Here is a 113286-nt window from a genome sequence, read left to right on the forward strand (position 1 = left end):
CCTGCACAGCGGCGCCGGTGTTCGACCCGTTGGGTGAGTTGTTGGGCGTGGTCGATGTGTCGGCCTTGCAGTCGCCGGACGATCGGCGCAGCCAGCACCTGATCCGCCAGTTGGTCGAGCAAACGGCCCGCGAGATCGAAAACGCCTTCTTCATGCACAGCGCCCAAGGCCACTGGGTGATGCGCGCCCATGGTACGCCGGGCTATGTGGAGAGCCAGCCCGACTACCTGCTGGCCTGGGATGCCGATGGCCGCTTGCAGGCGATCAACAGCCTGGCGCGGCAACGCTTGGTGGAACGCCTGGGGCGCTTGCCCGAGCATATAGGCGAACTGTTCGACATCGACCAACTGCGCCGGGTGAGCGCGTCGTCCGCCCAGCGCCTGCCCGGTCTGGGTGGTTTGTATGGCCGGGTCAGTGCACCGCAGCAACGCCAGCGTGCGCAGCCTGTGCGCCAGGCCCAGGACACCCGTATCGAGCAGCACCTGCGGCTGGCCACGCGGGTCAAGGACTGCAACCTGGCGGTGCTGGTACTGGGTGAGACCGGGGCCGGCAAGGAGGTATTCGCCCGCCAGCTGCACCAGCAAAGCCAGCGCTGTGATGGCCCGTTCGTTACCCTGAACTGCGCGGCCATTCCGGAAACCCTGATCGAGAGCGAGTTGTTCGGCTATGTGGCCGGGGCCTTCACCGGGGCTTCCAGCAAAGGCATGCAAGGGCTGTTGCAGCAGGCCGATGGCGGCACGCTGTTCCTCGACGAGATCGGGGACATGCCGCTGAACCTGCAAACCCGCCTGCTGCGGGTGCTGGCGGAGGGTGAGGTGGCGCCGCTGGGTGCGGCGCGGCGGGAGCGGGTGGATATTCAGGTGATCTGTGCGACCCATCGCGATCTGGCGGCGATGGTGGAGGACGGGCGATTTCGTGAAGACTTGTACTTCCGCCTGGCCAATGCCCGTTTCGAGCTTCCCCCCTTGCGTGAGCGTGATGACCGGCTGGGGCTGATTCACCAGTTACTGGCCGAAGAGGCGGCGGCCTGCGGGGTGGAGGTGGTGTTGGCGGATGACGCGCTGCAGGCGCTGCTGGTTTATCGCTGGCCGGGCAATTTGCGCCAGCTGCGGCAGGTGTTGCGGTATGCCTGTGCGGTGAGTGAGGGCGGGCAGGTGCGGCTGCAGGATCTGCCGCAGGAGGTGCGCGGTGAAGCGGTTGGCTCGGCTGAAAGCGGGGTGTCGTGCCCGGCCCGGCAGCTGTTGCTGGACGCGCTGATCCGCCATCGCTGGAAGCCGGCTGATGCGGCACGGGCTTTGGGCATTTCGCGGGCGACGCTTTACCGGCGAGTGCATGAGCATCGCATCGACATGCCGCGGATGAAGGGGTAGAGCCCTGGGGGCGCGCTGCGCCCCTTTCGCGACGCAAGGCCGCTCCCACAAAGACGGCGTCGGTCCTGAGGCATGCGCGCAACCTGTGGGAGTAACTGTCTTGCTCAATTTCTAAAAGCTGGCGCGATCCCTGTGGGAGCGGCCTTGTGTCGCGATAGGGCCGCAACGCGGCCCCGGATTCTGGCAGGCAATAAAAAACCCCGGCACAGGGCCGGGGTTCTGGTACATCACACTACACGATCACTCCTGGTTGGCCAGTTTGTGCTCGAGGTAGTGAATGTTGACGCCGCCTTTGCAGAAGCCTTCATCACGCACCAGGTCGCGGTGCAGCGGGATGTTGGTCTTGATGCCGTCGACGACGATCTCGTCCAGGGCATTGCGCATGCGCGCCATGGCTTCGTCGCGGTCCTTGCCGTAGGTGATCAGCTTGCCGATCAGCGAGTCGTAGTTCGGCGGAACCGAATAACCGCTGTACAGGTGCGAATCGACGCGTACGCCGTTGCCGCCCGGGGCGTGGAAGTGCTTCACCTTGCCTGGGCTCGGGATGAACTTCTTCGGGTCTTCGGCGTTGATCCGGCACTCCAGCGAGTGGCCACGGATCACCACGTCTTCCTGGCGGAACGACAGCTTGTTGCCAGCGGCGATGCTCAGCATCTCCTTGACGATGTCGATGCCAGTGACCATCTCCGATACCGGGTGCTCAACCTGCACGCGGGTGTTCATCTCGATGAAGTAGAAGCGGCCGTTTTCGTACAGGAACTCGAAAGTACCGGCACCACGGTAGCCGATCTCGATGCACGCATCGACGCAGCGCTTGAACACTTCCTGACGGGCTTTCTCATCGATGCCCGGGGCTGGTGCTTCTTCCAGTACTTTCTGGTGACGGCGCTGCAGCGAGCAGTCGCGGTCGCCCAGGTGAATGGCGTTGCCCTGGCCGTCGGACAGTACCTGTACTTCCACGTGGCGTGGATTGGTCAGGAACTTCTCCAGGTAAACCATCGGGTTGCCGAAGGCTGCACCGGCTTCGGTACGGGTGAGCTTGGCCGAGGAAATCAGGTCCTCTTCCTTGTGCACCACGCGCATGCCGCGACCACCACCGCCACCGGCGGCCTTGATGATCACCGGGTAGCCGACGTCACGGGCAATCGCCAGGGCAACTTCTTCGTCTTCTGGCAGTGGGCCATCGGAGCCCGGTACGGTCGGTACGCCCGACTTGATCATCGCGTCCTTGGCCGAAACCTTGTCGCCCATCAGGCGAATGGTGTCGGCTTTCGGGCCGATGAAGGCGAAACCGGATTTTTCCACCTGTTCGGCGAAGTCGGCGTTTTCCGCCAGGAAGCCGTAACCCGGGTGAATCGCAGTGGCGCCAGTCACTTCGGCGGCAGCGATGATCGCCGGGATATGCAGGTAGGAATCCTTGGACGATGCAGGGCCGATGCAGACCGACTCGTCTGCCAGGCCCAGGTGCATCAGTTCACGGTCGGCAGTGGAGTGCACGGCGACGGTCTTGATACCCAGCTCTTTGCAGGCACGCAGGATCCGCAGGGCAATTTCCCCGCGGTTGGCGATCAGGACTTTTTCGAGCTTCCCAGACATCGTTGGCTCTCCGCGATTCAAACGATGGTGAACAGCGGCTGGTCGAACTCAACCGGCTGGCCGTCTTCTACCAGGATGGCGTCGATGACACCGCCAATATCGGCTTCGATGTGGTTCATCATCTTCATGGCTTCGACGATGCACAGGGTGTCGCCTTTCTTCACGGACTGGCCAACTTCAGCGAAGTTAGGCGAGGTCGGCGAAGGCTTGCGGTAGAAGGTACCTACCATTGGCGAGCGGACCACGGTGCCTTTCAGGGCCGGGGCGGCAGCAGTGGCTTCGGCGGCTGGTGCAGCAGCGGCAACCGGCGCAGCGGCAGGGGCGGCGGCCATAGGCGCCGGTGCGTAGAACTGCTGGGCAGCTGGGGTCTTGCTGTGACGGCTGATACGGACCGACTCTTCGCCTTCCTTGATCTCCAGTTCGTCGATGCCAGACTCTTCCAGCAGCTCGATCAGTTTCTTGACTTTACGGATATCCATTAATCATCAACTCCCAAAGGTTCGGTCAGGGGGCGAAATACAAAAAACGTATCTGAAACGTTTCTCTCGAACCCCGGCCCACTTAGGCCAGGGTTTTCATCATTTGGGCTGTGCGTTGGCAGCCAGTTGTTCCAGCGCGGACTCCAGGGCCAGGCGATAACCGCTGGCGCCCAGACCGCAGATCACCCCTACGGCAACATCGGAAAAGTAGGAGTGGTGACGGAACGGTTCGCGTTTGTGCACGTTGGACAGGTGCACTTCGATGAATGGGATGCTCACCGCAAGCAATGCGTCACGTAATGCGACGCTTGTGTGGGTGAAAGCAGCCGGATTGATCAGGATGAAGTCCACACCCTCGTTGCGTGCGGCGTGAATGCGGTCGATCAGTTCGTATTCGGCATTGCTCTGCAGGTACAGCAGATGGTGGCCTGCGGCGCGGGCACGTTGCTCCAGGTCCTGGTTGATCTGAGCCAGGGTCACGGCGCCGTAGTGGCCTGGCTCGCGAGTACCGAGCAGGTTGAGGTTTGGGCCGTGGAGCACCAGTAGCGTTGCCATCTGCGGATTCCTTGGATTTGTAGGGCAATTCGACACAGCGCGGCGAGTGTGCCGTAAAGCAACGGCAAGTGTCCAGTTCCCGGCAATAGCCAGCACGATGTCCGAGGTTCGCGCGAAGTATGTGACCGGATAATTAAATCCGGTCACTCATTACAGGATTTTTCCGAGCTCGCGGGAAGTTATAGACCGACTTTGCCGCGCACGCGCGTCAGAATCTGCGCGAATTCACCGGCATTTATCTCGCCAATCACCCGATCAGCGGTAATTTCGCTGCCGTTCGCAGCAAAAAACAGCAGGGCGGGTGGGCCGAACAGCTGATAGCGGTCGAGCAGCTTGCGTTGCTCGGCATTACTTTCGGTGATGTCGAACCGCAGCAGTTTGAAGCCGGCCAGCTGTGTTTGCACCTGCGGTGCATTGAGCACCTCATGCTCGATTACCTTGCAACTGATGCACCAGTCGGCGTACCAGTCCAGCAGCACTGGCTGGCCGGCGGCCTTGGCTTGCGCCAGGGCTGCGTCCATGGCATCAGGTGAGGTGATGGTCTGCCAGGCATCGGCTTTTGCTGCCGGCAGACCGCCGCTGGCGGCCAGTGACGCAACTGGCAGTGGGCGCAGTGGGTCGCCCTGGCCAGTGAGGGCGCCGTACCAGCAAGCCAGCGCGTACACCAGCAAGGCCAGACCGAGCAGTTGCGCCAGGCGCTGGGCCGTCGTCTTGACGACGAATTCCAGCGCACCGAGGAACAGTGCCACACCCGCAGCGAGGAAACCGACCAGCAGCAAGGTCGCAGGGCCCGGCAGTATACGGCTGAGCAAGCCGATGGCCAGCCCCAGCAGCAGTACGCCAATGGCGTTTTTTACCGTATTCATCCACGGGCCGCTTTTGGGCAGCCAGGCCGCGCCACCGGTAGCCACCAGTAGCAGCGGTGCACCCATGCCCAAACCCAGGGCGAACAGCTTTAGTGCGCCACCCAGGGCATCGCCGCTGGCGCTGATATAGAGCAAGGCACCGGCCAGGGGTGCCGATACACACGGAGAAACCAGCAAGCTGGAGAGCACACCGAGCACAGCTGCGCCCAGCAGCGAGCCGCCGCGGGTGTGGTTGGCGACGTTGTTCAGGCGGTTGCTCAGGGCCTGGGGCAGCCTCAGTTCGAAGAGGCCGAACATGGCCAGGGCGAACACTACGAAAAACAGCGCGAAAGGTACCAGCACCCAGGCCGACTGCAGGCGCGCCTGCAGGTTCAGGCTTGCGCCGAACAGGCCCATCAGTGCGCCGAGCACCGCGAAGCTGGCGGCCATTGGCAGCACGTAGGCCAGCGACAGCGCCAGGCCGCGCACGCCGCCAACCTGGCCGCGCAGCACGACACCGGAAAGGATCGGCAACATCGGCAGCACGCAGGGGGTGAAGGTCAGGCCGACCCCAGCGAGGAAGAACAGCAGCAGCGACTTCCAGTTCCAGCCGTGTTCGCGGGTGGCTGGCGTGTTTGCAACGCCTTCGCCATCGATACTCAGGCGTGCGGTTTCCGGCGGGTAGCACAAGCCCTTGTCGGCGCAACCCTGGTAGCCCACCAGCAGGGTGAAGGCGCGCGGGTCTTTACGTGGCAACTCGATATCGAGCACGCCGTGGTACACCTCGACGTCGCCGAAGAATTCATCGTGCTTGGCCTCACCCTTGGGGATGTTCGGTGTGCCCAGGGTGATATCGGCCGGTTCCGTGCGGAACTGGAAGCGGTGGCGGTAAAGGTAGTAGCCATCGGTGGCAACGAAGCGCAGCTTGATGGTTTGCGCATCGGCCTGGACCAGGTTGAGCTTGAAGGCCTCGTGTACCGGCAGGAAGTCGGCGTTGTTGGCCAGCGAAGCGGCGCCAAGGGTGGCGCTGGGGCGGTTGTCGAGCAGGCCTGTGGCGAAGGCCGGGCTGGCCAGCAGCAGGAACAGCATGAAAAACAGGCGGCGCATGGCGGACTCGCGAGGTGGAACGTGCCCGGCATGATAACGGATGCGCAGGAATAATTGGCCCGAAACAAACGTAGGAGCGGGTTTACCCGCGAAGCGCCGCGCGGGCGGCGCTCGATCTCAGACCCTGAACGCTCGCACCGCCCGGTTCAGCTCACCGCCCAGGCTCAGCAGCTGTTCACCCTGTTCACGCCCCTCGCCAATGCGCTGCAGGTTGTCTTCACCCAGTTCGTGGATCCGCTCGCTGTGGTCACGAATCTCGCTCACCGCGCCACTCTGCTGTGCCGTGACATCGGCAATCCTCACCGCTGTATCGGAAATGGTGCGAATGGCACAGACAATCTCATCCAGTGCCCCATCCGCCGCCTGGGCTTGGTTGGCCGTGGCCTCGGCATGCTCCAGTTGCGCGCGCATCCCTGCCACCGAACTTCTGGCGGCCTGCTGCAGGCGGTCGATCAACGCCTGGATCTCGCCGGTAGCCCCCGTGGTGCGCTGAGCCAGTGAGCGCACCTCATCGGCGACCACGGCAAAGCCACGGCCCATCTCGCCGGCACGGGCCGCTTCGATCGCGGCATTCAGTGCCAGCAGGTTGGTCTGCTCGGCAATCGAGCGGATCACCGTCAGTACCCCGCCAATGGTGGCCGACTCTTCCGCCAATTGTTCGATCATGCGGGCGTTGCCTTGCACTTCATCGACCAGTTCACGCAAGCCCGACAGGCTCTGGCCGATTACCGCCTGGCCTTGTTCCACCGCACGCCCGGCATCGCGGCTGGCCTCGGCGGCGGCGCTGGCATCACCAGCCACTTGTTGAATGGTTGCTTCCAGCTCGCCCAAGGCATCGCGGATCTGCCCGGTATCGCCGGCCTGTCGCTCGGCGCCGCCGTGCAGCGCAGCGCTCATGCCGGCCAGGGCATGGCTGCTGCCGGCCACCTGCTCGGCGTTATGACGGATGGTGCCGACCAGCTCCACCAGGTACTGACGCAGGCGGTTGAGCGACTCCTGGATGTCGTGCAGTTCGCGGTTGGTCTTGCCCAGGGCGATGGCTTGGGCGAAGTCGCCCTCGGCCCAGCGTGACAGGGCCGGGGCCAGTCCGGTCAGGGTACGGGCCAGGCGCCGTTGCAGCGTATCGATCAATAGGGCGATCAGCAGGATAAGACCGATCATCAGGCCTTGGATGATGCGCACCTCGGCAGCGATTTTCGCATGCTGGCCGCGTACTTCGGGTTCCAGCGCGGCGATGGCCTGTTGTACGGCTTCCAGGCGCTGGCCGGTGGTGGCGGCCAGTTCGGCGCGGCGCTCGATCTGTTCGCGGGTGCGTTGCAGTTCGGCCGGGTAGCGGTTGAGCAGGCTTTGCAATTCACGCTTGAGGCCCACGGCAATGTCTTCCTGCTGGGCGCTGCTCTGGGATTCCAGGCCCATCATCGCAGCGAAGTCGTCGGCTCCGGATTCGGCCGTGCGGGTTACGCCGAGCAGTGGCAGGCCGTCGACCGTCTGGGCCTGGGCGCGGATCAGTTGCAGCTCGCGCTCCACCTCGTCGGCCAGCTCCGGGCGGCCGCTGCTGACCAGCTTGTCGCGAGCCAATGACAGCCGCCCCAGATGCAGGGTGGCGTCGAGCAAGGGCAGCAAGTAGCGATTGGCTTCGGCGTTGCCACTGTCGCGGGCGTAGCTGGCCATCTGCTCGAAGTTCGCCCCCAGCTCCCGCTCGGCTTGCAGCAGCAGGGCTTGTGGGTCGCCGGCCAGCTTGCCGGCTGCCAGCAGTTCGTTGGCGGTGAAGGCCTGCAGGCTATCCAGGCTGGGGCGCAACTTCTCGGCCAGCTCTACCGGCCAGTCCGTCAGTGCGGCCTGCAACTGCTGGGTCGCCTCCATGGCGGCGGCCTGGCGCAGGGCGTCGCCGCTGCCCAGGTAGGCCTGGATATTGCGCGCCGCCTGGTTCTGGAACTGCTGAGACAGGCCCAGATAGCGCTCCATCAGCTGGTAGGGGCGTTCGAGGGCGCGCTGTGACCACCACAGGGTGGCGCCCAAGGCGATACACACGGTCACCAGCAACAGCGTGTTGAAATTGGTCAGCCACTTCAGGCGCATAGCCGCGAACTTCCTGCGCAGGGGAGAGGTAGGCGCCTGAAGTTATTGCGATTTTGTGACGGGGTGATGACGCCAGGGGCTTGGCGTCATAAAAAAGTGGCACAGTGCCTCTATTGGTGTGGCCGGCGCTGGCCTCTTCGCGGGCTTGCCCGCTCCCACAGGTTTACCTCCAGATTTGAGGTGTGTGAAATGCCTGCGGAAGCGGGCGAGTCTGTGAAGAAGCCGGCACAGTGAGTGCGAATTTCAGGGCTCTACACGAACGACGCAATTGCGCCCCGCATGCTTGGCCCGGTACAGCGCCTCGTCCGCTGCACTGGCCATGGTCAGTGCATCCAGCCCCTCGTCCAGTTGCACCACCCCGGCACTGAAGGTGCACTGCAAATCGCGCGGCTGCGCCGGGTAGAGAATTTCGGCAAAGCGCCGGCGAATTTCGTCCAGCACCTTGTGTGCGGCATCCAGCGCGGTATTGGGCATGACGATGGCGAACTCCTCGCCACCGTAGCGGCCAATGAAGTCGGTCTTGCGCAAGCGCTGCTTGAGGAATAGGGCAAGGCTCTTGATCACTCGGTCGCCCATGGGGTGGCCGTGGCGGTCGTTGATCTTCTTGAAGTGGTCGATGTCGAGCATGGCAAAGCTCAACGGCTGCTGCTCACGGCGGGCGCGGAAGCTGCAGTCTTCCAGCAGCTGCAGGATATGAGTGTGGTTGTACAGCCCGGTCAGGCTGTCGCGGACCATGCGTGCCTTCAAATGGCGGGCGCGGGCGGCGCGGTTGCGCACGGTAGTGATCAGGTGGCGTGAGCGAAACGGTTTGGTCAAAAAGTCATCACCGCCTTCGCTCATGGCATCCAGTTGCTTGTCCAGGTCGTCCTCGGCAGACAGGTAGATGATCGGCACACTCACATAACGGTCACTGTGGCGGATTACCTTGGCCAGCTCCGGGCCGGTGCAGGCCGGCATGTACAGGTCGAGGATGATCAGGTCGGGCTGGAAGTCGGCAAGCTCGGCCATGGTGCGGATCGGGTCGGTCAGGCTGCGGGTGAGCATGCCGGCGCCGGCCAGTACACGCTCGGTGTACATGGCCTGTGTGCGCGAATCGTCGATGATCAGCACGCGCAACGGGTCGTGCGGGGCGGTGTTGGTCAGCAGTTCGACCTTTTCCAGCAAGCTGGAGGCTTCCAGGCTGCCGGTGAGAAAGTCCTGACCGCCGGCGCGTACTGCGGCAAGGCGGGTAGGGGTGTCGGCTTCGTGATGGCTGAAGAACAGCAACGGAATGGAGCGTGCCAGGCCCTGCTGCACCTGAGCGGCCAGCAGCAAGCCCAGGCCGGCGCCGGTGAAGTCGACATCCATGATGATGGCCGACGGCGGGTACTCGCTGATCGAGGCGAGAAACGCTGCGGCGCTGGGCAACGCCTGCACCACCAGACCAAAGAATTCCAGTTGCTGGGCCAGGCGCTGGGCGCGCTCGTGGTCCTGCAGCAGGATGTACACCGGTTTGCGCACGGGCAGCAGCAGTTGGTCGAGCGGGTCGTCCTTGCGCAGGCCGTTACGCGTCAACTGTTGGACGGGGCACTGCGGGCTCGGCTCGACTGCTTGGCTCATGTCCTGGCTACTTATAGGTTGGGATGTGCAGGGGCAATGATGGCTCTATGCTAGCAGCTCTTTTCACGTGCGTGAGTGCCCTGCGTCAACAAAGCGGGCAGAACGAATATTCAGTTGCTGACTGAATGGTCGCTTATGCGTACGGTGGTGTCTGCTTTATAGTGCAGCCATTCGGGCTTCCCGTGGCACGCTAGCGCAGGCCTGTGGTCAAAGCCCCTGAACCGTCGTGACTGATAAGGACAAAGCCATGCTGGACTGGAAAAACCGCGAGGCCAAAGCCGAGCCCCGTGAGCGTGTCGACGGGCGCGGCGCTGCCGCCCGTAGCTACCTTGGCGGCCTTTGGAGCCGTGCCCTGGGGACCCTGATCGGGTTGTACCTGCTGGTGTGTATCGGCCTGGGCTGGTACTGGAGCCAGGAGCCTGCTCTGTTCCCGGTGCAGCAAAACGCCCAGGCCGCAGCCGAACGTACTGGCCAGCAGATGGTGGTGGGCTATACCACCGTCGAAACCCTCAAGACCGTGGCCGGCACCTTGCTGAACAAGCCGGGCGGCTACATTTCCAACGACCGCTTCCCGCCAGGGCTGTGGATGGACAACATGCCAAGCTGGGAATATGGCGTGCTGGTCCAGGTCCGCGACCTGTCCCGTGCCCTGCGTAAAGACTTCGCCCGTTCGCAGTCGCAGTCCACCGAAGACGCCGACCTGGCCAAGGCCGAGCCGCGCTTCAACTTCGACAACAAGAGCTGGATCCTGCCATCGAGCGAGTCGGAGTTCGAAGAGGGCATCAAGTCGCTGACCCGCTACCAGACCCGTCTGGCTGCCGGCGACAAGGGCGCTATCTTCTATACCCGCGCCGACAACCTGAACAACTGGCTGGGTGACGTCGCCACCCGTCTGGGCTCGCTGTCGCAGCGCCTGTCGGCCAGCGTTGGCCGGGTCAAGCTCAACACCACGCTGAAGACCGAGTCGGTCGTTGCCGGCCAGGCGCCGCAGGTGGATGAGGAGCTGGTGGAAACCCCATGGCTGCAGATCGACAACGTGTTCTATGAAGCCCGTGGCCAAGCCTGGGCGCTGTCGCACCTGCTGCGTGCCATCGAGGTGGACTTCGCCGACGTGCTGGCGAAGAAGAATGCCACCGTCAGCGTGCGTCAGATCATCCGTGAGCTGGAGGCCTCGCAAGAGTCGCTGTGGAGCCCGATGGTGCTCAACGGCAGTGGCTTCGGCATGTGGGCCAACCACTCGTTGGTCATGGCCAACTACATTTCCCGGGCCAACGCTGCGGTTATCGATCTGCGTCAGCTGCTGTCGCAGGGTTGATGATGGCTATCAGCCCAACCGAGGCCGCCCATCGGGCGGCTTCCGACCGCGAGCTGGTCACCTGGGTGGACGAAACCGACCAGGTACTGGGCGCCTTGCCCCGTGCCGAGCTGCGCGAGCGTGGCCTGATCGGTCGCTGCACGTTCATTCTGCTGTTCAACAGTGCCGGTGAATTGTGTGTACACCGGCGTACGCTGAGCAAGGCGCTGTACCCCGGGTATTGGGATGTGGCGGCGGGCGGCATGGTCGCGGCTGGCGAAGCGTATGCCGAGTCGGCTGCGCGCGAGCTGGCCGAAGAGCTGGGCATCGAGGGCGCCGAGCTGCGCTTTCACGAGCGGTTCTATTTCGACCAGCCGGATAACCGCTTGTGGTGCGCGGTGTATTCGGCGGTGTCGGATGCGCCGTTGCGGTTGCAGCCGGAAGAGGTTATTGAAGCGCGCTTCATCGGTCTGGAACAGGCTGAGCAGGAAAGCCTGAGCAAGCCTTATTGCCCGGACTCGTTGGCGGCGTTACAGCGCTACAAGGCCACTTTGTAGGCTCGGGTTTGCCCGCGAAATACCGGCCCAGACACCCGTTTCCCAGGGCAAGGGCTTTGCCCTTGTTCGCGGGTAAATCCGCTCCTACACAACCGGCGTATTTATCGTTACACTGCGCGCCCTTTTCGGGCTGCCGCAATTCTTGCAGCAGTAGCGCCGCCCCTGCCAGAGTGGGGCTTCGCGGTCGGCCTCAACCCCAAGGCACGACCAGTTTTTGTCCTCAGCACCGAGGAACAAAAGTGGCCAAGAAAGCTTCTTCCTTTTCCGCCCTTGGCGGTCTCGTGTACTCCACCGACGCCGGTCGGCACTGCCCCGACTGTGGCCAGCCGGTGGACGCCTGCACCTGCAAGCAGCAAATCATCCCCGAAGGCGACGGCATTGCCCGCGTGCGCCGCGAAAGCAAAGGCCGTGGCGGCAAGACCGTGACCACCGTCACCGGCGTGCCGCTGCCGCCCGATCAGCTCAAAGAGCTGGCGACCACGCTCAAGCGCCGCTGCGGTACCGGCGGCGCCTTGAAGGACGGGGTTATCGAGATCCAGGGCGACCATGTCGAGCTGTTGATCGGCGAGCTGACCAAACAGGGTTTCAAGGCGAAAAAGTCCGGCGGCTGAGGCCATCGCGCGATTTTTTGCCCAGCGCTTTCTAAACTCGTTCCCGTGGTCAGAGTCTATGCCTGAGCACGGATGAATCGTCATTTTCAGCTTTTACACTCGCCCCGCTGCCTGCGGGCAGTGTCTTCGACTTATCTATAGGGGACTTGAATGTCCGTACGACGCACACGCAAAGACGATGGTAGCCAATGGACCGTGGCCGACAGCCGCAGTGTTTATGGTATCCGCCATTGGGGCGCTGGCTATTTCGCCATCAATGAAGCCGGGCGCGTCGAAGTACGCCCCAACGGCCCTCAAAGCGCTCCGATCGACCTGTTCGAACAGGTCGACGAACTGCGCCAGAGCGGCTTGTCGCTGCCCTTGCTGGTGCGCTTCCCTGACATTTTGCAGGACCGTGTGCGCCAGCTGACCGGTGCCTTCGACGCCAACATCGCGCGCCTGGAATACCAGAGCCAGTACACCGCACTGTACCCGATCAAGGTCAACCAGCAGGAAGCGGTGGTGGAAAACATCATCGCCACGCAAAACGTTTCCATCGGCCTGGAAGCCGGCTCCAAACCCGAGTTGCTGGCAGTGCTGGCGCTGGCGCCGAAGGGCGGCACCATCGTCTGCAACGGCTACAAGGACCGTGAGTTCATTCGCCTGGCGCTGATGGGTCAGAAGCTTGGCCACAATGTGTTCATCGTCATCGAGAAAGAGTCGGAAGTGGCCCTGGTGATCGAAGAGGCCGCCGAGCTCAAGGTGAAACCACAGGTTGGCCTGCGCGTTCGCCTTTCGTCGTTGGCCTCGAGCAAGTGGGCCGACACCGGTGGCGAGAAGTCCAAGTTCGGTTTGTCCGCCGCCCAGTTGCTTTCGGTGGTGCAGCGCTTCCGCGATGCGGGCCTGGATCAGGGCATCCGCCTGCTGCACTTCCACATGGGTTCGCAGATCGCCAACCTGGCTGACTACCAGCACGGTTTCAAGGAAGCCATCCGTTATTACGGCGAACTGCGTGCGCTGGGCCTGCCGGTCGACCATATCGACGTGGGTGGCGGCCTGGGTGTGGACTACGACGGCACCCACTCGCGCAATGCCAGCTCGATCAACTACGACATGGACGACTACGCCGGCGTGGTGGTGGGCATGCTCAAGGAGTTCTGCGACGCGCAGGGCTTGCCGCACCCGCACATCTTCTCCGAGAGTGGCCGTTCGCTGACCGCGCACCACGCCATGCTGGTGATCCAGGTGACCGACGTCGAGAAACACAACGACGACGTACCGACCATCGAGAACAAGGAAGCCCTGCCCGAGACCGTGCAGTGGCTGGTCGACCTGCTTGGCCCGACCGACATCGAGATGGTCACCGAGACCTACTGGCGCGCCACCCACTACATGGGTGATGTGGCCGCGCAGTACGCCGATGGCAAGCTGAGCCTGGGCGAGAAGGCCCTGGCCGAGCAGTGCTATTTCGCCGTGTGCCGCCGCCTGCACAACTCGCTGAAAGCCCGCCAGCGCTCGCACCGCCAGGTGCTGGACGAGCTGAACGACAAGCTGGCCGACAAGTACATCTGCAACTTCTCGGTGTTCCAGAGCCTGCCAGACACCTGGGCCATCGGCCAGGTCCTGCCGATCATCCCGCTGCACCGCCTGGACGAAGAGCCGATGCGGCGTGCGGTATTGCAGGACCTGACTTGCGATTCCGACGGCAAGATCAACCAGTACGTTGACGAGCAGAGCATCGAAACCAGCATGCCGGTGCATGCGGTGAAGGAGGGTGAGGATTACCTGCTGGGCGTGTTCCTGGTGGGTGCCTACCAGGAAATCCTGGGTGACATGCACAACCTGTTCGGTGACACCGATTCGGTGAACATCTACCAGAATGCCGACGGCAGCGTGTACCACGCCGGTATCGAAACCCACGACACCATCGAAGACATGCTGCGCTACGTGCACCTGTCGCCGGAAGAGTTGATGACGCATTACCGCGACAAGGTTGCCAGCGCCAAGATCACTGCGCGTGAGCGGACCCAGTATCTGGATGCCTTGCGCCTGGGCTTGACCCGGTCTTCGTACCTGTCGTCGTAATTGACGGGGCCGCCCCGCAAAAACTGCACGGATTGCTTGTTTTTGTGGGCGCGGCCACGCGTCGCGATATGAGGGCGAAGCCCTCACCGTGTCATACCCGGTAATGGTCCTGTCCTCGCCCGTCGCATTCGCGGCGCTAACTTTGAATGCACAATTCAAAGGAGAACGACATGGAACGTCCAGGCTCCCATCGTTTACGTAATGGCCGGGTGTCCGAATCCGGGCGCCTCTACCTGTTGACCACAACTACCCGCAGCCGAACGCCGTTGTTCAAAGACTTCCGATTCGCCAGGACCGTGATCCAGCAGTTGCGGTTCAGCGATGAGCGCAAGACTTGTCGATCGCTGGCATGGGTGTTGATGCCGGATCACCTTCACTGGCTCATCGAGCTGGGTCCAGTGAGCCTGGGTAGGCTGATGTGCGAATTCAAATCCAGAAGCAGCTGTGCCTTGTACAAGGCCGGTGCTGAAAGACGGCATATCTGGCAAACCAGCTTTCATGACCGGGCTTTGCGTCGCGAGGAGGATGTGCGAGCGGTGGCCCGCTACATCATCGCCAACCCCATTCGGGCGGGCCTCGTGCGGCGGGCTGGCGAGTATCCCCATTGGGACTGTGTATGGCTGTGAGCATGTGAGGGCTTCGCCCTCATTTCGCGACACAAGGCCGCTCCCACAGGGATCGCAAAAGCAGGCCGACCCGCTATCCCCTGTGGGAGCGGCCTTGCGTCGCGATGGGCCGCAAAGCGGCCCCAATCAGCCCAACCACAGGTCTCTTTGCTGCAACCGCCACCCGACCCACCCCAACGTCACCGCCCGCAACCCCATGAACCCAAGAAACGCCATCCACAACCCATGGTTGCCCAACCCGCTCATGGCCACTGCCACCGGCAGCGCAATCAACACCGAAACCAGCATTGCATTACGCATTTCCCGCGCCCGGGTCGCGCCGATGAACAAGCCATCCAGCAAGTAACTCCACACCGCGATCAGCGGCAGCAACGCCAGGTAGGGCAAATACGGATAAGCCGCCGCCCGCACACTGTCGATGTCGGTCTGCAAGTCGATGAACAGGTGCCCACCCAGCAGGAACAGCCCGGCAAAGCCCAGGCTGGTGATCAGTGACCAAGCACAAGCGACCACCAGCGAGCGGCGCAAGGTGTCGCGGTCACGGGCACCAATGGCATGGCCGCACAAGGCCTCCACCGCATGGGCCAGCCCATCCAGCGCATAGGCCGTCAGCAGCAGGCCATTGAGCAACAGGGCGTTGGCCGCCACGGTCGCTTCGCCCAGACGCGCGCCCTGCACGGTAATCAGCAGGAACACCAGTTGCAGTGCCAGGCTACGCAGGAAGATGTCGCGGTTCACCGCCAGCAGTGGCCTCCAGGCCTGCCAGCGCTTGAGCGCTGCCCACACGATCTGCCCCGGGTAGGCCCGCAGGGCCGGGCGGGTCAGGGCCAGGCCGAGCAGGGCGGCAGTCCATTCGGCAATCACCGATGCCCGCGCCGAGCCCAGTACACCCCAGTCCAGGCCCAGCACGAACCACAGGTTCAAGGCGATGTTCAGCAGGTTGGTGGTCAGCAGGATGGCCAGTGGAGCCCTGGCGTTCTGCGTGCCGAGGAACCAGCCGACCAGCGCGTAACTGGCCAGCGCCGCAGGCAGGCCAAGCAGGCGGGTATGGAAGAAGTCTTCGGTGGATTGCTGCAGGGCTGCGCTGGGTTGCATCGCATGGAGTGCCAGCTGGCTGAAGGGCAGGGCCAGCAGGCCGATCAACAGGGCGAAGCCGACCGCCAGCAGCAGCCCTTGCACCAGGACCTGGCGTAGCGCTGCACCGTCGCCACGGCCGGCGGCCTGAGCAGCGAAGCCGGTGGAACCCATGCGCAGGAAGCCCATCAGGCCGACCATGAAGGTGAACAAGGTGGCGCCCACAGCTACCGCGCCCAGTTGGTGGGCGTGCGGGAGATGACCGATGACCGTGCTGTCGACTAGCGCCACCAGCGGTACCGAGATGTTGGACAGGATCATCGGCGCGGCCAACGCCCAGACCTTGCGGTGGGTGGGGCGGTGGCGCCAGTCGGCAGCGAGTTGGGGCATGTGCATTCCATGAGATTTTGGGGCCGCTGTGTGCCCCTTCGCGGGCTTCCGCCCCCACAGGAAAGTGTTGCTCTGGTGGCCGGCGCCAAACCCGTGGGAGCGGGCGAGCCCGCGAAGGGGTGCAACGCGGCCCCCTTTTAACGAATGGCCATAGTGTACCGACCAGGCAACCATTTAGCGCGACCATGGTCTGACCTGGCGCGCAACGCCGGGTGTTGCACCTGACGTTGCGCTATAGTTGCTGCCCTCACGTACACGCTGCCCAAGAGTTCCTATCTCATGTTCAACAAAGGATTGTTGCTGGCCTGCGCGCTGGCGTTGCTCAGTGCCTGTGACTCTTCCACGCCGGGTAAACCAGCACCGGTCGAGAAGTCTGTGGCACCCGCGCCCGCCGAAGCCTCCGCCCCCAAGCGTGAGGACCCGACCGTGCTCGCCAAGCGCTACGAGGGCCGCGAACTCACGGTGCTGGACGTATCGGAAGTGCAGCTCGATGGCGCGGCAACGCTGTCGATCAGCTTCTCCGTACCGCTGGATGCCAAGCAGGACTTCACCACCAAGGTGCACCTGGTAGACACCGTCAAAGGCAAGCTCGACGGTGCCTGGGAACTCTCCGACAACCAGATGGAGCTGCGTTTGCGCCACCTGGAGCCGCAGCGCAAGCTGGTGCTGACCGTCGACAAGGGCCTGCTGGCAGTCAACGGCAAGCAGCTGGACAGCGAGTCGATCACCCGCCTGGAAACCCGCGACATGCAGCCGACCATCGGCTTTGCCAGCCGCGGCTCATTGCTGCCTACGCGCCTGGCCGAAGGCCTGCCGGTGATTGCCCTGAACGTCGACAAAGTGGATGTCGAGTTCTTCCGCGTCAAGCCAGACATGCTCTCGACCTTCCTGGCCAACTGGGGACGCAACAGCAGCCTGTACTACTACCAGTCCAAGGAAACCCTGGACATGGCTGAGCTGGTCTACAGCGGCCGCTTCGATCTAAACCCGGCGCGCAACACGCGCGAAACCGTGTTGCTGCCGATTGCCGGCATCAAGCCGTTGCAGGCGCCAGGCGTGTACCTGGCAGTGATGCGCGCCTCGGGTACCTACGATTATTCTCAGCCGGCAACCCTGTTCACCCTCAGCGACATCGGCGTGTCGGCCCACCGCTACCGCGATCGCATCGACGTGTTTGCTCAAGCCCTGGAAGGCGGCAAGGCGCTGAGCGGCGTCAACCTGGAAATCCATGACGAAAAGGGCAAGCTGCTGGCCCAGGCCACCAGCGATGGCAAGGGGCATGCCCAGCTGCCGATCACGCCCAAGGCCGATACTCTGATCGCCACTCAGGGCGTGCATACCACGCTGCTGCGCCTGAACACCGCAGCCCTGGACCTGGCCGAATTCGACATCACCGGGCCTCAGGCCAACCCGCTGCAGTTCTTCATTTTCGGCCCGCGTGACCTGTACCGCCCGGGAGAGACGGTGCTGCTCAACGGCCTGCTGCGCGACCAGGACGGCAAGCCGGTCAAAGCCCAGCCAGTGAACGTGGAAGTGCGTCGCCCGGATGAACAGGTGAGCCGCAAGTTCGTCTGGGAAGCCGACAGCTATGGCTTGTACCAATACCAGTTGCAACTGGCCACCGAGGCGCCGACTGGCCGTTGGCAACTGCTGCTCGACCTGGGTGGCGGGCGCAAGCAGGTTTATGAATTCCTCGTTGAAGACTTCCTGCCCGAGCGCCTGGCGCTGGAGCTCAAGGGCAGCAGCCAACCGCTTTCGCCGGATGAAGATGCGCGCATCCAGGTCAATGGCCGTTACCTCTATGGTGCGCCGGCCGCCGGCAACCGCCTGAGCGGTCAGGCCTATGTACGCCCGCTGCGCGAGGCCGTACCGGCGTTGCCTGGCTACCAGTTCGGCTCGGTCACCGAAACCGATCTGAACCAGGACCTGGAACTGGACGAAGTCACCCTTGACCAGGCCGGCAAGGCGGTGGTCGATATCGAAAGCCGTTGGGCCGAAGCCCGCTCTCCGCTGCAACTGACCGTGCAGGCCAGCCTGCAGGAGTCGGGTGGCCGGCCGATCACCCGGCGCCTGGAGCAGCCTATCTGGCCGGCTGAGCGCCTGCCGGGCCTGCGAGGCCTGTTCGAAGGTGAGGAAACTGATAGCAACGGGCCGGTGGAATTCGAGTTCCTGGTGGCCGACCGCGACGGTAACAAACTGGCGGCCGATGCGCTCAAGGTGCGCCTTGTTCGCGAACGCCGCGATTACTACTGGAATTACTCGCAAAGCGACGGCTGGAGCTACGCCTACAACGAGAAATTCCTGACCCAGAACGAAGAGACGATCAGCGTCAAGGCAGGTTCCACTGCCAAGCTCAGCTTCCAGGTTGAATGGGGCCCGTACCGCGTCGAGGTCGAAGACCCGCAGACCGGTCTGGTATCCAGTGAGCGCTTCTGGGCCGGCTATCGTGCCCAGGACAACGCTGAGGGCGGCGCGGTACGGCCGGACCAGGTCAAGCTGGCGCTGGACAAACCCTCCTACGCCGATGGCTCTACCGCCAAGGTCACCGTCACTCCGCCCGCTGCGGGCAGCGGTTACCTGATGATCGAGTCCAGCGATGGCCCGCTGTGGTGGCAGGAGATCGATGTGCCCGCCGAGGGCAAGACCTTTGACGTGCAACTGGACAAGGCCTGGGCCCGTCACGACCTGTACATCAGCGCGTTGGTTATCCGCCCCGGTGAGCGCAAGGCCAACGCCACGCCCAAGCGCGCCGTGGGCGTGCTGCACCTGCCGCTGGACCGCGCCGAGCGCAAGCTTGCGCTGAGCCTGCAGGCGCCGGAGAAAATGCGCCCGAAACAGCCTTTGACAGTAAAGGTAAAGGCCGCCAACGCCGATGGCAGTGTGCCCAAGCAGGTGCATGTGTTGTTGTCGGCGGTGGACGTGGGCATCCTCAACATCACCGATTTCAAAACCCCCGACCCGTTCGCCAGCCTGTTCGGGCGCAAGGCCTATGGTGCCGATCAACTGGACATCTACGGCCAGTTGATAGAGGCCGGCCAAGGCCGCCTGGCCAGCCTGGCGTTCGGTGGCGATGCGGCGATGGCCAAGGGGGGCAAGCGACCCAACACTACGGTAACCATCGTCGCCCAGCAGAGCCTGCCGGTGACACTGGACGACAAGGGTGAGGGCCAGGCCACGGTCGACATCCCCGACTTCAACGGTGAACTGCGGCTGATGGCCCAGGCCTGGACCGAAGAGCACTTCGGCATGGCCGAAGGCAAGACCGTGGTCGCCGCGCCGTTGATTGCCGAGCTTTCGGCCCCGCGCTTCCTGGCCGGTGGCGACCGTACCAGCCTGGCACTGGACCTGGCCAACCTGTCCGGCCGCGCCCAGCAACTGAGCGTCGAAATCACCACGGATGGGCAACTGAGCCTGGCGGCCAACGCCGTGCAGAGCATTAACCTGGCCGAAGGGCAGCGCTCGACGCTGATGATTCCGGTGCAGGCCCAGGGAGGGCTGGGGCAGGGCAAGGTGCATGTCCGGGTGACGGGCCTGCAACTGCCGAACGAGCCGGACAATGCGTTCGAACGTGAGTGGACGCTGGGCGTGCGCCCGGCCTACCCGGCAATGCTCAAGCACTACCGCGTGGCCTTGAAGGACCAGCCGTGGACTCTGCCCGAAGCAGACCTGGCCGCCTTCGAGCCCGCTGGCCTGGAAGCCAGCCTGGCCTTGTCGAGCCGGCCGCCGCTGAACCTTGCCGAGCAGATTCGCGCTCTGCAAGCCTACCCCTACGGCTGCCTCGAACAGACCACCAGTGGCCTGTACCCTTCGCTGTACGCTGATGCCGACAGCCTCAAGCGCCTGGGCATCAAGGGCGAGCCGGCGGATGTGCGCAAACGCAAGATCGAAATGGGCATCGAGCACTTGCTGGGGATGCAGCGCTACAACGGCAGCTTTGGCCTGTGGAGTTCGGACAGCGAGGAAGAGTACTGGTTGACCGCCTATGTGACCGACTTCCTGCTGCGTGCCCGTGACCAGGGTTACGGCGTGCCCGCCGAGGCACTGAAGAAGGCCAGTGAGCGCCTGCTGCGTTACCTGCAGGAGCGCAACCTGATCGAAGTCGACTACAGCGAAAATGCCGACCACACGCGCTTTGCCGTGCAGGCCTATGCGGCGCTGGTGCTGTCGCGCAGCCAGCAGGCGCCGTTGGGTGCCCTGCGCGGGCTGTTCGAACGTCGCGCCGATGCCCGCTCCGGTCTGCCGCTGGTACAACTGGCAGTGGCGCTGGACAAAATGGGCGACAAACCGCGTGCCGAGCAAGCCTTGCAGGCGGGCCTGGGCATCAGCCGTGGCAAAGGCTGGCTGGCCGATTACGGCAGCGCCCTGCGTGACCAGGCGCTGATCCTGGCGCTGCTGCAGGAAAGCAACCTGGCCAGCAGCCAGGTCGATCAGCGCCTGTTCGCCTTGTCGGATGAACTGGCAGCCAACCGTTGGCTGTCGACCCAAGAGCGCAATGCACTGTTCCTCGCTGGCCGTGGCCTGCTGGGCAAGCCGGAAGGCCAGTGGCAGGCACGCCTGGACAGCGCGGGTGAAGTGCGCGAGTTGAACAATGCCGAGGCCGGTATGAAGCTTGAGGGCCCGTTGTTGGCTTCACCGCTGAGCGTGCAGAACCAAGGCAGTGAGACGCTCTATCAGCAGCTGACCTTGTCCGGCTACCCGCGCCAGGCGCCTGCTGCTGGCGGCAACGGCCTGCAGATTCACAGAGAGTACCTGGACATGAATGGCCAGCCGCTGGACCTGCACAACCTGCGCAGTGGCGACCTTGTGCTCGTGCACCTGGCGCTCAAGGCTGAGGACCGCGTGCCGGATGCGTTGGTGGTGGACCTGCTGCCGGCAGGCCTGGAGCTGGAAAACCAGAACCTGGCTCAAAGCGCCGCCAGCCTGGACAACGCCAGCAGTGCAGTGAAGGCGTGGCGCGAGTCGATGCAGAACGCCAGCGTGGTGCATCAGGAGTACCGTGATGACCGTTATGTTGCCGCGCTCAAGCTTGACGGCTATGGCACCACCCACCTGCTGTATCTGGCGCGAGCAGTGACCCCGGGCACTTACCGCGTGCCGCCGCCGCAGGTCGAATCGATGTACCGGCCGAACCTGCAGGCCGTGGGCGATGGGCAAGGGGAGATGACCGTGAAAGCCCGCTAGAGACCCGCTCTACGCGGGCAATGTGGGAGCGGCCTTGCGTCGCGATCGGGCCGCAAAGCGGCCCCGACAATTCAAGCGGCGAAGCTGAAATCCTGGGGCTGCTGTGCAGCCCGATCGCGACGCAAGGCCGCTCCCACAAAGACCGCGCAGATCAGTGGATGACCCAGCTCATCACCCACAGCCCCAGCACCAGCCAGATGATCCCGAGGATGATCGAGGCGCGCATGAATGCGCGGATTGCCGAGTACAGCAACATCAGGCCGATGATCAGGGCCAGGATGCTCAGCAGCGAGGTGTCCATGCCCAAGGTGCGCGACAGGCCATCGATGAAGTTGCCACCGGCATTGGCCAGCAGGTTGAACAGCCCGCTCAATGCGTCGACGATGAAGCGGATCAACGACCCCAGTGCCTGGCCCAGCCACTCGAAAAAACCTTCTACATGCATAGTTGCTTCCTGATGAAAAAATCGGCGAGGTTGTCGTCCCAAAGCCTTTGGCCATTACCTGGCCAGGTCGGTTCCCGATGCCAAGCTTAGCGCGACCACGCTGCCGAGCGGGCAGGTTGTTGCGTGCCACGCTGATCAGTCTGCTGCTGCTCGGCGGCCTGTTCTGGCTGGCTGACCGTGTCTGGCCGTTGCCGCTGCCGGGTGACGACCTGGCCCGGGTAGTGCTGGCCGAAGACGGCACGCCGTTGTGGCGCTTTGCCGATGCTGATGGCGTGTGGCGCTACCCCGTAAGCCCTGAAGAGGTTTCGCCGCTTTACCTGCAGGCCTTGCTGACTTACGAGGACCGTTGGTTCTACAACCACCCAGGGGTCAACCCGCTGGCATTGGCCCGCGCGGCCTGGCTGAACCTGCGCGGCGGGCGTGTCGTGTCGGGCGGCAGCACATTGTCGATGCAGGTGGCACGCCTGCTCGACCCGCACGACCGTACCCTGGTCGGCAAACTGCGCCAGCTATGGCGCACCTTGCAGCTGGAATGGCACTTGTCCAAGCGCGACATCCTGCAGATCTACCTGAACCGCGCACCGTTCGGCGGCACGCTTCAGGGCGTGGCGGCAGCCAGCTGGGCGTACCTGGGCAAGTCGCCCCTGCACCTGACACCTGCCGAAGCGGCACTGCTGGCCGTGCTGCCCCAGGCACCCAGCCGGCTGCGCCCGGACCGCCACCCCGAGCGTGCCCAGCGTGCCCGGGACAAGGTGCTGCAGCGCCTGGCTGAATACCAGGTGTGGCCGGCCCAGCAAATTCGCGAGGCCGCCGAGGAGCCGCTGGTGTTGGCGCCACGCCAGGAGCCGGCCCTGGCGCCATTGCTGGCCCGGCGCCTGAACAGCGCTGACAGCCCGCCGCTGATCCGTACCACGCTTGACGCTGCGCTTCAGCGGCGCCTCGAAGACTTGCTGCTGGGCTGGCGCGCACGGCTGCCGGAGCGTACCTCGGCCGCCATTCTGGTGGTCGAAGCGCAGAGCATGGCGGTGCGCGCGTACCTGGGCTCGATAGATTTGTCTGATGAGCGCCGCTTTGGCCATGTCGATATGGTGCGCTCGCTACGTTCGCCCGGCTCCACCCTCAAGCCGTTTCTTTACGGCATGGCGCTGGACGATGGCCTGATCCATTCCGAATCGCTGTTGCAGGATGTTCCACGACGCTATGGCGACTATCGCCCTGGCAACTTCTCCATGGGGTTCAGCGGGCCGGTGTCGGCCAGCTCGGCGCTGGCCCTGTCGCTCAACCTGCCCGCCGTGCAATTGCTGGAGGCCTACGGCCCGAAACGCTTTGCCGCGCAACTGCGCATGGCGGGCATGCCGTTGATACTGCCCCCCCTTGCCGAGCCCAACCTGTCGTTGATCCTGGGCGGTGCCGGCAGCCGGCTGGAGGACCTGGTCGGCGGCTACGCGGCGCTGGCGCGGGGTGGCAACAGTGCGCAGGTGCGTTTGCAGCCACAGGCCCCTCTGGTGGAGCACCGGTTGCTGTCACCGGGGGCGGCGTGGATCATCCGGCGTATCCTCAGCGGCCAGGCGCGCCCGGACCGCGACCCGCACGCCGAACTGGTGCAGCGCCCGCTACTGGCCTGGAAAACCGGCACCAGCTACGGCTTTCGCGATGCCTGGTCGATTGGCGTGGGGCCGCGCTACCTGATCGGCGTATGGATTGGCCGCCCCGACGGTACACCGGTGCCTGGGCAGTTCGGCCTGGCGTCGGCGGCGCCGCTGATGTTGCAGGTGCACGATCTGTTGAGCAATCGCGACAGCCAACGCGGCATCAGCGTCCCGGTAGCGCCGGTACCTGCGAATATCGGCGTTGCGGCGATCTGTTGGCCGCTGGGTCAGCCGATGAGCAAGCAGGACACCAACTGTCGGCGTCAGCGCTTTGCATGGACCCTGGACGGCACCACGCCGCCAACCTTGCAGGCAGCCGACCAGCCGCTGGGCCTGGGTTTGCGCGAAAAAGTATGGGTCAACGAGCAGGGCTTGCGGGTCGATGGTAGCTGCCCGGGCGCCAAGGCTCGCGACATCGCCCTGTGGCCGGCGCCGCTGGAGCCTTGGCTACCCCGTGTCGAGCGGCGCATGGCGCGTTTGCCGGCCATCGACCCGGCCTGCCCGCCGCAGGCGCCGGCCAGTGCACCACCGCTGTCGATCGTCGGCGTGCGCCCAGGCGACAATCTGCGCCGCCCGGCCACCAGCACTGAACCGTTGCAATTGCAGGTATCTGCCTTGGGTGGTGGTGGACGGCGCTGGTGGTTCCTCAACGGCCAGCCGTTGGGTGAAACCCAGGGGCAGGACAGCTTGTTGCTGCGTTTGCCACAGGTCGGGCAGGCCGAACTCAGCGCGCTGGACGAAAGCGGTCAGACGGCGCGGGTGGCGTTCCAGGTCAGTGAGTAGGTGTTCGACGACAGCCGGGCCAGCACCTACGCTTGCAAGTGACGGGTGTGACCGGCTGGTGCCCCGCAACCCATGGGAACATGGAGTGCCCTATGCGTCCTCTGGTCGTGCCCCTGATGTTGCTGCTTTGGGCACTTGCTGCCCACGCCGACCCGTTGCCGGGGTTTCTCGACAGCCATGAATACGAGCGGCGTCTGCCCAGCGCCAATCTGCCGATGACGGACTATTCCCCTCTGAGCCCCCATATACGGTTGGCAGGGGCGGCTATCGACAACCCCGACTGGGCCCCGGCCAACACCCGGCTGGTGCTGCAAAAAGTGCGCTTCGAGGGCGGCACGGTGTTCCCCTTGGGCGACCTGCGCGAACACTATCAGCCGCTGATCGGGCGCGAAACCACGTTGGGTGAATTGCAGCAATACACCCAGCGCCTGACCCAACGCTACCGGCAGAAGGGCTACTTGCTGTCGTACGCCTACCTGCCTCCTCAGGATGTGGCCGATGGCAGGGTCGACGTGGTGCTGGTCGAAGGTTACGTACGTGATTACCACGTGGACGGCGATATTGGACCGGCCAATGAGTATTTGCAGCAGTTGCTGGCCCGCATTGAGGCCGAGCGCCCACTGAGCCGCGAAACGCTGGAGCGCTATCTGGGCCTGGCTACGCGCATGCCAGGGGTCGTGGTAGAGGCCGAACTGGCAATGGCACGGGCTGCCGATGGTGTCGCCCGGCTGACCGTGCATGCGCGGCGCAAGCCGCTCAGCGCCGCTATGACCGTGGCCGACTCCAGCCGTGATGCTGCACAGGCCCTGATCACCGTAGCCAGCAATGCCCAGACCCGCCATGGCGAACGCGTCACGGCCAGCTGGCTGCTGCCCCCTGGCAATGACCGGGTTTACTACCAGCGTCTCGATTACAGCCAGTACCTGGACGCCGCCGGTAGCCAACTGCTGCTGTCGGCGTCGCGCTACCGCAGCGAGCCCGGCACGCGCATACGTTTGGACGATGGCCGCGATATCACCCGCGAGCACGACAGTGAGCGCTATGCGATCGGCCTGCGTCAGCCGGTGGTTGTCAGGCCGAATGAGTGGCTGGCGGTGCAGGGCCACCTGTACTCGGTCAGTGAGCATGATGAAGACCGGATGGCCGAGCAGCCAACGTCTCGCAAATACGACACCTATGTGCGGGCGCTGTCATTCGAAGGTGACTGGCGCAAGGTGGAGCAGGGGCGTTTGCGTATCGTCAGTGCCGGGGTCCATCAGGGGCTGGACTACCTGGGGGCACGCAGCGATGCTGACTACGATCTCGACTTCCTGCGCTTGCGGCTTTCCGGTTTGCAGAGCGACACCCTGTTGGAAAACTGGCAGGGGGTGGTGTCCGGGGCGTTGTACTGGAGTGATGATCGCTTGCCCGACAGCGAGCGTGCGGGGTTTGGCGGGCAGAGTTTCGGGCGCGGTTATCCGCGCGATCAGGCGGACGGTGACAAGGGCTGGGGTGTGGCTTACGAGCTCAACTACAGCGTGCGCAGTAGCTGGCTTGCGCAGGTTCAGCCCTATGCGGTGGTGGATACCGCTCAGGCCTGGCATAACCGGGGACCGGTGGAGGACGCCCATCTGGCATCGGTGGCGCTGGGTGTGCGGTTAGGGGGTGGGCATGTGTTCAATGTGGCGCTGGAAGTGGCAAAGCCGTTGGCGGATGTGGCGCTGGATAGCCTGGACCGTGGGCCTCGGCTGTCGTTGAACCTGGCGATCCAGTTGTAGCAGGCAACTATGGGCTTGCAGGAGCAGCCTTTGCAGCACGAGGCCGCTCCAGATGGTAAGCCGAGCCTTCACTCAATGGGTCGTGAACCGCTGGTGCACGGGTGACGAGCTGGGGGTCAGCGCCAGAGCCAGCTGGGTGCGGTTGTGCATATGCGTCAAACGCAATACCTGAGACACATACAGCTTCACGGTGTTTTCGGTAATGCCCAGTTCGCAGGCGATCTGGTAATTGGTCTTGCCCTTGCCTACCAGGCGCGCTACTTCCAGCTGGCGTGGTGACAGTTTCTCGAACGCTGCTGGCAGCTCGCTTTCGCTTTCTTCTGCATCACTGGCACGCCGGTGGGTGCCTTGGCCACGGGCTTTTTCCAGGTCCTGATACAGTTCGTCCACCGACTCGGCCAGTTCCTGCAAGCGCTGGTTCAACCCACCCAGATCACGAAGGTTGCGCTGGCGCTCCAGCAAGGCCTCTTCCTGCCGGCGGACGCCTGCCAGCAGTTCATCGAGGTCCATCGGCTTCTGGTAGTAATCGGCAAAACCTTCGCGTAGCGCTCGGATCAAGTCCTGTTTCTCGGCACGCCCAGTCAGCATGATGGCTTCGAACATGCGCTTGTTGCCATTGATCTCCTTCAAGGCGCGCACCAGCTCGACGCCATCCCGTTCGGGCATGTGCAGGTCACAGATGAGCAGGCCGATGCTAGGGTCTGCCACATAGTGCTCGATCGCTTCGTCGGTCGAGAGGGCTGTTACGCAGGTATAGCCCTTGGTTTCGAGGAATTCACTCAGTTGTTCGACAATGACCGGTTGGTCATCAACCACCAACACCTTTACATCACTCACTGGTCTGGACACGATCAACTCCCTGTTCTTGTACGGCCCTGCTCCCGTGCCAGACGCTCTGGCAGCTTAAAAATAGTCGCACTCAGCGAATATGTACAAGGCGTGTACAGGTTATCGGACCACTGGAAGGCTTACTGGATCCATACGGCCGTTAGAAGAAAACCTGATAACACATAGGGGACGAATGCCTGCTTGTCGCCCATTTCTTCGGTCAGGGCCTGCAAACGCTTCTTTACCTTGGGGTTGAGCAGAGTCCACAGGCGGCGGCGGGTCAGTAGCCAGACCAGTACAGTGACACCCGCGCCAATGAAGGTGCCGAGCACATATTGCGGGCTGGTGGCCAGGGCCAGGGCGCCCATCAGCTTGACGTCGTCGGCGCCGAAGCGGCCGAGCATGTAGCCTGGCAGGGTCAGCAGCATGACGATGGCCAGCGCCCAACCGGCCTCGCTGGCTTCGGCGCCTATCCAGCTGTGACCGGTGCTGAACAGCCAGGCCAGGGCGCAGCCAGCCGCCCCCAGGGTCAGCACGTTGGATATCTGGCGTTGACGCACATCCTGTTCGGAGCACAAGGCAAGCCACAGCAGGAGAACAATGCTTTGCATTGGCAGGTCGCCTTTCCCAAATGTTGAACACTTCTACCCGGTCAGTCAGGTTTCCTTAAAAGAAGATAGACGGGAACGTGCGGGGGAGTGCGGTTGGCATCGGAAAAAAGGCGTGCGTGGAATGGATTTTGTCGTAGCTGACACAGGCCAGGCCGGTGACGCAGTCGTACTCGGAATCGCCATCTATGTAGGCGTGGGTTCACCCGCGACCATCCGCGAAGCCGGTGCCATGCACCGGGCCAATTGCTTCGCGGATAAACCCGCTCCCGCCGGGCCACGGTGCATGCAAAAGCCGCGTTCCAACGCTATTTTTTGCTGCCCGGTGGGTAGTTGCCCAGCACCTTGGCCACGGTATTGCGGATTGCGCTGTTGCGTTCTTCCGGGCTTGGCGGGTAGTTGTTCATGATCTGCTCGGCACTGCCGCGCCATACCAGCTTGCCGTCACGCCCATCGAACATGTCGACCTGGATGGTGGCGACCTTGTAGTCGACACTGCGGGTTTCGTTGTACATCGGGCCACCCCAGTAGCCGCCCCAGTAGCCACCCCAGCCACCGCCGTAGTTGGTGGTGATCTGTTGTTGGCGCTGCTCCACGATCAGGTATGTGCGTACTGTCAGGTCGGGCCGCGCTCCGCCTTGTACCGGGCGCAGGCCGCGCTGGTCGAGTTGGTCTGCCACCGCCTGGCGAATGCGCTGCTCGGTGAGGTCGCTCTTGATCCGTGGGTCATCCGGGCGGTACTGCAGGCCTGGCTCCTGCCATGCCCAGCTACGGTAGGCGGCAAAATCGCGGCTGGCATCGAAATCCTGCTGGACGTTGTTGCTGGAGCAGGCAGCGAGCAACAACGCGAATGACAGTAGAACGAGACGGCGCAACATGATGGTTCTCCGTTAGCTATTAACTGGGAGGATAGCCGCTGAGCGCCTTGTGCACAGAGTCGCGCAAGGCACTTTCGCGTTCGCGGGGCGAGTCCTTGTTGCTGCTGCTTTCGGCGCTGGCGCTCCAGACCGGCTGGCCGCTGCGGGCGTCGTAGAGGTCGATGCGCACCACCAGTACTTCGACCTCGTAGGTACGCACGATGGGCACGCTGGCATAGCCTCCATAACCGTGGCGGTAGCCGCCATAGCCGACACCTCCATAGGGGTACGGCCCGTAGTAGGGGTCGTAGGTGTCGTAGTCACGCACTTGGCGCAAGCGTTTTTCCAGGCGCATATCGGCGCTCACCAGCAAGTCGCCAGGGCCTGCGCGAGATGGGCGCAGGCCATGCTGGTCGAGCGCACCGCTGACGGCATCGGCCAGTTGCGCCGGGTCGGCATCGACAGCTCCGCTGGGCAACTGGCCGTTGCGCCAGCTCCAGCTGCGGTAGTGCCCATAATCACGAGCGGGCGCAGGGTAAGCACTGGCGTCGAAGGTGGTGGCCGCCTGGGCGGGGGCCGGTGGTAACGGGCGGCTGCTGGCCACATACGGGTTGCTGCCCTGGCAGCCAGCCAGGGCAATGGGCAGCATGGCCAGGCACAACAGACGGTACGGCATGTGTTCCTCCCGGCGCGGCGGATTAGCGGGGGCGGCAAACCCAGTGCAGGTAGCGGCCAAGCCCGGCGAAGGTGGGGTGGCGACGGTGGGCCAGTTCCATTTCCAGCAGGTCGAGCAGCTCGGCCTTGCCCTGGAATTCCTTGGGCATATAGTCGTGAAACACCCGCACGCCGCTTTCGCTTTCAACCAGCCACATAGGCTCAAGTTGCGCCTTGAGTTCGCGTGGATCAAGCGGTTTCTGAGGGGTCAGGCTCTGCTTTTCACCTTCCAGCCGGTTGCTGCGCAACTTGCGGAAATGGCCCTTGAGCAGGTTGCGATAGACCAGGGCGTCGCGGTTGTAGAAGGCCAGCGATAACCAGCCGTCGGGGGCCGTGAGCTGATGCAGCACCGGCAGGATGCTCTCGGGTTCGGCCAGCCATTCGAGCACGGCGTGGCAGAGCACCAGGTCGTAGCGCTCGGTCAGTTGCCCGAGCAGGTCTTGCCAGGGCGCCTGGATGAAGGTCGCGGTCTGGCCGGCTTCGGCAAAGCGTGCCCTGGCGCCGTCGAGCATGGGCGCCGCAGGTTCGGCCAGGGTCAGCTGGTGGCCGCGCTCGGCCAGCCACAAGGCCATGTGGCCCAACCCGGCGCCGATGTCGAGGATGCGTAGCGGGCGGTCGGGTAGCGCTTCGGCCAGGTCGGCCTGCAGCACGGCCAGGCGGATCGCACCCTTGGCGCCGCCATAGATCTTTTCGGCAAAGCGGGTGGCCAGCTCATCGAAATGACGGTCGTTCATCGGGCGAAGCGCCTCTCGCTGTCGGCCAGCTTGGCACGCACCACCTGGTCCATGTCCAGACCCAGTTCGCTGCACAGCAGCAACAGGTAGAGCACCACGTCACCGATCTCCTGGCCGGCGTGGGCGAGTTTGTCGGCAGGCAGCTGGCGCGATTCGTCCTCGCTCAGCCACTGGAAGATTTCTACCAGTTCGGCCATTTCGACGCTGGCGGCCATGGCCAGGTTCTTCGGGCTGTGGAAGCCGCGCCAGTCGTTGGTATCGCGGATCTGATGCAGGCGTTGGGTGAGTTCTTGCAGGTTCATCGGGGGTCTCCTATTGCTGCATAGCTTCTGCCCAGGCCCGATGCAAAGCAAGCGTATACCGCCAGGACAGGCCCGGCCCTACAGGCTCTCCCAACGGCCGACCATATGCAGCACGTCCCCGTGCCCGTCCAGGCGCAGTTGGCCCGAAGGGCCCGCTTCACTGGCACTGAGCACCACCTCTGAGGGCAACCTTACCGGCTTGCGGAAGTCCACCTCAAAGGCATAGCCACTGTGCGGCAAGTGCCCGCGCAGCGCGGCCAAGGCCATGGCCTTGGTCCACATGCCATGGGCAATGGCCGTGGGAAAGCCGAACAACCGCGCACTGACGGCACTGAGGTGGATAGGGTTGTAATCCCCGCACACCTTGGCATAACGCCGGCCGATATCACTGTCGGCGTACCAGCGGGTGGCCTCGGGCAACGGATCAGGCTCAGGGTCGGCGGGCTCACTTGCCTCGCCTTCCAGGGCCAAGCCACGCACCAACATGCGGCTGGTCTCGCGCCAGAGCAGGCCGATACCATCTTCAGCCTCGGTGACCAGGTCGAAGGTGCCACCTTTGGCATGGCGCTGCAGGTTGTGCGCGTACACCGCAAAGCGCAGACCTTCGACAGCACCAAGCGGGCGCAGCACTTCGATGCGGTTGTGCAGGTGTACCAGGCCAAGCAGCGGGAAGGGGAAATCATCGGCCGTCATCAGCTGCAATTGCAGGGCAAACGCCATCACATGTGGATAGGTCCCCGGCAGGCGGCCATCATCGGGAAAGTGGCAAAGCCTTCGGTAGGCACCCAGATTGCCCGGCTGGACCCGAATGAAACAGCGCAGGCCATCGCCCGGCAGCCGTTCGCCGCTGATTGAGCGTTTGCTGGCTGCGCGCAGGTACAGGCTGGCGCGGGCGGCAGGGTTGTGCAGGTCGTGCCATTGTCGGCTCATGTTCAAGCCCCCATCAGTGCCTGGCCGCACACCCGCAGCACCTGGCCGTTGACCGACCCGGAGCCTGGCTGGCTGAGCCACGCAATGGCTTCGGCGACATCCTGCGGGCGCCCACCCTGGCCCAGCGAACTCAAGCGCCGGCCCGCCTCGCGCAGGCCCATGGGCATGGCTGCAGTCATGTGGGTTTCGATGAAGCCGGGGGCGATGGCGTTGATGCTGCCACCACGCTCGGCGAGCCGTGGCGCCCAGGCCTGGGCCAGGCCGATCAGCCCGGCCTTGCTCGCGGCATAGTTGGCCTGCCCGCGGTTGCCGGCAATGCCGCTGACCGAGGCCAGCAGGGTGATGCGCGCGTTTTCCCCCAGCGCGCCGTTGTCATACAACGCCTGGGTGAGCACTTGCGGTGCCTTGAGGTTCACGGCCAGCACGGCGTCCCAGTATTCCGGCGTCATGTTGGCCAGCGTCTTGTCGCGGGTGATACCGGCGTTGTGCACCACGATATCGATGCCGTCGGGCAGGGCCGCGAGCAGTTGCGTTGCCGCATCGCTCGCGCATATGTCCAGTGGCAGTGCCTTGCCGCCGAGGCGTGCTGCGAGGGCGTCGAGGTCCTGGCTGGCCTGCGGTACATCCAGCAGCAGCACATCGGCGCCGTCCCGTACCAAGGTTTCCGCAATGGCGGCGCCGATGCCGCGCGCAGCCCCCGTGACCAGCGCACGGCGGCCGCCGAGTGGGCGGGTCCAGTCCTCCACCTGGCTGGTGCAGGCTTGCAGGCGCAGTACCTGGCCAGAGATGAAGGCACTCTTTGGCGAGAGGAAGAAGCGCAGGGCGCCTTCCAGCTGATCTTCGGCACCGGGGGCGACATACAGCAGCTGGGCAGTCGCGCCATTGCGCAGTTCCTTGGCCAGTGAGCGGCTGAAGCCCTCAAGGGCACGCTGTGCAACGCTGGCCAGTGGGTCGTCGAGGTCTTCCGGTGCACGGCCCAGCACCAGTACATGGGCGCATGGGGCCAGGCTGCGTAACAGCGGCTGGAAAAATTCACGCAACTGCTTCAGTGCATCGCTGTCGGACAAGTGACTGGCATCGAATACCACGGCCTTGATTTTCGGCCCCAGGCCGGCCACCCAGGCTTCAGCCTGCAGGTTGTCGGCATTGAAGCTGTATACCTCGTCCGTGAGGCGCGGGGCGATGGCTTCGACCTGCGTCGCCAGCGGCCCGCCACCCAGTACCAGGGCACCTTCCACCGGCCGCAGGCGGCCAGCCTGCCAGCGCTCCAGTGGCGCCGGGCGTGGCAGGCCAAGGGCATCCACGAGGCGGCGGCCGAGATTGGAGTTGGCAAAACCGAGGTAGCGATCGCTCATGAGGGGTCTCCCGAAAGGCAAGCTTGAAAGTGTGGACCAACTTTGCGGCAGGGTCGTTCGAATGCGGTAAAAACACCTAGGCTGTACCGAACAAATTGTTTCAGGAGGAACACGCGCATGCGTTCAACTCGCCGGGTCGCGATCCTGGGCGGCAACCGGATCCCTTTCGCCCGCTCCAATGGCGCCTACGCTACAGCCAGCAACCAGGCGATGCTCACGGCCGCGCTTGAAGGCTTGATCGAACGCTATCGCCTGCACGGGCTGCGGGTGGGCGAGGTGGTGGCCGGTGCCGTGCTCAAGCACTCGCGCGACATGAACCTGACCCGCGAGTGCGTGTTGGGTTCGCGCCTGTCACCGCAGACCCCGGCCTATGACATCCAGCAGGCCTGCGGTACCGGGCTGGAGGCTGCGCTGCTGGTGGCCAACAAGATTGCCCTGGGGCAGATCGACTGCGGTATTGCAGGCGGTGTCGATAGCACTTCCGATGCGCCGATCGCCGTCAACGAAGGCTTGCGCCATATATTGCTGCAGGCCAACCGTGGCAAAAGCCTTGGCGAACGGTTAAAGCCCTTCCTCAAGCTGCGGCCTCATCACCTGAAACCCGAGCTGCCACGCAATAGCGAGCCGCGTACGGGGTTGTCGATGGGCGAGCATTGCGAGCGCATGGCCCACACCTGGCGCGTTGGCCGCGCCGAGCAGGACGAATTGGCGCTGCTTAGCCACCAGAAGCTGGCCGCTGCCTATGCCGAGGGTTGGCAGGACGACCTGTTGACGCCGTTTCTTTCGCTGGCACGGGACAACAACCTGCGCCCCGACCTGAGTCTTGAACAGTTGGCCAGACTCAAACCAGCCTTTGACCGCAGCGGGCAGGGCACGTTGACGGCGGGTAATTCCACGCCGTTGACCGATGGTGCTTCGCTGGTGCTGTTGGGCAGCGAGGCGTGGGCGCAGCAGCAGGGGTTGCAGGTGCTTGCCTATCTGGTCGACGGCGAAACCGCTGCGGTGGATTTTGTCACGGGGCGCGAAGGGTTGTTGATGGCGCCGGTGTATGCCGTGCCGCGTTTGCTGGCACGCAATGGCCTGACGCTGCAGGACTTTGACTACTACGAAATCCACGAAGCCTTTGCGGCCCAGGTGCTGTGCACGCTCAAGGCCTGGGAAGATGCCGATTACTGCCGTGAGCGGTTGGGCCTGGAGGCGCCGCTTGGCGCGATCGACCGCAGCAAACTCAATGTCAGGGGCAGTTCGCTGGCGGCCGGGCACCCGTTTGCGGCAACCGGTGGGCGGATATTGGCCAACCTGGCCAAGCTGTTGGCGACGGCGGGTAAGGGGCGCGGGCTGATTTCGATCTGTGCGGCAGGCGGGCAGGGGGTGACCGTTATCGTCGAGCGTTGAAGCACCTCCAAGGTAACGGCAGAGGCGGCGAGTGCCTTGATCATGATCCAGCTGTTAGGCTTGTCTGGTCAGAACTAAAAGAAAATGCCATGCCGATCATCGGACACCCCCGCGCTATCCCCGCGCTGGAACACCTGCCCAGACCGCTTTACGCCCGTGCCGAAAGCCTTGGCGCCGGTTCCTGGACCACTCGCCACCAGCACGACTGGGTGCAGTTCTCCTACGCCATCAGCGGCGTACTCGGCGTGTACACACGCGACGGCAGTTACTTTGCCCCACCGCAGTGGGGGGTGTGGATCCCCGCCGATGCCGAGCATGAAGTGGTCACCTCGATGCAAGCCGAGATGCGCAGCCTGTATGTGCGCCGCGATGCCTGCCCATGGGCGCCGGAGCAATGCCGGGTGCTGGAAGTGACGCCGCTGGCGCGCGAGCTGATCAAGCAGTTCTGCCTGTTCCCGGCGGATTACCCAGAGGACGACAGCGCCGAGGCGCGACTGGTAGCGGTGCTGCTCGATCAGTTGCGCACCTTGCCGGAAGTCGGTTTTTCGCTGCCGTTGCCCCGCCACCCTGGTTTGCTGGCGCTGTGCAATGGCTTGATCGCTGCACCAGACCAGCCGCAGACCTTGCAGCAGTGGGCGCGGGAGCTGGGGTGTTCGGAGAAGACGCTGATGCGGCTGTTTCAACGGGAGACCGGCTTGAGCTTTCGTAATTGGCGCCAGCGCATGCGGCTGTTGTCGTCGCTGGCGTTGCTGGAGGCGGGGGAGAATGTGACCGAGGCGGCGCTGGGGTGTGGGTATGACTCCACCTCGGCCTACATTGCGGCATTCAAGCAGCTGTTTGGCGCGACACCGGGGGAGTTGAAGCTTTAGTTCAGGGTTACTTGTGCCGGCCTCTTCGCGGGTAAACCCGCGCCTACGGAGGGCGCGTTACCACCCGCGAAAGGGCCGGCACAGGCCATGCATCATCAGGTGCGGAACCTGCGCACCAGCGTATCCAGCTCATTGGACAGCCCGGCCAGGCTCTCGGAGTCCTGGCGCGCCGCCTGGGCCAGCTCGGCCACCAACTGCGCATCCCCGTGAATCTGGCTGATGTGCCGGTTGATGTCCTCAGCCACCTGATGCTGTTCTTCGGCTGCCGTGGCGATCTGGGTGTTCATGTCGCGGATCACGTCCACCGACTCACGGATCTGCCCGAAGCTGTCGCGGGCCAGACCAATACGGCTGACCGACTGCTGCGACACTTCCAGGCTGGCGTGCATCTGCTCGGCCACTTCCGCGGTACGGCTGGCCAGGTTGCCCAGCAAACCGTCGATTTCGGCGGTGGAGTCGGCAGTACGCTTGGCCAGCGCCCGCACTTCGTCGGCCACCACGGCAAAGCCGCGGCCCTGCTCACCGGCACGGGCCGCTTCGATGGCGGCGTTCAGGGCCAGCAGGTTGGTCTGTTCGGCAATCGAACGGATGGTGCCGAGGATCGACTGAATGGCGTTGCTGTCACGCTCCAGCTGTTGGATCGACTGGGCCGATTGCTCGATTTCGTGGCTAAGGCGATCAACGCTGTGTACCGCCGCATCGATCTGCTGCTGCCCTTCGCGGGCCTGCTGCTGGCCGCTGTCGGCCGACTGCGCCGCCTGGCTGCAGGACCGTGCCACTTCATTGGCGGTGGCGACCATTTCGTGGAATGCGGTGGAAACCATGTCCACGGCTTCGCGCTGGCGGCCGGCCGCCTCGGCCATGTCGCTGGAGACGCGGGTCGAGCTGCTGGACGTGCTGAGGATCTTGCTGGCAGCAGTGCCGATGTGCTGGATCAGGCTGCGAATGGCACCGAGGAACTGGTTGAACCAGTTGGCCAGTTGCGCGGTTTCGTCGCGGCCGCGGATTTCCAGGTTGCGGGTCAGGTCACCCTCACCTTGGGCAATGTCTTCCAGGCCATTGGTGACGCTGTTGATCGGGCGCACGATCAGTTTGGCGAAGGCCGCACCGACCACCGCGAACAGCGCGGCCAACACCACAGCGATGACACCGATCAGCCAGGTGAGCCGGGTGGTGGTCTGCATCACTTCGCTTTGTTCGATCAGGCCGATGAAGGTCCAGCCCAGCTGCTGGTCGGGGTAGACGTTGGCCATGTAGTGCACGCCATTGAGTTCGACCTCGACCAGGCCTTTGCCGGCCTTGGCCAGCTTGGCATAGCCGTCGCCAAAGCTTCCCAGCTGCTTGAAATTGTGGGTGGCGTCGCGCGGGTCGACCATCACGTTGCCGTTGCTTTCCACCAGCATCAGGTAGCCGCTTTCGCCCAGTTTGATCTGCTTGACGATCTCGGTCAGGCCCTTGAGCGACACGTCGATGTTGACCACGCCGCCGGGGTTGCCCAGCTGGTTGGCCACGGTGCGCACGGTGCTGACCAGCACCGCATCGTCGGCGGCCCAGTAGTAGGCGCCGGTGCGCAGTGTCTTGCCAGGGTTGGCCATGGCAAGTTGGTACCAGGGGCGGGTGCGTGGGTCATAATTGACAAACTTCTGGCCGGCCGGCCAGCCGGTGTAGCCGCCGTCATTCACCCCGTAGGACAGGTAGGCGTAGGCGGGATGTGAGTTGGCCAGGCGAGTCATGAAGTCGAGAATTTTGCTGGCCTGCTCGCCCAGTTCGTAAGACGGGGTTGCGCTCATGTACTTGTTCAGCTCGCTGCCCGTGGCGGCAACCATTGGCTGGGAAGCCATGTACTCGACGTTCTGGTTGATCCCCTGGAAGAAGATGTTCATCGCATTGCTGACCTGGCGGATTTCCCGGCTGCTGCTGTCGAGGAATCCGTCGCGGGCTTCGCCGCGCAGGTTGATGACCACCAGGGTGGCCACCAGAACGATGGGCAAGCCGGCGATGACCGCGAATGCCCAGGTCAATTTCTGTTTGATGCTCATCGACGCTCCCGGAATTGTTATTTTCGACACACGAGGCAGGTAGCATCTACATCGGCAGCATCCGGGTTTTATGAAGCCGAAACGCCCGTATTTATTGGATAAAGTCGTGGTTGGTGACTAATCGGTCGTGTTTGGACATTTATGGCATGCCAAACGCTCGTGGCAGCTCAGTGACAGCAGCTGCCTGCAGCACCATTGGCCAGGTCTTTGAGGATCGGGCAGTCCGGGCGGTCGTCACCCTGACAGTGCGAAACCAGCTCGCCGAGGGTGTCGCGCAGGCTCACCAGCTCCTCGATGCGCCGGTTCAGTTCATCGATGTGGTGCATGGCCAGCGCCTTCACATCGGCGCTGGCACGTTGGCGGTCCTGCCACAAGGTCAGCAACTTGCCGACCTCTTCGAGGGAAAAGCCCAGGTCGCGGGAGCGTTTGATGAAGGCCAGGTTGTGCAAGTCTTCCGCCTGGTACAGGCGGTAGCCGCTGTCGCTGCGAGTGGCGGGTTTGAGCAGGCCGATGGACTCGTAGTAACGGATCATCTTGGTGCTGAGCCCGCTGCGGCGGGCGGCCTGGCCGATGTTCATGGCGCCTCCTGGGTGCTGCTGGTGGGTTTCCACGTTTTAAGCCACAGTGCATTGCTGACGACGCTGACACTGGACAGGGCCATGGCGGCACCTGCCAGGACCGGGTTGAGGTAACCCAGCGCGGCGAGTGGAATGCCGATCAGGTTGTAGATGAAGGCCCAGAACAGGTTCTGGCGGATCTTCGCGTAGGTCTTGCGGCTGATTTCCAGCGCGGCGGGCACCAGGCGCGGGTCGCCACGCATCAGGGTGATGCCGGCGGCCTGCATGGCCACGTCGGTACCGCCACCCATGGCAATGCCGATGTCGGCCGCGGCCAGCGCCGGTGCATCGTTGATGCCATCGCCAACCATGGCGACCACCCCATCCTGCTTGAGCGCGGCCACGGTCGCGGCCTTGTCGGCCGGTAGCACTTCGGCGTGCACATCGTCGATGCCCAGTGCCTCGGCAACCACGTTGGCGCTGCCACGGTTGTCACCGGTCAGCAGGTAGCTGCTGATGTGTTGGGCGTGCAGGGTTTCGATGGCCTGCGCGGCGCCAGGCTTGAGGCTGTCACCAAAGGCGAACAGGCCCACCACTCTCGGTTGCTTGCCGCGCTCGATCAGCCACGACAGTGTGCGCCCTTCAGCCTCCCAGGCCAGGGCCTGGGCGGCCAACTCGCCGGGCTGCAGACCGCTTTCGTCAAGCAGTCGGCGGTTGCCCAGCGCCAGTTCACGGCCTTCAACGCGACCGGCAATGCCGCGCCCGGTCAGCGACTGGCTGTCGGCAACGGTTGGCACGTCCAGCCCTTGCTCTGCACAGGCCGCCAGCACCGCCTTGGCCAGCGGGTGTTCACTCCCACGCTGCAGGGCGCCGGCCAGGCGGTAAAGGTCGGCGCTGTTGCCGTCCAGCGCCTGGCTGTGAACCACCCGCGGGCTGCCGGAGGTGAGGGTGCCGGTTTTGTCGAACACTACGCGGTTGACCGCATGGGCACGCTCCAGGGCTTCGGCATCCTTGATCAGGATGCCGTGGCGGGCGGCGACCCCGGTACCGGCCATGATCGCGGCGGGCGTGGCCAGGCCGAGGGCGCAGGGGCAAGCGATGACCAGCACGGCGACGGCGTTGATCAGCGCGGTTTCCAGCGGTACCCCAGCCAGCCACCAGCCAATCAGGGTGATCAGCGCCAGTACCAGCACGGCCGGGACGAACACCTGGCTGACACGGTCGACCAGCTTCTGGATCGGCGCTTTGGCGGCCTGGGCGTCTTCCACCAGGCGGATGATGCGCGCCAGCACGGTCTCGGTGCCCAGCGCCTGGGTACGCACCAGCAGCCGGCCTTCGCCATTGATGGCGCCACCGGTGACGCTGTCGCCGGGTTGCTTGGGCACTGGCAGGCTCTCGCCGCTGATCAGGGCCTCATCGGCATGGCTGCTGCCGTCTTCGACCACGCCGTCGACCGGGAAGCGTTCGCCGGGCTTGACCAGTACCAGGTCGCCCACGCGCAACTGGGCGATGGCCACGTCCTCTTCCACGCCGTCGACCACGCGCAGTGCGCGTTCCGGGCGCAGGGCTTCGAGGGCTCGGATGGCACTGGCGGTCTGGCGTTTGGCGCGGCTTTCCAGGTACTTGCCCAGCAATACCAGGGCAATCACCACGGCTGAGGCTTCGAAGTACAGGTGCGGGGCCATGCCGGCGGGAGCCTGTGCCCATTGGTACAGGCTCAGGCCATAGCCAGCGCTGGTGCCCAGGGCCACCAGCAGGTCCATGTTGCCGGCACCGGCGCGCACGGCCTTCCAGGCTGCAATGTAGAAGCGGGCACCGAGAATGAACTGCACGGGTGTGGCCAGCAGGAACTGCGCCCAGGCGGGTAGCATCCAGTGCAGGCCGAACGGTTGTACCAGCATGGGTAATACCAGTGGCAGGGCCAACAGCAAGGCTGCACCGACTGCCAGGCGCTCGTTGCGCAGGCGGCGCTGGACAGCGCTTTGGTCGTCCTTGGTCGATTGCGGCAGGCTGGCGCTGTAGCCTGCCTTCTGCACAGCGTCGATCAGCAGGTTGTCATCAAGGGCCGCTAGCACTTCGAGGTGCGCGCGTTCGCTGGCCAAGTTGACGCTGACCTGCTCGACCCCGGCCAATTTGCCCAGGGCGCGCTCTACTCGGCCGACACAACTGGCGCAGGTCATGCCGCCTATCTGCAGTTCGAGGGTGCGGGTTGGTACCCCGTAACCGGCCTCGCGCACGGCTTCGACCAAGGCTGGCAGGCTGGCAGGCGGGGCCAGAACCCGAGCTTTTTCAGTGGTGAGGTTTACGCTGACCTGTTCAGCGCCGGTGACCTTGCGCAGGGCGCGCTCGACCCGGCCAGCACAGCTGGCGCAGGTCATGCCGGAGATCGGCAGGTCGTATGTGGTGGATGCGGGCATGGCTCTCCTCCTTGGACAGGCCTCCAGCATCAACCTTGCCACGCAGGCAAGGTCAATAGCCCAGGTCGGCTCGTTTCAACTCCAGCCCATATTGCCCCATGGCGATGCGGTATTTGTTGATCTGGCCCGCCTGCAGATTCAAACGCGTGCTGCGCTGGTCCTCTATACCTGCGGCGCAACCCGGCATTTGCCCAGGCAGCAGGCGCAGGCGCACATCCACCGGGCCAGGCGGCAGGTTGAACGAGGTGGACTGCTCCTGGAAAACGCGCCCGGAAAGCTGGTCGTTGAGGTACACGCCGATTTCGCAACTGGTGGCCACTTCCAGGCGCTCCCGGGAAATGATCAGTACGCTGTAGGCCGAGTTGCCCTCGGCGAATGCCGGTGGCACCACAGCCAGCGCGCCCAAGAGCCCGACAACGCCCAATGCTGCCCTGAACATGAAAAATCTCCTGCTTGCCTGATCGTCAAAGGCGCAGCTTGGCCGACGCGGACGCGGATTTCCACCCCGGGTGTTGCAGGCAGGGCTTGACCTTGCCCTGATGGCAAGCTTGAGACTTGTGAAAAACCTGAAGGAGGTAACCCCCATGCAAGTGTTCAATGTACAAGGCATGACCTGCGGCCATTGCGTGAAAGCCGTGACCCGCGCGGTGCAGGAGCAGGATGCGGCAGCCAGGGTGGAAGTTGATCTGGCGGGCAAACAGGTGCGTGTGCAGAGCGAGTTGGCGCAGGAGCAGATCCTCACTGCGATTCGGGATGAGGGGTATCAGGCCGAACTCGCCTGAAGACCTGATTGCTCCCTCCGGGGCTAACAGTGTTGCAAATCTTTTCACATTGACAGGGTCCACAGCAGGTAGAATCAGTCACTTGCTTAGCCTGCTATGGATTCCTGATGAACCTGCGAATGGTGCTCATCCTGGGCGCACTCAGTGCGTTCGGGCCCTTGGCGATCGACTTCTACCTGCCAGCCTTTCCGGCCATGGCGCAAGCGTTCGCCACCGATGAAAAACACGTCCAGGCCACGTTGGCCGCCTACTTCCTGGGCCTGTCTATCGGGCAGTTGGCCTATGGGCCGGTTGCCGACCGCTTTGGCCGACGCAAACCGCTGATGTTCGGCGTTACGCTGTTCACCCTGGCATCGCTGGCCTGTGCCTACTCCCCCAACCTCGATACCTTGGTGGTGGCGCGTTTCATCCAGGCACTGGGTGGTTGTGCCGGCATGGTGCTTTCGCGGGCCATCGTCAGCGACAAGTGCGACCCGGTAGCTTCAGCCAAAGTGTTTTCGCAACTGATGCTGGTCATGGGCTTGGCGCCAATCCTGGCACCGATGCTGGGTGGGGTGCTGGTGAACCTGGCCGGCTGGCAGTCGATCTTCCTTGCGCTGAGCCTGTTCAGTGCCGGCTGCCTGCTGGCGGTAAGCCTGGGCCTGCCGGAAAGCCTGCCCGAGCATATACCCCGCCAACCGCTATCTGGCGCTTTGCGCCAGTACCTGCGGCTGCTGGCTGACCGGGTTTTCCTCGGCCATGCCCTGACCGGCGGTATCGCCATTGCCGGCATGTTTGCCTATATCGCCGGTTCACCTTTCGTGTTCATCAAACTGTATGGCGTGCCCGCTGAGCACTACGGCTGGCTGTTCGGCACCAACGCCGCAGGTTTTATTCTGGTGGCGCAGGTGAACGCCCGCCTGCTGGCCAAACGCGGGCCGGCCTTCCTGCTGGGCCGTGCGGTGTGGCTGTATCTGGTTGCGGGCCTGGTGCTGCTGGGCGTGGCGGCGTTGCGCCCTGCGCAACTGTGGCCGCTACTGGTGCCGCTGTTCATCTGTATCGCCAGCCTTGGTTGCATCATTCCCAATGCTTCGGCCTGTGCCATGAGCGGACAGGGCGCGCGTGCCGGCAGCGCCTCGGCACTGATGGGCTGCGTGCAGTTCAGCGTAGCTGCGGGTGCTGCGGCGCTGGTCGGGCTGCTGCATGATGGCAGTGCGGTGCCAATGGCAATCGTGATCAGCCTGTGCGGGGCGCTGGTGGTCAGTGTCGCGCTGTTGACCCGGCGTCTGCAGGCCAAGGCTCCCGCATGAGCGGGTGAGGTGCCTGCAGCCGGGTTTCCAGCGTGGCGACGAAGGCGCGCGCCTCAGCCTCGCTGCGGAAACTGACCACATGCTGATCGAGCTGGACTTGCCAGGGGCAGGCGGGGTTTCGGCTCGACGCACTTACGATAATTTTCATCGCGGCATACCTCCAGGAAGGGGAGCCGCTCAAGTGTAGCGCTGGCCCGCCAGCCTGCCATGACACGGCTTCAGCGTCCTGACTGACGGTAAGTGTGCGCATTTCCCTGGCGGTGTTTCCTACTTTGGGCGCAATGCCTGCAAACCCGCAGAACCTTCGCTTTGTTTCGCGCTATTTGTGGAAGGTTGCTGTGGGCCACATCTGAAATGGCTGCAAGTTTGTTTTCATCAAGATGTTTCAGCGCGTTTGTGTGGGCGTACCGGTGCCTTGGTTGACTTGGTTCCGGGGCGTTTTCGAAGCCGCTTCGCTGCTTGCCATGGGTAGGCATACCCAGTGGTTTTTCGTCATGAGTACGACGGCACCTGGTCGTCTGACCGGCGTTTTTCTGCGGCTTATACTGGCGAGCCAGGCCAGTGCCAGCGAGAGGCGCTTCCCTGGCAGGGTTGGCCATCGCATCCCCACCGTGAACTTGCAGGGAGTTACAAGGACATGAACGCAGCCAGCAGTATCAGCCAAATTGCCAGCCTGATGGCCGACCCCAAGCGCAGTGCCATGTTGTGGGCATTGATCGATGGCACACCACGGTTGGCCAATGAGCTCGCGATAATGACTGGCCTGACTTCATCATCAGCCTGCGCACACCTTTCGCTGCTGTCGTCGGCCGGTTTGCTCAGGCATGAAGCCAGGGGCCGCAAACGTTACTTCTGCCTGGCTACCCCGCAGGTCGGAGCAGCGGTAGAGGCCTTGGCCAGCGTACAGCTGGAAAGCGCCAGGGGAGAGCGTGCCGAAACGCCGGTATCATCGCTGCCGCTGTCGATGCGCCGGGCGCGCCGTTGTGGCGATCACCTGGGTGGGGAGTTGGCCAGTGAGCTGTACCATCGCATGGTGGTGGCAGGCTGGTTGGAAGGCAGCGGACGGCACTTGAGGGTCAGTGACGAGGGGCGGGCGCAGTTGGCCTTGGTCGGGGTGTACATCGATGCCCTGGCGCCACACCAGCAACGAGGTTGCGTGATCTGCCGCTGCACCGAATGGAATGACCAGGGCCCGCATCTGGGTGGCGTACTGGGCCAGGCCTTGTTCAGGTTGTTCCTGCAATCTGGCTGGATGCGGGAGTTGGAGGACTCGCGGGCATTGCATATTTCGGCGCTGGGTATCCAGCAGATCAATCGCATAGCCCGCGTGGCGACGTTGCAGGTCGGTTGAGCGCAACGTCGTCATGCTACTCAAACCAGCCTTGCGTCCAGGCTGTTCTGCGCCAGGCGACGTGCCTGGTCTTCGGTCATGCCCAAGTGGGTGTGCAGAGCGTGGAAGTTCTCCGTGACGTAGCCACCGAAGTAGGCCGGGTCGTCCGAGTTGACCGTGACTTTCACACCACGCTCGAGCATGTCGAGGATGTTGTGCTGGCTCATGTGGTCGAACACGCAGAGCTTGGTGTTGGAAAGCGGGCACACCGTGAGCGGGATCTGCTCGTCGATGATGCGCTGCATCAGGCGCTCGTCCTCGATGGCGTGCACGCCATGGTCGATACGTTTGATCTTCAGCAGGTCGAGGGCTTCCCAGATGTACTCAGGCGGGCCTTCTTCGCCAGCATGGGCAACGGCGACGAAGCCTTCGCTACGGGCGCGGTCGAACACCCGCTGGAACTTGCTGGGTGGGTGGCCCATCTCCGAGCTGTCCAGGCCTACGGCAATGAACGCATCGCGGAACGGCAATGCCTGATCGAGGGTCTTTTGCGCTTCATCCTCGCTGAGGTGGCGCAGGAAGCTGAGGATCAGGCCGCTGCTGATGCCCAATTGCTCGCGGCCATCCTTGAGCGCCTGGCTGATGCCGTTGAGCACCACTTCGAAAGCAATGCCGCGGTCGGTGTGGGTCTGCGGGTCGAAGAAGGGTTCGGTGTGGATCACGTTCTGGGCCTTGCAGCGTTGCAGGTAGGCCCAGGTCAGGTCGTAGAAGTCCTGCTCGGTGCGCAGCACGTCGGCGCCCTGGTAATACAGGTCGAGGAACTCCTGCAGGTTGTTGAAGGCATAGGCACCGCGCAAGGTCTCCACATCGGCCCAGGGCAAGGCGATCTTGTTGCGCTCGGCCAGGGCGAACAGCAACTCGGGCTCCAGCGAGCCTTCCAGGTGCAGGTGCAGTTCGGCCTTGGGCAGGGCGTTCAACCAGTCATACATAGTGGTTCATCTCAATCAGGTACGGTTGCGGCCATTCTACAGGGGCCGGCCGGGCAATGCGCCCAGCCGGGCTGCGACCTGGTGAATCACCAGACCAAGGGCTCGCCCTTGTAGTTGATGAAGCGCAGGCCGCCGTTGCCGCTTTGGGCCTTGATCTGTTCGATCATGCCGCGGGTGCTGGTGAGCACATCGATATCGGCGTTTTCGCCACCCATGTCGGTTTTCACCCAACCCGGGTGCATGGCCAGCACGCACAGGTCCGGGCGCTGCTGCTCAACGAAGAAGCTGTTGATCATCGAGTTCAGTGCCGCCTTGCTGGCCTTGTACAGGCAGATTTCGCCACCGTCGGGGATGGTGACGCTTCCCAGGATCGAGCTCATGAAGGCCAGCACACCACTGCCTTCGCGTATTTGACCCACCAGGCGGCGAGCCACGCGTATCGGCGCCACGGCGTTGGTCATGAACAGATCGCCAATGTCGCTGTTGTGTACTGCCTCCAGGTCTTGCGGCAGGGGGCCCATGACCCCGGCGTTGACGAATATCAGGTCGAACACCTGGCCTTGCAGGCGTTGCTGCAGGCTGTCGAGCTGAACGGTGTCGTTCATTTCCAGCTGCTCGATGTGCACGCCGGGGACGTTCGCCAGGCCGCCGGGCTGCTGCGGGTTACGGACGGTGGCAGTGATGTGCCAGCCGTCTTCGTGCAGGCGTTGTACCAAACCCAGGCCAAGCCCGCGCGAGGCGCCGATGATGAGGGCAGTTCTTGAATTAGCCATAGGAACATTCCTTTATCGGTGTAGGAGAAAGGAATTGAGCATACGTCACGGCGAATACGCGTGCCTGGTTTGCGTCTGGTTAAAAAATGGTCAGTTTTGTCTGGGCCTTGCGGGGCCGGGCGCTTCGCCCGTTGGCGCACGGGTTATCCACAAGCTGGTCCACAGTTATTGTGTGCAAGGTGAGCAAGAGGGGTGCGGCTTGGATGGGCGGTTCGCTGGGGATAAGTCGCGCACATTCAGCAGTTTACGACTGTCATCAAATAGTGATCAAAATATGATCAAAGCTCTGGGGGCCTCGAAATCACTAGCCTGCAAGAGAGTGCCCCAAGCTTATCCACAGGCAGGCCCACAGTTGTTGTGGGCAATGTTCAGCGTGCTTCGAGCAAAATACGCCCGCGGCTCAGGTCCGCCAGTTGCTGTTGCAATGGCGCCAGGTGGGCGTCACCGAGGGCAATCACAAGGTCCACACCATTGGCGGTGAACTGTTCATCCAGGACCAGGCCGTCAACCTCGGCCAGGCGCAGCTTCACCAGCGCCAGCTCGCTGAAACTGCAACTGCAGCTGAAATGGCTGCGCTGCACCAGCAGGCGCTTGGGCGCCTGTTGCAGGCACTTGTTGGCGCCGCCGCCATAGGCCCTGGCCAGGCCGCCGGTACCCAGCTGGATACCGCCGTACCAACGGATCACCAGCACCACCACCTGATCGCAGTCCTGTGCTTCGATGGCCGCCAGGATCGGCCGCCCTGCGGTGCCGCCGGGTTCGCCGTCGTCACTGCTGCGGTACTGCGCGCCGAGTTTCCAGGCCCAGCAGTTGTGGGTAGCGGCCAGGTCGCTGTGACGTTCGATGAAACTCATCGCTTCGGCGGCGCTGCTGATCGGCCCAGCGAGGGTGATGAAGCGGCTTTTGCGGATTTCCTCGCGGTATTCGCAGAGGTCGAGCAGGGTAGAAGGCATAAAGGACAGTCAGGCAGCCGGCTTGATGCCGCAGCCCTTCAGAATGATGTGGATAAGGTTGTTGCTCGCGTCTTCCATGTCCTGCTTGGTCAGGCGGCTGCGGCCAGTCACCTGGCAAATCTGGGTGGCGAAGTCAGCGTAGTGCTGGGTGCTGCCCCAGAGCAGGAAGATCAGGTGTACGGGGTCGACCGGGTCCATCTTGCCTGCTTCGATCCAGGCCTGGAATACCGCAGCACGGCCGCGGAACCATTCGCGGTAGTCGGCACTGAAGTATTCGGTCAGGCAGGTGCCACCGCTGATCACTTCCATGGCGAAAATGCGCGAAGCTTGCGGGTTGCGCCGGGAGAACTCCATCTTGGTGCGGATGTACTGGCTCAGGGCTTCACCGGGGTCGTCATCGACGCTCAAGGCGTTGAAGGTGCTGTCCCACAACTCGATGATGTTGCTGAGCACGGCGATGTACAGGCCCAGCTTGTTGGTGAAGTAGTAATGCAGGTTAGCCTTGGGCAACCCCGCCTTGAGGGCGATGGTGTTCATGCTGGTGCCCTTGAAACCATGGCGGGCGAATTCATCTTCGGCGGCCTGGATAATGGCCTGTTCGTTCTTCTGGCGGATACGGCCCGCGGGCTTGCCCGAGGCGGAGAGGCGATGCGCAGGGACTTCTAGGGTCATGGACGATTCCGTACGGTGCAGTGGCTGCGGCTGTGGGACAAGATTACCTGCCTGTGCCGAAGTGACAAGCGTTTGCGGCACAGACAGGCATCAACGTGTCGCAGCCAGGCTTTCGAGGAAGCTTTCCAACACCAGGTTGGGGCGCCGGCCTTTGCGGGTAACCCAGCTCAGGCTCAGGTCATAAAAACGCTCCTTGGGTTTGAGCGCACGCAAACGGCCTTGCTGCACCCAGAACATGGCGTAGTGGTCGGGCAGGTAGCCGATATAGCGCCCGGTAAGGATGAGAAACGCCATGCCCTCGCGGTCAGAAGCACTGGCTGTGCAATTCAGCGCCTGGTAGTGCGCCTGGATGTCGGCCGGCAGGCGGAAGGTGGGGGTGATGGCTTCCTGGCTGTTGAGGCGCTCGTCGTCTATCTGCTGGTCGTCGGCGTAGAACAGCGGGTGGCCAACCGCGCAGTACAGCAGCGAGCGTTCGCTGTACAACGGTTGATACTCAAGCCCCGATAACGGGCTGGTCTGTGGTACGACGCCAACGTGCAGGCTGCCGTCGAGCACGCCGTGCTCGACCTGGCTGGGGGCGATCATGCGGATCTGGATGCGCACATCAGGGCCCCGATCCTTGAGTTCCGCCAGGGCATGGGTGATACGCATGTGCGGCAGGGTCACCAGATTGTCGGTCAGGCCGATGTTCAGCTCGCCGCGCAAATGCTGGTGCAGGCCGTTGACCTCGGTGCGGAAGCTTTCCAGCGCGCTGAGCAGTTGCAGGGCTGAATGGTAGACCTCGCGGCCTTCCTCCGTCAGCGAGAAACCGGCGCGGCCGCGCTGACACAGGCGCAGGCCGAGGCGTTGCTCGAGGTCGTTCATCTGCTGGCTGATGGCCGAGCGACCAATGCCCAGTACGTTTTCGGCAGCCGAGAAGCCACCGCACTCGACGACGCTGCGATAGATCTTCAGCAGGCGGATGTCGAAATCGCTGACTTGGGCGAGTGGATCGGGGCGTCGGCTCATTAGTTTAGTCACGGCCTGTCTGAAGGTTAGAAATGTAGGCTTTTTCAGACTCTATCGCCGTGCCAATTTAGCTGCAACAACATCCATCGTTGCCTAATCGTCTTCCGAGGAACCGCCGATGAACATGCCCGAAACTGGTCCTGCCGGTATCGCCAGCCAGCTCAAGCTGGACGCCCACTGGATGCCCTATACCGCCAACCGCAACTTCCAGCGCGACCCACGCCTGATCGTGGCGGCCGAAGGCAACTACCTGGTCGATGACCATGGGCGCAAGATCTTCGACGCCCTGTCCGGCCTGTGGACCTGCGGCGCAGGGCACACTCGCAAGGAAATCGCTGACGCGGTGACCCGTCAACTGAGTACGCTGGACTACTCCCCAGCGTTCCAGTTCGGCCACCCGCTGTCGTTCCAGTTGGCGGAAAAGATCGCCGAGCTGGTTCCGGGCAATCTGAATCACGTCTTCTATACCAACTCCGGTTCCGAGTGCGCCGATACCGCACTGAAGATGGTGCGTGCCTACTGGCGCCTGAAAGGCCAGGCAACCAAGACCAAGATCATCGGCCGTGCCCGTGGTTACCATGGCGTGAACATCGCCGGTACCAGCCTGGGTGGCGTCAACGGTAACCGCAAGATGTTTGGCCAACTGCTGGACGTCGACCACCTGCCTCACACTGTATTGCCGGTGAACGCCTTCTCGAAAGGCTTGCCGGAAGAGAGCGGTATCGCGCTGGCTGACGAAATGCTCAAGCTGATCGAGCTGCACGATGCCTCCAACATCGCAGCAGTCATCGTCGAGCCGCTGGCCGGTTCGGCCGGTGTGTTGCCGCCGCCAAAGGGTTACCTGAAGCGCCTGCGTGAGATCTGCACCCAGCACAACATTCTGCTGATCTTCGACGAAGTGATCACAGGCTTCGGCCGCATGGGTGCGATGACCGGCTCGGAAGCCTTCGGCGTTACCCCGGACCTGATGTGCATCGCCAAGCAGGTGACCAACGGCGCCATCCCGATGGGCGCAGTGATTGCCAGCAGCGAGATCTACCAGACCTTCATGAACCAGCCGACCCCGGAATACGCCGTGGAATTCCCACACGGCTACACCTACTCGGCGCACCCGGTAGCCTGTGCCGCCGGTATCGCCGCGCTGGACCTGCTGCAGAAGGAAAACCTGGTGCAGTCCGCGGCTGAACTGGCGCCGCATTTCGAGAAGCTGCTGCACGGCGTGAAGGGCACCAAGAATATCGTCGATATCCGTAACTACGGCCTGGCCGGCGCCATCCAGATCGCCGCCCGTGACGGTGATGCCATCGTTCGCCCATACGAAGCGGCCATGAAGCTGTGGAAAGCCGGCTTCTATGTGCGCTTTGGTGGCGACACCCTGCAGTTCGGCCCAACCTTCAATACCAAGCCGCAGGAACTGGACCGCCTGTTCGATGCGGTAGGCGAAACCCTGAACCTGATCGACTGATCTTTCCGATATTGATGCCAGGCGCCCGCAGCGTGCGCCTGGCTCTCCTTTGTTTATCTGGAGTTTTGCATGAGCATTGTTCAGCACCTGATTCACGGCGAACTGGTTACCAAGGGTGAGCGCACCGCCGATGTCTTCAACCCGTCCACTGGCCAGGCCGTTCGCAAGGTCGAACTGGCCAGCCGCGCAACCGTGCAGGAAGCGATCGACTCGGCCAAGGCAGCCTTCCCGGCCTGGCGCAACACCCCTCCGGCCAAGCGCGCCCAGGTGATGTTCCGCTTCAAGCAACTGCTGGAGCAGAACGAAGCCAAGATTTCGCAGATGATCAGCGAAGAGCACGGCAAGACCCTGGAAGACGCCGCCGGCGAACTGAAGCGTGGTATCGAGAACGTCGAGTTTGCGTGTGCAGCCCCAGAAGTGCTGAAGGGGGAGTACAGCCGTAACGTCGGTCCGAACATCGACGCCTGGTCCGACTTCCAGCCGCTGGGCGTGGTTGCCGGTATCACCCCATTCAACTTCCCGGCCATGGTGCCGCTGTGGATGTACCCGCTGGCCATCGCCTGCGGCAACGCTTTCATCCTCAAGCCTTCCGAGCGTGACCCGAGCTCGACCCTGTACATTGCCCAGTTGCTGCTGGAAGCCGGCCTGCCGAAGGGCATTCTCAACGTCGTGCACGGTGACAAGGAAGCGGTGGATGCGCTGATCGAAGCGCCGGAGGTCAAAGCACTGAGCTTCGTGGGTTCGACCCCGATCGCCGAGTACATCTATGCCGAAGGCACCAAGCGTGGCAAGCGTGTACAAGCCCTGGGGGGCGCGAAGAACCACGCGGTGCTAATGCCGGATGCCGACCTGGACAACGCAGTCAGTGCACTGATGGGCGCGGCTTACGGCTCGTGTGGCGAGCGTTGCATGGCCATTTCGGTAGCCGTGTGCGTGGGCGACCAAGTGGCTGACGCCCTGATTGCCAAGCTGGAGCCACAGATCAAGGCGCTGAAGATTGGTGCCGGCACCTCGTGCGGCCTGGACATGGGCCCGCTGGTGACTGCGGCAGCGCGTGACAAGGTCGTGGGTTACATCGATGACGGTGTTGCTGCTGGCGCCAAGCTGGTGGTGGATGGCCGTGGCTTCCGTGTGGCAGGTAATGAAGATGGCTACTTTGTAGGTGGCACCCTGTTCGACAATGTGACCCCGGAGATGCGCATCTATAAAGAGGAGATCTTTGGCCCGGTGCTGTGCGTGGTCCGTGTGAATAGCCTGGAGCAGGCCATGCAGCTGATCAACGATCACGAGTATGGCAACGGCACCTGCATCTTTACCCGTGACGGTGAAGCGGCCCGTCTGTTCTGCGACGAGATCGAAGTGGGTATGGTGGGTGTGAACGTACCGCTGCCGGTGCCGGTGGCCTACCACAGCTTCGGTGGCTGGAAGCGTTCGCTGTTTGGTGATTTGCATGCCTATGGCCCGGATGGTGTGCGCTTCTATACCCGTCGCAAGGCCATTACCCAGCGTTGGCCGCAGCGGGCCAGCCATGAAGCGTCGCAGTTTGCATTCCCTAGCCTGTAAGGGAAGTAGATGAAGCGGGGAGGCCGTCAGGCCTCCCCGCTTTGTTTTTGGGGGTTGGTTTTTGCTGTTGTAGGGGGATGTGTGGTGGGTATGCCTTGAGGTGGTTTTGGCGGTGAGATGTGTCTGCCATAACCCCTGCAGCGCCTGTGAGATCGAGCGCCGCGCGCGTCCGGCTTGAGACATTCACCGCCTATGAGATCGAGCGCCGCCCGCGCGGCGCTTCGCGGGTAAACCCGCTCCTACGTTTGTTTCGGGCCAGTCTCTCCTGTGCCTGGCGCGCGCGACCGCCTTGTTTGTTCGACGCGATATTGAGACAGGCACCAAGGCGTTCGCGCGCGAATCTCGCAGGCATAATTGGCCCGAAACAAACGTAGGAGCGGGTTTACCCGCGAAGCGCCGCGCGGGCGGCGCTCGATCTCACAGGCGCTGAAACTGTTGTGGCGAACACTTGGCAGCCCCGATACGGTCTTTCCCCCTTATATTTCACTTTCTTGAAATTAAAGGTTGACGCCCTCTCGAATCCCCTTATAATGCGCCCCACTTCCAGCGACAACGGAACGACAAACTCCTTGAAATTCAATGAGTTAGACAATCCTGAAGGTGCTGTAAGGGCTACGATCAAATGATCGAAAGCGGTTGAGATGATGGTTGACAGCGCTTACAAGTGCTGTATGATTCGCCTCCCGCTACGAGAGATCGCGGCGAGCCAAGTGTTTGAAGCTAAACGAGTTTCTCGCAAAAAACTTCAAAATAAACGCTTGACAGGCTCTGAGGAAAGCGTAGAATGCGCGCCTCGGTTGAGACGAAAAGCTCTTAACCAAACGCTCTTTAACAAATCGAATCAAGCAATTCGTGTGGGTGCTTGTGAGTACGGACTGATAGTCAAAAAGATTATCAGCATTACAAGTGACCATGCGAGAAATCACATAGTCATTTGAGATTGCTGAGCCAAGTTTAGGGTTTCTTAAAAACCCAAGCAGTATTGAACTGAAGAGTTTGATCATGGCTCAGATTGAACGCTGGCGGCAGGCCTAACACATGCAAGTCGAGCGGATGACGGGAGCTTGCTCCTTGATTCAGCGGCGGACGGGTGAGTAATGCCTAGGAATCTGCCTGGTAGTGGGGGACAACGTTTCGAAAGGAACGCTAATACCGCATACGTCCTACGGGAGAAAGCAGGGGACCTTCGGGCCTTGCGCTATCAGATGAGCCTAGGTCGGATTAGCTAGTTGGTGGGGTAATGGCTCACCAAGGCGACGATCCGTAACTGGTCTGAGAGGATGATCAGTCACACTGGAACTGAGACACGGTCCAGACTCCTACGGGAGGCAGCAGTGGGGAATATTGGACAATGGGCGAAAGCCTGATCCAGCCATGCCGCGTGTGTGAAGAAGGTCTTCGGATTGTAAAGCACTTTAAGTTGGGAGGAAGGGCAGTAAGCTAATACCTTGCTGTTTTGACGTTACCGACAGAATAAGCACCGGCTAACTCTGTGCCAGCAGCCGCGGTAATACAGAGGGTGCAAGCGTTAATCGGAATTACTGGGCGTAAAGCGCGCGTAGGTGGTTTGTTAAGTTGGATGTGAAAGCCCCGGGCTCAACCTGGGAACTGCATCCAAAACTGGCAAGCTAGAGTACGGTAGAGGGTGGTGGAATTTCCTGTGTAGCGGTGAAATGCGTAGATATAGGAAGGAACACCAGTGGCGAAGGCGACCACCTGGACTGATACTGACACTGAGGTGCGAAAGCGTGGGGAGCAAACAGGATTAGATACCCTGGTAGTCCACGCCGTAAACGATGTCAACTAGCCGTTGGAATCCTTGAGATTTTAGTGGCGCAGCTAACGCATTAAGTTGACCGCCTGGGGAGTACGGCCGCAAGGTTAAAACTCAAATGAATTGACGGGGGCCCGCACAAGCGGTGGAGCATGTGGTTTAATTCGAAGCAACGCGAAGAACCTTACCAGGCCTTGACATGCAGAGAACTTTCCAGAGATGGATTGGTGCCTTCGGGAACTCTGACACAGGTGCTGCATGGCTGTCGTCAGCTCGTGTCGTGAGATGTTGGGTTAAGTCCCGTAACGAGCGCAACCCTTGTCCTTAGTTACCAGCACGTTATGGTGGGCACTCTAAGGAGACTGCCGGTGACAAACCGGAGGAAGGTGGGGATGACGTCAAGTCATCATGGCCCTTACGGCCTGGGCTACACACGTGCTACAATGGTCGGTACAGAGGGTTGCCAAGCCGCGAGGTGGAGCTAATCTCACAAAACCGATCGTAGTCCGGATCGCAGTCTGCAACTCGACTGCGTGAAGTCGGAATCGCTAGTAATCGCGAATCAGAATGTCGCGGTGAATACGTTCCCGGGCCTTGTACACACCGCCCGTCACACCATGGGAGTGGGTTGCACCAGAAGTAGCTAGTCTAACCTTCGGGGGGACGGTTACCACGGTGTGATTCATGACTGGGGTGAAGTCGTAACAAGGTAGCCGTAGGGGAACCTGCGGCTGGATCACCTCCTTAATCGACGACATCAGCCTGCTGATGAGCTCCCACACGAATTGCTTGATTCATTGTAAAAGACGATGCTGTAACGCGACCCTGTTATAGGTCTGTAGCTCAGTTGGTTAGAGCGCACCCCTGATAAGGGTGAGGTCGGCAGTTCAAATCTGCCCAGACCTACCATTACATGGTTCAGCCGTAGAATACGGGGCCATAGCTCAGCTGGGAGAGCGCCTGCCTTGCACGCAGGAGGTCAGCGGTTCGATCCCGCTTGGCTCCACCACTTTCGCCGTACGCAGTCACTTGTCAGAACTTAGAAATGAACATTCAGATCGAATGTTGATTTCTGACTTTTGTCAGATCGTTCTTTAAAAATTCGGATATGTGATAGATATAGACTGAACACCAGTTTCACTGCTGGTGGATCAGGCTAAGGTAAAATTTGTGAGTTCTGCTCGAAAGAGCAACGTACGAATTTTCGGCGAATGTCGTCTTCACAGTATAACCAGATTGCTTGGGGTTATATGGTCAAGTGAAGAAGCGCATACGGTGGATGCCTTGGCAGTCAGAGGCGATGAAAGACGTGGTAGCCTGCGATAAGCTTTGGGGAGTCGGCAAACAGACTGTGATCCAGAGATCTCTGAATGGGGGAACCCAGCCAGCACAAGCTGGTTATCTTGTACTGAATACATAGGTGCAAGAGGCGAACCAGGGGAACTGAAACATCTAAGTACCCTGAGGAAAAGAAATCAACCGAGATTCCCTTAGTAGTGGCGAGCGAACGGGGACCAGCCCTTAAGTTGATTTGAGATTAGTGGAACGCTCTGGAAAGTGCGGCCATAGTGGGTGATAGCCCCGTACACGAAAATCTCTTGTCAATGAAATCGAGTAGGACGGAGCACGAGAAACTTTGTCTGAATATGGGGGGACCATCCTCCAAGGCTAAATACTACTGACTGACCGATAGTGAACCAGTACCGTGAGGGAAAGGCGAAAAGAACCCCGGAGAGGGGAGTGAAATAGAACCTGAAACCGTATGCGTACAAGCAGTGGGAGCCTACTTTGTTAGGTGACTGCGTACCTTTTGTATAATGGGTCAGCGACTTATATTCAGTGGCGAGCTTAACCGAATAGGGGAGGCGTAGCGAAAGCGAGTCTTAATAGGGCGTTTAGTCGCTGGGTATAGACCCGAAACCGGGCGATCTATCCATGGGCAGGTTGAAGGTTAGGTAACACTGACTGGAGGACCGAACCGACTACCGTTGAAAAGTTAGCGGATGACCTGTGGATCGGAGTGAAAGGCTAATCAAGCTCGGAGATAGCTGGTTCTCCTCGAAAGCTATTTAGGTAGCGCCTCATGTATCACTGTAGGGGGTAGAGCACTGTTTCGGCTAGGGGGTCATCCCGACTTACCAAACCGATGCAAACTCCGAATACCTACAAGTGCCGAGCATGGGAGACACACGGCGGGTGCTAACGTCCGTCGTGAAAAGGGAAACAACCCAGACCGTCAGCTAAGGTCCCAAAGTCATGGTTAAGTGGGAAACGATGTGGGAAGGCTTAGACAGCTAGGAGGTTGGCTTAGAAGCAGCCACCCTTTAAAGAAAGCGTAATAGCTCACTAGTCGAGTCGGCCTGCGCGGAAGATGTAACGGGGCTCAAACCATGCACCGAAGCTACGGGTATCATCTTGCGATGATGCGGTAGAGGAGCGTTCTGTAAGCCTGTGAAGGTGAGTTGAGAAGCTTGCTGGAGGTATCAGAAGTGCGAATGCTGACATGAGTAACGACAATGCGAGTGAAAAACTCGCACGCCGAAAGACCAAGGTTTCCTGCGCAACGTTAATCGACGCAGGGTTAGTCGGTCCCTAAGGCGAGGCTGAAAAGCGTAGTCGATGGAAAACAGGTTAATATTCCTGTACTTCCAGTTATTGCGATGGAGGGACGGAGAAGGTTAGGCCAGCCTGGCGTTGGTTGTCCAGGTTTAAGGTGGTAGGCTGAAATCTTAGGCAAATCCGGGATTTCAAGGCCGAGAGCTGATGACGAGTTGCCTTTAGGCGACGAAGTGGTTGATACCATGCTTCCAAGAAAAGCTCCTAAGCTTCAGATAACTGGGAACCGTACCCCAAACCGACACAGGTGGTTAGGTAGAGAATACCAAGGCGCTTGAGAGAACTCGGGTGAAGGAACTAGGCAAAATGGCACCGTAACTTCGGGAGAAGGTGCGCCGGCGAGGGTGAAGGACTTGCTCCGTAAGCCCATGCCGGTCGAAGATACCAGGCCGCTGCGACTGTTTATTAAAAACACAGCACTCTGCAAACACGAAAGTGGACGTATAGGGTGTGACGCCTGCCCGGTGCCGGAAGGTTAATTGATGGGGTTAGCGCAAGCGAAGCTCTTGATCGAAGCCCCGGTAAACGGCGGCCGTAACTATAACGGTCCTAAGGTAGCGAAATTCCTTGTCGGGTAAGTTCCGACCTGCACGAATGGCGTAACGATGGCGGCGCTGTCTCCACCCGAGACTCAGTGAAATTGAAATCGCTGTGAAGATGCAGTGTATCCGCGGCTAGACGGAAAGACCCCGTGAACCTTTACTATAGCTTTGCACTGGACTTTGAATTTGCTTGTGTAGGATAGGTGGGAGGCTTTGAAGTGGGGACGCCAGTTCTCATGGAGCCATCCTTGAAATACCACCCTGGCAACTTTGAGGTTCTAACTCAGGTCCGTTATCCGGATCGAGGACAGTGTATGGTGGGTAGTTTGACTGGGGCGGTCTCCTCCCAAAGAGTAACGGAGGAGTACGAAGGTGCGCTCAGACCGGTCGGAAATCGGTCGTAGAGTATAAAGGCAAAAGCGCGCTTGACTGCGAGACAAACACGTCGAGCAGGTACGAAAGTAGGTCTTAGTGATCCGGTGGTTCTGTATGGAAGGGCCATCGCTCAACGGATAAAAGGTACTCCGGGGATAACAGGCTGATACCGCCCAAGAGTTCATATCGACGGCGGTGTTTGGCACCTCGATGTCGGCTCATCACATCCTGGGGCTGAAGCCGGTCCCAAGGGTATGGCTGTTCGCCATTTAAAGTGGTACGCGAGCTGGGTTTAGAACGTCGTGAGACAGTTCGGTCCCTATCTGCCGTGGACGTTTGAGATTTGAGAGGGGCTGCTCCTAGTACGAGAGGACCGGAGTGGACGAACCTCTGGTGTTCCGGTTGTCACGCCAGTGGCATTGCCGGGTAGCTATGTTCGGAAGAGATAACCGCTGAAAGCATCTAAGCGGGAAACTTGCCTCAAGATGAGATCTCACTGGGATCTTGAATCCCCTAAAGGGCCGTCGAAGACTACGACGTTGATAGGTTGGGTGTGTAAGCGCTGTGAGGCGTTGAGCTAACCAATACTAATTGCCCGTGAGGCTTGACCATATAACACCCAAGCAATTTGCTGACGCAGATTGCGGTGGTGAAGACGAAAGACCCGAAAATTCGTAAGACCACAAATATCGCATATCCGGATTCGCTGGGCTGTCCATCTGGACATTCTGGCAACAGAATTTCTTGACGACCATAGAGCATTGGAACCACCTGATCCCATCCCGAACTCAGTAGTGAAACGATGCATCGCCGATGGTAGTGTGGGGTTTCCCCATGTGAGAGTAGGTCATCGTCAAGATTCATTTCGCAAAACCCCTATCTGCGCATGCAGGTAGGGGTTTTGTCTTTGTGGGCAAAAAAACTCGACCTGCGCGAATCACTGCGGGAGCGGAGATGGCACCGGCTTCGCCGGTGTTCGCGGGTAAACCCGCTCCTACAAGGGAAGGGTGCAATGCCAGGCAGGGGCGCCCCCCGCACACCCTTCAGGACAACGTCGCCTCCCATAATTCGAGTCAGAACACTAGAATAGCCCCCACGCACCTATACAGAAGCGCTCTATGTCCAATTCTGTCGAACCTGAAACCCTGGCCCAGCTGCCGTTGGACGAGCTTGTCGCCTGCCATGAATGCGACCTGCTGCTGCGCAAGCCCGTGCTGCAGCATGATGAGAAAGCCCAATGCCCGCGCTGCGGCTACGAGCTCTATGCCCACCGGCACAATGTGGTCAATCGCAGCCTGGCCTTGGTGCTGACGGCCCTTTTGCTGTTCGTGCCGGCCAATTTCCTGCCGATCATGCAGTTGCACCTGCTTGGCCAGACTTCGGACGATACGGTCTGGAGTGGCGTGCTAGGCCTGTACAACTCGGGAATGCGCGGTGTTGCCGTAGTGGTACTGCTCTGTAGCATGGTCATTCCGCTGGCGAAGCTGCTCTGTCAGCTGGCCGTGCTGTTGAGCATCCGCTTGAACTTCGGGCGTGACTACGGCCTGGTCTTCTACCGCATCTATCACCACCTGCGTGACTGGGGCATGCTCGAGGTCTATTTCATGGGGGTGCTGGTGGCCATCGTCAAACTGGTGGACCTGGCCGAACTGACCGTGGGCCTTGGGCTGTTCTGTTTCATCAGTCTGTTATTGATCCAGGTGTGGCTCGAAGTGGTGATGTCGCCCCACCAGATCTGGAGTGCGCTATCGGGGGAGGACCTGCATGCGGGCGATTGACGCAGGCATTGTTGTCTGCAATGAGTGTCACGAGCTGAACAGGCAAGAGCCAGACAGCACTTCGCAAACCTGCACACGCTGCGGCGCTGTCGTGCATGCACGCCGGCCGAACAGTATCGTGCGCACCTGGGCGTTGCTGATTGCGGCGTCGATCCTCTACATCCCGGCCAACATACTGCCGATCATGACCGTGAGTACCCTCGGTCAGGGTAGCCCGGACACCATCATGTCCGGTGTCATCACCCTGCTCAAGCACGGCATGGTGCCCATTGCGGCTGTGGTGTTCATTGCCAGTATCCTGGTCCCCACGTTCAAGCTGGTGGGTATCGGCTTGCTGTTGTACTCCGTTCAGCGGCGGCAGCCGCTTTCGGCCCGGCAGCGGATATTGATGTACCGCTTCATCGAATTCATCGGGCGCTGGTCCATGCTGGATATCTTCGTCATTGCCATCCTGGTGGCAGTGGTGAATTTTGGCCGAATAGCCAGTGTCGAAGCCAACCTGGGCGCTGTCGCCTTCGCAACTGTGGTGATCCTGACAATGCTTGCCGCTTTAACTTTCGATCCCCGACTGATTTGGGATAACACGGAGTCGGATGACGACCATGAGTGACCTGCCAACGGCTAAAACCCGCCCAGCCTCGAACTGGTCGGCCATCTGGATCCTGCCTTTGATTGCGCTGATGATCGGTGGCTGGCTCGCGTGGCAGGCCTACCGCGACGCTGGCGTGGAAATTGAAGTCCGCTTCGAGTCGGGAGAGGGTATCGTTGCCAACAAGACCGAGGTCATCTACAAAGGCATGCCGGTTGGCAAGGTGAAAAGCCTGGTGCTCGACGCCAAGGGCGACACGCAGGGGGTGATCGCTACCATCGAGATGAACAAGGCTGCCGAGCCCCATCTAACCAAAGGCACGCGTTTCTGGCTGGTGAAGCCGAGTGTCAGCCTGGCCGGTATATCTGGCCTTGAAACACTGGTGTCGGGTAACTACATCGCCGTTAGCCCGGGAGAGGGGGAACGTACCAAACGCTTTGTGGCATTGAAGGTGGCGCCACCGCTCTCGGATTCTGAACCAGGCCTGCACCTGACCCTCAAGGCCGACAGGCTGGGCTCGCTCAACCGTGACAGCCCGGTTTTCTACAAGCAGATTCAGGTAGGCCGGGTGAAAAGCTACCGCCTGTCAGAGGACCAGAGCACCGTAGAGGTGAAAGTCTTCATCGAGCCGGCCTACGCCAGCCTGGTGCGCAAGCACACGCGTTTCTGGAACGCCAGCGGTGTCAGCATCGATGCTTCGCTTTCGGGTGTGAAGGTGCGCAGTGAGTCGTTGTCGAGCATTGTGGCGGGTGGTATCGCCTTCGCCACGCCGGAGTACCGCAAGGACAGCCCTCCCACCGATCCGAGCCTGCCGTTCCGCCTGTACGAGGACTTCGATGCCGCCCAGGCGGGTATCCGGGTAAAAGTGAAGCTGAGCGATTATGAAGGCCTGCAGGCGGGTCGCACGCCGGTCATGTACAAGGGCATCCAGGTGGGCTCGCTGAAAGCCCTGAAGATGGAAGACAACCTGGCCAGCGCTTCGGCCGAGCTGACACTCGACCCACTGACCGAGGACTACCTGGTAGACGGGACACAGTTCTGGGTAGTCAAACCGTCGATTTCCCTGGCGGGAATCACTGGCCTGGAAGCGCTGGTCAAAGGTAACTACATCGCCATTCGTCCTGGTGAGAAGGGCGCACGGCCAGAGCGTGAGTTCGAGGCGCGTGCCAAGGCGCCGCCGCTCGACCTCAAAGCGCCGGGCCTGCACATGGTGTTGTTCGCCGACACCTTGGGTTCGCTGGAAATCGGCAGCCCGGTGACGTACCGCCAGGTGAAGGTGGGTAGCGTGCAGAGCTATCAGTTCGCCCGTAACAGCAACCGCATCCTGATCGGTGTGCATATCGAGAAGGAGTACGAGAAGCTGGTCAATGGTTCGTCGCGCTTCTGGAACGTCAGTGGGATCACCCTGACCGGCGGCCTGTCGGGCATCAAGATCAAGAGTGAGTCGCTGCAAACACTGATGGCCGGCGGTATTGCGTTCGATACACCACGGCCCGATGTACCGCTGAAACGGCACATTCCACGCTTCCGCCTGCATGACAGCCAGGAAGCGGTGAACCGTGCGGGTACGTTGATCACCATCCGTGTAGAGCGTGCCGATGGCCTGAAACCGGGCACTGCCATCCGCTTCCGCGGCCTGGATGTGGGCAGCATCGAGAGCGTCGACCTCACCGATGACCTGCAGGCGGTGCTGCTACGGGCGCGCATTACCGAATCGGCGGATCGCATTGCCCGTGCCGGTACTCAGTTCTGGGTGGTCAAGCCGGCCCTGGGCCTGGTGCGCACTGAAAACCTGGACACCTTGATAGGTGGGCAGTACCTGGAAGTGCAGCCAGCAGCCAAGAACCGTGGGCCACAGCGCGATTTCATCGCCCTGGCCGAGGCACCGGAGGTAGCTGGGCCAGAGGTCGGCCTGCCATTGACGCTCAGTGCGCCACGCCGCGGCTCGATCAAGCCGGGTGTGCCGGTTACCTATCGTGAGGTTACGGTGGGCAAGGTGACAGGCTTCGAGCTGGGCCAGAGCGCTGACCGCGTGCTGATTCATATCCTCATCGAGCCGCGCTATGCCGCCTTGGTGCGCAGCGGTAGCCGCTTCTGGAACAGCAGTGGTTTCGGTTTCGACTGGGGGCTGTTCAAGGGCGCTACAGTGCGTACCGAGTCGGTGGAAACCCTGATCGATGGCGGTATCGCCTTCGCAACGCCAGATGGCGAGCAGATGGGTAACCCGGCACGGCCGCAGCAGACCTTTGCCTTGTTCGAAGAGGCCGAGGATGAATGGCTGCAGTGGGCACCGAAGATTCAGATCGCCAAGTGATGTAAAAGTAGGGCCGCCAAGCGCGGCCCTACTTTTTTGTGGGAGCGGCCTTGCGTCGCGAAAGGGGCGCGTAGCGGCCCCTCGGTTTCAGCGCAGAAGCTGAGATTGCCGGGGCTGCTCCGCAGCCCTTTCGCGACACACAGAGATCGAGTCCCACATGGAACTGGGCCCGCAAGCATAAATCGCAGGCAACAAAAAACCGACCCTAGGGTCGGTTTTTCGACTAGCGCGTCGCTTAGGCAGCTGCAGCTTCTTTCAGCGCCTTGATGTGGCCATTCAGACGGCCTTTGTGACGAGCAGCCTTGTTCTTGTGGATGATACCCTTGTCGGCCATACGGTCGATTACAGGTACAGCCAGAACGTAAGCGGCTTGCGCTTTTTCGGCGTCTTTTGCGTCGATGGCTTTAACTACATTCTTGATGTAGGTGCGGACCATGGAACGCAGGCTGGCGTTGTGGCTGCGACGCTTCTCAGCCTGTTTTGCACGTTTCTTGGCGGAAGGTGTGTTGGCCACCGTCGAGCTCCTCGAAAGACTTTAGGTAAATAGCAAACAAAATAGGCCGCGAATCATGCCGATCAGTCGAGCGGATGTCAAGGCCACCTGCAAGGTTCCGCCGAGCGGTGCGCCAACAAGCGGGAAAGATTCCTTTCTGCTGCGCGACCTGTACACTCGGGAATTTTTGGCTCCCCTGCGAAGGCGCGGGAGTATCGCACATTCGGACGCTGTCTGGCAGCGTCCTCTGTCATTGGCGTGAATCTTTTCGATGAACCTGCTCAAATCCCTGGCTGCAGTAAGCTCGATCACCATGATTTCGCGGGTGCTGGGCTTTGTTCGCGACACCATCCTGGCCCGCATCTTTGGTGCTGGTGTCGCTACCGATGCCTTCTTCATCGCGTTCAAACTGCCCAACCTGTTGCGGCGCATCTTCGCCGAAGGCGCATTCTCCCAGGCCTTCGTGCCGATTCTGGCCGAGTACAAGACCCAGCAGGGCGAGGAGGCGACGCGCACCTTCATTGCCTATGTCAGCGGCCTTCTGACCCTGGTGCTGGCCCTGGTGACCGCCATCGGCATCCTCGCTGCACCGTGGGTGGTGTGGGCCACGGCCCCGGGTTTTGTCGACAGCACCGAAAAATACGAGCTGACCACCGACCTGTTGCGGGTGACGTTTCCTTATATATTCCTGATCTCGCTGTCTTCCCTGGCCGGAGCGATCCTCAATACCTGGAACCGCTTTTCGGTGCCGGCCTTCACGCCCACCTTGCTGAACGTGGCGATGATTGCCTTCGCCGTGTTGCTGACGCCGTACTTCAACCCGCCAATCATGGCGTTGGCCTGGGGCGTGCTGGCGGGTGGCCTGGCGCAGTTGCTGTACCAGCTGCCAGCACTGAAGAAGATCGGCATGCTCGTGCTGCCGCGCCTGAACCTCAAGGACGCGGGTGTGTGGCGGGTACTGAAACAGATGCTGCCGGCGATCCTGGGGGTGTCGGTGAGCCAGATCTCGCTGATCATCAACACCATCTTCGCCTCCTTCCTGGTGGCCGGCTCGGTATCGTGGATGTACTACGCCGACCGCCTCATGGAGCTGCCTTCCGGTGTGCTGGGCGTTGCCCTGGGCACCATCCTGCTGCCGACCCTGGCCAAGACCTACGCCAACAAGGACCGCGAGGAGTACTCACGGATTCTCGACTGGGGCCTGCGCCTGTGCTTCCTGCTGGTACTGCCCTGCACCCTGGCGTTGGCCATTCTTGCCGAGCCGCTGACCGTTGCGCTGTTTCAATATGGCAAGTTCAGCGCGTTTGATGCGGCCATGACCCAGCGAGCGTTGATCGCCTATTCCGTGGGCTTGCTGGCGATCATTCTGATCAAGGTACTGGCACCTGGCTTCTATGCGCAGCAGAATATTCGCACGCCGGTGAAGATCGCAGTCTTCACCCTGGTCTGCACCCAGCTGTTCAACCTTGCCCTGGTCGGCCCGCTTGCACATGCCGGCCTGGCGTTGGCGATCAGCCTCGGTGCCTGCCTGAATGCCGGTTTGCTGTTCTGGAAGCTGCGCAGTCAGCAGCTGTTCGAGCCTCAGCCTGGCTGGGCAGTGTTCCTGCTCAAGCTTGTGTTGGCGGTGGCGCTGATGTCGGCAGTACTGCTGGCGGGCATGCACTATATGCCGGCCTGGGAACAGGGCATCATGCTTGAGCGCTTCCTGCGGCTTGGGGCGCTGATCCTGGCGGGCGTCGTGACGTATTTTGGCTGCCTGTACCTGTGTGGCTTCAGGCCCCGGCATTTCGCTCGCAAGGCCTTGCACTGAGGCTTTTGGCGGGTCAGGCGTCGGTTTTTCGCATTCCACGCCGCCCTTGGGCGCTGCTGCCTGTCACCAGCGCCCGGGTGTGGTTATAATCGGCCACTTTATGAGCAAGAAGCGCGTTATGCAGCTGGTTCGAGGTCTTCACAACCTGCGCCCCGAGCACCGGGGCTGTGTCGCCACCATTGGCAACTTCGACGGGGTTCACCGCGGCCACCAGGCAATCCTGGCGCGCCTGCGCGAGCGCGGTCAGGCCCTGGGCCTGCCGACCTGCGTGGTGATCTTCGAACCGCAACCACGCGAGTACTTCGCACCGGATACCGCGCCAGCGCGCCTGGCTCGGCTGCGCGACAAGATCGAGCTGCTGGCGACCGAAGGCATCGACCGGGTGCTGTGCCTGGCGTTCAACCAGCGTCTGAGCAAGCTCAGTGCCGATGCCTTCGTCAAGGCCATCCTGGTCGACGGCCTGGGCGTGCGTCATCTCGAAGTGGGCGATGACTTCCGCTTCGGCTGCGACCGCGCTGGCGACTTCGCTTTCCTGGTCGAGGCCGGCAACGCGTACGGCTTTACCGTCGAGGCCGCCAACACGGTCATCCAGGATGGCCTGCGGGTCAGCAGCACCGAAGTGCGCAAGGCCTTGTCCGAGGGCGACTTCGAACTGGCCGAACACCTGCTGGGCCGCCCGTACCGCATTACAGGCCGCGTGCTGCACGGCCAGAAGCTGGCCCGCCAGCTCGGCACACCAACCGCCAACATCCAGCTCAAGCGCCGCCGCGTGCCGCTGTCCGGGGTATACCTGGCCAGCATCGTGATCGACGGCAAAGCTTGGCCGGGTGTCGGCAATATCGGCGTGCGCCCCACCGTTGCCGGTGATGGGCACCCGCACCTGGAGATTCATCTTCTGGACTTTGCCGGCGATCTTTACGGCCGGCGCCTGACGGTGGAGTTCCACCACAAGCTGCGTGAAGAGCAGCGATTCGCCTCCCTGGAGGCGCTGAAGTCGGCGATCGATGCGGATATCGCCGCCGCACGTGCACATTGGCACGCTCAACCGCTAACGAAGAGCCTGAAATGACCGACTACAAAGCCACGCTTAACCTTCCGGACACCGCCTTCCCCATGAAGGCCGGCCTGCCTCAGCGCGAACCGCAGATCCTGCAGCGCTGGGACAGCATTGGCCTGTACCAGAAGCTGCGCGAAATTGGCAAGGATCGTCCCAAGTTCGTCCTGCACGACGGCCCGCCCTATGCCAACGGCAAGATTCACATCGGTCATGCGCTGAACAAGATCCTCAAGGACATGATCGTCCGTTCCAAGACGCTGGCCGGCTTCGATGCGCCGTACGTGCCAGGCTGGGACTGCCACGGCCTGCCGATCGAGCACAAGGTCGAGGTTACCCACGGCAAGCACCTTTCCGCCGACCGTACCCGCGAGCTGTGCCGCGAGTACGCTGCCGAGCAGATCGAAGGGCAGAAGACCGAGTTCATCCGCCTGGGCGTGCTGGGTGACTGGGACAACCCATACAAGACCATGAATTTCGCCAACGAGGCCGGTGAAATCCGCGCCCTGGCCGAGATGGTCAAGCAAGGCTTCGTGTTCAAGGGCCTGAAGCCGGTGAACTGGTGCTTTGATTGCGGTTCGGCGCTGGCTGAAGCGGAAGTCGAGTACGCTGACAAGAAGTCGCAGACCATCGACGTGGCCTTCCCGGTTGCCGATGAAGCCAAGCTGGCCGCCGCCTTCGGCCTGGCCTCGCTGGCCAAGCCGGCCGCCATCGTGATCTGGACCACCACCCCGTGGACCATCCCGGCCAACCAGGCCCTGAATATCCACCCGGAATTCAAGTACGCCCTGGTCGACACCGGCGAACGCCTGCTGGTGCTGGCTGAAGAGCTGGTCGAGTCGTGCCTGAAGCGCTACAACCTGGAAGGTTCGGTCGTTGCCACCGCCCAAGGTTCGGCGCTGGAGCTGATCAACTTCCGCCATCCGTTCTACGATCGCCTGTCGCCAATCTACCTGGCCGACTACGTCGAGCTGGGCGCCGGTACCGGCGTGGTGCATTCCTCGCCAGCCTACGGTGAAGACGACTTCGTCACCTGCAAGCGCTACGGCATGGTCAACGACGACATCCTTACCCCGGTGCAGAGCAACGGCGTGTATGTCGACTCGCTGCCATTCTTCGGCGGCCAGTTCATCTGGAAGGCCAACCCGGCCATCGTCGAGAAGCTGAGCGAAGTCGGTGCGCTGATGCACACCGAAACCATCAGCCACAGCTACATGCACTGCTGGCGCCACAAGACCCCGCTGATCTACCGCGCCACCGCGCAGTGGTTCGTGGGCATGGACAAGCAGCCGAGCACCGGCGAGCCGCTGCGTGAGCGTGCGCTGAAAGCCATCGAAGACACCAAGTTCGTCCCGGCCTGGGGCCAGGCGCGCCTGCACGCGATGATCGCCAACCGCCCGGACTGGTGCATCTCGCGTCAGCGCAACTGGGGTGTGCCGATCCCGTTCTTCCTGCACAAGCAGACCGGCGAGCTGCATCCGCGCACTGTCGAACTGATGGAAGAAGTGGCCAAGCGTGTCGAGCAGCAAGGCATCGAGGCCTGGTTCAAGCTGGACGCCGCTGAACTGCTGGGCGCTGAAGCCGACCAGTACGACAAGATCGCCGACACCCTCGACGTGTGGTTCGACTCGGGCACCACTCACTGGCACGTACTGCGTGGCTCGCACGACATCGGCCACGCCACCGGCCCGCGCGCTGACCTGTACCTGGAAGGTTCCGACCAGCACCGCGGCTGGTTCCACTCGTCCTTGCTGACCGGTTGCGCCATCGATAACCATGCGCCATACCGCGAGCTGTTGACCCACGGGTTCACCGTGGACGAGAACGGCCGCAAGATGTCCAAGTCGCTGGGCAACACCATCGAGCCGGAGAAGGTCAACAACACCCTGGGTGCCGATATCCTGCGCCTGTGGGTTTCGGCCACCGACTATTCCGGTGAAATGGCCGTTTCCGAGCAGATCCTGCAGCGCAGTGCCGACGCCTACCGGCGTATCCGCAATACCGCCCGCTTCCTGCTGTCCAACCTGTCCGGCTTCGACCCGGCCCGCGACCTGCTGGCCCCGGAAGACATGCTGGCGCTGGACCGCTGGGCCGTGGACCGTACCCTGCTGCTGCAACGCGAACTGGAAGAGCACTACAGCGAGTACCGTTTCTGGAACGTCTACTCCAAGGTGCACAACTTCTGCGTACAGGAGCTGGGCGGCTTCTATCTCGACATCATCAAGGACCGCCAGTACACCACCGGCGCCAACAGTGTCGCCCGCCGTTCCTGCCAGACTGCGCTGTACCACATCAGCGAGGCGCTGGTGCGCTGGATCGCGCCGATCCTGGCATTCACTGCCGACGAAATCTGGCAGTACCTGCCGGGCGAGCGCAACGAGTCGGTAATGCTCAACGGCTGGTACCAAGGCCTGAGCGAGCTGCCGGAAGGCACCGAGTTGGACCGCGCCTACTGGGACCGCGTGATGGCAGTGAAGGCATCGGTCAACAAGGAGCTGGAAAACCAGCGCACCGCCAAGGTCATCGGCGGCAACCTGCAAGCCGAAGTGACCCTGTACGCCGACGAAGGCCTGAGTGCCGACCTGGGCAAGCTGGGCGACGAGTTGCGCTTCGTGCTGATCACCTCGGCCGCCAGCGTGGTGCCGTTCGCACAGGCACCGGCCGAAGCGGTAGCCACCGAAGTCGAAGGCCTCAAGCTGCAAGTGGTCAAGTCCGGCCACACCAAGTGCGGTCGTTGCTGGCACTTCCGCGCCGACGTCGGCAGCCATCCGGAGCACCCGGAAATTTGCGGCCGTTGCGTCGACAACCTGACAGGCTCGGGTGAGGTGCGCCACTATGCCTAACCCTGCAGCGGGGCGCTTCGGGCGCCTTGCATGGCTGTGGCTGAGCTTGCTGGTCCTGGTCATCGACCAGGCCACCAAGCTGTATTTCAACAACGCCCTGACCATGTACCAGCAGATCGTGGTCATTCCTGACTACTTCAGCTGGACCCTGGCCTACAACACCGGTGCCGCGTTCAGCTTCCTGGCTGACGGAGCGGGTTGGCAGCGCTGGTTGTTCGCCCTGATCGCCGTGGTGGTCAGCGCGGTACTGGTCGTCTGGCTCAAGCGCCTGGGGCGCAACGAGACCTGGCTGGCCGTGGCGCTGGCGCTGGTGCTGGGTGGGGCGATTGGCAACCTGTACGACCGCATCGTGCTGGGCCACGTAGTCGACTTCATCCTGGTGCACTGGCAGAACCGCCATTACTTCCCGGCCTTCAACGTGGCCGACAGCGCCATCACCGTTGGTGCGGTGATGCTGGCGCTGGATATGTTCAAGAGCAAGAAGTCCGAGGATCCGGTCCATGACTGACACCCGTATCGGCCAGAACACCGAAGTCACCCTGCACTTCGCGCTGCACCTGGAAAACGGCGACACCGTCGACAGCACGTTCGATAAGGCCCCGGCTACTTTCAAAGTGGGTGATGGCAACCTGCTGCCGGGCTTTGAAAACGCCCTGTTCGGCTTCAAGGCCGGTGACAAGCGCACCGTGGCAGTGGCCCCGGAGAACGCCTTCGGCCAGCCTAACCCGCAGAACGTGCAGGTCATGCCAAGGTCCAACTTCGAAGGCATGGAGTTGTCCGAAGGGCTGCTGATCATCTTCAACGACGCCGCCAACACCGAGCTGCCGGGTGTGGTCAAAGCGTTCGATGACGACCAGGTCACCATCGACTTCAATCACCCACTGGCTGGCAAGACCCTGACCTTCGAGGTGGAGATCCTCGAGGTGAAGGCCCTGTAAGCCTGGAGCCGAGCATGCAAATCAAACTCGCCAACCCTCGCGGCTTCTGCGCCGGGGTCGACCGGGCGATCGAGATCGTCAACCGCGCGCTGGAAGTCTTCGGCCCGCCGATCTATGTGCGCCACGAAGTGGTGCACAACAAGTTCGTGGTGGAAGACTTGCGTAACCGCGGCGCCATCTTTGTCGAAGAGCTGGACCAGGTGCCGGACGATGTCATCGTCATCTTCAGTGCCCACGGTGTTTCCCAGGCCGTGCGCCAGGAAGCTGCTGGCCGTGGCCTGAAAGTGTTCGATGCCACTTGCCCGCTGGTGACCAAGGTTCACATCGAAGTGGCCAAGTACAGCCGCGATGGCCGTGAGTGCATTCTCATCGGCCACGAAGGGCACCCGGAAGTCGAAGGCACCATGGGCCAGTACGATGCCAGCAACGGCGGCGCCATCTACCTTGTCGAAGACGAGGAAGATGTGGCCAACCTGCAGGTGCGCGACCCGGACCACCTGGCTTTCGTCACCCAGACAACACTGTCGATGGACGACACCAGCCGCGTCATCGATGCGCTGCGTGCGCGCTTCCCGAACATCGGCGGCCCGCGCAAGGACGACATCTGCTACGCCACCCAGAACCGCCAGGATGCCGTCAAGCAACTGGCCGGCGAGAGCGACGTGGTGCTGGTGGTCGGCAGCCCGAACAGTTCCAACTCCAACCGTTTGCGTGAGCTGGCTGAGCGCATGGGCACCCCGGCCTACCTGATCGACGGTGCCGAGGACCTGCAACGCGGCTGGTTTGACCAGGCCGCGCGCATCGGCATCACCGCCGGTGCTTCTGCGCCCGAAGTGCTGGTGCGTGGCGTGATCGAACAGCTCAAGGCCTGGGGCGCCACTGGCGCTGAAGAGCTGGACGGGCGCGAAGAGAACATCACCTTTTCAATGCCCAAAGAGCTGCGGGTTCGCTCGCTGATCTGACGGGCAGCACCGCCGCCAATGCAGGGGCTGCGTTGCAGCCCTTGCGCGACACAAGACCGCTCCTGCAATGACCGCGCTAGCAGCGGTCATTGCTCAGGTCCTCCGTAAGCAACCTGACTCTGCCGCTTGATGCCAGCACCACCTGATATCGGCTGCGAGCAGCGGCGCGTTCGCACATTTCCAGTTTTGCGCCCAACCAGCTGTTGCCCGATGTCATGGGCACGCCCAGCGCACTGAATTTGAACTGCTCACCGCGATTGCTGGTTATTTTCAGCGGCTTTGAAAGGCGCTGTTCGCGCAGCACCTGCCGGTTATGCTCCAGCACTACCCGCCAACCATTCCCCCAATTACCGTCCAGCGCCAGCACCAGCACCGGCTGACCCTGCAACAGCGCATGGCTGCGTGCACTGCGCAGCGCCTGCGCCAGATCACGGGCAGCCGCCGCCCGGTGCAGGTCATCGCTCATTCTGGCGTAGGCCGGCATGCCCAGTTGGGTCAGCAAAGCCGCCACGGCCAAGGCCGACATCATTTGTATCAGTGTTACGCCGCGTTGCTTCACCGTGCATTCCTCCCTGGACGTGCTTGGCTATAGCTTCCTGGCGGCTGGACAAGAGGTCCAGTCGCCCAGGTTGAAAGCAATGACGGGAAAAGTCGCAGGAGGTGCAGGGATGCACGCAAGGCAAGGGGGTATGACGCTTCTGGAAGTGTTGTTGGCGGTTGTGGTCGTGGCCGTGGGTATGTTCGCCGCAGCGGGGCTGCAACTGCAGGCATTGCAGGCTGTGGATAGCGCGCGTCGCAATGGGCAGGCGGCAATGGCGGCGCACAGCGAGCATGAACGGGGGCGTCGATGAGGCGCGGCCAACGTGGTTTTGGTTTGGTTGAGCTGATGTTGGCGCTGACTATCGGGTTGATGCTGTTGGCGGCCGCCAGTCAGCTCTTTGCATCGGCTCACCAGGCCTGGCGCCTGCAAAGTACTGCGCTGCGCATGCAGGATGAGGCGCGGCAGGCATTGCTGCGCATGGCCCAGGATATTCGCATGGCCGGCATGTTTGGCTGTTTGCGCCTGAAACCTTCCGATTTCGATGACCCGGCATTACAGCAGGTCTTCGCTCGCCCCCTGGTGATCGAAGCGTCCACCCTCAGCCTGATCGTGGCGGAGTTGCCTGGGCAAGCTGGCCGACCTGACTGGTTTCTGCACACCAATTGCCTGACCGAAGTGTCTGTCGATGCAGCGCGCAAGGCTGGGGACCTACTGGTGTACCCGGTCAGCAGGTATGTCTACCAGCTCCAGGACGGTAAGCTGAGGTTCAAACGCGGAAACAGCAAATTTCAACCGTTGGTTGATAATGTGCAGGCGATGCGTGTGGAGCGTGTGCAGATGGTGGGGGGAGAGCGGGTGGATATCAGCCTGACGCTCTACGAACCCACGCTCAAGGTTCAGCAGCGCCATGAGTTGAGCGTCGCAATCCGCAACCCGGTCCCCGCTTCATGACTCACCAGCGTGGCGTGGTTCTTCTACTGGCCTTGGTCCTGAGCGTCCTGCTGGGCCTGCTTGCCACATCTGCCCTGCGCGACGCGCTGGTGGAAACGCGAACGACCGGCTACCTGAGCGATGGCCTGATGGCGCTGGAAGAGGCTGAGGCCACTTTGCTGGCCGGGGTACGCGAACTTGAACGGGCGCCCCCTGACGTTTGTAACGCGTGCCTGCCACCGCCCAGGCCGCACGATCTGGTGGGGCAGTGGGAAAGTACCCAGACCGGCTTTTTCCAGCTGCAGAACCTGGGTGTCAGCGAACGTGCCGCGCACATGCCCGAAGGGCAGCCGGTTAGCCTGTTCCGGATTACCGCCGTCAGCAAGCAAAGCCGCTCACGGCATGTGCTGGAAGCGGTCTACGCCGTGGCCGGCAATCAAACCCAACGCATCACCTGGCGGCAAAGATTGCGAGGAGACTGACATGCAGCAAGGCTTGAGCCTGATCGAGTTGTTGATTGTGCTGGCCGTGACCGGCATTCTGGCAGCCATTGCCTACCCCAGTTACAGCGACCAGCTTCGGCGAGCCGCGCGCAGCGAAGTGGTTGGCCTGCTGCATGATGCCGCCCTGCGCCTGGAGCGCCACCGCGTGCGCACTGGCCAATACACCGAGGGCGACCTGGTCTTGCCCGAAGGTACCCGCTACTACAGCCTTCAGGCCCAGCGCGACAGTGACACCTTCACGCTGCGCGCCCGGCGGCTACCGCATGGGCTGATGGCACAGGATGGCTGTGGCGATTTCCAGCTCGACCAGGCTGGTGTGCAGCACAATCCGGGCGCCGTTGAGCACAGCACGCACTGTTGGGGAAGTTGAAGGTTCAATGATGCCCGGTGCATCGCGGTTTTACTTCAGGTGTTGGATCGACAGATGAGCAAGCAAGTAGTGGTGGTTGGCGGCGGGGTGATCGGCCTGCTGACGGCATTCAACCTGGCAGCCAAGGTCGGCCAGGTGGTGGTGTGCGATCAGGGCGAGGTTGGCCGAGAGTCGTCCTGGGCTGGCGGAGGCATTGTCTCGCCGTTGTACCCGTGGCGCTACAGCCCCGCCGTGACCGCTCTGGCGCACTGGTCGCAGGACTTTTATCCACAGCTGGGCGAGCGTCTGTTCGCCAGCACCGGTGTCGACCCGGAAGTTCACACCACCGGGCTGTACTGGCTCGACCTGGACGACGAGGCCGAAGCGTTGGCCTGGGCCGCGCGCGAGCAGCGGCCGCTCAGTGCCGTGGATATTTCCGCGGCCTACGATGCGGTGCCGGTGCTGGGCCCGGGCTTCAAGCACGCCATCTACATGGCTGGCGTGGCCAATGTGCGCAACCCACGCTTGGTCAAGTCGCTGAAGGCGGCGTTGCTGGCGCTGCCGAACGTGAGCTTGCGCGAACACTGCCAGATCACCGGCTTCGTGCAGGAAAAGGGGCGCGTGACTGGTGTACAGACGGCTGATGGCGTACTGGCGGCGGATGAGGTTGTGCTCAGCGCAGGCGCCTGGAGTGGCGACCTGTTGCGTACCCTTGGCCTTGAACTGCCGGTGGAGCCCGTGAAGGGCCAGATGATCCTGTTCAAGTGCGCTGAAGACTTCTTGCCGAGCATGGTGCTGGCCAAGGGGCGCTATGCAATCCCGCGACGTGACGGGCACATTCTGGTGGGGAGCACGCTGGAACACGCCGGGTATGACAAGACCCCGACCGGGGATGCGCTGGAAAGCCTGAAAGCATCGGCGGTGGAGTTGTTGCCAGAGCTTGAAGGCGCGACAGTGGTGGCGCACTGGGCGGGACTGCGGCCGGGGTCGCCAGAAGGCATCCCTTACATTGGGCCTGTGCCGGGGCATGAAGGGTTGTGGCTGAACTGCGGGCATTATCGCAATGGGCTGGTGCTGGCGCCGGCTTCGTGCCAGCTGTTTACCGATTTGCTGACAGGGGCCGAGCCGATTATCGACCCGGCGCCGTATGCGCCAGAAGGGCGTTTGGGCTGAGGACCTCTTCGCGGGTAAACCCGCTCCTACACGAGCGGGTTTACCCGCGAACGGGCCGCAAAAGCCAACACAAATTACAGCCAGTAATCGGTGCGTGTAGGAGCGGGTTCACCCGCGAAAGGGCCGCAGAAACCAACACAGATTTCAGCCAGTAATCGGTGCTTGCAGGTGCCGGGTCGGATAATGCTGCTCATACACCTTGCACACCCGCAGCACTTGCTCATCGGCAAAGCGCCCGGCCACCACCTGCAGGCCCACCGGCAACCCCTCGCGGGTGAACCCGCAGGGTACCGAGGCCGCCGGCTGTTGGGTCAGGTTGAACGGATAGCTGAACGGCGTCCACTCCATCCATTGCGCCATCCCCGACCCAGGCGGCACGTTGTGTCCGGCTTCGAACGCCACCAACGGCAGCATCGGCGATACCAGCACGTCATATCGCTGATGAAAGGCATTCATCTTCGCAATCAATTCTGCCCGTGCCTCTAGCGCCTGGGTGTATTCGCCAAGGCTGATCTGTGCGCCTTGTTCGGCAATCCAGCGCAGCCCCGGGTCAAGCAACGCTCTCTGCTCATCGCTCAAGGCACTGGCCAACCGCGCCGCGCCGGCAAACCACAGGGTATTGAAGGTTTCCAGCGGGTCGCTGAAGCCCGGGTCCACTTCCTCTACCTGCGCACCCAGCCGCGCCAGACGCTGCACCGCTTGCGCCACCAGTGCCTGGATCTGTGGGGCGACTTGCACGTAACCGAAGTTGGCGCTGTAGGCGATGCGTAGGCCGCTCAGATCTTGCTGCTGGCTGAGCCACGGCGCCTGCCGGGGTGCGCCGGCCAAACCGTCGCGGGCATCGGGGCGCGCTACGCAGTCGAGCATCAGCACCGAGTCGTCCACGGTACGCGTCATCGGCCCCAGGTGCGACAGCACGGTCATGGCGCTGGCCGGCCATTGCGGCACATAGCCGAAGGTCGGTTTGATGCCGAAGGTGCCGGTGAAGGCGCAAGGGATGCGAATCGAACCACCGGCATCGCTGCCCTGATGCAGCACCCCCAGGTTCAGCGCGGCGGCTGCCGCAGCACCACCAGACGAACCACCGGCAGTCAGCCTGGTATCCCAAGGGTTGCGGGTAATGCCGTACAGCGAGTTGTCGGTCACGCCTTTCCAGCCGAACTCTGGCGTGGTGGTCTTGCCCACTAGCACTGCACCGGCTTCACGCATGAAGGTGCTGAAGGGCGCATCGATTTCCCACGGCCCGGCACCCGAGGTAGTACGCGAGCCCTTGCGGGTAGGCATGCCGCGGGTCAGGGTCAGGTCCTTGATCGAGGCGGGTACGCCATCCAGTCGGCCACAGGGCTCGCCGCGCTGCCAGCGCTGTTCGCTGGCGCGGGCGGCGGCGCGGGCGCCTTCGCCGTCGACATGGCAGAAGGCGTTGACCGCCGGGTTATGCAGGTCGATGCGCGCCAGCACATCTTCGACCACCTCGACGGGTGACAACTGGCGGCGCTGGTACAGTTCGAGCAGTTCGACGGCGGTGAGTTCGCCAATCGCGGTTTTCTGGGTCATTTCAACGGGCTCCCGGGTTGGCGGCCTGGAACATGGCGCGCAACAGGACGTCGCAACCATCGGCCAGGTCCTGGGGCGCGGCATTTTCGATTTCGTTGTGGCTGATGCCGCCTTCGCATGGCACGAAGATCATCCCGGCCGGGCCCAGCTCGGCGAGGAAGATCGCATCGTGACCGGCGCCGCTGACGATATCCATGTGGCTCAGGCCCAGCGCACGCGCCCCCTGGCGCACGGCATCCACACACTGCTCGGCGAAGTACAGTGGCGGGAAGTCGGCTGTCGGGGTCAGCTGATAGCTCAGGCCATGTTTCGCCGTGCTGTTTTCGATGGCTGCGCGCACTTCGCTGACCATGGCGTCGAGGTGCCCAGGGTCGAGGTGGCGCAGGTCGATGGTCATGTGTACCTGGCCGGGGATAACGTTGCGCGAACCTGGATGCAGGGTCAGGCAGCCGACCGTGCCGCAGGCATGTGGTTGGTGCGCGTGAGCGACGCGGTTGACCGCAGCCACCACTTCGGCTGCGCCGACCAATGCGTCCTTGCGCAGGTGCATGGGTGTGGGGCCTGCATGCGCCTCGACACCGGTCAGTACCAGGTCGAACCATTTCTGTCCCAGGCAGCCCTGGACCACGCCGATGGTGGTGCGTTGGTCTTCCAGCACCGGGCCTTGCTCGATATGTGCTTCGAAGTAGGCGCCCACGGCATGCCCGGTAGGCAAGCGCGGGCCGGCGTAGCCGATGCGCTGCAATTCAGCGCCGACCGACAGACCTTGGTCATCGACCTTGTCCAGGGTTTCCTGCAGGCCGAACTTACCGGCAAACACGCCCGAGCCCATCATGCAGGGCGGGAAGCGCGAACCTTCTTCGTTGGTCCATACCACCACTTCCAGCGGGGCTTCGGTGGTCAGGTGCAGGTCGTTGAGCGTGCGCATCACTTCGAGGCCGGCCATGACGCCGTAGCAGCCATCGAACTTGCCGCCGGTGGGTTGGGTGTCGATGTGGCTGCCGGTCATAACCGGTGCCAGGGCAGGGTTGCGGCCGGGGCGGCGGGCGAAGATGTTGCCGATGGCGTCGATGCTGACGGTGCAGCCGGCTTCTTCGCACCAGCGCACGAACAGGTCGCGCGCCTGGCGGTCGAGGTCGGTCAGGGCCAGGCGGCATACGCCACCCTTGGCGGTGGCGCCGAGTTGGGCCAGGTCCATCAATGATTGCCACAGGCGCTCGCGGTTGATCAGAGGGCCTTGGCCGAGCAGGTGCTGCGAGGGATCGATGCGGGTGTTCATGGTTCATCTCTCCTGAAATTTCTGGGTTGCTTGTACCGGCCTATTCGCGGGTGAACCCGCTCCAACAAAGGCCTCGCAGGGCTGAGGGTGGTGACACCTTTGTAGGCGCGGGTTTGCCCGCGAAAGGGCCGGTACAGGTAAGCACGGTCGGGTCAGGCGCTAAGGGCCAGGTAACGGTTCTTGATGCTCGGGTCCTCGCGGAACTGCGCCGCACTGCCCTGGTAAGCGACGCGGCCCTGCTCCAGCACATAGTGGCGATCAGCAAGGGCATCGCAGACCAGCAGGTTTTGCTCTACCAGCAGGATCGACAGCCCTTCGTCCTTGATCCGTCGCAGGATCTTCACCAGTTCATCGACAATCACCGGGGCCAGGCCTTCGGTGGGCTCGTCGAGGATCAGCAGCCTGGGGCCGTTGAGCAGGGCGCGGGCGATAGCTAACATTTGCTGCTCGCCACCGGACAGGGCGAAACCACCGTTGCGGCGCCGCTCCTTCAGGCGCGGGAACATGCTGTAGACGTCCTCCAGCTGCCAGCGGCTGGCTTTGCGCACGGCAATCTTCAGGTTCTCCTCCACGCTGAGCTGGCGGAAAATGCCGCGGTGTTCCGGCACCAGAGCAATGCCGAGCCGGGCGATATCGAAAATTTCGCGGCCGACCAACTGCTGGCCGTTGAAGCTGATCTGCCCCTGTCGTGGGCGGACGATGCCAAGGATGCTGCGCAAGGTGGTGGTCTTGCCTGCGCCGTTGCGCCCCAGCAGCGTTACCAGTTCGCCTGCCTCGACCTTGAGCGAGACACCTTCGAGCACATGGCTCTTGTCGTAGTAGGAATGGATCGAATCGACGTTGAGCATCAGGCGGCCTCTCCAAGGTAGGCGGTGCGTACGCGCTCGTCGTTGCGCACCTGTTCAGGGGTACCCTCGACCAGGATCTGGCCGTGACTCATCACCGTGATGCGCTGGCTGATCGACATGACAATGCTCATGTTGTGCTCGATCAGTAGCACGGTATGGTCGCGGCCAAGATCGCTGATCAGGTCGGTCATCACCGGGATGTCGTCGATGCCCATGCCTGAAGTGGGTTCGTCGAGCATCAGCAGGGTGGGCTTGGCGCAGATCGACATGCCCACTTCCAGCACCCTTTGCTGGCCGTGCGACAGCTCGCCCGCCAGGGTTTCGGCACGGGCGCTCAGTTTCAGGCGCTCCAGCACCTGGTCGGCGGTGTTCCAGTGGCTGCGCTTGTGCTCGACGCTGCGCCAAAAGTTCAGCGCGCCCAGGCCATCACGGCCTTGGGCTGCCAGGCGCAGGTTCTCGCGCACGGAAAGGTTCTGGAACAGGCTGGTGAGCTGAAACGAACGCGCCATGCCAAGCGCCACGCGCCCGTGGGACGGCTTGCGAATGATGTCCTGGCCATTGAACAGGATCTTGCCGGCCGTGGCCTGACGCTCGCCGGTCAGGCAGTGGAACAGGCTGGTCTTGCCGGCGCCGTTGGGGCCGATGATGGTGTGGATGGTGCCGGCGCGCACTTTAAGGTCAACACCGGAGACCGCCTTGAACGGCCCGTAGGCCAGCTCCAGGTGGCGGGTTTCCAGGAGGTAGTCGCTCATCACAGGGTCTCCTTGGTCTTGGCCTGGGGTTTGTCATCGGCATTGCGGGTGGCCAGCAGGCGCTTGCCCAGTTCGGTCAGGCCGCCCCACAGGCCGCCACGCATGAACACCACCACCAGAATCAGGATCACCCCCAGCAGCATCAGCCAGCGTGGCCAAAGCTCCGACAGCACGTCACCCAGCAGCACGATGGCGCCGGCCCCCAGCAGCGAGCCGAACAGTGAGCCGGTGCCGCCGACGATGGTCATGATCAGGATGTTCTCGCTCATCATCAGGTCGATGTTCGACAGCGGCGCAAAGTGCAGCAGCATGGCGTACAGCGCCCCGGCGATGCCGGTGATGGCGCCCGACAGCATGAACACCAGAATCTTGAAATGGCGGGTGTCGTAGCCGATGGCGGCGGCGCGGGTCTCGTTCTCGCGGATAGCCAGCAGGGTGCTGCCGAATGGCGAACGGATCACCCGCAGGGCTGCGGCGAAGATCAACAGGAACAGCACCGCGACGAACACATAGAAGTGCCGTGGGTCGGCCAGGTCGACCAGCACATGGCCGGCGATTTCGATATTCGGCCGTGGCACATCAAGCAGGCCATTGTCACCGCCGGTCCAGCCGCTGAGGGTATAGGCCAGGAAGTAGGCCATCTGGCTGAAAGCCAGGGTCAGCATGACGAAGTAGATGCCCGTGCGACGGATCGCCAGTGCGCCCACCAGCAGCGCGAGGAGGGCGCCGAACACAGCTGCGCCAAGCAGCGCGGCGAACATGCCCCACTGCAGGTGGATCATCAGCAGCGCTGCGCCATAGGCGCCCACGCCAAAGAAGATGCCCTGGCCGAACGACAGCAGTCCGGTGTAGCCGAGCAGCAGGTTGCAGGCCAGTGCGGCCATGGCAAAGATCAGGATCTCGGTGGCCAGGGTGGCCGAGGGCAGCAACAGCGGCAGCGCCACCAGGCTGGCAACTACCAGCGACAGCAGCGCCGGGGCGCGGCCCTTGGCGACTGGCAATGGGTTTTTCTCGCTCATCTCAGGCTCTCCCGAACAGGCCGTAGGGACGGACCAGAATTACTGCTGCCATGGCGCCGTAGATCATCAGGCTGGCGCCTTGCGGCCAGAGACTGGTCATCATGCTTTGCACCACACCCACCAGCAGGCCGCCAACCAGCGCCCCGCCGAACGACCCCATGCCGCCAATCACCACCACCACGAAGGCAATGCCGAGGATTTCCGGGCCGACGAAGGGCTGGGCGCCCCGTAGCGGCGCAAACAGCACACCCGCCACACCTGCCAGGCCCACGCCCAGGGCGAATGTCAGGGAGAACAGGCGGAAAATGTTGGTGCCCAACAGCGAAACGGTTTCGGTGCTTTCGCTACCGGCCCGCACCAGTGCGCCGAAACGGGTGCGTTCCAGCAGCAGCCACAGGCCAATACCGATCAGCGCTGCGAAGCCGATCAGGAACAAGCGGTAGTAGGGGTAGATGAAGTCGCCGAGTATCAGCACCCCGCGCAGTTCAGGTGGCACGGCAATGTTCTTGCCCACCGGGCCCCAGATCAGCACCGACGCTTCCTGGATGATCAGCGCGATGCCGAGGGTGACGAGGATCTGGAAGGTGTGCGGCAGGTGGTAGATGCGTTTGATCAACAGGCGCTCGACCGCCCAGGCCAGCGCGGCCACCACCAGTGGCGCAATCAGCAGCGCCAGCCAGAAGTTGCCGGTGACGGCCACGGCGGTGTAGCACAGGTAGGCGCCCAGCAAGAAAAACGCGCCGTGGGCGAAGTTGACGAAGTTGAGCAGGCCGAAAATGATCGTCAGGCCCACGGCGATGAGGAAGTAGATCATCCCCAGGCCCAGGCCGTTGAGCAGTTGGAACAGGTACAAATCGAGCATGAGCGTGCCCTCGACAGCGCGCCGGGCGGCTGCCTGTACAAGTGTTTGTGACTAACGCCGCAGCTTCAGGCCAGGGCGCAACCGGTGTGATCGACCTCGACGAACGAGCGGCCCGAACTGATGACTTCGGCCAGGTCGTCCTCGTCGCGCATCTGCCCTTGGGGCTTGCCGCGCAGCAGGTAGTAATCCTTGAGCACCTGGTGGTCACCCGGGCGGATCATTTCTTCGCCGGTCGGGCCCTGGAAGCGCATGCCCTGCAATGCCGCAGACACGGCGGCCCCGTCCAGGCTGCCGGCCTTGACGATGGCCTCGAGCATCACCTTGGTGCCGATGTAGTCGGCGGCCAGCGGGTAGTTGGGATTGATGCCATAGGCCTTGCGGGTGGCGGCGACCAACTGTTTGTTCAGCGGGGTGTCGACCTGGTGCCAGTACTGCGCACCCAGGTACACGCCCTCGAGCACGTCGCTGCCCAGCTCCTGGAACTGGTCGAGGCCGGCAGACCACACCATCAGCACTTTCATGCGGTCCTTGATGCCGAAGTTGACCGCCTGGCGCAGGGCGTTGGAGGCCTGGCTACCGAAGTTGAGCAGCACCAGTACGTCGGGCTTGGCGGCGATGGCGTTGGTCAGGTAGCCGGAGAACTCCTGCTCCTGCAACGAGTGGTAGCTGTTGCCGATGTGTTCCACGCCGAGCTCGGCGAACACTTTGCGGGCGTTGTCCAGCAGGGCATCGCCGAATACGTATTGCGGGGTGATGGTGTACCAGCGCTTGGCCTGGGGCAGCTGGCGGCTCATCGGCACCAGGGTTTCGCGGATGGCCCCATAGGTGGGCACCGACCAGCGGAAGGTTGAGGCATTGCAGTCCTTGCCGGTGATTTCGTCGGCGCCCACAGGCGTCATGAACACGCCGCCGGCTTTGTGGATTTCCTTGGACACCGCCAGTGCCGAAGACGACAGGGTGCACCCCTGGAAGAAGCGTGCGCCATCCTGGCCGATGGCTTCCTGCACCTTGCGCACCGCCTTGCCGGCGTTGCCTTCGGTGTCGATGACTTTGTACTTGAGCGGGTGGCCGAGCAACTGCGGGTGCTCGGCGATGGCCAGGCGCGAGCCCATGTCGGCGTACTTGCCGTAGCTGGCGAAGGCGCCCGACATGGACTTGAGCCCATAGAAGGTCAGCGGTTGGTCGGCGAATGCCCGGTGTGCCCCCAAGGGGAGGCTACCTAAGGCACCCAGGGCAAGGCCTGCCTTGAGCAGGGTACGTCTTTGCATGAGTAACTCCTTGTTTGTGGTTATTAGGCAGGAGTGGCAATGACAAAGCGGGTACGGCCGGGCCTGTGTGCAGGCCTCTTTGCAGGCGCATCAGTGGTGGTGATCGAACTCCAGCAGGAAGTTGCGGGCAACCTCGCCTTCCAGCGCGGTCATGTGGTGCTCGGCGTCGCACATGTGTTCGTGCATCAGCCGGCGTACGGCGGGTTCGTCGCTGGCGCGCAAGGCGGTCAGCAGTTGCTTGTGGTAGTCGATGTTGGCGGCGGCGAACTGCTGGCGCTTGGGCAGGTAGGCCTTTTTCAGCACCACCAGGTCGCGCAGCAGGTCGTTGAGGAACACCGCCATGAAACGCAGCAACGGGTTGGGGCAGCGGTTGGCCAGCAGGGTGTGGAATTCAAGCTCCGCCAAGCGCTGCTCACGCTGGCCTTCTTCGCTGTCTTCCGGCGCGCTGCAGAAGTCGATGTTGGCCTGCAGCGCGGCGTAATCGGCTTCGCTCAGCTTGCCCATCACCGACACCGCCAGTTCTACCTCGATGACTTTGCGCAGCTGGTACACCTGTTCGCCGTCCAGGTGCTGAAAGTGCAGGTAGTTGCGCAGCGCGCGGCTGGCTGGCTCGGTGCCCACTTCGTTCAGGTAGGCGCCCCCGGTCGGGCCGGTGCGGGTGCTGACCAGGCCTTCTACTTCGAGCGCCTTGAGGGCTTCGCGGGCGGTGCCCTTGGAGCATTCGAAATGCTCCATCAGCTCACGCTCGGTAGGCAGGCGGTCGCCGGGGTGCAGCGCTTCGGTGACGATCGAGCGCTTGACTGATTCGACGATCACATCGGACAGCTTCTGGCGCTTGCGTTTGGGTTTGAGCATTTCGCTATTTTTCATATTTATGCGGATAAATAGGATTTAGCGAATTTTGGCCGGACGGGTCAATGCTGGCGGGGGGGAGGGGTCGTAAATGGTGTGAAAGGGTCGGGGAGGGATATGTGGAACACGAAATTGCAGATAAAAACTGTGGGAGCGGGCGTGCCCGCGAACACCGGCGAAGCCGGTGCCATACACCGTGGTGCCTGCTTCGCGGGCAAGCCCGCTCCCACAGATTTCGAATTGGTTTCACATCGTGTTCAGCCTTGGTGGCCAGGGCCCTGCTGCAGGTGGGCCTGGCTGCAATACCACTCATTGCCCTGCTGCAGCGCACGGTCGTTGGGCAGGTGCACGCCGCAATGGGCACAGCGCACCATCTTCAGCGGCGCATCCAGCTTCGCCTCAGGGTGCGACTGCTGGCTGACTTTGTATTTGCGCCACAGCCAGAACGCGGCGGCGATCAGGGCGATCCAGAAAAGTAGGCGAACCATGATGTCCAGCTTGTCGATTGAAGAAGCCGACAGTCTAGGACGCGGCCAATAAAAAAGGGAGGCCCAAGGCTAATGCCAGTCAGTTAAGACTGACGCATTGACCTTTAGCCCATAGGCCGCAAAATCCGATGCTTGGAAACGAGCATCGGATTTTTTATGCGCCTGTCAAAAGCCCTGTCCCTCACTCATGAAATGGCATCGCGGCCACATGCCCTCGAAGGGCTTGGAGCCTTGCTTGATCCAGACATTGTGAAACAGGCCTTCGAAACGGCAGGCGTCTCGACTATACGCAAGCGCCGGTTGCCGTTGGAAAGCCTGGTCTGGTGCATCATCGGCATGGCGTTGTTCCGCCGGATGTCGGCTTGGGATGTCGTGAATCACATGGACATCATGCTGCCGGGCAAGCGACCGCTGGTGGCGCCCAGCGCTGTTGTTCAGGGACGGCAACGGCTGGGTAGCGAAGCGGTTCGCGAGGTGTTTTCGCTCACCCAGCAGCGATGGCATGCAGAAGTCCAACACCCTCAATGGTTGGGGTTAACGCTTTTGGGTGTGGATGGCGTCGTCTGGAATACCCCCGACACCGCAGAAAATCGGGCGTGCTACGGCGGCGCGACCAATCAGCATGGCGATGGCAGTTACCCTCAAGTCCGAATGGTCTGCCAGATGGAACTGACTAGCCATCTGCTGATAAGCAGTACTTTCGAGAGCTATCACAGTAGCGAAATGAAGCTGGCCGAACAGTTGATCGCTACCACGCCTGATCACTCGCTGACCCTGTTCGATAAAGGTTTCTACTCGTTGGGTTTGCTGCATCACTGGCAATCACAAGGCGAGCAGCGTCATTGGCTTATTCCTTTGAAGAAGGGTAGCCAGTACGAAGTCGAGCACAAGCTTGGGCGCAACGATGCCGTAGTCATTCTGCGCACCTCGCCACAAGCCCGTAAGCAATGGCCCGGCCTGCCGCTGGAGACTCGAGCACGGCTGTTAAGCAAGACGATTAAAGGCAAGGTGGTGAGCGTACTGACCTCAATGGTCGATCCGCTGCGTTTCCCGGGTGATGAGATCGTCGACCTTTACAGTCAGCGTTGGGAAATCGAACTGGGATATCGAGAGATCAAGCAAGGGCTTTTAGGTGGTGAATATACGCTGAGAAGCAAGACGCCGGAGATGATTGCGCAAGAGCTATGGGGCGTACTGCTGGGCTACAACCTGTTGCGTTATCAGATGGTGCAAATGTCTCGACAGTGCCCTGGTGTGTACCCATGCGAGATGAGTTTTACTGCCTGTAGCTGGGCAATACTGGGCTTGCTGCATGGCACATCCTTGAACCACCCCGGAAATTTGCCGGGATTTTTGTCGGATCTGCAGGCTTCGGCGGCACAATATGTCTTGCCACATCGACGGCCTGACCGATGGTTTCCGCGAACGGTGAAGCAACGTCCAGCGAAGTACCCCACCCGAAAATGAAAAATGCCAGTCAGCTTAACTGACTGGCATTAGGCCCAAGGCCTCCCTTTCATTCACCACTGAAGGTCAGTCGAACAGACCAAAGGTCATGTAGCTGAACCAGGAACGGTCTTTCTCGGCTTCTTTCGGGCCTTCCGGCACGATCGGGTCGCCGTTCTCGTCTTTAGGCAGCAGCTCTCGCGGCATCTCGTCGCGCGCGTCCTGGAACTGCTTGACCACGTCCTGGTTGGCGCGGGTTTCGCCTGGCGGCAGCGGGGTATCGGTTTCGATCAAGCCCAAGGTGGCCTTGGACAGCCAGCCGCGGCCGTCAGACTCGGTCTGCTTGGGCTGGAACTCGCCATCGACCAGGCTCGGGTGGTCCGGGTAGTTGAGCTTGAGGGTTTCCAGGCTCGTGGCGGCCAGTTCGTCCAGGTGCAGCTTCTGGTACGACTCGACCATCACCGCCAGGCCGTCACCGACAGACGGGGTTTCCTGGAAGTTTTCGACCACGTAGCGGCCACGGTTGGCAGCCGCTACATAAGCCTGGCGGCTCAGGTAGTAGTCGGCCACGTGGATTTCGTACGAAGCCAGCAGGTTGCGCAGGTAGATCATGCGCTGCTTGGCGTCTGGCGCGTAGCGGCTGTTGGGGAAGCGGCTGGTCAGCTGGGCGAACTCGTTGTACGAGTCGCGGGCGGCGCCCGGGTCACGCTTGGTCATGTCCAGCGGCAGGAAGCGCGCCAGCAGGCCACGGTCCTGGTCGAACGAGGTCAGGCCCTTGAGGTAGTAGGCGTAATCGACGTTCGGGTGCTGCGGGTGCAGGCGGATGAAGCGCTCGGCGGCCGACTTGGCGGCCTCGGGCTCGGAATTCTTGTAGTTGGCGTAGATCAGCTCGAGCTGCGCCTGATCGGCATAGCGGCCGAACGGGTAGCGCGACTCCAGGGCCTTGAGCTTGTTCACGGCGCTGGTGTAGCTGGAGTTGTCCAGATCAGCCTGGGCCTGCTGGTACAGTTCGGCCTCGCTGAGGTTCTCGTCAATGACCTCTTTATTAGAGGAACAGGCCGCGGTAAGCCCGAGGATGGCGATCAGCAGCAGGTGTTTCACTCGCATGGCGGCTTGCGTCCCTTTGACGGCCGCTGTCTTGGGCGGTGCCGTCCTGTTATGATGAGCGCCCCGGCCAACCCCGGGACAAAAGAAGCCGTATTTAACCACAAGCTCGCAGCCGAAACCAAAGGCTGTGCGCCCGCCGAATCGAGCATGTCCGAGATCATTCAACTTAGCGCAGAGGTACCGTCCGAACTGGGCGGCCAACGCCTCGACCAGGTCGCCGCCCAATTGTTCGCCGAGTACTCGCGTTCGCGGCTAACTTCGTGGATCAAAGAGGGCCGCCTGACGGTCGATGGTGCAGTCGTGCGCCCTCGAGACCTTGTTCATGGTGGCTCTCTGCTTGCCCTGGAGGCTGAACAAGAGGCCCAGGGCGAGTGGATCGCAGAAGATATCGAACTGGATATCGTCTACGAAGACGACCACATCCTGGTGATCAACAAGCCTGCCGGGCTGGTTGTGCACCCGGCGGCCGGGCATGCCAGCGGCACCCTGCTCAACGCGCTGCTGCACCATGTGCCAGACATCGTCAACGTGCCCCGCGCCGGTATCGTGCACCGCCTGGACAAGGACACCACCGGCCTGATGGTGGTGGCCAAGACCCTGCAGGCGCAGACCAAGCTGGTCGAGCAGATGCAGGCCCGCAAGGTCAGCCGCATCTACGAGTGCATCGTGATCGGCGTGGTGACTGCCGGTGGCAAGATCGACGCGCCCATCGGCCGCCACGGCGGCATGCGCCAGCGCATGGCTGTAACTGACGGCGGCAAGCCGGCGGTCAGCCACTACCGCGTACTCAAGCGCTTCCGCTCGCACACCCACGTGCGGGTCAAGCTGGAAACCGGCCGTACCCACCAGATTCGCGTGCACATGGCCCATGTGGGTTTCCCGCTGGTTGGCGACCAGACGTACGGCGGGCGCTTCCGTATTCCGCCCGCTGCCAGCCCGACCATGGTCGAGGCGGTCAAGACCTTCCCGCGCCAGGCGCTGCATGCGCGTTTCCTCGCCTTGGCCCACCCGATTACCGGTGAAGTCATGAAGTGGGAATCGCCACTGCCGGATGACTTCGTCTGGTTGCTGTCGCTGCTGAACCAGGACCGCGAGAGCTTCATCGGATGAGTGACCTGACGCAGGCGTTGCTGTTCCCCGACTGGCCGGCCCCGGCTTCGGTCCGCGCCTGTGTCACCACCCGTCAGGGCGGCGTCAGCCTGCCGCCCTATGAAACCTTCAACCTCGGCGACCATGTTGGGGATGACCCTGCCGCGGTCGCCGAGAACCGCCGCCGCCTGAGCGAACAGTTCACCATCCAACCGGCCTGGCTCAAGCAGGTGCATGGGCGGGTGGTGGCGGATGCCGACCCGACTGTGGTGGCCGAGGCCGATGCCAGCTGGACCCGCCAGCCTGGCATTGCCTGCACCGTGATGACCGCCGATTGCCTGCCTGCGTTGTTCTGCGACCGCGCGGGCACCCGCGTGGCGGCGGCGCATGCTGGTTGGCGTGGGCTGGCGGGTGGCGTGCTGGAAGCCACGCTGGACCGGCTGGCGCTGCCGCCAGAAGAGGTGCTGGTGTGGTTGGGGCCTGCCATCGGCCCGCAAGCGTTCGAGGTGGGGCTGGAAGTGCGTGATGCCTTTACCGCCGTGCACCCGCAAGCAGCTCGGGCATTCGTCGACGGCGAACGGCCAGGCAAGCTGTTGGCGGATATCTATGAGCTGGCGCGTATTCGCCTGGCTGCCCGTGGCGTGACTGCTGTTTATGGCGGTGGCTTGTGCACGGTCAGTGATGCGCGGTTCTTTTCCTATCGCCGTACCCCGCAGGGTGGGCGTTTTGCATCGTTGGTCTGGCTGGACCCGCGCTAGTCTGTACCTGCCTCTTCGCGGGCACGCCCGCTCCCACAAAAATTCCGCAAACGTTGAAACTGGTGGTGTACCTGTGGGGGCGAGCATGCCCGCGAATGGGCCCCGTTAATCCAACAGGTTGACTTTGGTCAACCCCGCTAAGCTTGAATCTTCCAGAATCAGCCTTATCTATAAAGTCATCTCAGGCAGGTTTCTTTATAAACAGGCGCTGTCCATCGCTCCGACCTGCCCTTTAAAGGAAGGTACACCATGCGAATAGACCGTTTAACCAGCAAGCTGCAACTTGCAATATCCGATGCCCAGTCTTTGGCCGTTGGCATGGACCACCCTGCCATCGAGCCCGTGCACCTGTTACAGGCGCTGCTCGAACAGCAGGGCGGCTCCATCAAACCGCTGCTGATGCAGGTAGGCTTCGACATCAATGGCCTGCGCCAGGGGCTGGTGAAAGAACTCGACCAACTGCCGAAAATACAGAACCCTACCGGCGACGTGAACATGTCGCAGGACTTGGCACGCCTGCTTAACCAGGCAGACCGCCTGGCACAGCAGAAGGGCGACCAGTTCATTTCCAGCGAGCTGGTGCTGTTGGCCGCCATGGACGAAAACAGCAAGCTCGGCAAGCTGCTGCTGAGCCAGGGCGTGAGCAAGAAAGCGCTGGAAAATGCCATCAACAACCTGCGTGGCGGCGCGGCAGTGAATGACGCCAACGCCGAGGAATCGCGCCAGGCGCTGGACAAATACACCGTCGACCTGACCAAGCGTGCCGAAGAGGGCAAGCTGGACCCGGTCATTGGCCGTGACGATGAAATCCGCCGTACCGTGCAGGTGCTGCAACGCCGTACCAAGAACAACCCGGTGCTGATTGGTGAGCCTGGCGTGGGTAAAACCGCCATCGCCGAAGGCCTGGCCCAGCGCATCATCAATGGTGAAGTGCCCGACGGCCTCAAAGGCAAGCGCCTGCTGGCGCTGGACATGGGCGCGCTGATTGCCGGTGCCAAGTACCGCGGCGAGTTCGAAGAGCGCTTGAAAAGCCTGCTGAACGAACTGTCCAAGCAGGAAGGCCAGATCATCCTGTTCATCGACGAACTGCACACCATGGTCGGCGCCGGCAAAGGCGAGGGCGCCATGGACGCCGGCAACATGCTCAAGCCGGCCCTGGCCCGCGGCGAGCTGCATTGCGTAGGTGCCACCACGCTGAACGAGTACCGCCAGTTCATCGAAAAGGACGCCGCCCTGGAGCGCCGTTTCCAGAAGGTGCTGGTCGAAGAGCCGAGCGAGGAAGACACCATCGCCATCCTGCGTGGCCTGAAAGAGCGCTATGAAGTGCACCACAAGGTGGCCATCACCGACGGTGCAATCATCGCAGCGGCCAAGCTCAGCCACCGCTACATCACCGACCGCCAGCTGCCGGACAAGGCCATTGACCTGATCGACGAAGCGGCCAGCCGCATCCGCATGGAGATTGACTCCAAGCCGGAAGTGCTCGACCGCCTTGATCGCCGCCTGATCCAGCTGAAGGTGGAGTCGCAGGCGCTGAAGAAAGAAGAAGACGAAGCGGCGAAAAAGCGCCTGGAGAAGCTGACCGAGGAAATCGAGCGGCTGGAGCGTGAGTATTCCGACCTGGAAGAAATCTGGGCTTCGGAGAAAGCTGAAGTGCAGGGCTCGGCGCAGATCCAGCAAAAGATCGAGCAGTCTCGCCAGGAGCTGGAAGCCGCCCGTCGCAAAGGCGACCTGAACCGCATGGCCGAACTGCAGTACGGGGTGATCCCGGACCTGGAGCGCAGCCTGCAGATGGTCGACCAGCACGGCAAGACCGACAACCAGTTGCTGCGCAACAAGGTCACCGAGGAAGAAATTGCCGAAGTGGTGTCGAAGTGGACCGGCATTCCTGTGGCCAAGATGCTCGAAGGCGAGCGTGAGAAGCTGCTGAAAATGGAAGAGCTGCTGCACCAGCGCGTGATTGGCCAGAGCGAGGCGGTAACCGCCGTAGCCAACGCCGTACGCCGCTCGCGTGCCGGGCTGTCCGACCCGAACCGGCCAAGTGGTTCGTTCCTGTTCCTCGGCCCGACTGGTGTGGGCAAGACCGAACTGTGCAAGGCGCTGGCCGAGTTCCTGTTCGACACCGAAGAGGCGATGGTGCGCATCGACATGTCCGAATTCATGGAGAAGCACTCCGTCGCGCGCCTGATCGGTGCACCACCAGGCTATGTAGGGTATGAAGAGGGCGGTTACCTGACCGAGGCCGTGCGGCGCAAGCCTTACTCGGTGGTGCTGCTGGACGAGGTGGAAAAAGCCCACCCGGATGTGTTCAACGTGCTGTTGCAGGTGCTGGAAGACGGCCGCCTGACCGACAGCCACGGGCGCACCGTGGACTTCCGCAACACCGTGATCGTGATGACCTCCAACCTGGGCTCGGCGCAGATTCAGGAACTGGTGGGTGACCGCGAGGCACAGCGTGCGGCAGTGATGGATGCGGTGGGGGCGCACTTCCGTCCGGAATTCATCAACCGCATCGACGAAGTGGTGGTGTTCGAGCCTTTGGGCCGCGAGCAGATTGCCGGTATTACAGAAATCCAGCTCGGCCGCCTGCGCAGCCGCCTGCTGGAGCGCGAACTGTCGCTGAGCCTGAGCCCAGAGGCGTTGGACAAGCTGATTGCCGTGGGTTACGACCCGGTGTACGGCGCGCGGCCGCTGAAGCGTGCGATCCAGCGCTGGATCGAGAACCCGCTGGCGCAGCTGATTCTGGCCGGCAAGTTCCTGCCCGGTACGGCGATCACCGCCAAGGTGGAAGGCGACGAAATCGTCTTCGGCTGATTGTGTTGCACCATGAGCCCCGCGTTTGCGGGGCTTTTTTTACCCCTTGCCAATGCCGGCACAGCCCAGCTATTTCGGGCCTTTGCGCCAACCCGGGGTAACCGCCTGAAATTTTTGAAATTTTTGCTTGCATCAAATTTAGAGTGCCCCTAATATACGCCGCGTTGTCAGGCACTAAGCGAATCACCAGCAACATCGGTGATCGCAAAACAACTTACAAATCAGTAAGTTGAATGAAAAAAAGTGGTTGACAAGCAAAACGAAGAATGTAGAATAGCCGGCCTCAGCAGCGACAACGCGAAAGCGAAGAAGCTAAAGAGTCCGAAGCGAACACAGTCTTCGGAGTTGTACCGAAGTTCAGTTCCGCGATAGCTCAGTCGGTAGAGCAAATGACTGTTAATCATTGGGTCCCTGGTTCGAGTCCAGGTCGCGGAGCCAATCTCGGGGTGTAGCGCAGTCCGGTAGCGCGCCTGCTTTGGGAGCAGGATGTCAGGAGTTCGAATCCCCTCACCCCGACCATTTTCCGGGTCGTTAGCTCAGTTGGTAGAGCAGTTGGCTTTTAACCAATTGGTCGTAGGTTCGAATCCTACACGACCCACCATGTAGAAAAGGGCATCTCAAAGAGATGCCCTTTTTTTTGAAACACTCGGGGTGTAGCGCAGTCCGGTAGCGCGCCTGCTTTGGGAGCAGGATGTCAGGAGTTCGAATCCCCTCACCCCGACCATTTTTGGGTCGTTAGCTCAGTTGGTAGAGCAGTTGGCTTTTAACCAATTGGTCGTAGGTTCGAATCCTACACGACCCACCATGAACAAAGGGCATCTCGCATGAGATGCCCTTTTTCTTTTGCCTCGAATAATGCGCCCATCGGTGCAAATCCCACCTGCATCTATTTGCCACACCGCCCCTTTGTAGGAGCGGGTTCACCCGCGAATGCGGCAGTGCAGCCACCATCGCATTCACAGGTAAACCCGCGCCTACAGGGCATGGGGGCGCCTGTCAGTGCAACTTCAGGCGCGGCTCGGTACCCCGGCCAATCTTGCTACCCAGCATCATCAACGCCGTGCGGAAGAACCCGTACAGCGCCATCTGGTGCATGCGGTACAGCGACACATAGAACATGCGCGCCAGCCAGCCTTCCAGCTTCACGCTGCCCATCAGGTTACCCATCAGGTTGCCCACCGCCGAGAAGCGCGACAGCGACACCAGCGAGCCATAGTCCTTGTACTCGTACGTCGGCAGGGCCTTGTTCTCCAAGCGCGCCTTCAGGCTTTGCGCCAGCATCGAAGCCTGCTGGTGCGCCGCCTGTGCACGCGGCGGCACGTTGCGGTCGCTGCCAGGTTGCGGGCAGGCGGCGCAGTCACCGAAGGCGAAGATGTTGTCGTCGCGGGTGGTTTGCAGGGTAGGGCGCACCACCAGCTGATTGATGCGGTTGGTTTCCAGGCCATCGATGTCCTTGAGGAAACCTGGCGCCCGGATACCGGCTGCCCACACTTTCAGGCTGGCCTGGATCACTTCACCGTCCTTGGTTTTCAGGCCGTCCTCGGTCACTTCACTGACTGCGGCGTTGGTCATCACCTTCACCCCGAGTTTTTCCAGGGTTTTGTGAACCGGTACGCTGATGCGCTCCGGCAGCGCCGGCAGAACGCGCGGGCCCGCCTCGATAAGGGTGATGTGCATGTCCTTGGGCTGGATGCGGTCCAGGCCATAGGCCGCCAGCTCGTGGGCAGCGTGGTGCAGCTCGGCCGCCAGCTCTACACCGGTGGCACCGGCGCCGACAATGGCTACGCTGATTTTCTCGCTGGCCACGTCGCCGGCGTGGGCACGCAGGTAGTGGTTCAGCAGTTGCTGGTGGAAACGCTCGGCCTGCTTGCGGGTATCCAGGAACAGGCAGTGCTGCGCTGCGCCCAGGGTGCCGAAGTCGTTGGTGTTGGAGCCCACGGCAATCACCAGGGTGTCGTAGCCCAGGGTGCGCGCAGGCAGCAGCTCGCGGCCCTCTTCGTCGAGGGTGGCAGCCAGTTGAATCTGCTTGCCTTCACGGTCCAGGCCGCTCATCCGCCCCAGCTGGAAATTGAAGTGGTTCCACTTGGCCTGGGCCACGTAGTTCAGTTCGTCTTCCGAGGAGTTCAGCGAGCCGGCGGCCACTTCGTGCAGCAGTGGCTTCCAGATGTGCGTGAGGTTGGTGTCGACCAGGGTGATTTCGGCCTGCTTGCGCTTGCCCAGGCTTTTACCCAGGCGGGTCGCCAGTTCCAGGCCGCCGGCGCCGCCGCCGACAATCACGATGCGATGAGTCATGGGAATATCTCATAAGGTTTACGGAATTCGTGGCCCTGGGGGCCGGCCGCAAACTGCACGAGGGGAGGGCGAGCGCGAAGCAGCTCATAGCACCAGTCCACTCAGCAGGCGGCTGATGAGACCCAACCCGATGGTCACGGCCAGCACCAGCACAAGGAGCAGCCACGGCCGGAAGGGCCTGCGCTCGACTTGGTGCTGGGGGGCTCGCAGATACTCATCGACACGACGCTGATCTTCCGGGTTCAGGCGGCTGGTCATGGTGGGCCTCGTCAGGTAGACGTTTGTGACTGTGCAAACGCTACAGCGTTCGCGCAGGCGCTTGAAACAAATGATAATGCTTTCTATCCCTGGCGCCGAGTGTACGCCATCGCAAACAGTCGCTGCACTGGATCAAAGACTGATGCCTACGTCGAAGACGATGCTGCGGCCCAGGTTGCCACGCAGGAAATCCGGCGCATCGGGGTGGGCAAACAGTACCCGGGCAAAGGTTGGCCCAACCAGCGACAACGAACGCCAGCCCTGGCGCAGGTATTCGGTAGGCGGCGGGAAGTGGGTGTTGAGGTCGAGCACTTCGCGCTTGAGGCTGGAGAACGCGATGATGTCCAGCTCGTTCAGCTCCAGCCCGCGTTCCCGGTAATTGTGCGCCTTCTTGCGCAAGGTGGGCGCCAGGCGCCCCAGCAGTTCGGTGGCACTGATGCGCCGTGGGCGTGCTTCGCGGCGTACCAGTTGCGCCAGGGAAAACGCACTGCGCCGCCGCTGCAGCTCCTCGCGCCATTCATCGTTCAGCCGGCGGCCCTCGTCGAGCACGAAAAACACCTCGAAGGCGGCGTCGCGGAACAGCACGTCTGGTGGCTCCTGCCCCGCCGGGGTGAAGTCCTCGCTGCGGTAGGGAATGTTCAGCCCCTGCAACAGGCGCTGGCACACCCAACGCTCCCGCTCCCACTTACGGGCGTTGGAGAGAAAGGCATTGGCTTGTTCGGCCTGGATGGTAAGCAGGCGCAGGTAGTCTGAGTCATCCATGCAGACAAGCTTAGCCGCTAATCGATGACGGTAAGATGCTGTTTAAGCGTGAGAATCAGCCCAGCACTGGCCACTGCTGCACCAGCCCGACCAGATGTACCACGCCAAAGCCCAGGCAGATCAGCGAGCTGACCACGATAAAACGCTGCGAACGCCCGGTGCCCGCCAGCAATACTGGCCCCAGCAGGCCGCGTAGCAAGTACACCAGGGTGATCAGGCAAATGACTGGCAGCAGCAAGGGCAGCCGCCCGATCGCCCCGGCAGCCGACAGCGCATAGGCCGACCAGGCCAGCAACACGCAGGCGATGGCAGCGGTGATCAGCGCCGGGTAGCAGCGGCCCTTCTCGGCGGCCACCGCCATGCGCTCACCGGCCCCGAACAAACGGTACCAACGCGGCCCCACGGCGATGATGGCCAGGTGAATTACGCCGATGATGGCGTTGAGTGCCGCTGCCAGTAGCAGGGCGGGGTTGGTTCCTTCCAGCATGACCAATGCTTCCTGCATCGAATGGAAGCGTCAGCCTACCGCAGCCGAAGGAATGGGAGAATGGGTGTAGACTCGGTTTTATCCACATGGCCGCAAAGGGTATTGTTCAGGTGATCAGCGCGCAGGTGTTATCCGACACCACCCTTACCCTTGGCTGGCTGGGTTATGTGCCGTTGCTGATCTGGGCGGTCAGCCGGGTTCGCTGGGTTGAACTGTTTACCGACCGGCGCCGCCAGCATTTGCTGTTTGGCACGGTGTTCTGCCTGTTTGCGCTGTGGCTGGTGCGGCGCGACTTTGATACCGGGGTGTCGTACCACTTTATTGGCATGACGGCGGTCACCCTGTTGCTGGACTGGCCGCTGGCGGTGCTGGGTGGGTTCATGGCCCAGCTCGGCTTGCTGGCGCTGGGGCGTCAGGACCTGGCGGCGCTGGGGTTGAATGGTTTGTTGCTGGTTGGCTTGCCGGTGCTGATTACCGAGGTGTGCGCGCTATTGGTGGAGCGTGCCCAGCCCCGCAACTTGTTCGTTTACATCTTTTGTTCGGGTTTTTTTCCGGCCGCCCTGACTGTGCTGATTTGCGTCCCCGCAGCGCTAGGGGTGTTGTGGCTGGACGGGCGTTTTGCCCTGCCGGAGTGGCTCAGCGACTTTGTTGGCTACCTATGGTTGATGATGTTCCCCGAGGCGTTCATCAACGGCATGGTGATCAGTGCGCTGGTGGTGTTTTGCCCCGAGTGGCTGGAAACCTTCAACCGCACACGCTATCTGCAGGCGCCCTGGAAGGAAGATGAGCGGTGAAGGTGTGGTGGCTGTGCTGGCCTCTTCGGGGGTAATGCACAGCACTCAGAGGTTGCACTCTCACTGTGGGAGCGGGCATGCCCGCGAACACGGGCGAAGCCCGTGCCATCCACTGCGCCGCCTGCTTCGCGGGCTTGCCCGCTCCCACAGGTACCGCGCGGGTTGTGGGCCCGCGTTGTATTTGTGGATCAGCTCAATGCCGCGGCTCCAGGTCCCCCGAATACAGCTCATCTTCGGACTCTTCCGACCCCGCAATCTTGTGCTCCTCGGCTGCCCAGGCCCCCAGGTCGATCAGCTTGCAACGGTCCGAACAAAACGGTCGGAACGCGTTTTTTTCGCTCCATTCCACAGGCGCGCCGCAGGTCGGGCAATCGACGGTCAATGGCTGGCTCATGGCTGGCCTCCTTTCAAAGTCAGGTAAAAGTGGTGCAGGCGGTCAATCTGCTCATGCAGCGCGGCCAGGCCGCCGTCGTTGACCACCACATCATCGGCATGGCGCAGGCGATCCTCACGGGCCAACTGCGCCTGCAAAATGGCCTGCACGTGCTCGGCACTGGTGTTGTCCCGCGCCAGGGTACGGGCTATTTGCAGGTCCTGCGGCGCATCGATCACCAGTACGCGTTGGGTCTTGTGATGCTGGCCCGATTCGATCAGCAGCGGCGACACATAGACCGCATAAGGCGACTGCGCCTTGGCCAGATAGCTGAAAATCTCCTGACCGATCAGCGGGTGCAGCAGTTGTTCCAGCCATTTGCGTTGGGCCGGGTCGGTGAATATCAGCTGGCGCAGGGCGGCACGATCGAGCTGGCCGTCGCCCTGCAGCACGCCCGGGCCGAAGCGCTCGACGATGCTGGCCAGGGCCGGGCGGCCAGGTTCGACAACCCAGCGCGCCGCCTGGTCGGCATCGACCAGGTGCACGCCAAGCTCGACAAAGCGCTCGGCAGCGGCGCTTTTGCCGCTACCAATGCCGCCGGTCAGGCCGAGAATCCAGGGGGTAAAGGCCGCAGTGGTCATCAGTATCCAAGCAGTTGCATGTATGAGGCGTATATTTCATCACCCCAGAGCACGGCAATCCACCCCGCAATTGCCAGATAAGGGCCAAACGGGATTGCCGTGCCCAAGGCATGCCGGCGAAAACGCAGCAGGCACAGGCCAACAAGCGCCCCCACCACCGACGACAACAGCAGCGTCAACGGCAGCACCTGCCAACCCCCCCATGCCCCGATCAGCGCCATCAGCTTGAAATCGCCATAGCCCATGCCTTCCTTGCCGGTGACCAGTCTGAACACCCAGTACACCGTCCACAGGCTGAGGTACCCGGCCACTGCGCCCCACAGGGCATCGGCCAAGGGCACATGGATACCAAAGGCATTGACGATCAGCCCTAGCCACATGGTCGGCAGCACCAGCACATCCGGCAGCAGTTGGTGGTCCGCATCGATCAGGCTCAGCGCCAGCAGGCACCAGGTCAGCGGCAACGCCACCAACGCCTCTACCGAAGCGCCGAAGCGCCAGGCCACTACCAGCGACAGCAGCGCGCTGGCCACTTCCACTACCGGGTAACGCAGGCTGATGCGGTTTTTGCAGGACGAACAGCGCCCGCCCAAGGCCAGGTAGCTGATGACCGGAATGTTCTCCCACGCACGAATCCGGTGCGCGCAGTGTGGGCACCGGGAGGCGGGCAGGCACAGGTCGAAACGCGCGTGCTGCGTGGTCGGCAGCCCCAATACCTCTTGCGCCTCACGCTGCCATTGCCGCTCCAGCATGATCGGCAGGCGATACACCAGCACGTTGATAAAGCTGCCCACCAGCAGGCCGAGCACCGTAGCAAGGGTGAGGAAATACGCTGGCTGTTCAGCCAGAAAAGCCCATAAAGTCATGTTCAGATCAAACTACCCAACTGGAAGATCGGCAGGTACATCGCCACCACCAGGCCACCCACCAGCAAGCCCAGGATCAGCACGATGGCCGGCTCCAGCAGGCTGGTCAACTGGTCCAGCGCCTGGCTGACCTGTTCCTCGTAATGGCTGGCGGCTTTTTCCAGCATCTGGTCCAGCGTGCCGCTGGATTCACCGATGGCCGTCAACTGCACCAGCAACGGGGGAAACAGCGGTTCACCGGCCATCGCCTGGTTCAGCCCCTGCCCATTGGCCATGCCTTGGCGCAGCCGCAACACCGCCTGCTCGTGCAGGTCGCCACCCGTTACCCGCGCCACCGTCCCCAGCGCATCCAGCAACGGCACCCCGGCGCCGTAGGACGTTGCCAGGCTGCGCGCAAACCGCGCCAGCGCGGCCTGCCCCAGCAACTTGCCAAACACGGGCAAGCCCAGCACCCGCCCAGATATCCACAGGCGCGCTGGCGCGTGCTGCCGGTAAAGCTGGCGCACGGCAACACCCAGCACCAAGCCCATCACCAGCAGCAGCGGCGCAAACCGGCTCAGCCCTGTGGACAAGTTGATCACCCATTGGGTAAATGCCGGCAACGCCGCGCCCATGCCCGAGAACATGCTCTCGAATTTCGGAATGACCTCCAGCAACAAGATCGCCGAAACCCCCAGCCCGGTCAGCAACAGCAGCAGCGGGTAGATCATCGCCTTGCGCACCTTCTTGTGCAGCACCCGACGCTGTTCCAGCATGCCGGCCAGCTGCTCCAGCTGCCGGTCGAGCGTACCGGACTGCTCGCCCACCCGTACCAGGTTGCAATACAGCGCATCGAACCATGCCGGGTGACGCTGCAACGCATCCGCCAACCCCAGGCCCGAGGCCACATCCTGTTTCAATCTTTCCAGCAACGCCGCCTGCGCCGCATCGCAACCACTGCGGCCCATCACCTCGAACGCCTGCAGCAGCGGCACGCCGGCCTTGAGCAACGTCGCCAACTGCCGGCTGAACCCCGCCGGGTCCGCCTTTTCGCGCCGCTTTGGCAAGCTGAACGCCAGCCCGCTGGCCGGCTTCAAACTCGCCACCGTGATGCCCTGGCGAATCAGCCCGGCGCGCACATAAGCCGGGCTGCGCCCGGGTGTTTGGCCGCTGACCGGCGCGCCGTTGGCGTCGGTGCCGTGCCAGCGGTAGAGAAGTGAAGATGAAGTCATGCAAAGGTCCTTGTTCAGCCCCGGCGACAAGCCTGGAAACAGCTTGTCGCGTCCATGCAAGGGCACGCGTCCGTGATGCTCACTAGAGTAGTTCAGCGAAGATGACGCCCGTGCGGGCAGGGGTGACAAAAGGTGTCTGTTCAGGCCTACTGCGCCGCTGCCGGTTGGGGCGCAACTGACCTCAATGTGTAAGCGAATCAAAAAGGAACTACGTTCATGAAAGGGCAACGCGGTATCACCCTGATCGAACTGATGATCGTCGTCGCGATCATCGGCATTCTGGCGACCATCGCCTTACCGATGTACACCAACCACCAGGCACGCTCCAAGGCCGCGGCCGGGTTGCTGGAGATCAGCGCGCTGAAGACGGCGATGGATCTGCGGCTGAATGATGGAAAGGATGTAGCGGATGTCGCCGCCCTGGGTGGCCAGCCGGCGACGGCGCATTGTGCGATCACGGCGAGCGGCAAGGCCGCGGATGGTAGCGGCAGCATTGTCTGCACCCTGGTGGATGCGCCGGCCAACGCGCTGGGCAAGGCCCTGACCCTGACGCGTTCGGCCAGCGGCTGGGCGTGCACGACCGACATCGAGGAAGACCTGGCGCCCAAAGGGTGCAAGGGGGCTTGAGGGCGGGGCAATAAACCAGCGGAAACAGGGGTTTGCGTTACGGGTGTGAGCAGTGGTACGTTGCGCTACACGCCGGTGTAGCTCAGTCGGTAGAGCAGCGCACTCGTAACGCGAAGGTCGCAGGTTCGATTCCTGTCTCCGGCACCACATCCAGCTCCACTGCATTCCGCTGAATGCCTTGGAAGCCCTCTAAACCGGCCTTATGGCCGGTTTTTCGTTTCCACGACCCTCCGTCGGGAACCAACAAAATCCCCAATAACCCGGGGTATTTTTGGGGTACAGCGTCTTTCCTGCATGGAGAACGTACCCCTATGCCACGCCTAGCCATTCCGCTCAGCGACCTTAAATGCCGCTCGGCCAAACCGCGTGATCGCGCCTACAAACTGTTCGACGGCGGGGGCATGTACCTGTACGTCGCGCCCAGTGGCTCGAAGACTTGGCGGCTGCGGTATTTCAAACCCAGCGGCAAGGAAGGCACGCTGATCATCGGCAAATACCCCATCGTTTCGTTGGCTGTCGCGAGGATCAAGCGCGATGAGGCTAAAGCTTTGTTGCTCGATAACCTTGATCCGATGGAAGAAAAGCAGAAGGCCAAGATCGCTGCTCAGCGGGCGAGCCTTCTATTTGAAACCGTTGCCCTGGAGTGGCACGTCGAAATGTCTCGGCGTTGGACTGAGGGGCACGCCAAGACGGTGCTGAGCAGATTACGCACCCACGTGTTTCCACTGATTGGCCAGCGGCCTATCGCTGAACTCGACACCCACGATCTCCTTGAGGTCACCCAGCGAGTCAAAGATCGCGGCACGATGGATGTTGCGCTGCGTGTGCAGAACTACCTATCCACGATAATGCGGGGCGCCAAGCGGGCGCGGCAGATCACTCAAAATCCGGCGCTCGATCTGGCTGGCTCGATTCAAGCGCCGCGCGTCGTGCACCGTCCTGCACTCTCGCTGAACCGCCTTCCTGAACTGTTGGATCGAATCGACAACTACACCGGTCGCGAGCTGACCCGGCTCGCCGTGCTGCTGACGCTGCATGTGTTCGTGCGCTCCAGCGAACTGCGCTTTGCACGGTGGGATGAATTCGATCTGCAACGGGCAATGTGGGAGATCCCCGATACACGCAAGCCGATTGAAGGCGTCCGCTATTCCACACGCGGGACCAAGATGAGTGGGGACATTCAGATAGTGCCGCTGTCGCATCAAGTCATCGAGATCCTTGAACGGTTACGCAGCTTGAATCGGTTCTCTGAACTGGTGTTGCCCGGTGACCACAGGTACTGGAAACCCTTGTCGGAGAATACGGTTAACCAGGTGCTGCGCAATATGGGGTACGACACCACCAAGGACGTGTGCGGGCATGGTTTCAGGACCATGGCTTGTAGTGCCTTGCTCGAATCAGGGCTATGGACGGACGCGGCGATTGAGCGGCAGATGAGCCATCAGGAGCGTAACCGCGTGCGCGCCGCGTACATCCACAAGGCCCAGTTTCTGGAGCAGCGTCGGTTGATCATGGCGTGGTGGAGTAACTACATCGATGCCAACAGATTGGGCCATGTCACCCCGCATGAGTTTGCCCACCCGGTAGGCGATAACGTCACCGCCTTGCCAAATGGCCATGGCGCATTCAATCGTGGGTGAGCCTGCAAGATCGGCGCTGGCTGCTCTTTCACGCGGGTCCTTCCAAACAGGGCTGCACAGCCGCCCTGTTTGGAAGGACCTCACTTTGCAAAGCTAAAAGCCACGACGTTGTCCGGGGTTTACCATGGAATTCCGCCGGTGAATAACCGCTTTTCACGTCCCAAGTAGCGCTGAATTTCGACCCTTGACCGGGTTTATCCACAGGCGTAGAACTGGCCGTGCAAGCGCTGTCGATGACAGCACCACAGGTGACCCGAACCTTCAAGGTTACGCCGCTCCCGCGGTGGTTCTCCCCAAGGGCGATTCGCATCCGGCAGCTCGCCCGGTCACCTTCCCGGTGATGGATGCTCTCTAATCTCATGGCCCTCGTGCGCCAGCTACACCGTACTGTGCTGCCCTGCAGCAACCTATCCGCTTGGCCGACTACTGCGCCAACCTGCGCCCGTCTCTTTCTCTGGAAAGAGACGGGCGCTTCTAACGCTGCTGCAGCGCTGATCGCACATGGCTTTGCGGCATTCCCCCTCGTGACAATCGGCGTGACAAACGCCGATGTCACCAGCAGCAGCGATGTAGATGATGGTGCCGCAGACCAGGGAATGGACTGCACCTGACTGACAGTCAGGCATGCCCCGGTCATCGCATTGCTGCATGCACCTGGCTCAGGATCTCGCGGCACTGGTCTCGTCAGCCAGTACTGCCTCCGCCCGCCCACCGGTAACGGTGCTCAGGAGGCCAGATCATGAGATGCCCTCGCTCCCGGACGTAAGGAGCCGCCAGTCCCGCGTAGTGGACACTCCCCACAGGTCGCAGGGGCCTTGATCCCTGATAACACTCAGCATTCTTGGCGGGATGACGTGGGGTGAGGACCGGAGAACGGCAGATGAGGTGACTGACATGGCATTGGTGGGTAGACGCGATGGTCGTAATTTCGGTTACGGCAGGCAATTGAGCTATGCAGGGCCGCAGGCGTTGAGAGACATGTTCGGCGGCGGCCACTACGGCACGGTGAAGGCACACTGTGATCGGTGGCAGGCATTCGTGAAGTGGTGCCGCTCCGAACAGGGTCCCGGTATCAATGATGCGCGGCAGATTGATCGAAAGGTATTGGCCGACTACGCGGCGTATCTGCGCGACATTGTTAGGCGCGGTGATCTCGCCGTCAGCACCGCGCATAACCGCCTATCCAGCGTTAACAGGACCATGGCTGCGCTTCGCGGTAATCAGCATGTGAAACTGCCAAGTCCGAGCAAGGCGCTGGGCATGCAGCGCACCGGTGTTCGTCACTCGTTACTCCAAGGCCAAGATCGCGCGCAGGTTAAACAGATCGTCGATGCGCTTTGCAGCCGTAATCAGAGACGGGCAGCAGCGATCGTTATGTTGGCGCGAGCCAGCGGCGTGCGCTTGCGTGAGGCCATCTTGGCTGACCTGCCGCGGCTAAGTCGTGAGGCTAAAGAGTTCGGCATGATCAACATCCAAGACGGCACCAAAGGCGGCCGCGCCGGTGCCTCGGCGCAACGATGGATTGCAGTGGACGACCATGTTCGAGGTGCACTTGGATTTGCGTACGAAGTGTCGCCTGCGGGTAGCCGCAACCTGATTGCGCCATACGAAAGCTACCTGAATTTCCTACAAGAAATCATCCGTCCTGCGCGGGATATCCTGCATGCAAACAACCTCAAAGGTTTCCATGAGCTACGAGCGGCATACGCATGTGAGCGCTATGAGCAAATCACCCAACACCGCGCGCCTATCAATAGCGGCCACTGTTGCCAGGTAGATAGGAACCTTGATTGTGAGGCTCGGAGGCAAATCAGCTACGAGCTGGGGCACGGTCGGATCGATGTGATCGCTGCTTACATTGGTGGGCAGGAATGAGTAAGCAGTTCGACATGGAGCTATTCCTGGCTGGAGTGCTGACCGGCTCGCACGCAACCCGGCGACGCCACGTGCGCCAGGCGAAAATTATTCAGGCTGAAATTTCAGAGCGTTGGCATCGACTGACGCCTTGGGCTTGGCAGAAAAAGCATGTGATTTGGTTTCTTGAGCATCGCCTAAACCGACGCAGCGAAGCGACGCGGTATTACTATCTGCTGACCGTGCGGCTGCTCGCCCGTCGTTTACAAAAAGCATGGGTGTTCAACCTCTGAGCGAGGTGCTGCTATTGATAGGTACGACTGGCAGCAATCGACCCAAAGCGGCCATTGGCGAGGGGCAGCAAACGGCCAATAGCAGATGTTCTGCAGCCGAACTGGCAAGTACTAAATGAGCACGCAGTGCCGTTATGGCGTCTTCCCGGCTGCTTTTGCCAGAAAAGATGCCAGGCCTGAAATTGTCAGCCCTCGCTGCTCCGTACAGAAAAATCAAATAAACGACTACAGCTCGTCCCGAATAATGATGTCAAGGCATCACGTGACTCCCGAAAACAAGTCGAAGCATCCGACACTACGGATTCACAAACCCGAAAAATAAGGACAATGCGAAAAACGGTTGGGATCCATAAATTTGCGTCCTGGCCGACTGACCCCTCAAAAGTCCGACCGACCCGAATGGGCCGGTCGTGACGATTAGCATTGGTTTATCGCCTGACAACAAACGAAACTAGCTTACGCATGGAAGCCTAATTTCGAAACAAACCCCATCCCCTAAGTTTCGCGCAGTCAAGCTTCCGCTCAGCCGTGAAACAAACGTTTTCGCCATATACAGCCCCTGTCCGAGATGCTCATCTTCTCCAGCACCATCTCGCACAGATACTCCATATTCAAATATCTCTTCTATAGGGTCATTCGCGATATGAGGGCCTATATTTTTTATTGTGACTACGGCACTTCCACGCTCCAGGTACCCATCAACGATAATCTCAGTATCAGGCACTCGGAAATCATTGGCATTATTAATAATGGCTGTCAGCACGGATTCCAGCATATCCGCATCAACCATCACATAAAGAGCCTTATCACTTCCAACATATTTGATGCCTGCAATCGCAGACTCAGTAGCGTTAATTAGGTATTCAGTGATATTTTCCTTGGTAATGTCTCCAGACAGCGAATTCATTGCTTCCTGGGGAGTCTTAAAGGTAAAACTATCAGAAATCTCCTGCCCCAACGAAGCATCATACAGATATTTCACCGCGAAAGAGATCCTGCGTACATACCTAGTACTTGGATCATTCTCATCGTTGTGCCGAAGCATCAGATCCTGCAATGGAGACCTAATTTCATGACCAATGGCACGAAGAAATTTATGTTCTCTTTTCGAACGCTCAACCGCACTGCGGCCATAAGCTATAAGTGCCTCATGAAGTTCCAAAATATTTCGCCAAAGAACCCCTACCTCACTCTGACTTTCCTTGATATGAAAGGGTAATCTATACTCATCAACTACGCTAAACCTCTCTTTCATATGCAGTGTATTGCGACGAACCTTATAAAGTGGATCCAGCACAAATACACGAAGGATCACGTAGGATACCAATAACATGATACTTATAAGCGAGGATAGCAATACAATGGACTGCGCGGCCATTCGCCATCCGCCCAACACGCTGGAGGCATCCCCACGAATGGCAATAGAACTCCCATCGGGGAGCTGGGCCAGTGCGTCTATATTTTTTGCCGGAACGATGACCTTAATAAGAAAGTCAGTTAAATGATCAATCAAGTTAAAAGGGAAATTCCGTTTAGCACCTAAATTTTCGACCGTCGAGTGCCTGACTTCAATTTCTGTACTTGAGTTACGCGGAGAAAACACCAAAACCTCACCCGGCGTTAGATAATTTCTCATTTTATCAAACGAAAAAACGGTATCTGGCTCAGACAATGTCGAATCCAGTATGATACTGCTCTCACCTATCGCATTGTTACCGATTAATTTTATGTCTAGGCGGGCTTCGGAGATATCCTTGGGCGGCCAAATAGTGGCTTTCCCTTGAGCCTGATTGGCCTGGAAAGCATCGTCCGCAAATGCATAAGCCGGGATTTGGAATATGAACTCATACCTATTGGCTGCACCTTGGCCGTTTAATTTCAGAGCGCGCCCTTTGATCTGTGGCTCTCTTGAATAAGCTCTACGTGTTGACGATCCAATTCTGAATCCAGTTAAGCTCCAGGCTGGGGATAAGTAAGGGGTCAGGGTGTCGCCGACACGCTTCACGGAATCGAAGGTGACGATAAACTGGCTAACTGTACCGCGCGCAGATAACGTAACTAAGAAATAATCTCCCGTTCTAGGGTCATCGATGTAACGAGGCGATACCAAGTCGTTAATTTTTTCGAACCTCCCCCTCACATAAGCTATTGCTCCCAGAGCCTTGTTTGTCAGCATTCCGGCACACACTCTATTTTGCGGTGCATCCATGCCTGCATAGCTGCATCCCAGCAGAGGCTTTACGTCCTCAACATGCCCAGGCATAACGTTAATATACTCTAGAGGTATTTTATAAAAAGGGATTCCAGAGTTATCAGGTTTGGGGGCATCAAAATTACTAAGGTTGACTCTCCCATCAAGCGAGTCAAACTCATAGGCGACACGCTGCAAATTACGCTTCACACTTGAATCATATTGTTCAACCACAGATCCGAAGCTTAATCTGAGCGCTACGATTGTGCCCGCCAACACAACAACAAACATCACAACCAGCACGCCGACAACATAAATTCTTATCGAGGCTTTGCTGATATTACCCTTAAGCTTATTGAAATCTAATCCAGCCACCGGACCCCCTTCATCCTGATTACTTCGACGTGCCCCTCTGACTCCCCCACATCTTTTAGAACATCTCGGATGGTTTTTATATGCTGACGGATCGCGTCGTTGTTTTTTCCACTTTTTACGAGATCAAAAAAATCTTCATACGGGACGAGATTGCCTTTCGCCTTATATATTCGTTGCAATATAGTTTTCGCGGTGTGCGGAATATTCAAAGGCTTGCCTTTAAACCTAGCCTTACCCGTATCGGGGTCAACGACTAGATCTTCCGCAGCCTGTTCCTGCCGTTGCTGCGAGTTCTGTTTACTTTGTGAGTTCTGTGTATCTCTCAACACCCTCATTGCCGCTGCTAAAAACATTTGCCCATCGGCAGCAATAGGTTTCTCAAGAAAGTCCCAAACGTCCAACTGATACATTATCGACCGATACACTGAAGATTCCAATCCGGAAACAACAATAACCGGACTTTTGTGGTATTGCGAATTTACACTTATAAGGCCTATGCCTGCATTCTTTTCAGGAGGCAGCTCAATATCCAAAACTATAAGTGAATAGTTATTTTGTTTGATCGCCACCTCAGCAGAAGCCCTGTCAAAGAACTGAGTGACCTCCACTCCGTGATTGAGCTCTCGACAAAACGCGGCAAGCGCATTATTTACAGCCTCTGAGTCTTCAACAATGGCTATTTTGTACATGTAGTGAACCTCGGGAAAAACCAAGCAAAACGATTAACGCGATAATCTCATAAAGGTCAATAGCACGCACGTGAGCAAACGCTCACGAAGCGTAAGAAATATTCACGTTTCATACTGCAAGTAAACGATTGCGTGCTGGTGGAGACGTAACGTAACAAAGCTACCCCAAGCGCCCCTTTTTTACTAACGGCTCTGCCGCTAACTTATCGGTCAATCGCGCTCCCCTTGAAGCGCCGGAGGTTAGTTTCCATGTCAGCAAATCGTTTTCAGGTTTTAGCGCTATCAGGCGGGGGGTACAGGGGACTGTACACTGCCACCATATTGGCAGAAGTAGAACGTGAAATTGGTGGTCCCATCGCCCGCCATTTCGACCTCATTGCCGGGACGTCCATAGGCGGTATCCTGGCGCTCGCCATCGCATCGGAAATTCCTGCTCAAGCAATCGTAGACCTCTTTAAAAAGCATGGAGAGGCTATTTTCAGTCCCCGCACGAGCATGCCCATTTTCAAATCCACGTTCAGCAGTGATGAGCTTAAAAAGCAAATATCAGCCCCCGAAATGCTGGGCGAAAAGCTTCTGGGGGACTGCCTTCACCCGGTCGTCATCCCGTCGATCAACTACTCGACTGGCAAACCTGTGCTGTTCAAAACCCCACACCATGAAAGCTTTCGCCGTGACCATCAACACGCGATGGTGGACATTGCACTCGCCACGAGTGCTGCCCCAACCTACTTTCCACGCCACCAGTTTCAACACAACCAATACGTCGATGGCGGGTTGTTCGCCAACGCCCCGGGTCTACTCGCGCTCCACGAAGCGGAAACGTTTTTCGACGTGGCCAGCTCGGAGATTCACCTGCTGTCTATTGGGACGATGTCATCCAAGTTCACCGTGAACCCAAAAAACAACCGTGAAGGCGGCGCGATGGACTGGGGTGGAGGTAACCCTCTGAAAGCGGCGCAACGATTGTTCGGCTTGTCAATTTCCGTTCAAGAGTCGCTTTGCGACTTCATGCTGCAGCACAAGCTCGGCTCACGCTACATGCATGTTGACGAAGACCTGACGGACGATCGCTCCAAGGCTGTCGCCCTGGACAAAGCAGACATTCATGCTCAGGAAGTGCTTATAGGCTCTGGCCTTGAGAAAGCGAAGACCTGTCTTGGAAAAGCGGACTTCATGGAGTTCGTTGCGCACAAAGCTCGCCCCGTAAAATTTTACTACGGCAACAACGCGACACGTCAGGAGTCTGAAACATGCTGAACCTCACCAAGCTCTTTTTTTCTTCCGCTGACGACGCCGTTTTCAGCGACAACATCGCGCCCACGGAGGAGCAGCGTGACTTTCTGACTCAATGCCGGACGAAAATCCGGGAGTATTTGAAGCCTGCGATTGCCAACGCAACCGTCGCTATTTTGGGTATGGAAAAGCGCGTGGAGCCTCGGTTCAGGACGCAAGGGTCTTGGTCATACAAAACCTGCATTCAGCCTGCACAGCCGGAACTGCAGGAAATCGACCTGGACTATGGGGTTTACCTTCCAGTCGATGTTTGGCAGGACAATGGCCCGCCCGCTGCAATGGCCAAAAAGTACTTCGACCTGGTTGAAACGCTCCTTCAGGTGCTTTGCGCTCAGGAAGGTTGGAAGTTGGTAACCGGTACCGCCGCTAAGGATACCTGCATCCGGATCGACGCCTGTTCGTGGGCACACATTGACATCCCCCTTTACGCCGCTCCGATTGATGAGTTCAACAAGGTTATCGAGCGCACGGTGGCACTGAGCACCGAACGGCGTGCGATGGTTCTCGACGGTGTCAGTTCGAATGAAGCCTTTCTGGAAGTGGCGAAAGCCAAAGCTCAAACTTGGGACGACCTTGACACCATTATGCTGGCTTCCCGGTCTGGCCTGTGGAGGGCTTCCGACCCAGAGGATGTCGCAAAGTGGATTAGAGACCAAGTCGCGCGTTTCGGCGATCTGGGCAATCAATTCCTTCGCGTATGCCGGTATGCCAAAGCGTGGCGGGACTTTCACTGGAAATCTGGTGGGCCGACGTCCATTTCCTTGATGATCGCGATTGCCCAAAACTTCGAAGGTAAGCGAGGCCGTGACGATATCGCATTCGAGAATGCTGCGACCGCGCTGTCCACCGCACTCAATACCGAGATTCGCGAGCCAGGCATTGATGACGGCGCAGAGGACTTCAATCGCTTGAAACAGGACGAGCGTGAACACGCTTCGAGTAAAGCTGAAAACCTGGCATTGGCGCTCAAAAGAGCCAGGGGCTGCCAGGAGTATCAAAAGCATCAGGCGTTGCAGATTACCTCGGGTCAGCTTGGCAACCGAGTCCCGGCGACCACCAGCCTGATCGATGTTGAAAGCGCCACGGAAATTGTGCGTTCAACCGCACCTGCCGTAGTGCCTGCCCCTCGCGTTCCGAACACGTCTGCAGGTTGATATGGACTTTGAAGGCCTTGGCGATGTGCTTCGCTACATGCATGGACTGGGCTTCAAAGCCCGTCCAACCAAAAATGGCATTCGCAGATTTCTCGGAACATTGAAGTCCACTGCCGGGCCCGTCCCAATAGAACTGGCGATTGCCGATTGGGATTTCCTTGTCTACCCGACAATCCGGATTACAGAGAAGCCTCCTTTTCTACCGATCCGTATGGCGCACGGAGTCGTCGGTGGCGACTTTTGCTACCTGGCTGAAGGTTCTGTCGTGCTTGATCGATACAACCCGACAGGTGCCATTGCCTTCTGCTTGCAGCAGGCCACGAGCCTGATCGACCAACTCATCAGCAACCCCACTCAAAGCCAAGCTGACATGCAAGCAGAGTTTCAGTCCTATTGGGCTGGATCGAGTTTGGGAACATTGCTCCCAATTGGGCTTTCCGAATTGTCATCCGAGCTTGACGAAGCCAAGGTGTACAAGCTGTCACCCAAAGGGCCATTTGGCGACATCATCACCACCAGTAAAGAAGCACTGGATCGGGTGGCCCGTTCATGGGGTGCAAGCGTTCAACCGCTTGAAGCACAATCCTGCTGGCTGCTGCGAACAACCGCAGCGCCGGATATGTCATCCGCGCTTCCATGGACGGTAAAGGAAACGTTGGATTGGCTGAAAACCTGGGACAGATCACTCTATGCTGCGCTGCAAAAAAGGATCAAAGCCGACACGTCGATCTTGGACTTAAGCCGAATTTATATCCTGATTGACTCGCCAGCGGGCTGGATCGGTTTTGGCTTTTCTGTCAACAAGCGCTACCTCACCAAAGCTACCAGCAAAGGGGCTGCCGGCAGTCGTAAATTTGCGGGAAAAGCTTACTTTCAATATCTCCATCGATTCGGCGGATCAGACAAAATATTTCGCCTCCTCACAACAGATCTCAGTGCAGACTTTTTACACACGCGAAACCTATCCGGCTCACTGAAAAACGGGTTGTCCGGGCTTAAAATCGCTCTACTTGGGTGCGGGTCGGTTGGTGGTTATATTGCTCAAGCGTTGACTCGACTGGGCGCAGGCACAGACGGTGGCCTGCTCACCCTGATCGACAATCAGTTTCTGCAGCCTGAGAACATAGGTCGCCACGCCCTTGGGTTTAATGCGTTGCTCAAGCGTAAATCTAACGCGCTCAAGGATGAACTTGATCTGCAGTTCCCCTACAGCAACATCGAGTCGCGACCCATCGCCATAACACCAAAGCTCGATTACTCCAGCTTTGATCTCATCATCAATGCAACAGGCGAGGAGCCCCTTTCAGAAATGTTGAATGCGCTACGCATTCGCGATGAAGGGACTTTCCCCCCTGTCTTGCATGCATGGATCAAGGGTAATGGCGAATGCGTTCAAGCCTTATGGACTGACTCCCTGAAAAACGGTTGCTTCCGCTGCTTGCGGCGGTACGAGCCTGGAAGCGAAATGGCGGAACGATTCAAAGTACTCAAGAACGAAGTGGAAAAGGGCTTCCGTGCCTGCCAGCACTTTACGCCATACGCTGTGTCCGCATCGCTGTCCGCTGCCGCACTCGTCGCTGACATGTTGATTGACTGGAAAAAGAACGGCAGCCCAAGCCCGAGGTTTCGAACCAGAGCGGTGGAAAACGCAGATACCTTCAAGATAAAAAATCAAGACATCACACCGTTGAGTGGTTGCCCTGCATGCGGAACGAAATGATTTTCACGGCTCCGGAACTGCAAGGGTTATACGTTCTCGTCGAGAGCACTGTGCTGGACGTCATCTGCGCATACCGCCAGGACGGTCAAAAGAAGCACGAAGCCGGAGGAACGTTGATGGGGTACAGATCGGGCCAACACCTCCATGTCTTGCGCGCGACAGTGCCCATGCCTCTGGACAGACGCTCACGAATCAGTTTTGAACGCCTAGATCCTGGTCATCAGCTTGCCGTGACGAAGGCTTGGGAGGAAAGCCAAGGCCGCATTGATTACCTCGGTGACTGGCATACCCATCCACAGTTGAATCCATTGCCTTCTGGAATTGACTACACGGAATGGGCAAAGCTCGGCTCAACCCTGGATAAACCTCTGCTCTTCATGATTGTGGGAGAGCGTTCGAAAATTTTTGCGGCCTATCACGTTGATCAGAAGGCCATATCGCTGACTGGCGGCAAATGAAAGATCTTAAAGTACTCGGCGGGTATGACCTCGAACGTCCGCTATGGGTCGAAACCAGTCACTCGCGAACGGCTGCTTGCGACCCAAAGGCGGCTCTAGACATAGAATAAATCTGTTAGCGGCTCACCAATTGCGTTCCATTGAAAGCAAATAAGAGTAAGGACTATCTATTATCGTGCGCCGTCTCTGATTTGCTAATAAGACCGCTGATGCTGTCAGCGAGATTCCCACTCCAGCAACCAAAGCGATAGAGGTTGGAATACCTGCAAAGATTGCTGTCGAGGTTGGGGCAGCTGAGAAGAATGAAACCTTTAATAACCCGCTAAGGCCTGCATCCCAGCGTTGAGCCCGCAGGGACTCTCGGAGACTATGCATCGCTGGCAATACGTTGGCCTGATACTGGTCTGATACGGCTTGTCGCAGCGCCTCGATAGGTACCTCTTTAGGCAAGTCCGCGGTAAGACGTGAGATTTCTCGCCGAAATACAGCCAGCTCTTCCGCGTGGTATTTTTTAAATTTGAGAATTTCACCCACCGACAGATGCTCAGGCAAAGAAATTCCTTGCACCATAAGATCAATTAGCAAACTAGGGGCAACATCTGTTGGCAACAAGCGCCTCGATCCAAACGCGTCGAACTGGCGGCCAACGCGTCGATCGCCAGTAGTGCCAAGCGGCTTTCCCTTGCGCACAGCGATTGCCAATTGGTCTGCTGCAGACGACTCGGTCACCAAGCCTAGGCCTAGTCGCTCAGCCAATTGAGAGGCGAGGAGCGTCATGTAGAAATTTGCGAAACCAGGTGCGACGTGAAGCCAACCGTCATCATTAAGCCCACGCTCAAGTTCTGAGCGGATCATGTATGGCAGCTTTTCCGGATGAATATGAGCAAGCTCGCGCAGCTCGTAGGACATCTTCTCGGGATGAATTCTACGAGTCGGGTATTTGTCTGTATCAAACATTACACCGGCCGAGGCTGGGTCCGTAAGAAATTCGAGAACTTTTTCAGTAAGTTCCTCAACTTCCTCCATGTCCGATGAAACACGAACTGGATTGAGTACGCCTTCATCATAAAGGGCACGAGCAAAATCATTCGAGTAAGGTTCACGATGGGAAACGGGGACTATTGTTCGGATGGAGTCCCAGAACAACACCGCACTTCGTAGCCAACGCTCATTTTTTATGTCGATGTATGGGTAGTAAAGCGCTGTTGAAAAGGCTGTGGGCATCAGAGTTCCTCCATGATAATTCTTGATTGACTAGCCGCCGTGCAGCTACATCAGTGTGGCATGGAACTCCCTTCGGCGTGTCCATGGCCGGTTTCTGCCGGTGTTGACCGACCGCTTCGGGTCGATAGCGGCCAGTCATGAACAGCCGCAATCGGCCCAAGGCTGCCGGTCAGCACCGACAGGCATGGACCAGAAGCAGACTTTTATCTCACCTCGATTTTGAGGGTTAGGGGGCGTCCACGAAACCTGGGGCGATTCACAGGCAATGGTGTATGCGGCTGACACCTAACTCTCGGCGGCCGTAGGTCCGTTGCTGCCACTTGTTAGACGCATGGATCTACGTCACCAGACCATTTTATACTTCGCTCAATTTCACCAACACGACAATAATCCACCTCACTCCATTCGTACTCAATAGTATCAATGAGGCAGTTATTTTTACCTACTTCATTAAGCTCCAGACTCCTTCTCCTGAGTAGGAAGGGAACAAATTGAACTGTTAGCCCGCTTAGTTTAATTGGTTTAGGTATTTTTTCTAGGTGATGAAGTGTCTCAGAAATAAATGCTAGAAAAAAATGCTTGTACTCGAAGACCCTGCAGTTACTCTCGGCGTACTTCATCATGTCTTCAATTTCCTCGAGCGGGAATCCGTCCACATCCGCTGTTAAGTAATCAATCATTATGAAATCAGTGTCTGTTTGAGCTAACATTGAAAGCCAGTGATAGTCTCTTGGTATCGAGAGATCACTAGCAAACTGAATTTTGTGTTGAAATCGCCATCCAAACCAATCCCTCAGTAGTAGTTCTATTAGGTCGTTCTTTCTGTATAGATTTGAAATACTAGTTAATGATTTTATTGATTGCCTTGTAAGGGGTTGAGATTTTGGAACCTTAATGCTCCAACCTTTTTCATGAAAATTTATGTTTTGCATGTCAACATGCTGCCACCAGCAACATCCCAATTCGGGATCGCATAGTATTATAAGTACTGGTTCTGAGAGCTCTGTCCAATACCTGAGGTGCTTGTAATTCCCTCTGTATATAAAGTGCTCTTCAGACTCCTCTTTTAAATAGCTTGGTCCGCATTTAATCTGTAAGGATAGTCTTTTGCCATGACTGGAGTTATCATCTAGTCTAGCTTCTATCTCGCCATCTATTCCTAAGTCTGTAGACGAGAGCTCCCTAAAGATCCATCTGAGATCTTGATGAACTTTCATGCCAACAAGATGGACACCTGTGCGGCCCATGATTTCTTCGTCTGGTGCAACTGGCCAATCTGACATCGACATTCCTTTCTCGTAATAAACCAGCTACCTAGCTAAAAGTAGACGTCGCAAGCGGGGAAACACTTCTTACCAATGTTGCCTGATAATGTTCCTGGTCCATGGGTAGCTCGTTCAGCCGCTTCCTCAGAGCGGTGGAAACGCGACATGAGGCGGTAAGAAGAAGCAATATGGCCTGCGCGGAGATTACGAAACCGCTAGCAGCGTGTCCATGGCCTGTTTCGGCCAACTACTACTGTTGCTCGTAAGAAGTCATTAACCAGCATCCCCGAGGGACCGCTTTTGGTCGATAGCAGACATCTGAAAAGGGCCGTAATGGGTCGTTTTCGCCGTTCCTCACGTAGCGTTTGAAGCGGGTGGGCGTAGCTCTCACTGGACCTCCGCAACTCCCGATTCGATTCCACTAAAAGCCATAACTAGCTGATCTGTTTATAGATACCCTATGAGGTACATCAAAAAATCCACCAAATTCCAGCCCCACGAAAACCGGGCCCTCACGGCCAATAACCGTCCGTCTGTCTCCGCACCAGAGTCAGTTGGCCTATGGCGATTTCTCGCTACCAGGTACCAATAGAAGCCCGCCTTGTGCGGGCTTTTTTGTTCCCGCTGTCCCGTTCTCAAACCGCTAGGTCGTGCCTAGTCCTAAATCCGCGTTGCTTGTAGGAATCGTCTCGTTAGCTGCTCGAGGCCTCATTTGCCCCTTCTTAGCTGTTAGGTTCTTTCGCTCCTACAGTTCGCAAGGGACTCTGAAATGCGCGTCAGTCTGGATGGGCTTGGCCAAGCAGTAGACGGTGATGTGACCACCACAGGTGCGATTTGCATCGCCACCGGGGAAGGTTACCTCGACGAGGGACGAATGGTCCTGAGGATGGGGGATCCCACCACACCTTGTCCACTTTGCGGGCTGGAAGGAAAGGTCGTCGAAGGGGTGTGGCACTTCATCTCGGATGGCCAGCCAGTCGCGATGGATGGCGCGTTAGTTGATTGCGGTTGCCCAGAGGGTAGCAACCGGGTGGTGGCGCCTTTAGGGGAAATGCCCCCGCCGCGGCTGCCGGTTGCCGTACGCACTAGCCTCACACCCGCTGGCCCTGGGAGCTCTAGCGCTTTGGCAGGGGCTTCGCCCGCCATGGTTGGCGGGTTGCCTGGGCAGATGCAGCCGGGATTCTATGTGGTGCCCCGGAGCATGTCGTTCCCGCAGATTCTGTTGGAGCTGGCTAGCCATGATTCGACCTTGCCCATTTCGTACCTGCAACGCCTGAACCCGACTTTCGAACAGGGGTTCAAGGCAGGGGAAATCTTCGTCATCGGCGATCCGGATAACGGTTATGCCTGCACCCAGGAGGAGGCCCAACTCATGGCGGCCGCCGAGCGCGCGCGACGTTCCTTGGCTGTACTCGATTTTGCCGAGTCAGATTTCATGATGGAGTATCAGGCTGAAATTGCCGGACTGCTTAGTGACGCCAGTCTCTCCATGGGGGTGGGTAAGGACATGATGGACCACGGCCTCCGGCAGCTTCGCAGCACACTTGGCAACATCGAGCGTTTACATCAGCAAGAATTTCTGCGCCATGGCCATCTGAATAGCCCATCCTTCTTCGCCGAACGACGGCTGTTATTGGAACAGCTAGATGGTCAGCTGAAGGCGACTTTTCTAAATAAACATCTGAATCTAGGGGCCTACGAGCGGCTGAAGAAAAGCTTGAATATCTCGACCAAGAGCCTTGTGCATCATTGGTCGAAAGCCGGTGGGCCAGGGCAGATTCCTGGGTACGCCACATACTTGGACAAAGTGGCGAAGCTTAGTAAGTACCTTCGGTATGGTGGGCATGTCGGAATTGGCTTAGGTGGTACATCTTCCTATCTGAAAGTCCAAGAGGCCTGCCGTGCAGGGGAAACCGAAGGCTGTAAAAAAATTCGTTTGTCTGAGGCAGGTGCTTTCGCTGGGGGGCTGGCGGGAGGGATAGTGGGTGGCAAGATTGCTGGGATCACTGCGCTCGCTGTATGTGGGGTGTTCTCTGCTGGTACCGCGGGTTTCGGGGCGCCGGTATGTGGCATTGCGCTGGTCGGGGGAGGGGCTTTTGCTGGGAGCATCGCAGGTGCGGAGGGCGGTGAGCAAATGGGCGAGCTGATCTACGAATCACATTATGACTGAGTTCGAGAGTTGGCCCGTGTGGCTGAAGTGGATAATGCTGGCGTGTCCGTTTGTGATCGCGTTGGCCGGTTGTGCGGTCAGTGCATTCATCGCGGGTACAAGAAATTTCACTGTTGCAACCTCGGCTATCCAAAGTCATCCCGGCCTGGAGCAAATGAAACTGTTTTTGGGCACGCGGCGCTTTGGCGCTCGGTGGCTGCTGATAACGTTTCTTTGTGGAATACTCATTTGGCCTGGCGTACATATGCGCCGAGGGCATCTGGACATCGAAGAACTAGAAAACTTCCCTGCGAAACTTAAGTTGGCTCTACAGGTATCCACGTGGCTGACGGCCTTTGGCTTCGCTTGGATGTGGGTGACCTATGGATTCATCAAGGCGTGAACGTTGATGCCACGGAGATCGTAGCTCTCACTGGATCCTTCGCAAGTCCCGATT

At 60.8% G+C, this 113286-nt stretch carries 95 protein-coding genes, 8 tRNA genes, 3 rRNA genes and 1 pseudogene (1 of these 107 cut by a window edge); 56 read left to right on the forward strand and 51 right to left on the reverse strand.

The genetic code is table 11. The annotated features are described in order from the left end of the window. A protein-coding gene (locus tag ACI7M0_RS02775; RefSeq protein ID WP_064492936.1) for a sigma-54-dependent Fis family transcriptional regulator crosses the window boundary here: on the forward strand, positions 1–1370 show its 3' portion. Its footprint begins 484 nt before the window's first position; the window shows 1370 of its 1854 coding nt (coding positions 485–1854); its start codon lies off the left edge, out of view; its stop codon occupies positions 1368–1370. Positions 1371–1610: 240 nt separating this feature from the next. Here the strand turns inward: ACI7M0_RS02775 and accC are convergent, their stop codons facing one another. The 6 genes from accC to ACI7M0_RS02805 all read right to left on the reverse strand — a co-directional run bounded on the left by accC (position 1611) and on the right by ACI7M0_RS02805 (position 9630). Beyond that, on the reverse strand, positions 1611–2966 hold the full coding sequence (gene accC, locus ACI7M0_RS02780) for an acetyl-CoA carboxylase biotin carboxylase subunit (RefSeq protein ID WP_003255333.1): 1356 nt from the start codon (positions 2964–2966) through the stop codon (positions 1611–1613). A gap of 17 nt (positions 2967–2983) precedes the next feature. After that, entirely contained in the window at positions 2984–3445 is a 462-nt protein-coding gene (accB, locus tag ACI7M0_RS02785; RefSeq protein ID WP_010951833.1) for an acetyl-CoA carboxylase biotin carboxyl carrier protein, read from the reverse strand. A 99-nt stretch (positions 3446–3544) separates the two neighbouring features. Next, on the reverse strand, positions 3545–4000 hold the full coding sequence (gene aroQ, locus ACI7M0_RS02790) for a type II 3-dehydroquinate dehydratase (protein ID WP_010951834.1): 456 nt from the start codon (positions 3998–4000) through the stop codon (positions 3545–3547). A gap of 179 nt (positions 4001–4179) precedes the next feature. Continuing rightward, entirely contained in the window at positions 4180–5952 is a 1773-nt protein-coding gene (locus ACI7M0_RS02795; RefSeq protein ID WP_129932104.1) for a protein-disulfide reductase DsbD, read from the reverse strand. Positions 5953–6069: 117 nt separating this feature from the next. Next, a complete protein-coding gene (locus tag ACI7M0_RS02800; protein ID WP_129932105.1) occupies positions 6070–8031 on the reverse strand; it encodes a methyl-accepting chemotaxis protein in 1962 nt (653 codons plus the stop codon). A 243-nt stretch (positions 8032–8274) separates the two neighbouring features. Further along, positions 8275–9630 (reverse strand): diguanylate cyclase, encoded by a 1356-nt coding sequence (locus tag ACI7M0_RS02805; RefSeq protein ID WP_010951837.1) that lies wholly within the window; start codon positions 9628–9630, stop codon positions 8275–8277. Between the two features lie 247 nt (positions 9631–9877). On the opposite strand from ACI7M0_RS02805, the gene ACI7M0_RS02810 reads away from it, so the two are divergent. From ACI7M0_RS02810 to ACI7M0_RS02830, 5 genes are all read left to right on the forward strand, one after another. Beyond that, positions 9878–10945 (forward strand): DUF2333 family protein, encoded by a 1068-nt coding sequence (locus ACI7M0_RS02810; RefSeq protein ID WP_049587200.1) that lies wholly within the window; start codon positions 9878–9880, stop codon positions 10943–10945. A 2-nt stretch (positions 10946–10947) separates the two neighbouring features. Then, positions 10948–11481, forward strand: coding sequence for an NUDIX hydrolase (locus tag ACI7M0_RS02815; RefSeq protein WP_010951839.1), 534 nt, complete (start codon positions 10948–10950; stop codon positions 11479–11481). Between the two features lie 239 nt (positions 11482–11720). After that, entirely contained in the window at positions 11721–12092 is a 372-nt protein-coding gene (locus ACI7M0_RS02820; RefSeq protein ID WP_003255318.1) for a translation initiation factor Sui1, read from the forward strand. Positions 12093–12242: 150 nt separating this feature from the next. Continuing rightward, positions 12243–14156 (forward strand): arginine decarboxylase, encoded by a 1914-nt coding sequence (gene speA, locus ACI7M0_RS02825; RefSeq protein ID WP_010951840.1) that lies wholly within the window; start codon positions 12243–12245, stop codon positions 14154–14156. 170 nt (positions 14157–14326) lie between these two features. Next, complete coding sequence (locus ACI7M0_RS02830; RefSeq protein WP_129932106.1) at positions 14327–14782, forward strand: REP-associated tyrosine transposase; 456 nt, start codon at positions 14327–14329, stop codon at positions 14780–14782. Between the two features lie 126 nt (positions 14783–14908). Here ACI7M0_RS02830 and ACI7M0_RS02835 read toward each other — a convergent pair whose 3' ends face one another. Then, positions 14909–16246 (reverse strand): MATE family efflux transporter, encoded by a 1338-nt coding sequence (locus ACI7M0_RS02835; protein WP_129932107.1) that lies wholly within the window; start codon positions 16244–16246, stop codon positions 14909–14911. 279 nt (positions 16247–16525) lie between these two features. On the opposite strand from ACI7M0_RS02835, the gene ACI7M0_RS02840 reads away from it, so the two are divergent. Beyond that, positions 16526–21427: an alpha-2-macroglobulin gene (locus ACI7M0_RS02840; protein WP_129932108.1), complete on the forward strand. Its 4902-nt coding sequence runs from the start codon at positions 16526–16528 to the stop codon at positions 21425–21427. Positions 21428–21578: 151 nt separating this feature from the next. On the opposite strand, the gene ACI7M0_RS02845 is transcribed toward ACI7M0_RS02840, so the two are convergent. After that, positions 21579–21872 carry a hypothetical protein gene (locus ACI7M0_RS02845; RefSeq protein ID WP_004577004.1) on the reverse strand — a complete coding sequence of 98 codons (294 nt, stop codon included), beginning with the start codon at positions 21870–21872 and terminating at the stop codon, positions 21579–21581. A 77-nt stretch (positions 21873–21949) separates the two neighbouring features. Between ACI7M0_RS02845 and pbpC the strand changes: the two genes are divergently transcribed. Both pbpC and ACI7M0_RS02855 read left to right on the forward strand, forming a co-directional pair. Further along, positions 21950–24304 (forward strand): peptidoglycan glycosyltransferase PbpC, encoded by a 2355-nt coding sequence (gene pbpC, locus ACI7M0_RS02850; protein ID WP_129932109.1) that lies wholly within the window; start codon positions 21950–21952, stop codon positions 24302–24304. 92 nt (positions 24305–24396) lie between these two features. Further along, the gene (locus tag ACI7M0_RS02855; RefSeq protein WP_129932110.1) at positions 24397–26061 is read left to right on the forward strand and encodes a ShlB/FhaC/HecB family hemolysin secretion/activation protein; all 1665 of its coding nucleotides are present in this window, start codon (positions 24397–24399) and stop codon (positions 26059–26061) included. 72 nt (positions 26062–26133) lie between these two features. Here the strand turns inward: ACI7M0_RS02855 and ACI7M0_RS02860 are convergent, their stop codons facing one another. The 8 genes from ACI7M0_RS02860 to ACI7M0_RS02895 form a co-directional block, all read right to left on the reverse strand. Continuing rightward, a complete protein-coding gene (locus ACI7M0_RS02860) occupies positions 26134–26910 on the reverse strand; it encodes a response regulator transcription factor (protein ID WP_129932111.1) in 777 nt (258 codons plus the stop codon). A gap of 119 nt (positions 26911–27029) precedes the next feature. Further along, the gene (locus ACI7M0_RS02865) at positions 27030–27500 is read right to left on the reverse strand and encodes a prepilin peptidase (RefSeq protein WP_010951848.1); all 471 of its coding nucleotides are present in this window, start codon (positions 27498–27500) and stop codon (positions 27030–27032) included. 305 nt (positions 27501–27805) lie between these two features. Continuing rightward, a complete protein-coding gene (locus ACI7M0_RS02870; RefSeq protein WP_010951849.1) occupies positions 27806–28375 on the reverse strand; it encodes a DUF4136 domain-containing protein in 570 nt (189 codons plus the stop codon). 19 nt (positions 28376–28394) lie between these two features. After that, positions 28395–29030, reverse strand: coding sequence for a DUF4136 domain-containing protein (locus tag ACI7M0_RS02875; protein ID WP_129932112.1), 636 nt, complete (start codon positions 29028–29030; stop codon positions 28395–28397). 22 nt (positions 29031–29052) lie between these two features. Next, the gene (locus ACI7M0_RS02880; protein ID WP_104960723.1) at positions 29053–29802 is read right to left on the reverse strand and encodes a methyltransferase domain-containing protein; all 750 of its coding nucleotides are present in this window, start codon (positions 29800–29802) and stop codon (positions 29053–29055) included. Continuing rightward, positions 29799–30104, reverse strand: a complete 306-nt coding sequence (locus ACI7M0_RS02885) for a MazG-like family protein (protein ID WP_003255298.1) — start codon at positions 30102–30104, stop codon at positions 29799–29801. The genes ACI7M0_RS02880 and ACI7M0_RS02885 overlap by 4 nt, the downstream gene beginning before the upstream one ends. A gap of 78 nt (positions 30105–30182) precedes the next feature. Then, positions 30183–31034 (reverse strand): MaoC/PaaZ C-terminal domain-containing protein, encoded by an 852-nt coding sequence (locus tag ACI7M0_RS02890; protein WP_129932113.1) that lies wholly within the window; start codon positions 31032–31034, stop codon positions 30183–30185. 2 nt (positions 31035–31036) lie between these two features. Beyond that, positions 31037–32389, reverse strand: coding sequence for a 3-oxoacyl-ACP reductase (locus ACI7M0_RS02895; protein WP_129932114.1), 1353 nt, complete (start codon positions 32387–32389; stop codon positions 31037–31039). A gap of 117 nt (positions 32390–32506) precedes the next feature. On the opposite strand from ACI7M0_RS02895, the gene ACI7M0_RS02900 reads away from it, so the two are divergent. Both ACI7M0_RS02900 and ACI7M0_RS02905 read left to right on the forward strand, forming a co-directional pair. Further along, positions 32507–33784, forward strand: coding sequence for an acetyl-CoA C-acetyltransferase (locus ACI7M0_RS02900; protein WP_129932115.1), 1278 nt, complete (start codon positions 32507–32509; stop codon positions 33782–33784). An 89-nt stretch (positions 33785–33873) separates the two neighbouring features. Then, positions 33874–34653, forward strand: a complete 780-nt coding sequence (locus ACI7M0_RS02905; protein WP_020193139.1) for a helix-turn-helix transcriptional regulator — start codon at positions 33874–33876, stop codon at positions 34651–34653. A 95-nt stretch (positions 34654–34748) separates the two neighbouring features. On the opposite strand, the gene ACI7M0_RS02910 is transcribed toward ACI7M0_RS02905, so the two are convergent. The 5 genes and pseudogenes from ACI7M0_RS02910 to ACI7M0_RS02930 form a co-directional block, all read right to left on the reverse strand. Then, the gene (locus tag ACI7M0_RS02910) at positions 34749–35516 is read right to left on the reverse strand and encodes a methyl-accepting chemotaxis protein (protein WP_370688781.1); all 768 of its coding nucleotides are present in this window, start codon (positions 35514–35516) and stop codon (positions 34749–34751) included. 138 nt (positions 35517–35654) lie between these two features. Further along, positions 35655–36692, reverse strand: a pseudogene (locus tag ACI7M0_RS02915) (cache domain-containing protein); the annotation flags it as partial. Between the two features lie 167 nt (positions 36693–36859). Next, entirely contained in the window at positions 36860–37270 is a 411-nt protein-coding gene (cueR, locus tag ACI7M0_RS02920; protein WP_104960727.1) for a Cu(I)-responsive transcriptional regulator, read from the reverse strand. Next, the gene (locus tag ACI7M0_RS02925; protein ID WP_129932116.1) at positions 37267–39666 is read right to left on the reverse strand and encodes a heavy metal translocating P-type ATPase; all 2400 of its coding nucleotides are present in this window, start codon (positions 39664–39666) and stop codon (positions 37267–37269) included. Before ACI7M0_RS02925 ends, cueR begins: the two co-directional genes overlap by 4 nt. 52 nt (positions 39667–39718) lie before the next feature. After that, positions 39719–40105: a hypothetical protein gene (locus tag ACI7M0_RS02930; RefSeq protein ID WP_003255287.1), complete on the reverse strand. Its 387-nt coding sequence runs from the start codon at positions 40103–40105 to the stop codon at positions 39719–39721. Positions 40106–40250: 145 nt separating this feature from the next. On the opposite strand from ACI7M0_RS02930, the gene ACI7M0_RS02935 reads away from it, so the two are divergent. Together ACI7M0_RS02935 and ACI7M0_RS02940 are read left to right on the forward strand one after the other, a co-directional pair. Beyond that, the gene (locus ACI7M0_RS02935) at positions 40251–40448 is read left to right on the forward strand and encodes a heavy-metal-associated domain-containing protein (RefSeq protein WP_014589568.1); all 198 of its coding nucleotides are present in this window, start codon (positions 40251–40253) and stop codon (positions 40446–40448) included. Positions 40449–40555: 107 nt separating this feature from the next. Continuing rightward, positions 40556–41737, forward strand: a complete 1182-nt coding sequence (locus tag ACI7M0_RS02940) for a multidrug effflux MFS transporter (protein ID WP_129932117.1) — start codon at positions 40556–40558, stop codon at positions 41735–41737. On the opposite strand, the gene ACI7M0_RS02945 is transcribed toward ACI7M0_RS02940, so the two are convergent. Then, entirely contained in the window at positions 41688–41885 is a 198-nt protein-coding gene (locus tag ACI7M0_RS02945) for a hypothetical protein (protein WP_080574868.1), read from the reverse strand. The two genes, ACI7M0_RS02940 and ACI7M0_RS02945, sit on opposite strands and share 50 nt — an antisense overlap. Positions 41886–42374: 489 nt before the next feature. On the opposite strand from ACI7M0_RS02945, the gene ACI7M0_RS02950 reads away from it, so the two are divergent. Further along, positions 42375–43088, forward strand: a complete 714-nt coding sequence (locus ACI7M0_RS02950) for a helix-turn-helix transcriptional regulator (RefSeq protein WP_053868202.1) — start codon at positions 42375–42377, stop codon at positions 43086–43088. Between the two features lie 20 nt (positions 43089–43108). On the opposite strand, the gene ACI7M0_RS02955 is transcribed toward ACI7M0_RS02950, so the two are convergent. The 5 genes from ACI7M0_RS02955 to ACI7M0_RS02975 all read right to left on the reverse strand — a co-directional run bounded on the left by ACI7M0_RS02955 (position 43109) and on the right by ACI7M0_RS02975 (position 47462). Further along, positions 43109–44056 (reverse strand): adenosine deaminase, encoded by a 948-nt coding sequence (locus tag ACI7M0_RS02955; RefSeq protein WP_129932118.1) that lies wholly within the window; start codon positions 44054–44056, stop codon positions 43109–43111. Positions 44057–44142: 86 nt separating this feature from the next. Beyond that, the gene (locus tag ACI7M0_RS02960; RefSeq protein ID WP_129932119.1) at positions 44143–44829 is read right to left on the reverse strand and encodes an SDR family oxidoreductase; all 687 of its coding nucleotides are present in this window, start codon (positions 44827–44829) and stop codon (positions 44143–44145) included. 368 nt (positions 44830–45197) lie between these two features. After that, on the reverse strand, positions 45198–45782 hold the full coding sequence (locus tag ACI7M0_RS02965) for a YigZ family protein (RefSeq protein WP_010951864.1): 585 nt from the start codon (positions 45780–45782) through the stop codon (positions 45198–45200). Positions 45783–45791: 9 nt separating this feature from the next. Continuing rightward, a complete protein-coding gene (locus ACI7M0_RS02970) occupies positions 45792–46454 on the reverse strand; it encodes a TetR/AcrR family transcriptional regulator (RefSeq protein WP_003255279.1) in 663 nt (220 codons plus the stop codon). A gap of 90 nt (positions 46455–46544) precedes the next feature. Further along, complete coding sequence (locus ACI7M0_RS02975; RefSeq protein WP_014755221.1) at positions 46545–47462, reverse strand: LysR family transcriptional regulator; 918 nt, start codon at positions 47460–47462, stop codon at positions 46545–46547. 118 nt (positions 47463–47580) lie between these two features. Between ACI7M0_RS02975 and ACI7M0_RS02980 the strand changes: the two genes are divergently transcribed. From ACI7M0_RS02980 to ACI7M0_RS03025, 10 genes are all read left to right on the forward strand, one after another. Further along, the gene (locus tag ACI7M0_RS02980) at positions 47581–48927 is read left to right on the forward strand and encodes an aspartate aminotransferase family protein (protein ID WP_129932120.1); all 1347 of its coding nucleotides are present in this window, start codon (positions 47581–47583) and stop codon (positions 48925–48927) included. Between the two features lie 69 nt (positions 48928–48996). After that, on the forward strand, positions 48997–50490 hold the full coding sequence (locus ACI7M0_RS02985) for a CoA-acylating methylmalonate-semialdehyde dehydrogenase (protein ID WP_064493232.1): 1494 nt from the start codon (positions 48997–48999) through the stop codon (positions 50488–50490). Between the two features lie 984 nt (positions 50491–51474). Further along, positions 51475–53011: ribosomal RNA gene (locus ACI7M0_RS02990) — 16S ribosomal RNA — on the forward strand. Positions 53012–53096: 85 nt separating this feature from the next. Beyond that, positions 53097–53173: transfer RNA gene (locus ACI7M0_RS02995), tRNA-Ile, on the forward strand. Between the two features lie 24 nt (positions 53174–53197). Next, positions 53198–53273: transfer RNA gene (locus ACI7M0_RS03000), tRNA-Ala, on the forward strand. Positions 53274–53516: 243 nt separating this feature from the next. Beyond that, positions 53517–56409, forward strand: a 23S ribosomal RNA gene (locus ACI7M0_RS03005). A 131-nt stretch (positions 56410–56540) separates the two neighbouring features. After that, positions 56541–56656 (forward strand): 5S ribosomal RNA (rrf, locus tag ACI7M0_RS03010). Together the 16S, 23S and 5S rRNA genes with 2 tRNA genes alongside form the textbook arrangement of a ribosomal RNA operon. 259 nt (positions 56657–56915) lie before the next feature. Further along, a complete protein-coding gene (locus ACI7M0_RS03015) occupies positions 56916–57575 on the forward strand; it encodes a paraquat-inducible protein A (protein ID WP_020190949.1) in 660 nt (219 codons plus the stop codon). Next, a complete protein-coding gene (locus ACI7M0_RS03020; RefSeq protein WP_012051109.1) occupies positions 57562–58185 on the forward strand; it encodes a paraquat-inducible protein A in 624 nt (207 codons plus the stop codon). The genes ACI7M0_RS03015 and ACI7M0_RS03020 overlap by 14 nt, the downstream gene beginning before the upstream one ends. Further along, complete coding sequence (locus ACI7M0_RS03025; protein WP_129933644.1) at positions 58178–60478, forward strand: PqiB family protein; 2301 nt, start codon at positions 58178–58180, stop codon at positions 60476–60478. Before ACI7M0_RS03020 ends, ACI7M0_RS03025 begins: the two co-directional genes overlap by 8 nt. A gap of 235 nt (positions 60479–60713) precedes the next feature. Here the strand turns inward: ACI7M0_RS03025 and rpsT are convergent, their stop codons facing one another. Next, positions 60714–60992 carry a 30S ribosomal protein S20 gene (rpsT, locus tag ACI7M0_RS03030; protein WP_003247625.1) on the reverse strand — a complete coding sequence of 93 codons (279 nt, stop codon included), beginning with the start codon at positions 60990–60992 and terminating at the stop codon, positions 60714–60716. Between the two features lie 250 nt (positions 60993–61242). On the opposite strand from rpsT, the gene murJ reads away from it, so the two are divergent. The 6 genes from murJ to ispH all read left to right on the forward strand — a co-directional run bounded on the left by murJ (position 61243) and on the right by ispH (position 68578). Further along, a complete protein-coding gene (murJ, locus tag ACI7M0_RS03035; RefSeq protein ID WP_129933645.1) occupies positions 61243–62781 on the forward strand; it encodes a murein biosynthesis integral membrane protein MurJ in 1539 nt (512 codons plus the stop codon). A gap of 118 nt (positions 62782–62899) precedes the next feature. Further along, the gene (ribF, locus tag ACI7M0_RS03040) at positions 62900–63850 is read left to right on the forward strand and encodes a bifunctional riboflavin kinase/FAD synthetase (protein ID WP_129933646.1); all 951 of its coding nucleotides are present in this window, start codon (positions 62900–62902) and stop codon (positions 63848–63850) included. Continuing rightward, positions 63847–66678: an isoleucine--tRNA ligase gene (gene ileS / locus ACI7M0_RS03045; protein WP_129933647.1), complete on the forward strand. Its 2832-nt coding sequence runs from the start codon at positions 63847–63849 to the stop codon at positions 66676–66678. Before ribF ends, ileS begins: the two co-directional genes overlap by 4 nt. Then, positions 66671–67186, forward strand: coding sequence for a signal peptidase II (gene lspA / locus ACI7M0_RS03050; protein ID WP_003247609.1), 516 nt, complete (start codon positions 66671–66673; stop codon positions 67184–67186). Before ileS ends, lspA begins: the two co-directional genes overlap by 8 nt. Continuing rightward, positions 67179–67616, forward strand: a complete 438-nt coding sequence (fkpB, locus tag ACI7M0_RS03055) for an FKBP-type peptidyl-prolyl cis-trans isomerase (protein ID WP_010951871.1) — start codon at positions 67179–67181, stop codon at positions 67614–67616. Before lspA ends, fkpB begins: the two co-directional genes overlap by 8 nt. Positions 67617–67630: 14 nt before the next feature. Further along, entirely contained in the window at positions 67631–68578 is a 948-nt protein-coding gene (gene ispH, locus ACI7M0_RS03060) for a 4-hydroxy-3-methylbut-2-enyl diphosphate reductase (protein WP_010951872.1), read from the forward strand. 76 nt (positions 68579–68654) lie between these two features. Here ispH and ACI7M0_RS03065 read toward each other — a convergent pair whose 3' ends face one another. Further along, a complete protein-coding gene (locus ACI7M0_RS03065; protein WP_129933648.1) occupies positions 68655–69137 on the reverse strand; it encodes a GspH/FimT family pseudopilin in 483 nt (160 codons plus the stop codon). A gap of 109 nt (positions 69138–69246) precedes the next feature. Between ACI7M0_RS03065 and ACI7M0_RS03070 the strand changes: the two genes are divergently transcribed. From ACI7M0_RS03070 to thiO, 5 genes are read left to right on the forward strand one after another with little or no spacing between them, the layout of a single operon-like run. Next, positions 69247–69429, forward strand: coding sequence for a prepilin-type N-terminal cleavage/methylation domain-containing protein (locus tag ACI7M0_RS03070; RefSeq protein WP_049588116.1), 183 nt, complete (start codon positions 69247–69249; stop codon positions 69427–69429). Next, positions 69426–70070, forward strand: coding sequence for a PilW family protein (locus tag ACI7M0_RS03075; RefSeq protein ID WP_129933649.1), 645 nt, complete (start codon positions 69426–69428; stop codon positions 70068–70070). The genes ACI7M0_RS03070 and ACI7M0_RS03075 overlap by 4 nt, the downstream gene beginning before the upstream one ends. After that, positions 70067–70531, forward strand: a complete 465-nt coding sequence (locus ACI7M0_RS03080; protein WP_129933650.1) for a hypothetical protein — start codon at positions 70067–70069, stop codon at positions 70529–70531. The genes ACI7M0_RS03075 and ACI7M0_RS03080 overlap by 4 nt, the downstream gene beginning before the upstream one ends. Before the next feature lies 1 nt (position 70532). After that, positions 70533–70922 carry a type IV pilin protein gene (locus ACI7M0_RS03085; RefSeq protein WP_129933651.1) on the forward strand — a complete coding sequence of 130 codons (390 nt, stop codon included), beginning with the start codon at positions 70533–70535 and terminating at the stop codon, positions 70920–70922. Between the two features lie 54 nt (positions 70923–70976). Continuing rightward, the gene (gene thiO, locus ACI7M0_RS03090) at positions 70977–72074 is read left to right on the forward strand and encodes a glycine oxidase ThiO (protein WP_020192259.1); all 1098 of its coding nucleotides are present in this window, start codon (positions 70977–70979) and stop codon (positions 72072–72074) included. A 144-nt stretch (positions 72075–72218) separates the two neighbouring features. Here the strand turns inward: thiO and ACI7M0_RS03095 are convergent, their stop codons facing one another. The 9 genes from ACI7M0_RS03095 to ACI7M0_RS03135 all read right to left on the reverse strand — a co-directional run bounded on the left by ACI7M0_RS03095 (position 72219) and on the right by ACI7M0_RS03135 (position 80996). Then, positions 72219–73628, reverse strand: a complete 1410-nt coding sequence (locus ACI7M0_RS03095; RefSeq protein ID WP_129933652.1) for an amidase — start codon at positions 73626–73628, stop codon at positions 72219–72221. A 1-nt stretch (position 73629) separates the two neighbouring features. Further along, a complete protein-coding gene (locus tag ACI7M0_RS03100; protein WP_129933653.1) occupies positions 73630–74907 on the reverse strand; it encodes a Zn-dependent hydrolase in 1278 nt (425 codons plus the stop codon). Positions 74908–75059: 152 nt separating this feature from the next. Next, positions 75060–75755: an ABC transporter ATP-binding protein gene (locus tag ACI7M0_RS03105; protein ID WP_129933654.1), complete on the reverse strand. Its 696-nt coding sequence runs from the start codon at positions 75753–75755 to the stop codon at positions 75060–75062. Then, positions 75755–76507 carry an ABC transporter ATP-binding protein gene (locus ACI7M0_RS03110; protein WP_129933655.1) on the reverse strand — a complete coding sequence of 251 codons (753 nt, stop codon included), beginning with the start codon at positions 76505–76507 and terminating at the stop codon, positions 75755–75757. The genes ACI7M0_RS03105 and ACI7M0_RS03110 overlap by 1 nt, the downstream gene beginning before the upstream one ends. Further along, positions 76507–77526 carry a branched-chain amino acid ABC transporter permease gene (locus ACI7M0_RS03115; RefSeq protein WP_020192255.1) on the reverse strand — a complete coding sequence of 340 codons (1020 nt, stop codon included), beginning with the start codon at positions 77524–77526 and terminating at the stop codon, positions 76507–76509. The genes ACI7M0_RS03110 and ACI7M0_RS03115 overlap by 1 nt, the downstream gene beginning before the upstream one ends. Before the next feature lies 1 nt (position 77527). Further along, positions 77528–78388 (reverse strand): branched-chain amino acid ABC transporter permease, encoded by an 861-nt coding sequence (locus ACI7M0_RS03120; protein WP_003247565.1) that lies wholly within the window; start codon positions 78386–78388, stop codon positions 77528–77530. A 65-nt stretch (positions 78389–78453) separates the two neighbouring features. Continuing rightward, on the reverse strand, positions 78454–79656 hold the full coding sequence (locus tag ACI7M0_RS03125) for an ABC transporter substrate-binding protein (protein WP_119714179.1): 1203 nt from the start codon (positions 79654–79656) through the stop codon (positions 78454–78456). A 90-nt stretch (positions 79657–79746) separates the two neighbouring features. Next, on the reverse strand, positions 79747–80511 hold the full coding sequence (locus ACI7M0_RS03130) for a FadR/GntR family transcriptional regulator (RefSeq protein ID WP_020192253.1): 765 nt from the start codon (positions 80509–80511) through the stop codon (positions 79747–79749). 254 nt (positions 80512–80765) lie between these two features. Further along, entirely contained in the window at positions 80766–80996 is a 231-nt protein-coding gene (locus ACI7M0_RS03135) for a PP0621 family protein (protein WP_014589594.1), read from the reverse strand. A gap of 156 nt (positions 80997–81152) precedes the next feature. Between ACI7M0_RS03135 and ACI7M0_RS03140 the strand changes: the two genes are divergently transcribed. Beyond that, a complete protein-coding gene (locus ACI7M0_RS03140; RefSeq protein WP_104960600.1) occupies positions 81153–82463 on the forward strand; it encodes an IS4 family transposase in 1311 nt (436 codons plus the stop codon). A gap of 66 nt (positions 82464–82529) precedes the next feature. Here the strand turns inward: ACI7M0_RS03140 and ACI7M0_RS03145 are convergent, their stop codons facing one another. Beyond that, positions 82530–83549, reverse strand: coding sequence for an outer membrane protein assembly factor BamD (locus ACI7M0_RS03145; RefSeq protein WP_004577276.1), 1020 nt, complete (start codon positions 83547–83549; stop codon positions 82530–82532). Positions 83550–83696: 147 nt separating this feature from the next. Between ACI7M0_RS03145 and rluD the strand changes: the two genes are divergently transcribed. From rluD to ACI7M0_RS03185, 8 genes are all read left to right on the forward strand, one after another. Next, positions 83697–84659, forward strand: coding sequence for a 23S rRNA pseudouridine(1911/1915/1917) synthase RluD (gene rluD / locus ACI7M0_RS03150; protein ID WP_003247554.1), 963 nt, complete (start codon positions 83697–83699; stop codon positions 84657–84659). Further along, positions 84656–85396, forward strand: coding sequence for a peptidoglycan editing factor PgeF (pgeF, locus tag ACI7M0_RS03155; RefSeq protein WP_010951886.1), 741 nt, complete (start codon positions 84656–84658; stop codon positions 85394–85396). The genes rluD and pgeF overlap by 4 nt, the downstream gene beginning before the upstream one ends. Before the next feature lie 249 nt (positions 85397–85645). Then, complete coding sequence (clpB, locus tag ACI7M0_RS03160) at positions 85646–88210, forward strand: ATP-dependent chaperone ClpB (protein ID WP_010951887.1); 2565 nt, start codon at positions 85646–85648, stop codon at positions 88208–88210. A gap of 362 nt (positions 88211–88572) precedes the next feature. Further along, a tRNA-Asn gene (locus tag ACI7M0_RS03165) sits at positions 88573–88648 on the forward strand. Positions 88649–88652: 4 nt separating this feature from the next. After that, positions 88653–88729 (forward strand) — tRNA-Pro (locus ACI7M0_RS03170). Between the two features lie 6 nt (positions 88730–88735). Next, a tRNA-Lys gene (locus tag ACI7M0_RS03175) sits at positions 88736–88811 on the forward strand. A gap of 46 nt (positions 88812–88857) precedes the next feature. Then, positions 88858–88934: transfer RNA gene (locus tag ACI7M0_RS03180), tRNA-Pro, on the forward strand. Positions 88935–88939: 5 nt separating this feature from the next. Next, positions 88940–89015, forward strand: a tRNA-Lys gene (locus ACI7M0_RS03185). Between the two features lie 191 nt (positions 89016–89206). On the opposite strand, the gene ACI7M0_RS03190 is transcribed toward ACI7M0_RS03185, so the two are convergent. The 4 genes from ACI7M0_RS03190 to ACI7M0_RS03205 form a co-directional block, all read right to left on the reverse strand. Continuing rightward, entirely contained in the window at positions 89207–90502 is a 1296-nt protein-coding gene (locus ACI7M0_RS03190) for an NAD(P)/FAD-dependent oxidoreductase (protein ID WP_003247549.1), read from the reverse strand. Positions 90503–90586: 84 nt separating this feature from the next. Then, positions 90587–90760: a DUF3094 domain-containing protein gene (locus tag ACI7M0_RS03195; RefSeq protein ID WP_008091951.1), complete on the reverse strand. Its 174-nt coding sequence runs from the start codon at positions 90758–90760 to the stop codon at positions 90587–90589. A 132-nt stretch (positions 90761–90892) separates the two neighbouring features. After that, positions 90893–91522, reverse strand: a complete 630-nt coding sequence (locus ACI7M0_RS03200) for a DUF1780 domain-containing protein (RefSeq protein ID WP_003247546.1) — start codon at positions 91520–91522, stop codon at positions 90893–90895. A 55-nt stretch (positions 91523–91577) separates the two neighbouring features. Then, a complete protein-coding gene (locus ACI7M0_RS03205) occupies positions 91578–92009 on the reverse strand; it encodes a hypothetical protein (RefSeq protein WP_049588119.1) in 432 nt (143 codons plus the stop codon). A gap of 86 nt (positions 92010–92095) precedes the next feature. On the opposite strand from ACI7M0_RS03205, the gene ACI7M0_RS03210 reads away from it, so the two are divergent. After that, the gene (locus ACI7M0_RS03210) at positions 92096–92803 is read left to right on the forward strand and encodes an energy-coupling factor ABC transporter permease (RefSeq protein ID WP_129932826.1); all 708 of its coding nucleotides are present in this window, start codon (positions 92096–92098) and stop codon (positions 92801–92803) included. Positions 92804–92996: 193 nt separating this feature from the next. Here the strand turns inward: ACI7M0_RS03210 and yacG are convergent, their stop codons facing one another. From yacG to ACI7M0_RS03230, 4 genes are read right to left on the reverse strand one after another with little or no spacing between them, the layout of a single operon-like run. After that, positions 92997–93197: a DNA gyrase inhibitor YacG gene (gene yacG / locus ACI7M0_RS03215; RefSeq protein WP_010951889.1), complete on the reverse strand. Its 201-nt coding sequence runs from the start codon at positions 93195–93197 to the stop codon at positions 92997–92999. Then, the gene (gene coaE / locus ACI7M0_RS03220; RefSeq protein WP_064492469.1) at positions 93194–93817 is read right to left on the reverse strand and encodes a dephospho-CoA kinase; all 624 of its coding nucleotides are present in this window, start codon (positions 93815–93817) and stop codon (positions 93194–93196) included. Before coaE ends, yacG begins: the two co-directional genes overlap by 4 nt. Continuing rightward, positions 93817–94683: an A24 family peptidase gene (locus ACI7M0_RS03225; RefSeq protein WP_129932825.1), complete on the reverse strand. Its 867-nt coding sequence runs from the start codon at positions 94681–94683 to the stop codon at positions 93817–93819. The genes coaE and ACI7M0_RS03225 overlap by 1 nt, the downstream gene beginning before the upstream one ends. Positions 94684–94685: 2 nt before the next feature. Beyond that, on the reverse strand, positions 94686–95894 hold the full coding sequence (locus ACI7M0_RS03230; RefSeq protein WP_129932824.1) for a type II secretion system F family protein: 1209 nt from the start codon (positions 95892–95894) through the stop codon (positions 94686–94688). Between the two features lie 216 nt (positions 95895–96110). On the opposite strand from ACI7M0_RS03230, the gene ACI7M0_RS03235 reads away from it, so the two are divergent. The 5 genes from ACI7M0_RS03235 (at position 96111) to ACI7M0_RS03255 (ending at position 100308) form a co-directional block, all read left to right on the forward strand. Then, entirely contained in the window at positions 96111–96521 is a 411-nt protein-coding gene (locus tag ACI7M0_RS03235; RefSeq protein WP_012051131.1) for a pilin, read from the forward strand. A 71-nt stretch (positions 96522–96592) separates the two neighbouring features. Beyond that, positions 96593–96668 (forward strand) — tRNA-Thr (locus ACI7M0_RS03240). Between the two features lie 164 nt (positions 96669–96832). Further along, on the forward strand, positions 96833–98161 hold the full coding sequence (locus ACI7M0_RS03245) for a phage integrase central domain-containing protein (RefSeq protein ID WP_129932823.1): 1329 nt from the start codon (positions 96833–96835) through the stop codon (positions 98159–98161). Between the two features lie 894 nt (positions 98162–99055). Next, positions 99056–100036 carry an integrase domain-containing protein gene (locus tag ACI7M0_RS03250; RefSeq protein ID WP_129932822.1) on the forward strand — a complete coding sequence of 327 codons (981 nt, stop codon included), beginning with the start codon at positions 99056–99058 and terminating at the stop codon, positions 100034–100036. Next, the gene (locus ACI7M0_RS03255) at positions 100033–100308 is read left to right on the forward strand and encodes a hypothetical protein (protein ID WP_129932821.1); all 276 of its coding nucleotides are present in this window, start codon (positions 100033–100035) and stop codon (positions 100306–100308) included. Before ACI7M0_RS03250 ends, ACI7M0_RS03255 begins: the two co-directional genes overlap by 4 nt. 451 nt (positions 100309–100759) lie before the next feature. Here ACI7M0_RS03255 and ACI7M0_RS03260 read toward each other — a convergent pair whose 3' ends face one another. Further along, positions 100760–102874, reverse strand: coding sequence for a HAMP domain-containing sensor histidine kinase (locus tag ACI7M0_RS03260; protein WP_129932819.1), 2115 nt, complete (start codon positions 102872–102874; stop codon positions 100760–100762). Continuing rightward, positions 102862–103563, reverse strand: a complete 702-nt coding sequence (locus tag ACI7M0_RS03265; protein ID WP_129932818.1) for a response regulator transcription factor — start codon at positions 103561–103563, stop codon at positions 102862–102864. The genes ACI7M0_RS03260 and ACI7M0_RS03265 overlap by 13 nt, the downstream gene beginning before the upstream one ends. A 249-nt stretch (positions 103564–103812) precedes the next feature. On the opposite strand from ACI7M0_RS03265, the gene ACI7M0_RS03270 reads away from it, so the two are divergent. The 4 genes from ACI7M0_RS03270 to ACI7M0_RS03285 are packed head-to-tail and all read left to right on the forward strand — an operon-like array spanning position 103813 to position 108191. After that, positions 103813–104823 carry a CBASS cGAMP-activated phospholipase gene (locus ACI7M0_RS03270; protein WP_129932817.1) on the forward strand — a complete coding sequence of 337 codons (1011 nt, stop codon included), beginning with the start codon at positions 103813–103815 and terminating at the stop codon, positions 104821–104823. Further along, on the forward strand, positions 104817–106013 hold the full coding sequence (locus ACI7M0_RS03275) for a CBASS cGAMP synthase (RefSeq protein ID WP_129932816.1): 1197 nt from the start codon (positions 104817–104819) through the stop codon (positions 106011–106013). The genes ACI7M0_RS03270 and ACI7M0_RS03275 overlap by 7 nt, the downstream gene beginning before the upstream one ends. A gap of 1 nt (position 106014) precedes the next feature. Next, the gene (locus tag ACI7M0_RS03280; protein ID WP_129932815.1) at positions 106015–107733 is read left to right on the forward strand and encodes a ThiF family adenylyltransferase; all 1719 of its coding nucleotides are present in this window, start codon (positions 106015–106017) and stop codon (positions 107731–107733) included. Beyond that, on the forward strand, positions 107718–108191 hold the full coding sequence (locus ACI7M0_RS03285; protein WP_129932814.1) for a Mov34/MPN/PAD-1 family protein: 474 nt from the start codon (positions 107718–107720) through the stop codon (positions 108189–108191). The genes ACI7M0_RS03280 and ACI7M0_RS03285 overlap by 16 nt, the downstream gene beginning before the upstream one ends. A 123-nt stretch (positions 108192–108314) precedes the next feature. Here ACI7M0_RS03285 and ACI7M0_RS03290 read toward each other — a convergent pair whose 3' ends face one another. Beyond that, a complete protein-coding gene (locus ACI7M0_RS03290) occupies positions 108315–109415 on the reverse strand; it encodes a hypothetical protein (protein WP_129932813.1) in 1101 nt (366 codons plus the stop codon). Between the two features lie 323 nt (positions 109416–109738). Beyond that, positions 109739–110698, reverse strand: a complete 960-nt coding sequence (locus ACI7M0_RS03295; protein ID WP_165366980.1) for a DUF4365 domain-containing protein — start codon at positions 110696–110698, stop codon at positions 109739–109741. Between the two features lie 751 nt (positions 110699–111449). Here ACI7M0_RS03295 and ACI7M0_RS03300 point away from each other — a divergent pair. Both ACI7M0_RS03300 and ACI7M0_RS03305 read left to right on the forward strand, forming a co-directional pair. Next, positions 111450–112850 (forward strand): PAAR domain-containing protein, encoded by a 1401-nt coding sequence (locus ACI7M0_RS03300; protein ID WP_129932811.1) that lies wholly within the window; start codon positions 111450–111452, stop codon positions 112848–112850. Then, complete coding sequence (locus tag ACI7M0_RS03305) at positions 112843–113232, forward strand: hypothetical protein (RefSeq protein WP_003247529.1); 390 nt, start codon at positions 112843–112845, stop codon at positions 113230–113232. Before ACI7M0_RS03300 ends, ACI7M0_RS03305 begins: the two co-directional genes overlap by 8 nt. Positions 113233–113286: the final 54 nt, after the last annotated feature.

Source organism: Pseudomonas sp. 10(2024), from assembly GCF_045164175.1.
In the GTDB taxonomy this organism is placed as follows: domain Bacteria; phylum Pseudomonadota; class Gammaproteobacteria; order Pseudomonadales; family Pseudomonadaceae; genus Aquipseudomonas; species Aquipseudomonas alloputida.

Bases quoted from the DNA above. Each gene is read 5' to 3' on its own strand.
- yacG (WP_010951889.1), bottom strand. From the start codon at position 93,197: ATGAGCCAGCCATTGACCGTCGATTGCCCGACCTGCGGCGCGCCTGTG.
- ACI7M0_RS02870 (WP_010951849.1), bottom strand. From the start codon at position 28,375: ATGTTGCGCCGTCTCGTTCTACTGTCATTCGCGTTGTTGCTCGCTGCC.
- ACI7M0_RS03295 (WP_165366980.1), bottom strand. From the start codon at position 110,698: ATGTCAGATTGGCCAGTTGCACCAGACGAAGAAATCATGGGCCGCACA.
- ACI7M0_RS02905 (WP_020193139.1), top strand. From the start codon at position 33,874: ATGCCGATCATCGGACACCCCCGCGCTATCCCCGCGCTGGAACACCTG.
- ACI7M0_RS02965 (WP_010951864.1), bottom strand. From the start codon at position 45,782: ATGCCTTCTACCCTGCTCGACCTCTGCGAATACCGCGAGGAAATCCGC.
- ACI7M0_RS02855 (WP_129932110.1), top strand. From the start codon at position 24,397: ATGCGTCCTCTGGTCGTGCCCCTGATGTTGCTGCTTTGGGCACTTGCT.
- ACI7M0_RS03095 (WP_129933652.1), bottom strand. From the start codon at position 73,628: ATGACCCAGAAAACCGCGATTGGCGAACTCACCGCCGTCGAACTGCTC.
- ACI7M0_RS03140 (WP_104960600.1), top strand. From the start codon at position 81,153: ATGCGCCTGTCAAAAGCCCTGTCCCTCACTCATGAAATGGCATCGCGG.
- ACI7M0_RS02840 (WP_129932108.1), top strand. From the start codon at position 16,526: ATGTTCAACAAAGGATTGTTGCTGGCCTGCGCGCTGGCGTTGCTCAGT.
- ACI7M0_RS03205 (WP_049588119.1), bottom strand. From the start codon at position 92,009: ATGCTGGAAGGAACCAACCCCGCCCTGCTACTGGCAGCGGCACTCAAC.
- ACI7M0_RS02900 (WP_129932115.1), top strand. From the start codon at position 32,507: ATGCGTTCAACTCGCCGGGTCGCGATCCTGGGCGGCAACCGGATCCCT.
- ACI7M0_RS03085 (WP_129933651.1), top strand. From the start codon at position 70,533: ATGCAGCAAGGCTTGAGCCTGATCGAGTTGTTGATTGTGCTGGCCGTG.
- ACI7M0_RS02910 (WP_370688781.1), bottom strand. From the start codon at position 35,516: ATGGCCGAGGCGGCCGGCCGCCAGCGCGAAGCCGTGGACATGGTTTCC.
- ACI7M0_RS02985 (WP_064493232.1), top strand. From the start codon at position 48,997: ATGAGCATTGTTCAGCACCTGATTCACGGCGAACTGGTTACCAAGGGT.
- ACI7M0_RS02925 (WP_129932116.1), bottom strand. From the start codon at position 39,666: ATGCCCGCATCCACCACATACGACCTGCCGATCTCCGGCATGACCTGC.
- ACI7M0_RS02930 (WP_003255287.1), bottom strand. From the start codon at position 40,105: ATGTTCAGGGCAGCATTGGGCGTTGTCGGGCTCTTGGGCGCGCTGGCT.
- murJ (WP_129933645.1), top strand. From the start codon at position 61,243: ATGAACCTGCTCAAATCCCTGGCTGCAGTAAGCTCGATCACCATGATT.
- ACI7M0_RS02800 (WP_129932105.1), bottom strand. From the start codon at position 8,031: ATGCGCCTGAAGTGGCTGACCAATTTCAACACGCTGTTGCTGGTGACC.
- ACI7M0_RS03110 (WP_129933655.1), bottom strand. From the start codon at position 76,507: ATGAGCGACTACCTCCTGGAAACCCGCCACCTGGAGCTGGCCTACGGG.
- ACI7M0_RS03070 (WP_049588116.1), top strand. From the start codon at position 69,247: ATGCACGCAAGGCAAGGGGGTATGACGCTTCTGGAAGTGTTGTTGGCG.
- ACI7M0_RS03255 (WP_129932821.1), top strand. From the start codon at position 100,033: ATGAGTAAGCAGTTCGACATGGAGCTATTCCTGGCTGGAGTGCTGACC.
- ACI7M0_RS03020 (WP_012051109.1), top strand. From the start codon at position 57,562: ATGCGGGCGATTGACGCAGGCATTGTTGTCTGCAATGAGTGTCACGAG.
- ACI7M0_RS03105 (WP_129933654.1), bottom strand. From the start codon at position 75,755: ATGCTCAACGTCGATTCGATCCATTCCTACTACGACAAGAGCCATGTG.
- ACI7M0_RS03270 (WP_129932817.1), top strand. From the start codon at position 103,813: ATGTCAGCAAATCGTTTTCAGGTTTTAGCGCTATCAGGCGGGGGGTAC.
- pgeF (WP_010951886.1), top strand. From the start codon at position 84,656: ATGAGTGACCTGACGCAGGCGTTGCTGTTCCCCGACTGGCCGGCCCCG.
- ACI7M0_RS03195 (WP_008091951.1), bottom strand. From the start codon at position 90,760: ATGACCAGCCGCCTGAACCCGGAAGATCAGCGTCGTGTCGATGAGTAT.
- ACI7M0_RS03075 (WP_129933649.1), top strand. From the start codon at position 69,426: ATGAGGCGCGGCCAACGTGGTTTTGGTTTGGTTGAGCTGATGTTGGCG.
- ACI7M0_RS03230 (WP_129932824.1), bottom strand. From the start codon at position 95,894: ATGACTTCATCTTCACTTCTCTACCGCTGGCACGGCACCGACGCCAAC.
- ACI7M0_RS02975 (WP_014755221.1), bottom strand. From the start codon at position 47,462: ATGAGCCGACGCCCCGATCCACTCGCCCAAGTCAGCGATTTCGACATC.
- ribF (WP_129933646.1), top strand. From the start codon at position 62,900: ATGCAGCTGGTTCGAGGTCTTCACAACCTGCGCCCCGAGCACCGGGGC.
- ileS (WP_129933647.1), top strand. From the start codon at position 63,847: ATGACCGACTACAAAGCCACGCTTAACCTTCCGGACACCGCCTTCCCC.
- ACI7M0_RS03135 (WP_014589594.1), bottom strand. From the start codon at position 80,996: ATGGTTCGCCTACTTTTCTGGATCGCCCTGATCGCCGCCGCGTTCTGG.
- ACI7M0_RS03290 (WP_129932813.1), bottom strand. From the start codon at position 109,415: ATGCCCACAGCCTTTTCAACAGCGCTTTACTACCCATACATCGACATA.
- ACI7M0_RS03235 (WP_012051131.1), top strand. From the start codon at position 96,111: ATGAAAGGGCAACGCGGTATCACCCTGATCGAACTGATGATCGTCGTC.
- ACI7M0_RS03080 (WP_129933650.1), top strand. From the start codon at position 70,067: ATGACTCACCAGCGTGGCGTGGTTCTTCTACTGGCCTTGGTCCTGAGC.
- ACI7M0_RS03265 (WP_129932818.1), bottom strand. From the start codon at position 103,563: ATGTACAAAATAGCCATTGTTGAAGACTCAGAGGCTGTAAATAATGCG.
- ACI7M0_RS02960 (WP_129932119.1), bottom strand. From the start codon at position 44,829: ATGGCTAATTCAAGAACTGCCCTCATCATCGGCGCCTCGCGCGGGCTT.
- ACI7M0_RS02815 (WP_010951839.1), top strand. From the start codon at position 10,948: ATGGCTATCAGCCCAACCGAGGCCGCCCATCGGGCGGCTTCCGACCGC.
- accB (WP_010951833.1), bottom strand. From the start codon at position 3,445: ATGGATATCCGTAAAGTCAAGAAACTGATCGAGCTGCTGGAAGAGTCT.
- ACI7M0_RS03200 (WP_003247546.1), bottom strand. From the start codon at position 91,522: ATGGATGACTCAGACTACCTGCGCCTGCTTACCATCCAGGCCGAACAA.
- ispH (WP_010951872.1), top strand. From the start codon at position 67,631: ATGCAAATCAAACTCGCCAACCCTCGCGGCTTCTGCGCCGGGGTCGAC.
- ACI7M0_RS03145 (WP_004577276.1), bottom strand. From the start codon at position 83,549: ATGCGAGTGAAACACCTGCTGCTGATCGCCATCCTCGGGCTTACCGCG.
- ACI7M0_RS02950 (WP_053868202.1), top strand. From the start codon at position 42,375: ATGAACGCAGCCAGCAGTATCAGCCAAATTGCCAGCCTGATGGCCGAC.
- ACI7M0_RS02955 (WP_129932118.1), bottom strand. From the start codon at position 44,056: ATGTATGACTGGTTGAACGCCCTGCCCAAGGCCGAACTGCACCTGCAC.
- ACI7M0_RS02935 (WP_014589568.1), top strand. From the start codon at position 40,251: ATGCAAGTGTTCAATGTACAAGGCATGACCTGCGGCCATTGCGTGAAA.
- ACI7M0_RS02895 (WP_129932114.1), bottom strand. From the start codon at position 32,389: ATGAGCGATCGCTACCTCGGTTTTGCCAACTCCAATCTCGGCCGCCGC.
- ACI7M0_RS03280 (WP_129932815.1), top strand. From the start codon at position 106,015: ATGGACTTTGAAGGCCTTGGCGATGTGCTTCGCTACATGCATGGACTG.
- ACI7M0_RS02980 (WP_129932120.1), top strand. From the start codon at position 47,581: ATGAACATGCCCGAAACTGGTCCTGCCGGTATCGCCAGCCAGCTCAAG.
- cueR (WP_104960727.1), bottom strand. From the start codon at position 37,270: ATGAACATCGGCCAGGCCGCCCGCCGCAGCGGGCTCAGCACCAAGATG.
- accC (WP_003255333.1), bottom strand. From the start codon at position 2,966: ATGTCTGGGAAGCTCGAAAAAGTCCTGATCGCCAACCGCGGGGAAATT.
- ACI7M0_RS03225 (WP_129932825.1), bottom strand. From the start codon at position 94,683: ATGACTTTATGGGCTTTTCTGGCTGAACAGCCAGCGTATTTCCTCACC.
- ACI7M0_RS03190 (WP_003247549.1), bottom strand. From the start codon at position 90,502: ATGACTCATCGCATCGTGATTGTCGGCGGCGGCGCCGGCGGCCTGGAA.
- ACI7M0_RS02970 (WP_003255279.1), bottom strand. From the start codon at position 46,454: ATGACCCTAGAAGTCCCTGCGCATCGCCTCTCCGCCTCGGGCAAGCCC.
- ACI7M0_RS02940 (WP_129932117.1), top strand. From the start codon at position 40,556: ATGAACCTGCGAATGGTGCTCATCCTGGGCGCACTCAGTGCGTTCGGG.
- ACI7M0_RS03245 (WP_129932823.1), top strand. From the start codon at position 96,833: ATGCCACGCCTAGCCATTCCGCTCAGCGACCTTAAATGCCGCTCGGCC.
- ACI7M0_RS03210 (WP_129932826.1), top strand. From the start codon at position 92,096: ATGGCCGCAAAGGGTATTGTTCAGGTGATCAGCGCGCAGGTGTTATCC.
- ACI7M0_RS02880 (WP_104960723.1), bottom strand. From the start codon at position 29,802: ATGAACGACCGTCATTTCGATGAGCTGGCCACCCGCTTTGCCGAAAAG.
- ACI7M0_RS03025 (WP_129933644.1), top strand. From the start codon at position 58,178: ATGAGTGACCTGCCAACGGCTAAAACCCGCCCAGCCTCGAACTGGTCG.
- ACI7M0_RS03130 (WP_020192253.1), bottom strand. From the start codon at position 80,511: ATGCTCAAACCCAAACGCAAGCGCCAGAAGCTGTCCGATGTGATCGTC.
- speA (WP_010951840.1), top strand. From the start codon at position 12,243: ATGTCCGTACGACGCACACGCAAAGACGATGGTAGCCAATGGACCGTG.
- ACI7M0_RS03275 (WP_129932816.1), top strand. From the start codon at position 104,817: ATGCTGAACCTCACCAAGCTCTTTTTTTCTTCCGCTGACGACGCCGTT.
- ACI7M0_RS02795 (WP_129932104.1), bottom strand. From the start codon at position 5,952: ATGCGCCGCCTGTTTTTCATGCTGTTCCTGCTGCTGGCCAGCCCGGCC.
- ACI7M0_RS03100 (WP_129933653.1), bottom strand. From the start codon at position 74,907: ATGAACACCCGCATCGATCCCTCGCAGCACCTGCTCGGCCAAGGCCCT.
- ACI7M0_RS03015 (WP_020190949.1), top strand. From the start codon at position 56,916: ATGTCCAATTCTGTCGAACCTGAAACCCTGGCCCAGCTGCCGTTGGAC.
- ACI7M0_RS02810 (WP_049587200.1), top strand. From the start codon at position 9,878: ATGCTGGACTGGAAAAACCGCGAGGCCAAAGCCGAGCCCCGTGAGCGT.
- ACI7M0_RS03300 (WP_129932811.1), top strand. From the start codon at position 111,450: ATGCGCGTCAGTCTGGATGGGCTTGGCCAAGCAGTAGACGGTGATGTG.
- ACI7M0_RS03125 (WP_119714179.1), bottom strand. From the start codon at position 79,656: ATGCAAAGACGTACCCTGCTCAAGGCAGGCCTTGCCCTGGGTGCCTTA.
- ACI7M0_RS03115 (WP_020192255.1), bottom strand. From the start codon at position 77,526: ATGAGCGAGAAAAACCCATTGCCAGTCGCCAAGGGCCGCGCCCCGGCG.
- ACI7M0_RS02885 (WP_003255298.1), bottom strand. From the start codon at position 30,104: ATGAACCTGCAAGAACTCACCCAACGCCTGCATCAGATCCGCGATACC.
- ACI7M0_RS02945 (WP_080574868.1), bottom strand. From the start codon at position 41,885: ATGAAAATTATCGTAAGTGCGTCGAGCCGAAACCCCGCCTGCCCCTGG.
- ACI7M0_RS03120 (WP_003247565.1), bottom strand. From the start codon at position 78,388: ATGCTCGATTTGTACCTGTTCCAACTGCTCAACGGCCTGGGCCTGGGG.
- aroQ (WP_010951834.1), bottom strand. From the start codon at position 4,000: ATGGCAACGCTACTGGTGCTCCACGGCCCAAACCTCAACCTGCTCGGT.
- clpB (WP_010951887.1), top strand. From the start codon at position 85,646: ATGCGAATAGACCGTTTAACCAGCAAGCTGCAACTTGCAATATCCGAT.
- ACI7M0_RS02875 (WP_129932112.1), bottom strand. From the start codon at position 29,030: ATGCCGTACCGTCTGTTGTGCCTGGCCATGCTGCCCATTGCCCTGGCT.
- ACI7M0_RS02835 (WP_129932107.1), bottom strand. From the start codon at position 16,246: ATGCCCCAACTCGCTGCCGACTGGCGCCACCGCCCCACCCACCGCAAG.
- rluD (WP_003247554.1), top strand. From the start codon at position 83,697: ATGTCCGAGATCATTCAACTTAGCGCAGAGGTACCGTCCGAACTGGGC.
- ACI7M0_RS02845 (WP_004577004.1), bottom strand. From the start codon at position 21,872: ATGCATGTAGAAGGTTTTTTCGAGTGGCTGGGCCAGGCACTGGGGTCG.
- ACI7M0_RS02890 (WP_129932113.1), bottom strand. From the start codon at position 31,034: ATGAGCCGACAATGGCACGACCTGCACAACCCTGCCGCCCGCGCCAGC.
- fkpB (WP_010951871.1), top strand. From the start codon at position 67,179: ATGACTGACACCCGTATCGGCCAGAACACCGAAGTCACCCTGCACTTC.
- pbpC (WP_129932109.1), top strand. From the start codon at position 21,950: ATGCCAAGCTTAGCGCGACCACGCTGCCGAGCGGGCAGGTTGTTGCGT.
- ACI7M0_RS02865 (WP_010951848.1), bottom strand. From the start codon at position 27,500: ATGCAAAGCATTGTTCTCCTGCTGTGGCTTGCCTTGTGCTCCGAACAG.
- coaE (WP_064492469.1), bottom strand. From the start codon at position 93,817: ATGACCACTGCGGCCTTTACCCCCTGGATTCTCGGCCTGACCGGCGGC.
- thiO (WP_020192259.1), top strand. From the start codon at position 70,977: ATGAGCAAGCAAGTAGTGGTGGTTGGCGGCGGGGTGATCGGCCTGCTG.
- ACI7M0_RS02830 (WP_129932106.1), top strand. From the start codon at position 14,327: ATGGAACGTCCAGGCTCCCATCGTTTACGTAATGGCCGGGTGTCCGAA.
- ACI7M0_RS03285 (WP_129932814.1), top strand. From the start codon at position 107,718: ATGCGGAACGAAATGATTTTCACGGCTCCGGAACTGCAAGGGTTATAC.
- ACI7M0_RS02805 (WP_010951837.1), bottom strand. From the start codon at position 9,630: ATGAGCCAAGCAGTCGAGCCGAGCCCGCAGTGCCCCGTCCAACAGTTG.
- ACI7M0_RS03305 (WP_003247529.1), top strand. From the start codon at position 112,843: ATGACTGAGTTCGAGAGTTGGCCCGTGTGGCTGAAGTGGATAATGCTG.
- ACI7M0_RS03250 (WP_129932822.1), top strand. From the start codon at position 99,056: ATGGCATTGGTGGGTAGACGCGATGGTCGTAATTTCGGTTACGGCAGG.
- lspA (WP_003247609.1), top strand. From the start codon at position 66,671: ATGCCTAACCCTGCAGCGGGGCGCTTCGGGCGCCTTGCATGGCTGTGG.